The organism is Caulobacter sp. GW821-FHT10F06, from assembly GCF_058809215.1.
Genome location: NZ_JBXASK010000006.1, coordinates 55,480 through 165,423 on the forward strand (window position 1 = coordinate 55,480; position 109,944 = coordinate 165,423).

The following is a 109,944-nucleotide window of genomic DNA, read 5'->3' on the forward strand; positions in this document are numbered from 1 at the left end:
CGCAAGATCGCGCAGATCGGGGCCAGCGAAAGCGGGGCCGCGGCGGTGGAATTCGCGATCGTCGGCCCGTTGTTCCTGGTCATGCTGCTGGGCGTGATGGCCTGGGGAAACTATTTCTGGCTGTCGCACGCGGTGCAGCAGGTCGCCAACGATGCGGCCCGCGCCGCGCTCGCCGGCATCGACCCGACCGAGCGCAAGAGCCTGGCGGCCGGCGTCTTGGCCGACGAGATCGGCGACTACGCCAACCTGACGCCCCAGGCGGCCAGCCTGCAGATCCAGGACGTCGCCAGCCGCGTCACCGTGACGATCGCCTACGACGCCTCGGGCTCGCCCTTCTGGGCGTTCGCCAAGCTGGTGCCGATGCCCTCGCCCGTGATCAAGCGCCAGGCCACCGTCCGGATGGGAGGGTATTGAGCCATGGCGACCCGGACTCTTCGACGTGATCTGCTCGGCGACGAGCGCGGCGGCGTCTCGGTGCTGGCGGCCGGCGGCCTGATGATGGTGATCGGCTTTTCGGCCATGGCCGTCGACCTGGGCTCGGTGTTCCTGCAAAGCCGCCGCCTGCAGGGCGCGGCGGATCTAGCGGCGATGGCCGCGGCGCGGGACCTGGACAACGCCCAGGCCGCCGCCGCGGCCACGGCCCAGGCCAACGGCTGGGGCGCGCCGCTGACGGTGGCGGTTACCAAGGGCCGCTACGCCCAGGCCGCCGACGTGCCGCCGGCCGCGCGCTTCCAGAGCGGCGAGGCCCAGGCCGACGCCGCACGGGTCAAGCTGGCCGGCGAGGCCGACCTGTTCTTCGGCCAGATCCTGACCGGCCGTCCGACCTGGACCATCACCCGCGAGGCCACGGCCGCTCGCGCCGACCTGGCCAGCTTCTCGATCGGCACGCGCCTGGCGTCGCTGAACGGCGGCGTCGCCAACAGCCTGCTGTCCAGCCTGACCGGCTCGCAGGTCAACCTGTCGGTGATGGACTACAAGGCGCTGGTCGACGCCGATGTCGACCTGTTCAGCTATCTCGACGCGGTGGCGACCGAGCTGAAGCTGACCGGCGTTTCCTATGATCAGCTGCTGTCGACCAAGCTGACCACCGGCCAGGCGCTGTCGGCCCTGTCGAGCCTGCTGAACAAGACCGGCGACATCCGCGCCTCAGCCGCCGTCCGCGCCGTCGCCGTGTCGGCAGGCAACAAGACCAAGACCAGCTTGAAGGTGCTGTTCGACGTAGGTCCCTACGGCCAGCAGGGCCATGTGGCCGGCGGCAGCGCGGCGGCGGTCAGCCTGGCGGCCATGGACCTGACCTCGGCGGTGCTGCGGCTGTCGTCGGGCGAGCGCCAGGTCCAGCTGGACCTCGGCGCGGGCGTGCCCGGCCTGGCCGATGTCGACGCCTGGCTGGCGGTCGGCGAACCGGCCGACAGCGCGCCGTGGATGACCATCACCAGCAGCAAGACGGTGGTGGTCCGCACCGCCCAGGCCCGGATCTATCTGGAGGCCAAGCTCGGCGGCTCGGGCCTGCTGAACGCCGCCGAGATCAAGGCGCCGCTCTATCTGGAGGCCGCCTCGGGCGAGGCCAAGCTCAACACCCTGGACTGCCAGGGCGGGACCGCCACCCTGGACGTCCGCCCCGGCCTGGGGACGCTGGCGATCGGCGAGATCGACCGCGACAAGCTGGACGACTTCAAGACCCCCCTGACGGTGTCCAACGCCACGATCGCCAAGTCAGCCGTGCTGACGGCCACCGGCAAGTCCGAGGTCAAGATCGGCGGCCTGGCCTGGAAGCCGGTGAGGTTCTCGCAGAGCGAGGCGCGGGCCGGGACGGTCAAGACCGTGTCGACCACCGACGTGGCCAAGGCCACCGTCTCCTCGCTGATCGGCGACCTGTCCCTGAACGTACAGCTGCTGGGCCTCGGACTGGGCCTGGGCCAGGGGCCGCTGACCGCGACGCTCGGTTCGATCCTCGGCGCCGCCGCCGCGCCGCTGGACGACGTGCTCAACAGCCTGACCGGCCTGCTCGGCGTGCGCCTGGGCGAGGCCGACGTCCAGATGAACGGCCTGCGCTGCAAGGACGCCGCCCTGGTCGCCTGATTCCCAGAAGACCCCGATCCAGAAAGGATTATCTCCGATGAACGCCTTCGCACCCAGCATCGCGGCCTTCGCGCCCGCGGAACGCGAGTTCTCCCTGCTCGCGTCCGGCTTCGAGCCGCCGAATATCCGCGCTCGGCTGCACGCCATCTGCGCCCTCTACGCCCACACGCCCGCGCAGAGCCGCCGGATGGAGCTGCTGGACGCGCTGGAGGGCGTCACCCTGGAGGTCGCCCACCTGCTGGCGCTGGACCTGCTGGAGAACGGCTGGCGTCCCGACCCGCGGTAGGGCGAGATCAGGCGCTGGCCGAGGTCTCGGCGGCGATGGCGGTGTCGATCATCCGGCGCGAATGGACGCCCCCCGCGTCGATGTTCAGCTTCAGCAGCCGCCGGCCGGGCGAGCGCGACAGGTTCCGCTGCTGGCGTTCCAGGATCTCCAGGTCCTCGCCGAAGATCACGCCCTGGCCCTCGCGGATGCTGTCGGTCAGAGCCGCGTCGTCGGCTGCGAAGTTGCGGGCCATGCCCCAGAAGTACCAGTGCGACGTCTCGGTCTCGGGCGTGATGAAGTCGACGACGATGCTGGAGGCCTGCACGCTCTTGTCGGCGTGATAGCCGCCGTGGCCGGCCAGGGCGACGCCGACCTCGATCATCACGTGGCTGGGCAGGGAGAAGCGGCAGATCTGCCAGCGATCGACGATCGCTTCCGGATCCAGCCCGGCGCCCTTCAACGCCATCCGCCAGAACGGCGGGGCCGAGATCTTCTCCATGAAGCGGCTGGTGACGACCTCGTCGCCCTCGACCGTCGTGGCGACCGGGGCCTCGTCGATCTCCTTCTGACCGATGCTGCCGGCGTGCACATAAGTCTCGTGGGTCAGGTCCATCAGGTTGTCGACCATCAGCCGGTAGTCGCAGGCGATGTGATAGAGGCCGCCGCCATAGGCCCAGTCGGGGCTCTCGGCCCAGGGCAGGGGGTGCAGCCTGGCTGGATCGGCCTGGTCGGCGTCGCCGGGCCACACCCAGATGAAGCCGTAGCGCTCCAGCACTGGATAGGTCTCAATCGTCGGAAAACGGCCGACCTGCTGGCCTGGCATGCTCGCCGCCTTGCCGTCGCAGCCCATGGCCAGGCCGTGATAGCCGCAGACCAGGTCGCCGTCGCGGACGAAGCCCAGGGACAGCGGCGCGCCGCGATGGGGGCAGAAGTCCTCGACCGCCGCGACCTTGTCGTCCTTGCCGCGAAACAGCGCCATCGGCTTGCCGCAGATCGTCCGGCCCAGGGGCTTGGCCGCGATCTCGTCCGGGGTGCAGGCGACATACCAGGCGTTTTGGGGCCAGGGCGGGGTGTCGGCGGCGGGGCGCGAGGCCATGTGATTTCCCTTGCGGCGGACCAGGCTCTGCGGCCTATTGGATCCAATAGGCGCGGCGACGGGTGGTCCTGTCAAGCGCGAGACGGGACGGATCAGCCGATGAAACCGGGCCAGCGGGTGGTCGTCGCCCTGCGCAAGATGATCGCCGCCGGCCAGCTGAAACCGGGCGAGCGGATCGCCGAAATCGCCACCGCCGAGGCCCTGGGCGTCTCGCGCATGCCCGTGCGAACGGCCTTGCGGGCGCTCGAGCACGAGGGCCTGGTCGTCAAGCTGGGCGCGCGCGGCTACACGGCCGCCGGGGTGTCATCCGACGACGTCACCGACGCGATCGAGGTGCGCGGGGTGCTGGAAGGCCTCGCCGCCCGCCGGGCCGCCGCGCGCGGACTGACGCCGGATCAGGATAAGGCGCTGGTCGCCTGCCTGGCGGACGGCGACGCCCTCTTCGCCAAGGCGCGGCTGGAGGACGGGGACCTGGATCGCTACCACGCCCTCAACCTTCGCTTTCACGCCACCCTGGTGCAGGCGGCCGGCGGCAAGGCGCTGGCCAAGGCCCTGGCGCGCAACAACGGCCTGCCGTTCGCCTCGGCAGACGCCCTGGCGCTGGACTGGGCCGACCCCGAGACCGAGTTCGAGCACCTGCGCGCCGCCCATGGCCAGCACCACGCGGTCTATGCGGCGATCCGGGCCGGCGATGCGGCGAGCGCCGAGCGGCTGATGCGTGACCACGCCTTCGCGGCGATCCGCAACGCCAAGGTGTTCAGCGGCGTCGACGCGGCCTGGCGGGTGACCCGCGACTAGCCGATCTTGGGCGCCTTCAGACGGCGCTTGTTGACGTGGTGCGAGGGGGCCTCGGCCTTCACTTCCTCGGGATATTCACCCTTGAAGTAGAAGCGCTGCCAGGCCTCCTTGGTGGCCTCCGGGTCGCGCTTGAAGATCAGGCTGTTGAACTCGGTGCGCTTCTCGGCCCAGACGTCGTACTGGCGGCGCAGATCGGTGTTGGAGTTCATCGAGCGGATCACCGGCTGGACGTTGTCCATCACCTTGTCCTGCATCAGCATGATGAAGCAGAACGGCTCGCCCTTCTCGAACCGCACCGTGCCGGGGCGCGTGAACAGCCAGTTCATCGTGAAGGGGAAGGGCAGCCAGTCGGTCTCGACCAGGCCGGCCAGGGGCTGGATGCCGTCCTTGATGTGGTTGGGCGGACCCATGGTCAGGATCGACCAGCCGGGCGGCGTGCGGAACAGATAGCCCGTGTGGAAGGTCACCGTGCCGCGCGAGAAGTGCGACTTCACGAAGTCGTTGAAGCCCGGATAGGGATGGTCGGGCTGGAACTTGATGCAGTGCTGGTGGGCGCCGCCGTCCCAGGTCATCGAGAAGCCGACCGGGCACAGGATCTCCCAGCCCGAGGTGTTGGCCATCGACAGGGGCAGGCAGCGATAGGGGTGGCGATCGGCGAAGTGATCCATCCAGGCCCGTTGCGGGCGACCGGGAACGATCTCGGGCGGGCGGTTCTCGGTGGGATAGCACTCCAGTTCCATGCCGCGCTCGTCTCTTTCCTTGGTCCCTGGCTTCTGCTCTAGCCCTGCTTAGGCAAGCCCGTCTAGAGAGCCCGCATGAAGACCCGAGCCGACCTCTTCGCCTTTTTCGACGCGCACGGCGTCGCACACGCCACCCTTGAGCACCCGCCGGTGTTCCGCGTCGAGGAAGGGCTGGAGATCAAGGCGGCCCTGCCGGGCGGCCACACCAAGAACCTGTTCCTGAAGGATGCCAAGGGTCAGCTGTGGCTGATCTCGGCCCTGGGCGAGACGACGATAGATCTCAAGCGCCTGCACACGGTGATCGGCTCGGGCCGGCTGTCGTTCGGGCCCGAGGCGATGATGGTCGAGACCCTGGGCGTGACGCCGGGTTCGGTGACCGCCTTTGGCCTGATCAACGATACGGACCGCCGCGTGCGCTTCGTGCTCGACGCGGCTCTGGCCAAGGCCGATCCGGTCAATTTCCACCCTCTGGGCAACGACGCCACCACGGCGGTGAGCCAGGCCGATTTCCGCAAGTTCCTGGCCGCGCTGGGGATCACGCCGATGATCGTCGATTTCGACGCCATGGCCGTGGTCCAATAGCCGACCTCCCGATTGCGGTTGTCGTTTGGAGGGACCATCTTGCCCCTCACTGCGTTCCTGCCTCTATGAGAGACTTCCGATGAGCCTGATCGGCGAAAAGCCCGCACCCATCCAAGCCGGTGGTGGAAAGAGCGAGCATATCAAGGACGGCACGGACGCCAGCTTCATGGCCGACGTCATCGAGGCGTCGAAGACCCAGCCGGTGATCGTCGACTTCTGGGCCACCTGGTGCGGCCCGTGCCGCCAGCTGACCCCGGCGCTGGAAAAGGCCGTCACCGCCGCCAAGGGGGCGGTCAAGCTGGTCAAGATCGACGTCGACAAGAACCCCGGCTATTCGGGCCAACTGCGCGTGCAGTCGATCCCGACCGTCTACGCCTTCGTCAACGGCCAGCCGGTCGACGGCTTCCAGGGCGCGGTGCCGGAGAGCCAGATCAAGCAGTTCATCGACCGCCTGTCGGGTCCTCCGGCCGAGAGTGACATGGACGCCGTCCTGGCCCTGGCCAAGGAGTCGCTGGACGTCGACGACATCGGCGGCGCGGCCCAGGCCTACGCCCAGGCTCTGCAGATGGACCCGGAGAACGTCAAGGCGCTGGGCGGCCTGGCCCGCTGCTACCTGCTGGGCGGCGATCTGGAGCGCGCGGCCGAGGTGGCCGGCATGGCCCCGGCCAACGCCAAGGACCCGGACCTGGAAAGCGTCCGCGCCGCCCTGGCCCTGGCCGAAGCCGCGCCGTCCGAGACCGCCCCGTTCGAACAGCGCCTGGCCGCCGATCCCGACGACCACGAGGCGCGCTTCGAGCTGGCCAAGGCCCTCGCCGGCGCCGGCCATCTGCAGGAGGCCTCCGACCACCTGCTGACCATCATCGCCCGCGACCGCGCCTGGAATGACGAGGCGGCGCGCAAGCAACTGCTGACGGTGTTCGAGGCGGCCGGCGCGATGTCGGAAGTCGCCAAGGCCGGCCGCAAGCGCCTGTCTTCCATCCTGTTCAGCTAAAGGGAGTTCCGATGCCGGGAGCCTTTCGAAGGATCAGCGACCTGCCGCTGGTGATCCCGGTGTTCCCGTTGGACGGGGTGCTGCTGTTGCCCGGCGGGCAGCTGCCGCTGAACATCTTCGAGCCCCGCTACCTGAACATGCTGGACGACGTGATGTCGGGCGAGCGGGTGATCGGCATGATCCAGACCCGCAGCAACGGGCATGACGATCCGCTGAACCCGGCCCTGGCCCCGATCGGCTGCGCGGGCCGGGTGACCAGCTTCGCCGAGACCAGCGACGGCCGCTACCTGATCACCCTGACCGGGGTCTGCCGGTTCCGGGCCGGCGACGAGCTGCCCGTGCGCACGCCCTATCGCCAGGTCCGCGCCGATTACGCGGCCTTCGAGGCCGACCTGCGCGAGGACGAGGAGCCGTCCTACGAGGGCGCCGATCCGCACGCTCTGCTGCCGGCCCTGCGCCGCTACCTGGACCATCGGGGCCTGGCCATCGACTGGACCAGCGCCGAGAACGCCCCGTCCGACGCCCTGATCAACAGCCTGGCCATGGCCCTGCCGTTCGACGCCATGGAAAAGCAGGCCCTGCTGGAAGCCCCGACCATGGCCGACCGCCGTGCGACCCTGGTGGCCCTGCTGGAGATCGACGCGGCCGGCGGCGACGATGACGAACCCACTTCGATACAGTAGTAGAGTTCCATGACCGCGACTCCGACCCCGCCGCCCGCCGACATCGACCCGCGCCTGCTGGAGGTGCTGGTCTGTCCCGTGACCCGCGCGCCGCTCGACTACAACCGCGCCCGCGGCGAACTGGTCAGCCGCACCGCCAAGCTGGCCTATCCGATCCGCGACGGCGTGCCGATCATGCTGCCGGAAGAGGCCCGCTCGCTCGAGGACGGCGAATAGGTCCATGGCCTTCGACGCGGGGCTGGCCCGCCCGCCCCGCCTGGCCTCGCTGGACGTGCTGCGCGGCCTGACCATCGTCGGCATGATCCTGGTCAATTCGGCCGCCTATCTTCACTACGTCAGCCATTACGACGTCTTTCCGATCCTGATGCACTCGTCCTGGGCCGGCTTCACGGTCGCCGACGCGGTGTTTCCCGCCTTCATCGTCATGACCGGCGTCTCGATCCCGCTGGCCACGCCGGTCGCCGAGCGCGCGCTGGACGCCACGGGCCTGCGCCGGCTGGCGGTGCGGGCCGGGCGGCTGATCCTGCTGGGCCTGCTGGTCAGCAACATCTACTGGCTGGCCACGCCCGAGAGCGTGCTGTTCCGGCCCATGGGCGTGCTGCAGCGCATCGCCCTGGCCTTCTTCGCCGCCGCTGTATTGTTTCGCACCACCGGACCCCGGACCCGGCTGACGATCGCGGTGGCGGTCCTGCTGGGCTACTGGGGGCTGTGCCTGTCACCCTATCCCGGCGGCTCGGCCGACCTGATGAAGCCCGGCGCCAGCCTCATCGCCTGGGTCGACCGCGCCGTGTTGGGCGCCCACATCTATGTGAAGGGCCCGCTCGGCTACGACCCCGAGGGTCTGCTCGGAACCTTCCCGGCCATCGCCCAGGCGCTGATCGGCGTCGCCGCGGGCGAGTGGCTGGCCGCCCGGCGCGGGGCGAAGGGCCTGGCCGTTGCCGGGGCTCTATTGCTGGTCGTCGGGATCGCTTGGGGTTTCGTCTATCCGGTCGTGAAGGACCTGTGGACCAGCAGCTATGTCCTGGTCTCCAGCGGCTTGGCCCTGCTGGTGCTGGCCGGTCTGCACCAGATGCTGGACGTCAAGCTGTGGCGGGTTCCGGGCCGGAGCTTCCTGACCGATTTCGGGGTCAATGCGATCTTCGCCTACGTCCTGCACGAACTGGCCTCGATCATCCTGACCGCGCACATGCTGCGGATTCCGTACGACGCGCTGTCGCCGGTGGTCGGGACGAAGATGGCGGCCCTGATCCCGGTGGCGATCTTCATCGCGCTGGTCTGGGCGGTGGTGGCGTATATGCGGCGCAGGACCTGGATCGTGAAGGTCTGATCCAAGTCCAATATGGTTTGTCATCCCGGAAGCGCGTAGCGCTATCCGGGACCCAGGGGCCAATGCATCGCGGCTGCCCCTGGGTCCCGGCTCTCCGCTTCGCTGCGGCCGGGATGACGAGATAATTTAGCGGCGAGATCTACAGACCCTGCCCCCGCAGCAGCTTGGGCAGATCCCCCACCGCTCCGCCGGCCTCGTGCATGAAGAACCGCCGGGCCGGCGCGATGCGATTGACCGCCGCCAGGCCGATCCCCCGCGCCACGCGCAGGATCGGGTTGTCGTTGGAGAATAATCGCACAAAGCCGTCGAAGGCCAGGGCGTTGGTCACGGTGTCGAACCGCCGCCAGCGGGCGAAGCGCTCCAGCACGACGTCCGAGCCGATGTCCTCGCCGCCGCGCATGGCTTCGACCAGCACCTCGGCCAGGGCGGCCGCGTCCTTCAGGCCGAGATTCAGGCCCTGTCCGGCGATCGGATGCACGCCATGGGCGGCGTCGCCGATCAGGGCCAGGCGCGGGGCGACCATGCGTTCGGCCAGCGACAGCGACAGCGGATAGACGAATACGGGACCCGCCATCTCGACCTCGCCCAGGAAGTCGCCGAACCGCCGCATCAGGTGGGCGTGGAAGGCTTCCGGCCGCGCGCCGCGCAGGGCCTCGGCCCGGGCGGTGCTCTCGGTCCAGACCAGGCTGGCGCGGTTGCCGGTCAGGGGCAGGATGGCGAACGGGCCGCTGGGCAGGAAATATTCGTGGGCCACGCCCTCGTGCGGGCGCTCCATCTTCACGGTGGCGACCACGCCGCTCTGGCCATAGCCCCAGCCGATCTCGCCGACGCCCGCCGCGCGGCGCAGGGTCGAGCCCCGGCCCTCGGCGCTGACGGCCAGCGGGGCGCTCAGCAACCGGCCGTCGGCCAGCGTCAGGCGGGCGCCGGCGGCGTCGACTTCCAGGTTGGTCGCGGCCATCGGCGCGATCACCGGTATGGCCTTGTCGGTCACGGCTTGAGCCAGCGCCGCGCGGATCTGGCGGTTCTCGATCAGATAGCCCAGGGGCTCGCCGTCCGCGCGGTCGGCGATCTCGCTCGAGTCGAACCGCAGAAAGGCCGGCGAGGCGCCGCGTGCGGCGGCCCCGGGCGTGCGGCCGTCGGTGACCAGGATCTGCTCGATGCGCTGGGCTTGCGGGGCAAGCGCTTCGCCGGCGCCGATCGTGCGCCACTGGCGGAAGCTGGAATAGGCGATGGCCGACGAGCGCCCGTCGAAGGTGGGCGCCAGCTGGGCCTCGAACGGCTGCGGATCGACGAGCAGGGGCTTGAGACCGCCCGAAGCCAGGGCCAGAGCCAGGGTCGAACCGGCCATGCCGGCTCCGGCGATGATCACATCGGCGTCGTGCGTGCGCATGGGGCGGATATGGGCCCTTGGAGGTCTGGGTGTCTAGAGGTCTGGACCGCCTAGACTCGCCCCCACCTGACCGCTGCGCGGTCGTCCGCCCCCATAGGGGGCAGATGAAGCTTGCGAGACTCATCTTCCCCCTATGGGGGAGGAGGGCCGCAGGCCCGGAGGGGGCAAGTGCGTCACATTCCCCCGTCCTTTTGGAAAAACCCCGTCCCAGTGCTATATCCCCTCCTCGAACCCGAAAATCCTCTCGACCCCGGACCGCCCCTTGAGCGTCACCCTCGATCTGTCGCGCGTCTCCAGCGAAGCCACCCCGACGGCCAAGCCGTTGGTGAACCTGTCGGGCCTGACCCGCGCCCAGCTGATGGCCGCCCTGGTCGAGTCCGGCGTGGCCGAGCACGGCAAGGCCAAGATGCGGGCCACCCAGGTGTTCCGCTGGATCCACCATCGCGGCGTCACCGACTTCGCCCTGATGACCGACGTCGCCAAGGAAACCCGCGCGCGCCTGGCCGAGGCCTTCACCATCGCCCGGCCCGAGGTGGTCGAGCGCCAGGTGTCCAACGACGGCACCCGCAAGTGGTTGATCCGGATGGCCCCGGGCATCGAGGTCGAGACCGTCTACATCCCGTCCGTGGGCCGGGTCGGCGCCCTGTGCGTCTCCAGCCAGGTCGGCTGCACGCTGAACTGCAGCTTCTGCCACACCGGAACCCAGGCCCTGGTGCGCAACCTGACGGCCGCCGAGATCGTCGCCCAGGTGCAGATCGCCAAGGACGACCTGGCCGAATGGCCGTCGGACAAGGAAGACCGTCTGCTGTCGAACATCGTGTTCATGGGCATGGGCGAGCCGCTCTACAATCTGGGCCAGGTGTCGGACGCCATCGAGATCATCAGCGACAACGAGGGCATCGGCATCTCGCGTCGCCGGATCACGGTGTCGACCTCGGGCGTCGTGCCGATGCTGGAGAAGCTGGGTGAGGCCACCCAGGCCATGCTGGCCATCAGCCTGCACGCCACCAACGACCCGCTGCGCGACGTGCTGGTGCCGCTGAACAAGAAGTACCCGATCGAAGAGCTGATGGCCGGCATCCGCGCCTATCCGGGCCTGTCCAACGCCCGTCGCGTGACGTTCGAATACGTGATGCTGAAGGGGGTCAACGACCGCCCCGACGAGGCCCGCGCCCTGGTCAAGCTGATCAAGGGCATCCCGGCCAAGATCAACCTGATCCCGTTCAACCCGTGGCCCGGCACAGACTATCAGTGCTCGGACTGGGCCGCGATCGAGGCCTTCGCCGCGATCCTCAACAAGGCCGGCTATTCCTCGCCGATCCGCACCCCGCGCGGCCGCGACATCCTCGCCGCCTGCGGCCAGCTGAAGAGCGAGAGCGAGAAGGTCCGCGCCTCGGCGATGCGCAAGCTGTCGATGGCGGCCATGGCCGGCGTGCTCGACGACGAGGACGACGAGGCGGCGTGAAACGCGGGTTCGTCCAGTATGGTCCGCTTGGCCTAGGCCTGCTGATCCTTGCGGCCGGATTGGTCTTTGGGCTGACGAATTGGGCTTGGCTTCTCGAAGGCCGGCCTTCCGAGAGCTATCCTGAGATCTTCTATATCGGCGTGGTCGCGCCTGTTGGGCTCGCAATATCAGTGATCGGTGCGCTGTGGACTCGCCATGTAGCGCGGCTAAGAAAGTAGAAGGCTAAGTCTCGCGTCCTTCGAGGCCCGCCCGCGCGGACGCCAAGCCCCCTCTACGCACCCCCTGAAACCCGTGGTAGTGATCACCCATCAGTTCCGGGGGTAATCCGCGTTCATGCCGTCCCAGCTTCAGTCGCCCGAGGTCCAGGCCTTCGCCACGGGCTTCCCCGTCACCCTGATGCATGCGGGCGTGACGCTGTTCATGCTGATCCTGGGCACGGCGCTGTATGCGCTGCTGACGCCGCACAAGGAAATCAAGCTGATCCGCGAGGGCAACTCCGCCGCCGCCCTGTCGCTGGGCGGGGTGATGGTGGGCCTGGCCATTCCGCTGGCCGTGTCGCTGACCGCCTCGACCTCGGTGATCGAGATCGTCATCTGGGGCGCGGCGACCATCGCCGTCCAACTGCTGGTCTTCCGCGTCACCGACATAGTGCTGCAGGGCCTGCCCGAGCGGATCCACGAGGGCGAGGTCGCCGCCGCCGCCCTGCTGGTGGGCGCCAAGATCGCCACCGCCCTGATCCTCGCCGCCGCCGTGGCTGGCTGATCGGGCCAGGCCAGGGCGCGGTCCGGTGCATTTCCCAAAGCTTCCCGACTGGCTGGTCTACGCCGCCGCCGTCAGCGCCCTGCTGATCGTCGCGGTCGGCCGGCAGGAGCGCTCCGACGCGCCCACCCCCCCGCCGCCGGTGCCGGGCGAGGAGGGCCTGCCGCTGGGCCCGGCCTCGCCGTTCGATCCGTCCATCGTTGTGCAGGTGCCGGCCAAGCCCGAGCCGGGCTCGGGCACCGCCTTCTCGGTCGGCGACGACGGCGTCTGGCTGACCGCCCGCCACGTGGTCGACGGTTGCAAGTCGGCCGCCATCGTCGTGGCCGACGGACGCGGCGTGGCCGCCAGGATCACCATCGATCCGCGCGCCGACGCCGCCATCCTGACCACCGAGGGCGGCGCGCCGGCCGTGCCGCTGGGCCTGGACGAGCCGCTTCGCCGGGGCGCGCGCGCCTATCATCCGGGCTTTCCGCAAGGCCATCCGGGCGAGGCGGCCTCGCGCCTGCTGGGTCGCGAGAACCTGGTCGTCCACGGTCGCGGGGCCCGCACCGAGCCGGTGCTGGTCTGGGCCGAGGTGGGTCGCACCGACAATCTGAAGGGCACCCTGGCCGGGTTGTCCGGCTCCCCCGCGCTCGACAGCGCTGGCCGGGTGATCGGCGTGACGGTGGCCGAGAGCCCGCGTCGCGGCCGGATCTACACCACGGCCCCCGAGACCCTGAAGACCATCCTGGGCTCCCGCCGCCGCCACGGCGCCGACACCGCCGTCGGCGAGGCCATCACCACCGAGAACTACGGCCGCGTCGCCGACGGCCTGCGCCGCGACCTGCGCGTGGCGCAGGTGGTGTGCATGGGGGTCTAGGCTCCCCGCTCGCTAAATCTTGTCATCCCGGAAGCCTCGCAGAGGCTGTCCGAGACCGCGGCAAGCGCATGCGTTTCCGGTGGTCCCGGCTCTCCGCTTCGCTGCGGCCGGGATGACAGGCCTGGTTAGGCCGCCGTCTCTTCCGCCTGGACCTTCCCGATATCCCCCTGCCGCGCCGCCACCAGGAACGACAGCACGATCGCGGCCACGCCGATCAGCGCGGTGTAGATGAAGAACGCCGTATAGCCCGCCGCCATGGCCGGGGCGCTGACGCCCAGCTTGGCGCCGGCGGCCGTGAAGCTTTCGGGCGGCAGGCGTGTGAACAGGCCCTTCAGCGCCCCGATCGGCCCGCCGGCCTCCGCCGCCTTGGCCGAGGCCTCGACGATCCGTCCCGACTGCGAGGCGATCAGCTTGCCGGGCAGGGCGTAGAGCGATGAGAAGAGAGCGTACTGGGTGGCCGTGAAGCCGGCCGTGGTCAGGCTGGACATGTAGGCGATCAGGGCCGTGCCGGCGACGCCGCCGGCGATGTTGTCGACGCAGATCGAGACGAACAGCATGCCGGTGCTGTGGCCGCTCATGGCCAGCAGCGCGAACATCAGGTTGCTGATCGGCTGGGCGAAGGCCCCGACGATCAGGGCCTTCATCAGGCCGAAGCGCGCCACCACCACGCCGCCCAGGAACACGCCGGCCATCGAGGCGATGATGCCGAACACCTTGCGGATCTCGGCGATCTCGGTGAGCGAGAAGCCCATGTCGCGATAGAACGGGTTCATGATGTTGAGCACGAAGTCCGACACCCGGTAGACGCAGATGGTCGCCAGGATCAGGCCGGCCACGCCCGCGAACCGAGTCAGAAACTCCTTCAGCGGCGAACCCAGCGCGGTCGACAGATAGACGCCGGGCTTGGTCGGAACCTTGGGGATCGGCCAGGCGGCCACGACGATGACGCCCAGGCCCGCCAGCACCCCGGCCAGCTGCAGCCAGACGCCGTTGGGCTTGGCCTTCCACGCCGCGTCCAGGGCTTCGCCGCCGACGAACTTCGACAGCAGGCCAGCGTCGCCCGACAGGCCCGAGCCGACCAGCAGGGCGCCCACCAGCAGGATGGCCAGGCGGACCAGCCACTCGACGACTTCCAGCGCCTTGGGCTGGGTCACGCCGTCGGTGTGGATGGGGCGGATGACGTGGGCCTGCTCGCGCGGGGCCGCCAGGGTCGAGATCACGCCGACCAGCATCGCGCCGGCCATGGCCAGGTACGAGATGTTCCAGCCGAAGCGCTCGGCCAGCAGCAGCGGCACGGCGCCGGCCATGATCATCGCGCCGCGATAGCCCCACTGCACGGCCACGGCCATCTGGCCCTGGCGCTCGGTGTCGACCACCTCGATGCGCCAGGCGTCGATGACGATGTCCTGGGTGGCGGTGGCGAAGCCGACGATCACGGCGATGGCGGCCATCAGCGGCAGGTTCGTCGCCGGATTGACGCCCGAGATGGCCAGCAGGCCCAGGATGATCACCGCCTGGCAGGCCAGCATCCAGGCGCGGCGATGGCCGACCAAGCCGTGCAGCACCGGGATCTTGGTGCGGTCGATCAGCGGGGCCCACAGGAACTTGAACGAGAACGACAGCGTCGCTAGGCTGAAGAAACCGATCACCGCCAGCGACAGGCCGGCGTCGCGCAGCCATAGCGACAGGGTGTCGAAAATCAGCATGTAGGGCAGGCCCGAAGCGAACCCCAGGCCCAGCATCACTAGGCTGCGCCGCTCGCCGAAGAACGCCAGGGTCTGCAGCAGAGTCTTCTTCTGCGCGGTTTCCGGCTGGTCGGTCATGCGGTCGTCCCCCTGGCGGGGAACAGCCCGCCCTTTAGCCGGCGACCTTGGCCCGTGTCGCGGTTTTCGTCCAGACGCCCGGGGCCGCGGGGCCGGTCCAGCGGGTCAGCACGTCGCGCAGGGCCGCGTGGGTCAGGGGTTTCACAAGGAAGTCGTTCATGCCGGCCGCCAGGCAGGCGCGGCGGTCCTCGTCGAAGGCGTCGGCGGTCAGGGCGACGATCGGCACGGTGACGCCCTGGGCGCGGATGGCGCGGGTGGCGTCCACGCCGTTCAGGCCCGGCATGCGCAGGTCCATCAGGATCAGGTCGAAGCTGTCGCTGGACAGGGCCGCGACGGCCTGGTCGCCGCCAGCCACGCGGTCGACCTTGCAGCCCTCGCGCTCCAGCAGGGTGCGGGCCAGCAAGGCGTTGATCGGATTGTCCTCGGCCAGCAGCACGCGCACGCCCGGCGACGAGGCCAGGGCGATGCGGTCGTCCTCGGCGGCCGGTTCGGCGGCGGGAGCGGGGCTCTGCAGATTGGCCTGCAGCACCTGGGCGACGATCGAGGCGGCGCGCAGGGGCTTGATCAGATAGCCGGTAAACCCGGCCTTCTTCAGCCTGTCGATGCGGCCGCGCTGGTCGGGCGTCAGCAGCACCACGGCGCGGCGCCCGGCGGGCGGCTTCAACGCCCCGCGCGGACCAGCCAGGGCGGCGTCGACCAGAAGCACCGCGTCGGCGGGCGCGGCGTCGATGGCCGAGGCGACGTCGGCGGCGACGAAGGCTCGGCCACCGGCGGCCTCGATCTGGCGCGCGGCGGCGATGCGGACAATGGCGTTGGGCGAAGCGACGGCCACGGCCTTGCGGGCCAGCGGCCGCTCGGTCCTGGCCGGTGAAGCGACGGCGAACGGGGCCTCGAACCAGAAGTCGGCGCCCTGGCCGACCTCGCCGCCGACCCCGACCTCGCCGTCCATGGCGCGAGCCAGGCGGGCGACGATGGCCAGGCCCAGCCCGGCTCCGCCCAGCTGGGTGTTGTGGCTGGCGTCGGTCTGGACGAAGGCCTCGAAGATCTTGGCGCGGGCGTCGGGCGCGATGCCGGGGCCCGTGTCGCTGACCGAGAACCGCACGCGGCCGTCCGCCAGGCTGGCGGTCAGCAGCACGCCGCCCTTTTCGGTGAACTTCACGGCGTTGCCGGCGTAGTTCAGCAGGATCTGCCGCAGCCGGCCCTCGTCGGCCAGAATGGTCGGCAGGCCGGGCGTGACGGCCCAGGCGATCTCGATGCTCTTCTCGTGGGCGCGCGGGCTCATCAGCTCGGTGACCTGGCGCAGCAGGGCCTCGACATCGACTGGCGCGGACGTCAGCTCGATGGCCGTGGCGCCCAGGCGCGCGAAGTCCAGTACGTCGTTGACCAGCGACAGCAGGTGGTCGCCGCTCTGGCGCAGGGCGGCGACATAGTCGCGCTGCTCGGCGGTCAGGCGCGTGTTCTCCAGCAGTCGCGCCATGCCCAGCACGCCGTTCAGCGGGGTGCGGAACTCGTGGCTCAGGGTGGCCAGCTGCTCGGGCGTGACGCCGGCGGATGCGCGGGGAGTGGTCATGCCCGAGAGCTTAGCGCGGGCGGCTTAACGGCCGGTCAAAAGCCGCAAGGCGCCGTTCGCGGAAATATTCTTCGCCGCGCCCCGCCGGGCCATTGACGGCGGCCCGCGCGCGCTCAATCTGGCGCTCAGATCAACCCTAGCCTGCGGCCATTTCCTCCTCATGAACTCCCTGGCCGCCGCGACGTCGTCGCGCCGTCGCGCGACGCCACTCGCACCCTTCGTCGCGCCTGTCGCAGAGGCGGCGCGATGAGCGAACCGGCGATCTTCTTTTCCGAGGTCAACGAGCGGCAAGGGGTGTTCAACCGCCGGGCGTTCCTGATGGGCGGCCTGGCCGGCGGCGGCCTGCTGGCCCTCGGCGCGCGCCTGGCCCAGCTGCAGCTGGTCGAGGCCCAGCGCTACCAGAAGCTCTCGGCCGGCAACCAGTTCAACTACCGCCTGGTCTCGCCGCCGCGCGGCGCGATCTACGATCGCAACGGCGTGTCCCTGGCTTCCAACCGCCCCAACTTCCGCCTGATGGTGACCAAGGACACCGGCTTCGACGCCCAGGCCACGCTGGACGAGCTGGCCCAGCTGGTCCCCATCGACGCCGCCCGCCGCTCGCGCCTGTTGAAGGATCTGGCCCGCGCGCCCAGGAAGGCGCCCGTCGCGGTGATGGAGGACATGACCTGGGAGGAGTTCTCCCGCGTCAACATCCGCGCCCCCGAACTGCCCGGGGTCACCGCCGACATGGGCGAGGTGCGGGTCTATCCGTTCGGCGGGGCCTTCGCCCACGTCATCGGTTACGTGGCCAAGGTGTCGGACCGCGACCTGGAGAAGGCGAAAACCGACCCGACCCAGGATCAGCAACTGCTGCACAATCCCGGCTTCCGGATCGGCAAGCTGGGGGTCGAGAAGGCCTTCGACGGTCCGTTGCGCGGCCACGCCGGCGCGACCAAGGCCGAGGTGGACGCCCAGGGGCGCACGGTGCGCCTCGACCCCGAGGGCGACATCCCGGCCAAGCCCGGCGCCGACATCCGCCTGACCCTGGACGCCGACATCCAGAACCGCGCCCTGGAGGTGATGGGCGAGGAGAGCGGGGCCATCGTGGTGATGGACTGCCGCAACGGCGACATCCTGTGCATGGCCTCGGCCCCCAGCTTCGACGCCAACCGCTTCGTAAAGGGCCTGTCGGGCCAGGAATATCGGGCGCTGGCCGAGTACGAGCGCAAGCCGCTGCTCGACAAAGTGATGACCGGCACCTATCCGCCCGGCTCGACCTTCAAACCCACCGTGGCCATGGCGGCGCTGACGGCGGGCGTGAACCCCACCGAGCGGGTGCTGTGCACCGGCGGCTGGGCGTTCGGCGGCCGGGTCTGGCACTGCCACAAGAAGGGTGGCCACGGCATGCAGGACATGCACGACGCCATCAAGAACAGCTGCGATGTCTACTTCTACCAGATGGCCCTGCGCATCGGGCCCGAGCCCATCGCCGCCGCGGCCAAGGCCTTCGGCTATGGCGGGACCTTCGACATCGGCATTCCGGGCCAGAAGAAGGGGCTGGTCGGCTCGCGCGACTGGAAGAAGAAGACCTTCAAGCGCGACCCAACCTGGCATCCGGGCGACAGCGTGCCCTACGGGATCGGCCAGGGCTATATTAACGTCAACGCCCTGCAGCTGGCGGTGATGACGGCGCGGCTCGCCAATGGCCGCAAGGCGCTCAATCCGCGCCTGGTCAAGTCGGTGGGCGGGGTCGAGCAGCCGCATGGCGACGCCGTGCCCAACCTGCCGTTCAGCCAGGAGCACCTGGACATCGTGCGAGCTGGCATGGCGGCGGTGGCCAACGACCCGACCGGCGGGGCGTTCAAGCAGAGCCAGCTGGGCCTGGGCGACGTCAAGATGGCCGGCAAGACCGGCACCGCCCAGGTGCGCCAGTACGCGGCCGGGGCCTCGCGCAGCAATCAGGGCGTCGCCTGGAAGCTGAAGGACCACAACCTGTTCATCGCCTTCGCGCCCTATGACGATCCCCGCTACGCCCTGTCGGTGATCATCGAGCACGGCGGCCAGTTCGGCTCCAGCGCCGCCGCGCCCCGGGCCCGGGAGGTGATGCGCGTGGCCCTGCTGAAGGACCCCGAGATCCGCGCCCGCATCGTGCAGCCAACGCCCCTGCCGGATCTGCCCGAGACCAACGAAAACGAAAGGGAGGTCGAGGGCGACCTGCCGGTCGGTTAGCGCCAGGAGCCTTCAGGCAACAGCTCGCCGCGAACGGCGTCCGCGAGGGCCCGGCGCAGCGCCGCCTTATCGAGGGGCAGGCAGTAGGCCGGCCGAGCGCGCTCGAACCTCCAGCTCTCGACCAGCGCGCCGGCGTCGAACGGCTCGAAGCCGAACTGACCGATCAGATCGGACACGACGCGCTTTGCCGCGTCGTCATCGCCGGCCAACGGAAGGGCCCGCTGGGCTCCAGAGCTTAGCCGCGATCCCATGGAGTTCAGGTCGCGGGCCAAGATGGCGTTGAAGGCCTTGACCAAGCGGGCGTCGGGAAGGCGTCGGGCGACGAGTTCGCTCGTCGTGATCGCATTGTCGTCCAAGTCGCGGATCGCCCCATCGCGTTCCGGATAATAGTTGTTGGCGTCGATGACGATCTTGCCGGCCAACGCGCCCTGTTCAAGCTCGAGCACGCGAACGAGCGGAATGGCGATCAGGACGACATCCCCGAATGCGATGGCGTCGTTGGCGGAGCCAGTCAGGGCGCCGCTCTCCCGCGCGAACGAGTCCAGCGTCTTGGGGGCGCGTGAGTTGCTGACCATAACCTCGTGTCCGGCCCCGATGGCGAGACCTGCAAAGGCCCGCCCGATATTCCCCGCGCCAATCGTGCCGATACGCATTGCAACACCTTCAGTTACTCGTAAGGCGCAGGTGGTGGCGGTCCACGGGGCGATCAAGCTTGGCGGATCCAAAGGTCGTTGAAATGCTTGGGCGAGGTTGGTCTGGCCTGACGGACGCGTCGCTTTCCGGGGCCGGATCAATGTCAGCCCGTGGCTTGGCGCGCTTTTGAGACCGTGGTCGATCCCGAGCGCATGTTAGCCTCTCCCCTCGCGGGAGAAGGTAGCCGCCATGGGCGGTCGGGTAAGGGGGGCACGAGCCTTTCCGGAAAGGGCTTTCAACCCCCTCATCCGGCGCTCCGCGCCGTCCTCCCGCAAGGGGAGAAGGAGAGATGTCACCCGCACCGACACCGCCTACCGGCCCCCTAGAACACCCCCTGCCTGAACGCGCTCGCCGGCTGTTCCTCGCTCGGGACGGTCGAGCGGCGGTGGGCGAGGGCTTCGGCGACGTGGACGCGTTTGACGGTGGGGGCGCCTTCCAGGTCGGCGATGGTGCGGGCCAGGCGCAGGGTGCGGGTCCAGCCTCGGGCGCTGATCCGGCCGGCCTCGGCGGCGCGCGCCAGCAGGGCGCGGCCGGCTTCGTCGAGGGCGACGATCTTTTCCAGGAAGGCGCCCTCGGCCCGGCCGTTCAGAGCCTCGGGGCCGCCATGTTCCTCGGCGCGGTCGATCGCCAGCTGGCGGGCCCGGGCCACGCGGGCGGCGACCTCGGCCGAGCCTTCCGAGGGTGGCGGCAGGGCCAGGTCGGCGGCGGTGACGGCGGGCATGTCGACGGCCAGGTCGATCCGATCCATCAGCGGGCCCGACACCCGCCCCTGATAGTCGCGCTGGCAGCGGGGCGCCTTGCCGCACGCGCCTCGCCCGGCCCCGCCATGGCCGCATCGGCAGGGGTTCATTGCCGCCACCAGTTGCACCTTGGCGGGATAGCGCACATGGGCGTTGGCGCGGGCCACCATCACCTCGCCGGTCTCCAGCGGGGCGCGCAGGCTGTCCAGCGCCTGGACGCCGAACTCGGGCAATTCGTCGAGGAACAGCACGCCGTTGTGGGCCAGCGACACCTCGCCGGGCTTGGCCTTCAGCCCGCCGCCGGTCAGGGCGGCCATGCTGGCGCTGTGGTGGGGCGAGCGGAACGGTCTGGCCCTGGTCAGGGCGCCGCGCGCGATCAGTCCCGCCACCGAATGGACCATCGAGGTCTCCAGGAGCTCGCTTGAGGTCAGGGGCGGCAGCAGGCCCGGCAGGCGCTGGGCCAGCATCGACTTGCCCGAGCCCGGCGGGCCGACGAACAGCAGGTTGTGGCCGCCGGCCGCAGCGATCTCCAGCGCGCGCTTGGCGTGCTCCTGACCCTTGACGTCCCGCAGGTCCTTGGACCGCTCGCCCTCGATCACCGGGCCCGGCGCGGGCGCGCCCAGCACCTGGCTGCCCCGGAAGTGGTTGATCAGCGCCACCAGCGAGCGCGGGGCCAGGATGCGCGTGCCGCCGGCCCAGGCCGCCTCGGGTCCGGACGCCTCGGGGCAGATCAGGCCCAGGCCCAAGGCCCCGGCCGCCATCGCGGCGGGGAGCGCCCCGGCGGCCGGGACGATGCGGCCGTCCAGCGACAGCTCGCCCATCGCCGCCCAGCCGTCGAGCGCGTCCAGCGGGATGACCCCCAGCGCCGCCATCACCGCCAGGGCGATCGGCAGGTCGAAATGGGCGCCCTCCTTGGGCATGTCGGCCGGGGCCAGGTTGGCGACGATGCGCTTGCCCGGCAGCGACAGGCCCAGGCCCGCGAAGGCCCCGCGCACGCGTTCACGGCTCTCGGCGACGCCCTTGTCGGCCAGGCCCACAATGACGAAGGCGCCGCTCTGACCGGAGGTCAGCTGCACCTCGACATCGACGCGCCGGGCCTCAACGCCCTCGAAGGCCACCGTGACGACTTTCGCGGCCATATCCGCCCCGTGGAGAGTTTGAACTTATCCACAAGCGAAACATGACGTGAAGAGCGTATCAAGAACAAAAAACGAACGTTTCAGGAAATCAGTGGGCTACAGCCCCCGCTTCATCCACCGATCAAGCCGCAGCGCGGATCGCCTCGATGCGGTCCCACAACACAGCCGCGGCGTCGATCCCACTGAATCGCTTCAGTTGTTGGGCGCCGGTCGGCGAGGTGACGTTGATCTCGGTGAGGTACTCGCCGATCACGTCGATGCCGACGAACAGCAGGCCGCGACGCTTCAGTTCCGGGCCGATGATCTTGCATAGCTCCAGGTCGCGGGCGGTCAGCTCGACGGCCTCGGCCCGGCCGCCGACGCGGAGGTTGGAGCGCACCTGACCGGCGGCGGGCACGCGGTTGATCGCGCCCACCGGCTCGCCGTCGACCAGCAGCACGCGCTTGTCGCCCTTGCTGACGGCCGGCACGAACTTCTGGGCGATGACCTGCTCGCGGCCGATCATGGCGTGCAGTTCCAGCAGGGCGTCGAGATTGGGGTCGTCGGCCAAGAGGCGCGCGACGCCCGAGCCGCCGCCGCCGTAGAGCGGCTTCAAGACGATGTCGCCGTGACGGGCGCGGAAATCGTAGATCGCCTCGTGATCCGAGGTGATCAGCGTCGGCGGCTGGACGCCTGGGAAGTCGGTGACGAACAGCTTCTCGGGCGCGTTGCGCACCTCGGCCGGGTTGTTGACTACCAGGGTGTGGGGGTGGACCTTCTCCAGGAAGTGGGTGGCGGTGATGTAGGCCATGTCGAACGGCGGATCCTGGCGCATCAGCACCACGTCGACATCGTCCTTCATGTCGAGCACCACGACCTCGCCCAGGGTCGCATGGGCGCCCTTGGTGGCGGTCAGCGCCAGCGACTGGGCGCGGGCGAACACCCGGCCGTCCTCCATCGACAGCTTGTCGGGGGTGTAGAACCACAGCCTGTGACCGCGCAGCTGGGCTTCCATCATCATCAGGAAGGTGGTGTCGGTGTCGATGTTGATCCCCAGCACGGGGTCCATCTGGACGGCGACTCTCAGCGACATGACGACTCCGGGGTTGGGTGCGCGCGGCGATTTATGACGCCCCGCGCTGCGCCTGCCTAGTTAGGGCGGCGACGGGGGGAATGCGAGGGCGACTTTCATTCAATACGCGGGTAGGCCGAATCGATCTTCCGCGGCGATGTGTGTAGCGCATCGTGCTACACGAAGTTGACGTGTGTAGCGTGTTGCGCTACGTTCGTCTTATCGAAGAAGGCTAGTGGGGGATGATCCAAAGCTGGAAAAGCGAGGCCCTGAAGGCCGTCTTTGAAGGCAAGACGCCGAAGGGTTTCCCAGCGGCGCTGGTCAAAAAGACTCGCCGTCTGCTGGCGCAGATGAGCGCCGCCACGGACGTCGAGCAGCTTCGCCTTCCGCCCGGCAATCGTCTTCATGCCTTGACGGGCGATCTGGCCGGCAGGTGGTCGCTGAGCGTGAACGATCAGTACCGCCTCGTCTTCGTCTGGGGATCCGACGGTCCCGAGGAGGTCTGGTTCGGGGACTATCACTAGGCGCCGCGGCGTTTGTCACTTTGGCCCATGCACGGAGAAACAGTGATGGCCACTTTCCTGGACTACGACTTCGTCTCGCCGCTTCCCCATCCTGGCGAGATCCTGCGCGAGGACTTTATGGTTCCGCACGGTATGACGGCCGGCGCGCTGGCGCGGGCCATGGGCCTGAAGGACCGGACGCGCATCGAGCGTCTGACCCGCGAGACCCAGCCTGTCACGCCGGATACGGCGATGCGCCTGGAGCGGGTGTTTGGCGTGAACGCCCAATTCTGGATGAATCTGCAAGCCCAGCACGACCTCTCCAAGGCCGTGGTCGAGCATCGCGCCGACTATCAGTCGATCGAACTCGTCGAGGCCTAGTTCAGCCGCAACCGCACCCGCTCCCGCGCCGCGCGGGCGGCGATGGCGGCGCCGCCGTCGAGGATCTGGGCGCGGGTCAGGGCCTGTAGGGCGCCGGCCAGGGCGCCCTGGCCCTCGCGGGCGGCGGCGACGTCGAGCCAGGGGCGGTGGTCGGCGGGATTGAGCAGGGCGCGGCGCAGGGCCGAGCGCTCGGCCCTCGGCCAGTCGCGGGCCTGCTGGGCGCGGGCGAAGATGTTGTTCTGCAGGCGGATCAGCACGGCCCGGTCCGAGATCGGAGCCATCAGCAGCTCCAGCTTGGCGGCGACGTCGGGCATCAGGCCGGTGCGCAGGGCCCGCCGCGACAGCTCCGACGGCAGCACCACCCGGCCTTCGCCGAACGGGTCGAGGGCCAGCGGGCCCTCCTCGGTCTCGATGCGCAGCAGGAAGTGGCCGGGGAAGTCGACGCCGTGCAGCTCGATGCCGGCGCTGCGGGCCGCGTGCAGGTAGAACACCCCCAGGGCCACGGGCAGGCCCTTGCGACGCTCGGCGACGGCGATGACGTCGGCGTTGTCGGGGTGGTCGTAGGTGATCAGGTCGCCGGTCAGGTGCAGGTCGCCCGACAGAGCCTCGGCCACGGCCTCCTCGGGCGACTCGGTCTTGATGCGCTCGGCCAGCCGCTCGCCGGCCTGCCGGGCGAGCGCGAAGGCGGCGTCGGTGTCGCGGTCGGGTTCGTCATGCACGGCGCAGGCCACGGCGGCCTCGAACAAGGGGAAGCCGTCGTCGGGGCTCTCGCCCACGCGGGTCAGGATCTCTTCCGCTTCGTCGCGGGTCATTACGCCTCCGTCCAGGCGTCGCGAAGATGGCGCGGGCGAGCGCCCGGCGCCAAGGCGATAAGGTCCAGACGCACGATAGCGTTCCCCAGCCCCCGGCGGTTGGCGACGATATGGGCGGCGGCGCGGCGCAGGCGGGCCCGCTGTTCCCAGGTCACCGCCTCGAGGGCGGCGTCCAGCGTCGTGCGCTGCTTGACCTCGACCACGGCCAGCACCTTGCCGCGCTGGGCCAGCAGGTCGATCTCACCCAGGGGCGTGGGCAGGCGGAAGCCCAGGATACGGTAGCCCTTCAGCATCAGCCAGGCGGCCGCCAGCACCTCGGCGCGGCGTCCGGACAGGCGCGCGGCGGCGCCCCGGGCCTGGCGGATCGCGCTCATCCGGCGGCTTCCTTCAGCGCCAGGGCCTGGCGATAGAGGTCGCGGCGGGGCAGGCCCAGGGCCTTCGCCACCTCGGAGGCGGCCTCGCCCAGCGGCAGGCGGGCCATGGCTTCGCGCAGGGCGCTCTCGGCGTCGCCGGCCTGGACCGGCTTTTCCGAGCCCGGACCCACCAGGATGACGATCTCGCCCTTGGGACTTTCGAAGCGGGGGTCGACGGCCAGTTCGTCCAGCGTCCCGCGCACGCAGGTCTCGTAGAGCTTGGTCAGCTCGCGGGCCACGGCGGCGTCGCGCGGACCGAACACGGCGGCCATGTCGGCCAGGCTGTCGGCGACCCGCGAGGCGCCTTCGTAGAAGATCAGGGTGGCGCGGACCGGGGCCAGTTCTTCGAGGAAGGTCTTGCGGGCGGCGCTCTTGGGCGGCGGAAAGCCGGCGAACAGGAAGCGGTCGGTGGGCAGGCCGCCCAGGGTCAGGGCCGCCAGGGCCGCCGAGGCGCCGGGGATCGGGAACACCGGGTGGCCGGCCGCGATGGCTTCCTTGGCCAGGCGATAGCCGGGGTCGGAGACCATCGGCGTGCCGGCGTCCGAGACCATGGCCACGCGTTCGCCGGCCGCCAGCCGTTCCAGGATCTTCGGCGTCACCCGGTCGGCGACGTGTTCGTCGTAGCGCTCCAGGCGCTTGGAGATCTGGTAGGCGGCCAGCAGCTTGCCCGACACCCGGGTGTCCTCGGCCAACAGCACGTCGCAGCCGTTCAGGGTGTCCAGCGCCCGCAGGGTGATGTCGCGCAGGTTCCCGATCGGCGTCGCCACCAGATAGAGGCCCGGCGCCAGCGGCGCGTCGGACAGGGCGGGCGGATCGGGCAGGCGGCTCAAGCGGGACATCCTTGCGCGGCGACCCGCCGAACGATGCGGGGGACGAAGCGTTCGGCGACAGTCCTATCAGGTCGCGAGCGCGCCTGTCAGCCGGTCGAGCACCAGGCGTCCCTCGCGGGTGGCGCGCAGGCGGGCCGGATCGTCGGCCAGCAGCCCCAGTTCGACGAACTGACGGACCTTGGCGACGTCGGGCGAAAGGTCCAGCGCGGCGACCTCGTCGAAGGTCACGCCGTCGTCGATCCGCAGGCCCAGCAGCAGCCGCTCCTCGGCGGCCTCGACAGGGGTGAGATCTTCGCGCTCGAAACCGACGCCGGTCTCGCCGACGGCGGCGACATAGTCGGCGATCCTGCGGTGGGCGGTGGTGGCGACGCGGCCGCCCTCAAGCGCGAGCCGCCCATGGGCCCCGGGGCCGACGCCGACATAGTCATGGCCGCGCCAGTAGACGAGATTGTGCCGCGAGCGGGCGTCCGCGCCCTTGGCGTGGTTGGAGACTTCGTAGGCGTCGAAGCCGTGCGCTTCGAGCACGGTCTGGGTCGTCTCGAACAGCGTCGTCGCCAGGTCCTCGTCGGGCACGACCAGCTTGCCGCGGCCTACGGCGCGGTCGAAGGCGGTGCCGGCCTCGATGGTCAGCTGGTAGGGCGAGACGTGCTCGGGCCCCATGGCCAGCACCGTCTCCAGTTCCTCGCGCCAGGCTTGCGGCGACTGACCGGGCCGGGCGTAGATCAGGTCGACCGACAGGCGCGGGAAGGTCCTGGCCGCGACCGCGATGGCCCGCCGGGCCGAGCCGGCGTCATGATTGCGGCCCAGCAGCGCCAGGGCCTCGTCGTGCAGCGATTGCACGCCCAGGGACAGGCGCGCCACGCCCGCCGTCGCCAGCGCCTCGAAGCGGCCGGCCTCGGCGTCGGTGGGGTTGGCCTCCAGGCTGATCTCCAGGTCGTCGGCTGGGATCCACAGCGCCTTGGCGGTGTCGATCACGCGGGCCACCTGGCCCGGGTCCATCAGCGAGGGCGTGCCGCCGCCGAAGAAGATCGACAGCAGGCGGCGCGGCCCGGTCAGCGCCCGCTGGGCGACCAGGTCGGCGACGATGGCGTCGGTCAGGGCGGACTGCTCGACGGTCTTGCCCCGGTCACGCACGACGTTGAAGTCGCAATAGGGGCAGATGCGGGCGCAGTAGGGCCAGTGGACGTAGACGCCGAGGGGCGGGAGGTCAGCCACGGAAACGCCCATTCCCATTTCCTGTCATCCCGGCCGCAGCGAAGCGGAGAGCCGGGACCCAGGGGCCGCTGCAGTGCGCCGGCCCCTGGGTCCCGGACAGCGCTGCGCGCTTCCGGGATGACAAGATTTTTGAAGCCTCAATCAAACAACGCCGCCTTCAACGTCTCGAACGCCCGCGCGCGGTGGCTCATGGCGTCCTTGGCGGCCGGCTCCATCTCGCCGAAGGTCGTCTCGTGGCCCTCGGGGACGAAGATCGGATCGTAGCCGAAACCCCGCGTCCCGCGCGGCGGGAAGGTCAGGGTTCCGTGGACCTCGCCCTGCACCACCACGGCCGGACCGTTCGGCCAGGCCACCGCCAAGGCCGAGGTGAACCAGGCGCTGCGGTCGTCCGACCCGCTCTCCTCCAGCCGCTCCTCGACCTTGGCCATCGCCATGGCGAAGTCCTTGCCGGGACCGGCCCAGCGGGCGGAATAGATCCCGGGCGAGCCGTCCAGCGCCGCGACCGACAGTCCCGAGTCGTCGGCGATCGCGATCAGGCCCGACAGGTCGGCGGCGTGACGGGCCTTCAGCAGGGCGTTGCCGACGAAGGTGCTCTCGGTCTCGTCCGGCTCGGGCAGCCCCAGCTGGCCGGCGGTGACGATCTCGAAGCGGCCGTCGAGCAGGGCGGCGATTTCCGGCACCTTGCCGGGGTTGTGCGTGGCCGCGACGATCTTAAGTCCACGCTCGAGTTTCAGCGCCATGATCGGCCTCCAGGGAAATCACCAATGCGGCTCCTTTACTCCGCCTTGTCGCCGTTTGCGCGCAAGGTTCGCATCGTCGCCCACGAAAACGGCCTGACCGACGCGATCACCCTGGAGACCCACAGCCCCTACAGCGACGAGGCCGTCCGGGCCTTCAACCCGCTGAACAAGGTGCCCACCCTGATCCTCGACGCAGTGGGCGGCGCCGGCCTGATCCCGGCCGCCGGGCCCGAGCGCCGCCGCGCCCTGACCCTGCAGGCCCTGGCCGATGGCATGGGCGACTCGGCCCTGGCCATCGTCCGCGAGCGCCTGCGCCCCGAGACCGATCACCGCGCCGACATCTTCGAACGCCAGGGCCGGTCGCTGGCCGCGGCGCTGGATCACCTGGAAACAGCGGACCTGCCCGCCGACCGCTTCGGCCTGGGCGAGATCGCGGTGGCGGCGCAGCTGGCCTATCTGGACGTTCGCAAGGTGCTGGACTGGCGTACGGGACGCCCCGCCCTGACCGCCTGGTTCGAGGTCGTCACCCGTCGGGACTCGATGGTTGTGACTTCTGTGCAACTAACGTGATGCAAGCGCATCATCATTGCTAAAGTTTAATATCGTTTGTCGATAATCGGCATTGGCGGGAGCCAAATCGGAACCTATCTGTTGATCGTGGACGCCGCCGAGCCTTGGCGGTCGTCCGGTCACCTCAGGATCCACCCGAAATGCACGCCGCCCGCCTGTTCCGCATCGCCGAAAAAGTCATGATGACTGTCATCACCGTCGCCCTCATCGTGGGCGTTCCGGTCTCGGCGATCACCTTCGTGGTGCAGACGCTCTAAGGGCTGGCTTGGCGCCCCGCCGTGACGCGGGGCATCTTGCGATCGCCCTGGGGAGGGCGTGGGGGAACAACAGCATGCGCGCCCTGGGACCGGGCTCGGTTTCGAGCTTTCTGAAGATCATCCTCGACGTCATCTATGTCGGCCTGTGGATCTTCGTCAGCCTGCTCTCGCTGTTCACCCTGGTGGCGCTGCTCTTCAGCTTCAATCCCGAACTGCTGGCCGAGATCCTACCGATCAGCGACGCCGTCGAGGCGGTCGCCAAGGACGGTCCGCTGTTCGCCGGCGCCCTGGCCGCCTGGGCCCTGCTGCTGGGCGGCTGGATGGTGATCGTCGAGCGCCTGCGCCGGATCTTCGCCACCCTGACCGCCGGCGATCCGTTCCATCCCGACAATGTCCGCCGCCTGCGGGTGGTGGGGCTGATCCTGGCCGGGCTCGAGGTCGGGCGCTACATCTTCTCGGGCATGGCCCGCTGGCTGGCCCCGCATTCCAAGGTCATCGACGACTCGTTCACGCTCACCGCCTGGTTCTCGGTGCTGGTGGTGTTCGTGCTGGCCGAGGTCTTCCGCGAGGGCGCCCGCCTTCGCCGCGAAGCCGAACTCACCATCTGATCGCGGAGAAACCTGCCATGCCCGTCCGCGTGAACCTCGACCGCGTGCTGCTGGAACGCCGCATGTCCCTGACCGAGCTCTCCGACCGCGTCGGCGTCACCATCGCCAACCTGTCGATCCTGAAGACCGGCAAGGCCCGCGCGGTGCGCTTCTCGACCCTGGACGCCCTGTGCCGCGAACTGGACTGCCAGCCCGGCGACCTCCTGACGTTCGAGAGCGGCCCGCCGGATTCCGGGGACGAGTAGAGGGCATGGATGCTCCCCTTTGGGGGAGGATCTACCCGATCATGTTGCCGTCGTTCACCGGCGGCGGGGGCGCCAGCGTGCCCAGCCGTCGCGCGAAGGCGTTGGCGGCGGCGGTGGCGCTTTCGGCGGTGCCGGCCGAGTCGAGCAGGGCGTCGGACTTGATGAACTGCAGGCCCGCCTCGCTCTCCGACTGCCAGACCGAGCGGCTCAGATGGATGCGGCGACCGCGGGAGTCGACCAGGAAGAGATCGCCGGCCGGCAGGGCCGAGCCCAGCAGCTTGATGCGGGCGCCGCCCCGGGCCAGGTCCACCAGCTTGCACTTGTGCGCGGCGTCGCCGCTGACCAGGAACGCCCGGCGCGAGGTCGGCTGCCGGGGGTGGGCGCGCTGTTCGGAGAAGGAACGATCGTAGGAAGGCATGGGATCAGCTTAACCGCACAGGGTTAACGGCCGATGCTCTTTCGCGACGCGACGTCGCGGTCGGGCGCGGGTCCCGCCGCGTGGGCGGGACCCGGCCGTCATGCCCGGCGCTTAGGCGCCGATGGCGGACTTCTGGAACGTGAAGAGCTCGTTGATGCCCTTCTCGGCCAGGCCGAACAGCGAGTCGAACTCGCCCCGCGTGAAGCCGCGTTTCTCGCCGGTGGCCTGGATCTCGACGATCTCGCCTTCGCTGGTCAGCACGAAGTTGCTGTCGGCCTCGGCGTTGCTGTCTTCCTCGTAGTCGAGGTCGAGCACCGGCACGGCCTTGAACACGCCGCACGAGACGGCGGCCACCTGGCCCAGGATCGGGTCGATCTTGATGACGCCCTCGTCCAGCAGGTAGCGGGTGGCCAGGCGCAGGGCGACCCAGGCGCCGGTGATGGCGGCGGTGCGCGTGCCGCCGTCGGCCTGGATGACGTCGCAGTCCAGGCTGATCTGGCGCTCGCCCAGGGCCTTCATGTCGACCACGGCCCGCAGGGAGCGGCCGATCAGGCGCTGGATTTCCTGCGTGCGGCCGGTCTGCTTGCCGGCGGCGGCTTCGCGGCGGCCGCGGGTGTGGGTGGCGCGGGGCAGCATGCCGTACTCGGCGGTGACCCAGCCGGCGCCCTTGTTGCGCATCCAGCCGGGGACGTTCTCCTCGACGGTGGCGGTGACCAGCACCTTGGTGTGGCCAAAGCCGATCAGGCACGAGCCTTCGGCGTAGCGGTTGACGCCGGTTTCCAGCGTGACGGCGCGCAGCTGGTCGGGGGCGCGTTCGGACGGACGCATGAGAAACTCCGGGTTATTGGGGCGAGGGCTTTGAATGCGAGAAGGGGCCGCTTATCCTATCTGAGACGGGAACTTGAAAGAGCGCCCGATAAGTTTGCGCAGCCAGCCGGTCCTTCACACCACACCATGACGCAGTTGTTCCCGGGTCCCTTCGTCCGCACGCCGGGTCTGGCCGACCTCGACGCCCGGGCCCGCGACATCTTCCGCCGCGTGGTGGAGTCGTATCTGGAGACCGGCGAGCCGGTGGGGTCGCGCACCCTGTCGCGCGGCGGCATGCAGCTGTCGCCGGCCTCGATCCGCAACACCATGCAGGACCTGGCCCAGCTGGGCCTGCTCGACTCGCCCCACACCAGCGCCGGGCGAATGCCCACCCACGCGGGCCTGCGGATGTTCGTTGACGGCTTCCTGGAGGTCGGCGACGTCGGCGCCGACGAGCGCCAGGCCATCGAGGCCCGGCTGTTCTCGCGCGGCCGCTCGTTCGAGGAGGCGCTGGCGGAGGCCGGTTCGATCCTGTCGGGCCTGGCCGGCGGAGCCAGCATCGTCGTCACGCCGGTGCGCGAGGGCGGCGTCAAACACGTCGAGTTCGTGGCTCTGGGCGGCGACCAGGCCCTGGCGGTGATGGTCTTCGAGGACGGCTCGGTCGAGAACCGGCTGATGAAGCGCGCGCCGGGCATGACGCCGTCGGCCTTTCAGGAGGCGTCGAATTTCCTCAACGCCCGCCTGCGCGGCCGCACGCTGAGCGAGGCCAAGGACGAGGTCCGGGCCGAGCTGGAGACCGCCCGCCGGCAACTGGACGAGACGACGGCGCGTTTGGTCGAGGACGGTCTGGCCGCCTGGGGCGGCGGCGAGGGCGACGCCCGGGCGCTGATCGTGCGGGGCCAGGCCAACCTGCTGGACGCCGCCGGGGCCCGCGAGGACCTGGAGCGGGTTCGGATGCTGTTCGACGACCTGGAGCAGAAGGGACAGCTGATCGGCCTGCTCGACGATGTCCGTGAAGCACAGGGCGTGCGCATTTTCATCGGGGCCGAAACGCGACTCTTTTCGCTTTCGGGTTCCTCCGTGATCGCGGCGCCCTATATGACGGGCCAACGCAAGGTGCTGGGCGCGATCGGCGTGATCGGTCCCACGCGCCTGAACTATGCCCGGGTGATCCCGCTGGTGGACTATACCGCCCGCGTGCTCGGCCGGATGATGGATGGATAGGGACTACGAGATGAGCGACGAGCAAGAACTGGCTGAAGAGACCGTCCTGGACGCCGACGACGCGGCGCAGGAAATCGAGGCCCTGAAGCTGGAAGTGGCGGCGCTGAAGGATCAGGCCCTCCGCTACGCCGCCGACGCCGAGAACACCAAGCGTCGCGCCGAGCGCGAGGCCAACGACGCGCGCGCCTACGCGATCCAGAAGTTCGCCCGCGATCTGCTGGGCGCGGCCGACAACCTGTCGCGCGCCACGGCCATGAGCCCGCGCGACAGCCAGGATCCGGCGGTGACCAACTACATCATCGGCGTCGAGATGACCGAGAAGGAACTTCAGGGCGCCTTCGAACGCAACGGCCTCAAGAAGGTCGAGCCAGCCAAGGGCGAAAAGTTCGATCCCCACCTGCACCAGGCCGTGATGGAGCAGCCCTCGACCGAGGTCGCCGCCGGCGGCGTCATCCAGGTTCTGCAGGCCGGCTATGAGCTGATGGGCCGCCTGGTGCGTCCGGCCATGGTCGCCGTGGCGGCCAAAGGCTCGACGGCGCCCGGCTCGGCCGAACCCTCTTCGGCCCCGAATCCCTACGGCGCCGCGCCCAGCGATTCGGACGGCTCGGGCGGCTCGGTCGACATCAAGTCGTAGGTCGCACACCCCCTAAACACCGTCATCCCGGGCCTCGTGCCCGGGACCCCTCTGTCCGCCGGCAGGGTGGGTGTGTGGCGCGCCAGCGCGCCATGGCGTCTCTCGTGTAAGCTGAACCAGGGGTCCCGGGCACAAGGCCCGGGATGACGACGGAAAAAGCTGAGCCGGTACCTGTGGCGATGGCGCTTTTCAACCGGCCCAGCTGCCCCGCCCCCTTTCCCCGGTCGCGGTTTTCGCTAATGTCGTCCGTCCATTCACTACGGGGCCCAGTGGTGCGACTCAGGCATCGACATGGCCGCGCGATCTGGACCTGATTTATGAAGCTTACGATCGAACGGGCGGCGCTGCTGAAGGCGCTGGGTCACGTGCAAAGCGTCGTCGAACGTCGCAACACCATCCCGATCCTGTCGAACATCCTGCTGTCGGCCGATCGCGATACGCTGAGCTTCTCGGCCACCGACCTGGACATGGAGATCATCGACGAGGGCCTGGCCCAGATCGACGTGCCCGGCCAGATCACCGCGCCCGCCCACACCCTGTATGAGATCGTGCGCAAGCTGCCCGACGGCTCGGACGTCTCGCTGTCGTTCAGCGGCGACGATCCCCGCCTGGTGATCCAGGCCGGCCGCTCGCGCTTCAACCTGCCGGTGCTGCCGGCCGGCGACTTCCCAGTGATGAGCAGCGACGGCCTGTCGGGCCGCATCGCCGTCGACACAAACGAGCTGATCCGGCTGATCGACAAGACCCGCTTCGCAATCTCCACCGAAGAGACCCGTTACTATCTGAACGGCCTCTATCTCCACACCGTCAACGAGGGCGGCGTGGTCAAGCTGCGCGCCGTGGCCACCGACGGTCACCGTCTGGCCTTGGCCGAGATGGACGCCCCCGAGGGCGCGGCCGGCCTGCCCGGCATCATCGTGCCCCGCAAGACCATCCAGGAGGCCCGTCGCCTCATGGAATCGGCCGGCGAGCATGTCGACCTGCAGGTCAGCGCTCAGAAGGTGCGCTTCGAGTTCGGCGCGGCGGCCCTGACCTCCAAGGTCATCGACGGCGCCTTCCCCGACTATCTGCGCGTCATCCCGCGCGACAACGCCAAGATCCTGACGCTGGACAACGACCTCTTCGCCAAGGCCGTCGACCGGGTGGCCACCATCTCGGCCGAGAAGAGCCGTTCGGTGAAGCTGGCCGTCGAGCCGGGCCGCGTCACCCTGACCGTCCGCAACATGGAAGCCGGCCAGGCCGTCGAAGAGGTCGAGGTCGACTATGACGGCGAGCCCTTCGAGATCGGCTTCAACGCCCGCTATCTGCTGGACGTCTGCGGCCAGATCGGCGGCCCGATCGCCGAGTTCCGCTTCGCCGACCCGGCGTCGCCGACCCTGGTTGTCGACCCGACCGACCCGGGCGTGAAGTACGTGCTGATGCCGCTGCGGGTTTAAGCCCCAGCGCGTATGCAGTTGCGCGAGGATCTGTTCGCCGAGCTGTTCGACAACATGCTCGTCCTCTGGGAGGCGACGGACTTCGAGGGCTGCCAGACCTGGTTCGACCGCTCCCAACGGGTGGAGGCGATGTTCGGCGCGGTCGAGGATCGCATCGACCTGATGATCATGAACTACGCCGTCCACCGGTCGATCGCGGCGGACGCCCGGTTCGACTGGCCGCTGCGCCAGCTGGTCGATCGCGACGAAGCGCGCGAGACCTTCAAGGCCAACATGATGCGCGTGGTGATGGGCGCGGCGGGGGTCTGGCAGAAGGCCAATATCGAGATCGCCAAGGGCTATTTCGACTGACGCCAAGGCAGTCTTGTCCGCTTCGGCGCTCATGCTAACGTCCGTTTCATAAGAAAACGGGAGGACTGCGCATGGCGAAGATCAGCTACATGACGGTGGGGTCGAACAAGCTCGAAGAGGCCAAGGCCTTCTACGACGCCCTGCTGGGCACGATCGGCATGACGGGGGTGCATGAGCACGCGTCCGGCGGCCGGCTTTATCGCGGCAAGGGCACGGGGCTGTTCGGGGTGCTGGGCCCCTATGACGGCAATCCCGCCTGCGTCGGCAACGGCATGATGGGCGGCTTCGATTTCGAGACCCGCGAACAGGTCGACGCCTTCCACGCCAAGGCGCTGGAACTGGGCGGGACCGACGAGGGCGAACCCGGCGAACGCATGCCGGGGGTGTATTTCGCGTATTTCCGCGACCTCGATGGCAACAAGCTGTGCGGGTACAAGTTCGGCTGAGCGCGGGGAAACGCAGCGTGACGATTGGTCGATAGAGGCTGCCTTCTCCCCTTGCGGGAGAAGGTGGCGCGCAGCGCCGGATGAGGGGGCGCGCGGGTCTGTCGGGATGGGCGTGAAGCGTTGCCAGGTAAGGCTTTGAGGGCGGTGCGCTCCCCTCATCCGTCAGCCTCCGGCTGACACCTTCTCCCGCAAGGGGAGAAGGGCAGGGGCGCGGGGATAACCGCGATCTTCGCGACCGCGTTCAAACCAGCCGTATAGTTATCCCAACTCGTCGCGAGGAAAGGGCGCATGGCCAGCGACCGTTGCGGCGGCGGGGGGTGATCGAGCGGGAAGCTCAATCGATGATGGGTGAAAGCCATCAACCTCGTGTGTTTCCTTGGCGGCGGTCGGCCTTGCAGCACAGAAACGACAGGAGCACGGGGGTCGGAAGTTCAGCAGGCTGGTCCGGGAGGATCAGCGGTCCGGGTTGGACGCTAACCAGCCCGCCCGTCGGAGGCTTCAAGGCGGCGAGGCTCTAACAGGGCTCGAGCGCCGCGCGCTTCCGGATAACGGTCACGCGGAGCGAACGGCTTCGTCGAAACGGTATTTGTCTATCTCTTCCCGGACGTCGTCCGGACGCTCCGCAGCCCTTTCCACCCACTCACAGCGAGAGCGTGAGGCGGCAAACGCACGTGAGGACCCCCTCAGTCGCTCCGCGACAGCTCCCCCAAAGGGGGAGCATCTTGCTTGGCGCGGCGATCATAGATCCTCCCCCTTTGGGGGAGGTGGCCCGGAGGGTCGGAGGGGGTCCTCCACGACGTTAGACGCCAACCCCGACCTACCGTAAGAACCCCCCATGGCGTCGGCCGCGATCAACACCCTGACCCTGACGGACTTCCGGTCCTACGAACGCGCCCGCCTGGAGACCGGCGGGCGCAGCGTCTATCTGTTCGGGGCCAATGGCGCGGGCAAGACCAACCTGCTGGAGGCGATCTCCCTGTTGTCGCCCGGCAAGGGCCTGCGCGGGTCCAGCCTGGCCGAGGTCGGGCGGCGAATGCCCGGCGAGATCACCGGCCGCCCGTGGGCCGTGGCGGCCCTGGTCGAGGCCGGCGAGCATGAGCCGGTCCAGCTGGGCGCCGGCGTCGAGGTCGGCGGGGCCACCCGTCGCATCGTGCGGATCGACGGCGAGACCGTGCCGCCCGGCCGGCTGACCGACCACATTCGCCCCATCTGGCTGACGCCCGCCCAGGACCGCCTCTTCCTGGAAGCCGCCGCCGAGCGCCGCAAATTCTTTGACCGACTGGTGTTCGCCGCCGAGCCCGCCCACGCCAGCCACGCCAACGCCTATGACAAGGCCCAGCGCGAGCGGATGCGCCTGCTGACCGACGCCTTCGAGAGCGGCGCGCCGGCCGACCAGGCTTGGCTGACGGCGCTGGAGGCGCGCCTGGCCGAGAGCGGCGCCCTGATGGCCGAGGCCCGCGCCCGGACGCTGATCGCCCTGCAGGTCGAGATCGACGGGCGCGGCGACCGTCCCTTCCCGCAGGCCCGCCTCTCCCTGACCGGCGAATGGGAAAAGCTGGCCCTGGAGGGCGTCGATTTCGCCGAGATCGAGCTTCGTCTGGCCACGGCCCTGGCCGCCGCGAGGCCCCGCGACGGGGCCGCCGGGCGGGCCCTGACGGGTCCGCATCGGGGCGATCTGGCCATCCTTCACGTCGAGAAGGACCGTCCGGCGGCGGAATGCTCGACCGGGGAGCAGAAAGCGCTGATTCTGAACCTGGTTTTGGCCCAGGCGGCGCGACTTTCGCGTGCGGAATCCGCGCCGAATCCTATAGTATTGCTCGACGAAGTCGCCGCGCATCTCGACCTTACCCGGCGAGCCGCGTTGGCCGACGAAATCACGGCGCTCAAGCTCCAGGCCTTCCTCACCGGCACGGACGAGTCGCTGTTCGACCACCTGAAAGGTCGGGCTCTCGGCGTTCGCGTCAGCGAACTCGGCCTGACCGCATTGGAAGACGTATGACCGAAGAGACCAAGGGCCCGGCCGACGACAATTCCGGCGACCGTCTGACCACCGCCGAAGGCTCGGAAATGTCCGCGCCGGAAGTGATGAGCGGCGAATACAGCGCCGACTCGATCAAGGTGCTGAAGGGCCTGGACGCGGTGCGCAAGCGCCCCGGCATGTACATCGGCGACACCGATGACGGCTCGGGCCTGCACCACATGGTCTATGAGGTGGTCGACAACGCCATCGACGAGGCCCTGGCCGGCCACGCCACCAAGGTGGAAGTCATCCTCAACGCCGACGGCTCGGTGACGGTCACCGACGACGGTCGCGGCATCCCGGTCGACATCCACGAAGGCGAAGGCGTCTCGGCGGCCGAGGTCATCATGACCCAGCTGCACGCCGGCGGTAAGTTCGACCAGAACAGCTACAAGGTCTCGGGCGGCCTGCACGGCGTGGGCGTCTCGGTCGTCAACGCTCTGTCGGACTGGCTTGAGCTGAAGATCCACCGCAACGGCCACAGCCACCAGATGCGCTTCGAACGCGGCGACGCGGTGACCTCCCTGGCCCAGACCGGCGACTCGCCCGTCCGCGCCGACGGCCCCAAGGCCGGCGAAGTGCTGACCGGCACCGAGGTGACGTTCTTTCCGTCCAAGGAGACCTTCGCGTTCATCGATTTCGATCGCAAGACGCTGGAGCATCGCCTGCGCGAGCTGGCGTTCCTGAACTCGGGCGTGACGATCTATTTCCGCGACCTGCGCGACGCCGAGCCGTGGGAAGAGAAGCTGCACTACGAGGGCGGCATCGAAGCTTTCGTGCGCCACCTCGACAAGGCCAAGACCCCGCTGCTGAAGACGCCGATCGTCATTCGCGGCAAGAAGGACAAGGTCGAGGTCGACCTCGCGGTCTGGTGGAACGACAGCTACCACGAGCACATGCTGTGCTTCACCAACAACATCCCGCAGCGGGACGGCGGCACTCACCTGTCGGCCTTCCGGGGCGCTTTGACGCGCATCATCACCAACTACGCCGAGAGCTCGGGCATCACGAAGAAGGAAAAAGTCAATGTCGGGGGCGAGGACGCCCGCGAAGGCCTGACCTGCGTGCTGTCGGTCAAGGTGCCGGATCCCAAGTTCAGCTCGCAGACCAAGGACAAGCTGGTGTCGTCCGAGGTGCGCCCGGCCGTGGAAAACCTGGTGCAGGAAGGCCTGGCCACCTGGTTCGAGGAGCATCCGAACGAAGCCAAGGCCATCGTTTCGAAGATCGCCGAGGCCGCCGCCGCCCGTGAAGCGGCCCGCAAGGCCCGCGAACTGACCCGCCGCAAGAGCGCGCTCGACATCACCAGCCTGCCCGGCAAGCTGGCCGACTGCTCGGAACGCGATCCCGCCAAGTCCGAGATCTTCATCGTCGAGGGTGACTCGGCCGGCGGCTCGGCCAAGCAGGCCCGCAACCGCGACAACCAGGCGGTGCTGCCCCTGCGCGGCAAGATTCTGAACGTGGAACGGGCCCGCTTCGACAAGATGCTGTCGTCCGACCAGATCGGCACGCTGATCACGGCGCTGGGCGCCGGCATCGGCCGCGACGACTTCAACGCCGACAAGGTGCGCTACCACAAGATCGTGCTGATGACCGACGCCGACGTCGACGGCGCCCACATCCGCACCCTGCTGCTGACCTTCTTCTACCGGCAGATGCCGGAGCTGATCGAGCGCGGCTACATCTACATCGCCCAGCCGCCGCTCTACAAAGCCGCCAAGGGCAAGTCGTCGCGCTATCTGAAGGACGACTTCGAGATGGACGCCTTCCTGATCGACGAAGGCGTCGACGGGGCCGAGCTGGACCTGCCCTCGGGCGAGCGCCGCACCGGCCAGGACCTGCTGGCCCTGGTGCAACTGTGCCGTCAGGCCAAGGGCAATATCGACCGCCTGGCCGCCCGCGCGCCGTCGTTCGCCATCGAGCAGTCGGCCCTGGCCGGCCTGCTCAGTGAGGCTCCGGACATCGCCGCTGCGGCGGCCCGTCTGAACCTCTATGCCGAGGAAGGCGACGGTCCGTGGAGCGGCGAGCGCGGCGACACGGCCTATGTGTTCAAGCGCATCCGCCGGGGCGTCACCGAGAGCGTGGTGCTGGACGATGGTCTGCTGCACGCCGCCGACGCCCGCCGCCTGGCCGAGCGGGCCGGCGCCCTGGCCGAGATCTTCTCGGGCCGCGCCGTGTTCCGCCGCAAGGACAAATCGACCACCGTGCGGGGGCCGATGGACCTCGTCGCGGCGGTGATGGACGCCGGCCGCAAGGGCCTGTCGATCCAGCGCTACAAGGGCCTGGGCGAGATGAACCCCGACCAGCTGTGGGAGACCACCCTGGACGTCGAGGCCCGCACCCTGCTGCAGGTCAAGGTCAATCACGCCGATGATGCCGACGACATGTTCAGCCGACTTATGGGCGATCTGGTCGAACCGCGCCGCGAATTCATCCAGGACAACGCCCTCGACGCCGAGGTTGACGTCTAGTAGCCGACATTGGGCGCCGCCTTATCGGGCGGCGTCCGCCGAAAATACTGGCGTTACGCGAATTTTTCACCCGCCAGGCGGTGAAAATAGTTGTGCAGCTTTCGTGTGACAACTTGCGCGGATGACGCGGGCGTCATCTTGCGCGAACCTTCCGTGATTCGACGAGTAATTGCGTGGGGCTCGCCTAGGTTGGAACAAGACGCCAGTTTGCGTCCAGAGCGGATCCTGGACCTTTCCGAACGCCTGAGCACGGTGGCCGGAGAGAAGATCGGCGAGATCGCGCGCGTCAACCGGGCCGCGAAGATGCTCTCGATTAACGCCCTGATCGTGGCGGCGCGGGCCGGCGAGGCCGGCAAGGGCTTCGCCATCGTCGCCGAGGAGTTCAAGAAGATCTCGACCGAGATCGACGCGGTCGCCGCCGCCCTGGAGAGCCAGGTGCGGGCCGACCTCGACGAACTGACGGCCATCGGCGGGGCGATCCTGGGCCACATGCGCGGCCAGCGCCTGGCGGACCTCGCCCTCAACGCCATCGAGATCGTCGACCGCAACCTCTATGAGCGGACCTGCGACGTCCGCTGGTGGGCCACCGACTCGGCCATCGTCGACTGCATGTCCAGCCAGACCCCCGAGGCGGCCCGTTACGCCAGCGAGCGTCTGGGCGTGATCCTGGACGCCTACACCGTCTATCTGGACCTGTGGATCTGCGACACCAAGGGCAAGGTCATCGCCACCGGCCGTCCGGATCGCTACCCCGCCGCCCGCAACGCCTCGGTCGTCGACGCGCCCTGGTTCCGCGAGGCCATGAAGACCTCCAGCGGCGACGACTTCATCGCCTGCGACATCGAGCGGGCCAGGGCGCTGAACGACGCCCCGGTCGCCACCTACGCCACCGCCATCCGCGAGGGCGGCAAGAGCAACGGCAAGATCCTGGGCGTGATGGGCGTCCACTTCGACTGGAAGCCTCAGGCCCAGGCCGTGGTCGAAGGCGTGCGCCTGACCACCGAGGAGCGGACCCGGTCGCGGGTCATGCTGCTGGATCAGAAAGGCCGCGTGCTGGCCTCGTCCGATGGTCGCGGCGTGCTGACCGAGGTGTTCCCGCTCAACACCTCCGAAGGCCCGATGGGCAGCTACGCCGACGGCGACATGACGGTCGGCTACGCCCTGACCCCCGGCTATGAGACCTACAAGGGCCTGGGCTGGTACGGCTGTCTGGTCCAGACCAAGGAGCCTTCGGCGGGCATGGTCGCGCAGGACAAGTCGGCGGCCGCCTAACGATCCCAGGTCGGGACGCCCTTGAAGGCCTCCGCCAGGAAATCGACCATCACCCGCACCTTGGCGCTGAGATGCCGGCGGCTGGGATAGACGGCCAGGATGTCTATGTCGGCCATTCGGTGGTCCGGCATCAGCGGGACCAGCCGGCCGGCCTTGAGGTCCTCGCCGATCAGGAAGGTCGGCTGCCAGGTGACGCCTCGCCCGGCCAGGGCCATGGCCCGCGCCGTGTCGCCGTTGTTGGTGTGCATGACGGCCGAGATTTTCACCGCCAGCGGCTTGCCGGCCGAATCTTCGAAGCGCCACTCGTCGGCCGTGGCCGCGTAGGTGTAGCCGATGCAGGCGTGATCCTTCAGGTCGCCCGGCGCGGCCGGCGCGCCGCGTTCCTTCACATAGCCCGGCGAGGCGCAGACGACGTTGCGCGACGTCGCCAACTTGCGCCCGACATGGCTGGCCGAACCGGCGCGCGAGATGCGGATCGCCAGGTCATAGCCTTCCTCGACGATGTCGACGACGCGATCGATCAGCGCCACTTCCAGCTCGACCTCGGGATAGCGGCGCGCGAACTCCGGCCATAGCGGAGCCAGGTGCAGCACGCCGAAGCTCAGCGGCGCATTGATCCGCAGCCGGCCGCGCGGCGCGACCGACACCGAGGACGCCTGCGCCTCGGCTTCGGCCACCTCGTCCAGGATCGCCCGGCAGCGCTCGTAGAGCGCCTCGCCGCCTTGAGTCAGGGACAGTTTGCGCGAGGTGCGGTTCAGCAGCCGCACGCCCAGATGGGCCTCTAGCTCGTTGACATAGCGGGTGACATTGGCGGGCGAGGTGTCCAGCGCGTCGGCGGCGCGGGTGAAGCTGCCCTTGCCGACCACCGTGACGAAGACCTCATAGGCGCGCAGCCGGTCCAAGGACGCTCCGATCATTCATGAAAGCGGAACGATTAGACCAGTTTCGTCCCAATGTTGAAAGCGGCCCGACGGTCTATCTCCTTCGCATCGGACGGCGCATCCCGCTCCGCCTCGCGAATGTAAGGAAGAGAACCATGACCCGTCTTACCGGCAAGCGCGCCCTGATCACCGGCGGCACCAGCGGCATCGGCCTGGAAACCGCCAAGCAGTTCATCGCCGAAGGCGCTCGTGTCGCCGTCACCGGCACGAATCCCGCCACCTTGGAAGAAGCGCGCCTGGCCCTGGGTCCCGACGCCCTGGTGCTGCGCTCCAACGCCGGCGACGTCGCTGACCAGAAGGCCCTGGCCGCCAAGCTGAAGGACGCCTTCGGCCAGATCGACGCGGTGTTCGTCAACGCCGGCGTCGCTGAACTGAAGCCGCTGGACCAATGGGACGAGGAAGGCTTCGACCGCGTTTTCGACATCAACGTCAAGGGCCCGCTGTTCCTGATCCAGGCGCTGACGCCGATCCTGGCCAACCCGACCTCGATCGTGCTCAACACCTCGATCAACGCCCATATCGGCATGCCCAATTCCAGCGTCTACGCCGCCAGCAAGGCCGCGCTGCTGACCTTGGCCAAGACCCTGTCGGGCGAGCTGATCTCGCGCGGCGTGCGGGTCAACGCCATCAGCCCCGGGCCGGTCTCGACGCCGCTGTACGGCAAGCTGGGCTTCACCGAGGCGCAGTTGCAGGACGTGGCTGGCTCGATCCTCGCCCAGATCCCGGCCGGCCGTTTCGGCGAACCCAGCGAGATCGCCAAGGCCGTGGTGTTCCTGGCCAGCGACGAGGCGGCTTTCACGGTCGGCGCCGAACTGATCATCGACGGCGGCATGAGCACGCTTTGACGCGACGCGGCCGGTTCGAGGCCAAGGACGACAGGAACGTCCAAGATCGGACCGGCCGCTTGCGGTTTGCTTCCGTCGCGCGCCAGATCGGCGTCCGATGAAGCGGAGCCTTCGATGACCCTCTACCTGTTCGCCCTGCTGATCGGCGTGATCGCCGGCCTGAGGGCCGTGACCGCGCCAGCCGCCGTCGCCTGGGCCGCGCATCTGGGCTGGCTGCCGCTGGCCGGCACGCCGCTGGCCTGGATGGGCGCGACGGCGACGCCTTGGATCTTCTCGGCCCTGGCCCTGGCCGAACTGGTCAGCGACCAACTGCCCAAGACTCCCAGCCGCAAGGTGCCGCCGCAGTTCATCACCCGCGTCGTGATGGGCGGCCTCAGCGGCGCGGCGATCGGCATGACCGCGGGCGTCTGGATCGGCGGCGCGGCCGCCGGCGTAGTCGGAGCGGTGATCGGCACCCTGGGCGGGGCCGAAGCGCGGGCCCGTCTGGCCAAGGCGTTCGGCAAGGACCTGCCCGCCGCCCTGATCGAGGACGCCGTGGCGGTGTTCGGCGGGATCGCCATCGTCTGGGCGGCCCTGTGAAGACCTTCGACGCGATCATCATCGGGGCCGGCCAGGCCGGTCCGTCCCTGGCCGGACGATTGACGGCGGCCGGCCAGACGGTGGCGCTCATCGAGCGCAAGCTGTTCGGTGGAACCTGTGTCAACACGGGCTGCATGCCGACCAAGACCCTGGTCGCCAGCGCCTACGCCGCCCACCTGGCCCGCCGCGCGGCGGACTATGGCGTCACCTTCGACGGCCCGGTCGGGGTTGACATGAAGCGGGTCAAGGAACGCCAGCAGACGGTGGTCCACAACGCCCGCAACGGCGTCGAGACCTGGCTGAAGGGCATGAAGGGCTGCACGGTCTTCGAGGGCCACGCCCGTTTCGAGTCGGCCACGACAGTCCGGGTCGGCGACACGGTGCTGAGCGCTCCGAAGATCTTCGTCAACGTCGGCGGCCGCGCCAACATCCCCGACATGCCGGGGGTGGATCGGGTCAAGTACCTGACCAACACCGACATGATGCAGATCGACGAGCTGCCCAGGCATCTGGTGATCGTCGGCGGCAGCTATATCGGCCTGGAGTTCGCCCAGATGTACCGTCGCTTCGGCGCGGAGGTGACGGTGGTCGAGATGGGGCCGCGCCTGATCCAGCGCGAGGACCCGGAAATCTGCGACGCCGTCCGGGAGATCCTCGAGGCCGAGGGGATCACCGTCCGCCTCAACGCCGAGTGCATTAGCTTTGAACCTTGTGACGAGGGCGTCTGCGTCCACGTCACCTGCGAGGCCGGCGCGCCGCAGGTGGTGGGCTCGCACGTTCTGCTGGCCGTGGGCCGCAAGCCCAATACCGACGACCTGGGCCTGGAGGCGGCAGGCGTCGCGGTCGACAAGCGGGGCTACATCACCGTCGACGACCAGTTGCGCACCAATGTGCCGGGCGTCTGGGCGATAGGCGACTGCAACGGCAAGAGCGCCTTCACCCACACGGCCTACAACGACTTCGAGATCATCGCCGCCAACCTGCTGGACGACGATCCGCGCAAGGTCAGCGACCGCCTGACCGCCTATGCCCTCTATATCGACCCGCCGTTGGGCCGGGTGGGCATGAGCGAGGCCGAGGTCCGTGCTACCGGGCGTCCGGCTCTGGTCGGCAAGCGGTCGATGACCCGCGTCGGCCGAGCGGTCGAGAAGGGCGAGACCCAGGGCTTCATGAAGGTGCTCGTCGACGCCGAGACCAAGCTGATCCTCGGGGCGGCGATCCTGGGGCTGAACGGCGACGAGGCCATCCACGGCATGCTCGACATCATGTACGCCAAGGCCCCCTACACGACGATCCAGCGCGCCGTGCACATCCACCCGACAGTGTCGGAGCTGATCCCGACCATGCTGGGCGAGCTGAAGCCGCTTTAGAACCGACTGGAGACGACGTCCGCCAGGGCCGCCAAGGCGTCGGACAGGCTCTGGTCGAACGGACGCGGGGCGGTGTCGACCACGCACACCGTGCCCAGCATCCAGCCGTCGGCGTCCCGCACCGGCGCGCCGGCGTAGAAGCGGATATTCGGCGCGCCGACCACGAACGGATTGTCGGCCACGCGCGGATCCTCGAGCGTGTCCTCGATCCAAAGCAGGTTGCGGTAGGCGATGCAGTGGCTGCAGAACGAGACATCGCGCGGGGTGTCGGAGATGTCGACGCCGGCCCGGCCCTTGTACCACTGCCGATCGGCGTCGACGAAGGTGACCATGGCGGCCAGCGCGCCGAACAGGGCCTTGGCGGCCTCGGCCACGCGGTCAAACTCGGGATCGCGAGGCGTGGCCAGCACGTCGGTGCGCACCAGCGCCGCCAGGCGCAGCAGCTCTTCGTGGTCAGTCGTCGACAGCATCAGCATGGGCGTCTCCTCGCGGTGGGTTCGATCGAAGGCAGGTTCATTTGACCATCACGCGGAAGCGGAACGAGGCCGCGCCTGCCACGGCCAGCTTGCCCTTGGGCTTGATGCGGATGTTGGTCACCGCCGCGTCGCAGCCGTCGCTGTCGGCCACGGGCGTGTAGACATAGGTCGAGCCGCTGTTGTTGGAGAACTCGACGTCGTCGGTGGCGCTGGCCAGCGACGTGTAGGTGAAGGTCAGGTTGCTGAGCACCGAGGTGAAGGCGATCGGTCCGGAGTTGAGCGCGCCCAGATCCACCAGGCACAGCTTGACCTTGGTCGGGATGGGATCGGTGACGACCGTCTTGTCCTGGTCCAGCACGACCAGCGTGCCGTTGGTGACGGTGATCGTGTAATCGAGCTTCGCGCCGGGGATGGCCTTGGGCGCCACCGAGCCGCTGTAGGGATCGGAGACCACGGCGACAGTGTTGCTGGCGGTCAAGGCCAGGAACAGCAGGACGATCATCGACGGCCTCCCAGCCTCTGGCGGGCTGCGGCGCCGAGGCCCGCGAAGGTGGTCTGGTCGAACTTCATCCGCGCCGTGACGTAGAAGCCCTTGCGGCTGTAGCTGGCGGCCTCGAAGTCCGGATCGTGATAGCCGACGGCGTTCCAGCCGACGCTGATCCAGGCGTTGTCGGCGGGCGACACGCCGATCGACGGACCGAAGGGTAGGCCGTGCCGTCGCGCCTGCCGGCCTGGCGCAGCGACAGGTTCAGGCCGATGTCGACACGGTGGGTCAGGTCCAGGCGGGCGTCGACGCCGATGACCTGGACGAGACCGGTGCGGGCCTGGCCGTCGAACTGTGCGCGGACCAGCTTGGCGCCGTGATAGACCGAGGCCTGGACGGCGCCAGGCGTATGGTCGCCGCGATCGCTGTCGAAGTTGACGGCCAGGTTGTTGATCAGCTTGGACGAGACGCCGTCGCCGCGCGCGGTGGGGCCGTAGCCGGCGGCGCCCGTGCCCTCGACGATCCCGTGGGCGGCCTCGCGGCGGACTTCCAGCTTGTCCAGCACCGACCAGCGGCTGTCGAGCGGCCGCCAGGCGACCGAGCCGGCTGCTTCGATCCCGCGCGAGACGGCGCCGGCCTTGGTCGTGGTCTCGTCGGCGCGGACGGTGAAGGCGGCGGTGACGCCTTCGCGCAGCTGACGCAGATAGGCGCCGCGGACCGCCCAGCTGTCGGCGCGGTCGCCGTGGCGGGCCTCGACTCGGCCATTCCAGCTCCACAGCTCGGCGCGATAGGCCGCGCCCAGGCTGACGGCGGTGAAGTCCTCGGTCGCCAGGCCCGCGCCGGTGGCCTTGGTGTCCAAGGTGTTCGGATCTGGCGTCTTGCCGGCCAGGGTGCTGGCGGCGTCGACCGAGGCGTCCAGGGTCCAGTCGCCCTTCAGCTGGACGTTCTGGGCCAGGCCCAGCTGGACGTAGGTGCGGGGACCGAAGGCCGACAGGTCCTGGCGGTTCAGGGCGCTGGTCAGGCGCGCGCCTTTCCACGGAGCCACCTCGACGCCGCCGCCGGTCACGGCGGCCTTGTAGCCTACGCCCTCGACGATCTCGCGGCTGGCCAGCAGGCGCAGGCCCTCGCGGACGACGAAGGCGGCGCCGACGCGACGGCGGACCGGGAAGTCCAGGCTCTCGGCGTCGCCCAGGGCGATGTCGGACGAAGCGGTCAGCTGCAGGCGGCGGTTCAGCAGGTCGCGGCTGGCGGTGACGGTCAGCAGGTCGGAGCGGACGCCCTGGCCGGTCGCCGGGGTGTCGTGGGCCGACTTCAGGCCGGCCCCCAGGCGCAGGTCGCCCCGAGCGTAGTCCAGGCGGGCGTCGACCACGTCGCGCACGTCGCCGCTGTCCAGGTAGCGCTCGTGATAGGCCGAGACCGACATCGACAGGCGGTCGGTCAGGCGCGCCTTGCCGTCGACGCCGACCTTGCGGGCGCCCAGTTCGGCCAGGTTCTGCTGGTCCAGGCCGAAGGCCTTGTCGGCCTGGCGGGCGTAACCCAGCACGTCCAGGCGGGCCGAGTGATGCTCGACCTCAGCGATCCAGGCCCCTTGGCGATCGGTCGTAACCGACTGGCTGGTGGCGGTCTCGAGGCGGATCTCGGTGTCGGCGCGCGGGCGCAGAGTGACGTCGACGGCGACGAGATCGGTCTCGCTGCGCGCCTGGCCCGGGCGGCTGTGCAGATAGGTGACCCCGGCGGCGGCCTTGCCGTCCAGCAGGGCTGCGGACACGCGAGCGCCCAGTTCGGTGGTCTTCTCGCCGCCGGCGGCGACCTCGTAGCCGACCACGACCACGTTCGGATTGAGGTCGGCGTCGCGGGTCGCGATGGGATCGCGGAAGGTCAGGGCGCCGGTGGCGTAGTCTAGGTCGTAGTCGACGTCGCGAGCCAGGACATGGCTGGCCAGCACGCGCTCGGCCCGGACGCGGTCGCGGGTTTCGATCGTCACGGTCTCGGTGTTGGGGACGATGTCGCGGCGCGACAGCTGGTAGAGGCTGGCCAGACCCGAGCCGGGCAGTTCGTCGCGGACGTGGTCCTGCTCGGTCTCGGCGGCAAAGCCGGCGAAGCTGAGGACGCGGCCTTGGCGCTCGAACTTCACGCCGTTCAGGGTGCGGTCGAAACGGCCCAGGCGGGTGGCGTCAAAGGCGGTCTGGAAGTCGCCGAACAGGGCGTAGAAGGCGTTGCGCTCCAGACGCAGATACAGCTTGCGCTGGCTGGCGGCGTCATAGGCTTGGCCCGCGCCGTCGCCATAGACAGTGTAGTAGCGGTCGGGATCGATCGTCGCGGTCAGGCCCCGGTCGGCGTCGGCCGAGCGCTTGCTGTCATAGGCCATGGTCAGCAGCCACGAGCCCTTGACGCGGCCCTTGGCGTAGAAGGCCAGCTGACCATCGACCATGGTCTTGTCGCGGTCCTTGCGGGCCAGCGGCGCGGCGTGGCGCGAAAGGGTGTTGTAGCCGGCCGTGCCGGCGGCGAAGCCGACCACGATCCAGTCCTGACGCGCGGCGCTGAGCCAGGCGCGGACTTCGGCCGGGGCAGTCTCTGAAAGGCCTGGCAGCTTGAAACGCAGGAGGGCAGAGCCGGCCTGGGTGGTGGGGGCCAGCGCGATCAGCGCCACGCCATCCGAACCGGTCACCCGCCACGTCGCGGCGCGAGCGCCCTCGCCGGCCAGGCGCTGGTCGGCGTCGACGTCCTGGCCCGTGGCGTAAGGGGCGCCGATCTCGAACGTCCCCATCGTTCCGGGGCGGACGGGATGGCCCAGGCGGTCGGTGAAGCGCACGGCCACGACCGGCGCGCTGAGCCCATCGGCGGCCAGATGCGAGGCCTCGGGAACCAGTACGGCGCGGGTCGGGGTGTTGGCGTAGGCGACCTGGCGCTTCAGCTCGGCGATCACGTCGCCGCGGCCGTTGACGATGGTGGCGGCCAGAACGTTGTCGCCCTCGACCAGCGGCACGCCGCGCCACAGCGACACGGCCATGGTCCCGTCAGCGCTGGTGTCGACGCCGTCGCGGGCCAGAGGATCGACGGGCGCGCCGTTGATCGTCAGGGTCACGCGCTGGCCGGGGCCGTGCTTGACGGCGACGCGGATGGCCGGCGCGGCCGGGTTGTGGCCCTCGGCGGGAAAGATGAAGCCTTCACCCGGCTCCTGGCCGGCGAACCAGTCGATGGTCCCGGCCGGGGCGTCCTCGGACACGGCGGCGGCGATCGCCGCCTCCGGCTTGGCGACGGTGCGGCGCAGGCGGAACTCGACCCGCTCGAGCCCGCCGCCGCGTAGGTCGACGAACTGCGAGAAGGCCCTGCCGGCGATGCGGGTATCGCGACCGCAGGCCACGGCCTCCAGGCCGGCCGGCAGAGCGCCGGCGTCCAACTGCACGACGTGCAGGCCAGGGCGAACGCCCTCGAAGTGGAACAGTCCGTCGCGGTCGGAGACCACGTAGGTTCCGTCTTCCAGCACCAGCCGCACGCCGGCCACGCCGATGCGGCCGTCCTCGCGGCGCGTGGCGCACGCGCCTTCGGTCACGCGGCCCAGGATGGTGGCCGCGTCGGTCATCAGCGGCGCGGCGACACGCACCCTGGCCTGGGCCTCGCCGCTGGACGCGCCCAAGGCGCCGGTAGCGATGGCGCGATTGATGGCCACGCCGACCGGCGCGTCGGGTCCGATGGTGGTCAAGTAACTGATCTTGTTGGCCTGCGCCGGCCCGAACGTGCCGAGGCTATAGGTCAGCGTCCGGCCGTCAGCGCTGATCGTCGGATCGGCCATAGGCGCGCCATCCTTGCGTGAGGAGCCCCGCGCATAGCGGAAGCCGCGCGGCAGCACGTCTTGCACCTGGACAGTGTTGATGGTTCGCGCCGCGCCGAGATTGCGCACCGCCAGCGTGTAGCGGATCAGGTCGCCGAACGTGCCTTTCTGGGCGGAGACCGACTTCTCCAGCGACAGTCCCTGAACGAACCGGCGATAGACGACGGGCAGCTTGCCGCTGTCGAGCGGGATGTCGACCTGCAGCGGATCGACCTGGATGAGGTCGAACGCCGCGCCCCAGGAGGCCGGCGCGATCTCGAAGGGGTCGCCGTCGGGCGCCGTCAGCTTGGCCAGGGCCGCTTCGGTCGCCGTCGAGGGCGCCGAATAGCCTTCCGGCGGCTCGACGAAGAGACTGTAACGTCCTGAATTGACGAGCGGAAAACGGTATTGACCCGGTGCGAACTGATAGATCGCGCCGCCCGAGTCCGTGACGTCGTGGCCGCTGATCACCGTGGACGGATAGACGCTCACCCCGTCGTCGCCGAGCACCTTGGCCGGTGCGCCGGTCACCTGGTCGACCAGGGTGACGCGCGCGCCGTCGATCGCCTTGCCGGTTCGGGAGTCGAAGACGTAGCCGTAGGGGTCGATCAGCGCCTGGGCGGTGGCTGACGTGCCGTCGTAGAGATCGGCCACCGTGACATCGAGCCAGCCGCCGCGCGGCGCCGAGATCTGGCAGTCGAAGGAGGCCGACGGGGTAACATCCGTAGCCTGAATGTAGCCCAGGAAACGACCGGTATTGGCGCTGGTCTCGCTGACCTTCAGCGTTTCCTTGTCGCCGTTGGTGGTCTTCAAGGTGATGGTCATCACGTCCCGCGTGGCGGGATCGAGGTTCTGTTCCGGGGCGTCGATGACGATGAACACCGGTTCGCCGGCGTGGAACGAGGTCGCGGGGCGCAACATCACCCAACTGGGGTCGAAGTCGCTGCCGCCGTGGAAACTGGGCGTGGAAAAGCCCTTGCCGTCGATCAGGCACTTGCTGTCGCCGGCATCCATCCCGACACCCTCGGCGCCCACGGCCAAGCGCATCAAGCGAATCGCCGATCGCGTGCGCGGCGCTAGAGTCAGGGTGGTGGTGTTCGAGTTCACGCCGCCCGCGCCCGTCGCGCTCACATAGGAGAGCCGCGCCGTGTTGCTGATCGTGGGGGTCTGACGCGCATGTGCGGGCGCGCAGAGCCCGGCGGCGATCGCCAGGCCTGTCAGCGCGTGTTTCATGCGGGCGTGCAATGTCATTCTGGCATGCGGGACCGTTCCGGGCGACGCAGCGCGCCGCCCGGTCGGGTCGTCTCTTCCGTTCTGGAACGAGGCTAGTTCAGGGTGACGCGGAAGCGCGTCGTCGAGGTCGCGCCGACCGCGATGCTGGCGATGCTCGCCGCAATACGCGTGCCGTTGTAGACCGTGCCGTCCGACGCCTGCGCCCCGTCCGCCACGCACGCGCCCAGAAGCACCGAGCCGCCGACATAGGTGCTGCTGGCCACATAGGTGGTGTTGGCCGGGATGTTGTCGGTGACGCCGACGCTGGTCAGCGGCTGCGAGCCGATGTTCTTGACCGCGATACAGTACTCGATCACCGCGCCGGGAATGGCCTTGGGCGTGACCAGACCGTTCAGCGGATCGCTGATGAGCGTGGCGGTCTTGGTGACCTCGGCCGTCGCTCCGGCGATGTTGTATTCGTCGCCGGCGCTGAAGCGGCCGTCACGCACGACGTCGGCATAGCCGGCGCCGTCGGCGAAGACCGTGTCGATCTGGGCCGGATCGTCGACCAGGCTGGCGCTCAGGTCCGATCCCAGGCTGCTGCCCGTGCCGCCTGCCGCGACGACGGCGGTCAGTTCGACGCCGGAAATGCCGCTGGCCGGGCCAGAAGCCGGAACGTCGGCGACGACGAAGACCGTCTTGGTCGCGTCCGGGGCCAGTTCGTCGATATAGGTCGCCGTGTCGGTGCCGGCTTCATAGGTGCCGTTGCCGTTGACGTCGACGAACACCCGGATGTTGGTCACGCCGAAGTTGTCGGTGTGACCCAGCTGGGTTGGCGCGCCGATGCCGGTGTTCAGGGCGAACAGGCGGAAATCCTGCGTGGCGTTGGTGGTGTTGGTGACCGTGAAGGTCGTCACCTGGTTGGTCTGGCCGTACGAGACGCTGGTGGCCGCGCCGCCGACTTCGGCGACCATCACATTGGCCTTGCGGTCGACGACGAAGGTGGCCGCGTTCGACGCGACGGGCGTCTGGCTGACGCCGCTGACCGAATACGACACCGAGGCGGTGTTGTTGACGCTGGTGCCGGCCTGGGTGCCGGTCGCGGCAAACGCCGCCTGACTCCAGAGGCCTGCGGCAAGGGCGGACGCCCCCGCCAGCCAGCGTGTTCTGTATGACTTCTTCATGAAAACCCCCGTTTTGGATTGGGAAAACGCGTCACTTCAGACGCGCGCGGAACGACAGACGCACCTCGCCGCCCGCCGGAACGGGTTGGTCGAGACGCCAGCGAAGGGTGGTGATGTCGGCGACGGTCGCCGGCGCGCCGGCCTTGGTCAGGCCGGGCAGGGCGCCGAAGGTCTGGCCGTCGACGGAGACGGCCGGCGGCCGCGCGTCGGCGGGACCGGCATAGACCAGGTTGTGGGTCAGCGGATTGGTGACCACCACGCCGTCGGCGGGCTTTTCGCCGCCATTGCGATAGGTCAGGACGTAGACGACTTGGTCGCCGGGCGTGACGCGAGCGGCGGACTTCAGGCTCGTCGTTACGCGACCGTCCGGAGCGCGGGTCTCGATCTCCTTGAAGACGGCCGAGGTCAGGGTGGCTTCGCTGGCCTGGGCCGCGCCATGGGTGAGCAGCCCGGCCGCGACGGCGGCGAGCAGAAGGGTCTTGGTCATGAGGTGGTTCCAGGAGGACTGATGCGGACTTTGAAGGTGACGGTGCGGCTGACCGGGGCGGCGATCTCGCCGAGCGCGACCTCGATGGCGTCGCCGAGGAAGCGGCCGCCGTCGTTGTCGTCGCCGTCGGTGAGGGGCGTGCCGTCGAGGACAAGGCTGCCGGGGACGTAGACGGCGCCGACCGGGATGGGATCCGAGATCTTGACCTGGCGAACCGTCGGTCCGGCGGCGAACCGAGCTTCCAGGCTGTAGATAATGACGGCGCCGGGCATGGCCCGCGCGCCGCCGAAGGGGTCGACGACGGTCTGGGTCTTGATCAGCTGGGCGCTGACCGACCCGACCCGGAACACGGCTGGGGTGCTGGTCGCACCGCCCGCTCCGCCGCCGCCGCTCCGCGGATTGCGGAAGCCGGCGCCCATGACGACGTAGACGCCGCCGTTTCCGGCTCGGGCCATGTCGGTCTCGGTCGCGCCGTTGCGCAACACGGCGGGGAAGGCGCGCATCAGCACTCGGCCCAGATTGCCATGTAGGGCCGAGGCCGGAATGCTGCACGAGACCCAGGCCACCACCGACGCGCCGGGAGCCAGGACCGGCGTGACCGTCGAGACGCGGTCCACGGTCATGTCGGGCAGGCCGTCGCCGTCCCAATCGACGATGATGCGGCAGGCCTGCGGATCGAAGTCGTCCGCGCCGGCGTGCTCGAGAAAGAGGTCGAACGCTTCGGAGCCGTTGCCGAGGTTGGTGATGCGGAAGGCCAGGCGCTGGTCATCCGCGCTCGCCTCGACGTCGAGCTCGGGGGTCAGCACGTCGATGCGCACGTCGAGGATTTCCTGAACCTGCAAGGAGACGCGATTGGAGGCCAGGGCCAGGGTTCGCGTCCCGTCGAAGAAGGTCAGGCCGGCGACGTTGTCGACCATCGTCGCGGCCGGAGTCATGGCCGGAGCGGCGAGCGCGATGAGGGGCGTGACCAGCAAGATCAGCACGGCCGCAAGGACACGCGCCGTCCATCCGCCGAGGGCGGTCGCCTTGCTGATGTTGTCAGGGCCCGGACGGGTCATGCGCTGGTCGTGAAGCTCGCTGGATTGAATTCGAGCCTCAACAGCGCGCCTCTACGGCTAATCAGACCTTACTGGACGCGAACAAAGAAGGAATATCTAGACTAACGTCTAGTGCGATTAGCCCCTCCAAACTCGCCTCATGGTGCGTATCGTCGCAGGAGAGCGTCCCTCACGCTTCAACCCTGTGACGTCCTGTCGCAATCGTTTCCATTGCAGAGCTCTGTTCGTTGAGTTTCGGCCGATTTGACCGCAAACCCTTGTGTGTTCGCTGTTTTCGAGAATTTCGGAACGCAGATCATCGAACGTCGCCACGTCGATTGCGACACTTGGCGCAATGACGGCGCGCATCCGCACCGCCATGCTCGTTCGAGTGGTCACCTGGAGCATTCGCGCGTGAAGCGGGTTCTTGTCATCGATAGTCATCCTCTTATGCGCGAAGCGATCCGGATGGTGGTCCTGGCGACGTGGCCGAAGGTGAGCGTCATCGAGATCGGTTGCATCGAAGGGCTGGAGGCGAACTGTCGTCCGGGCGCGGCCATCGACCTGGTGATCATGGATCCGGTGCTTCCCGACGCTGCCGGCCTGTCGGGCTTGATCCTGGTTCAGCAGCGCTTGCCCGACGCGCCGATCGTGCTCTTCTCCTCGCGCTGCGACGACCAGATGATCGGCGCGAGCAACGTGCTGGGCGCGGCGGCCTTCATGCCCAAGTCGGTGCGCACCGCCGACATGATGGAGACCCTGCGGTCGGTCGCGGCCGGGGCGCGGGCCTTTCCCGCCTTCGATGGCTCGGCGTCGGTGAACCAGGAACAGCTCGCCATGCGCAAGCGCCTGGAGGATCTGACATCGACCCAGCTGAAGGTGCTGATCAGCATCGCCGACGGGCGTCTCAACAAGCAGGTCGCGTCCGATCTCCGCGTGTCCGAAGCGGCGATCAAGGCGCACCTGACGGCGATCTTTCGCAAGCTGGGCGTCTACAACCGCGCCCAAGCCATGCTGGCCCTGCGCCCCTTCCTCGCCGCCGGCGCGCTGCCGGCGCTCACGCTGGCGGCCTAGCGGATTCTATCGACCTGAATTTTCGAGGAAATGGCGCGCAGATGCGGACGCCGCTGAGAACTATGAGTGGGCGCTAGCCATTTGAGCCGCTGTGATTTTGTAACGCGTTCTCAAGTTCAGCGCCTGAAGCTATAGAACGGCCATGCGACGAGCGATGACATGGTGGCGGAACCTGAGTGGCCTGATGGCCGCCTGCGTTCTGGCGCTGCTCGTCGTTGCACCTGCTGTCAGCATGGCGACCTGTCTCTGCGAAGACGATGCATCTGTCGTCAGCGGCGAGACAGGCGTCGCCGCCGTCCAGACCATCCAAAGTGACCAGCGGGGCCACCGCGCGCCCTGCGAGGCCGCGTGCTGCGTGAGCGGCCACTGTCATCACGGCGGAGCCATGCTCGATACGGCCGTCGCGGAGGTTCCAGCCCTGGCCCCCGTCGCCCCCGAGCACGCGCTGGCGTCCGTCCAAACGCTCGCCTCGCGCGCCCTCTCCGGCCTCGACCGACCGCCTCGCGCCTGACCGATCCGCGCGTCTTTCGCGCGCCGTCGCTCATCCTTCGTGAGGAACCTCCATGTCATCGAACCGATGGCCGCTGCGCGCGGCCTTGGCCTGCGTCGTTTCCGGGGTGCTCTGCACACAGGTCACGGCCCAGACCGCCCCGAGCTTTCAGACCCTTCTAAGACAGGCCCAGGCCTCCGCGCCGCGTCTGGCGCTGGAGGCCGCCGAGACGCGCGTGGCCGAGGGCCAGGCCGCGCAGACCGCCACTCGGCCCAACCCGACCCTTGGCCTGATGGTCGAGAACGCCGCCGGGTCCGGTCCCTACAAGGACTTCGACAGCGCGGAGACCACGCTTTCCATCGAGCAGCCGCTGGAGTTGGGCGGCAAGCGCGCGGCGCGGACTTCGGCGGCCCAGGCCGATCTCGCCGCCGCCCGGGCGCGCGCCGCCTTGGGAAAGGTCGATTTCGCCCGTGACCTGGCGCTGGCCTACGCTAACGCCGAGGCCGCCCAGCAGCGCCTCGCCATCGCCAGGGACGGCGTCGACCTAGCCCAGGCCGACGCCAAGGCCGCCCGCCTGCTCGTGGACAACGGCAAGGAGGCCCAGGTGCGGGCCGTTCAGGCCGAGGCTGGATTGGCCACAGCCCGCGCGGACCTGGCCGCTGTTCAGGCCGAGGCCGAGGCGGGGTTGGCCCGCCTGAGTGCGCTGACAGGTTCGTCCGAGACCTACGTCGCCGTCACCGGCGGCCTCCTCGACGCTGACCCCGCGCCGCCCTCGCCAGGGCCGACCTTCAGTCCGGCCGTCGCGGCCGCCCGTGCGGAGCATGACGCCGCCGAGCGTCGTATCGCGGTAGAACGAACGCGACGCATACCCGACCTCGCCGTCAGCGTCGGTGTCCGCCAGTTCCAGAACGACGATTCCACGGCGGCCGTCTTCGGCGTCTCGGTCCCCTTGCCGCTGTTCGACCGCAACCGAGGCTCGGTCGCCGCCGCCACGGCCAACGCGCAGGCCGCCCAGGCGCGGCTGGCCATGGCGCAGGCCGAGCAGGATGGCGACCGCCGCGCCGCGACCGCCCAGGTCGCCGCAGCAGGCCAGACAATGGAGGCCTCCCGGCAAGCGGAGAGCGCGGCGTCCGAGGCCTATCGCCTGGCCCGGATCGGCTACGACGCCGGCCGTCTGCCGCTGTCCGAATTGCTGGCCGCCCGCCGCGACCTCGTCGCCGCGCGAGGCCGCGCCGTCGAAACCAAGCTGGCGCGCGTCAAGGCGGTCGCCGACCTCGCCCGCGCCCAGGGCGCCATTCCCTTCGGAGATCAGCCGTGATCGCTCGTCGCTCTATCATCGCCTCGGCGGTCGCCCTCGCCGCCGCCGCCGGTCTCGGCTATGGGGCCGCCCAGTTCGTCGGAAGCCGTTCAGTCGCACCCGCCCATGGAGAAGAAGGCGCGGAACACGACGAGCACGGCGCCACGGATCTTGTGCCGCTGAAGCTCGCCGACGCGGCGGCGGCCGGCGTTTCGGTCATCACGCCAGGACGCGGCGGCGGCGCGGACATCCTGCTGCCAGGGCGCGTGACCCTGGCCGCCAACGCCCTGGCCGCGCTCGGCGCGCCGGTGTCGGGCACGGTGGAGCGGGTTCATGTCTCGGCCGGTGCGAACGTCGCCGCCGGATCGCCCATCGCCACCTTGCGTAGCGCTGACGCCGCCTCTGGCCGCGCGAGCCTCGACGCCGCTGGAGCCGGAGTCAGGGCCGCCCAGGCCGCCGCCAGCCGGGACCGCCGCCTGTTCGACGCCGGTGTCGTCGCCCGCCAGGATTGGGAGGCCAGTCAAGCCGCCGCCGACAAGGCCCAGGCCGACTATCGCGCCGCCCAGGCCCAGGTTCGCGCCATGGGCGGCCCGGGGGCCAACGGCGTCACGGTTCTACGCAGTCCCATCGCAGGGGTCGTGACGCGGATCGAGACCCAGGTCGGCAGCTTCCTGACCCAGGGCGCGCTTGTCGCCGAAATCGCCGACCAAAGCCGCGCCGAATACGTCTTCGACGCGCCCGCCGTCGCCGCTGGCTCTATCAGACTTGGCCAGGTGATCCATGTGCAGACCCCGGACGGTCGGGAAGCGCGGGCCACCATCAACGCCGTGGCTCCGGGCGCGTCCGGCGGGAACACCGCCACCGTGCGGGCGACGCCATCGGGCAAGATCGCGCCGGTCGGGTCCGTCGTCTCGGCGCGGGTGATGACGGGAACCAGTGCAAGCGGCGTGATCATTGTGCCCAGCGAGGCTGTCCAGACCGTCGAGGGCCGCCCGGTGGTGTTCGTGGTCGAGACGGCCGGCTTCCGCGCGAAGCCGGTGACCCCCGGCCGCGTCGCCGCCGGCTCCACCGAGATCCTGCGCGGACTGGCCGGAAGCGAACGCATCGCCGGCAAGGGCGCCTTCCTGCTCAAGGCCGAACTCGGCAAGGGCGAAGCGGGACACGAGGACTGACCATGCTGGCTCGCCTGATCGACCTCTCCGTCCGCTTCCGTTGGATCGTCGCCCTGCTGGCCGTGGCCCTGCTCGCCTATGGCGGCGCGCAACTGGCCGGCCTGCCTATCGACGCGGTGCCCGACATCACCAACCGCCAGGTGCAGATCAACACCATCGCTCCGGCCCTCGGCCCCGAGGAGGTCGAGCGTCAGGTCACCTTCCCGGTCGAGACCGCCCTGGCGGGCATCCCTGGGCTCGTAGAAACCCGGTCGCTCTCGCGACATGGTTTCTCGCAGATCACCGCCGTCTTCACCGACGCCACCGATCTTTATTTCGCCCGGAATCTGATCAACGAGCGGCTACAGGCGGCGCGTGCCACCCTGCCTGACGGCCTGGAGCCCAGCATGGGGCCGCCGGTCACGGGTCTGGGCGAGGTCTACATCTGGACCGTCGAGCTTTCGGGGCCGGCGGCACGCGCTGGCGCGGTCTACGTCACCCCCGAAGGCGACCGCCTGACCACCGACATCGAGAAGGCCACCTATCTGCGCACGGTGCAGGACTGGATCGTCGCGCCGCAACTGAAGACGCTGAAAGGCGTAGCCGGGGTCGATGTGCTCGGCGGCTACGTGAAGCAGTACGTGGTCCAGCCGGATCCGGCCAAGTTGGCAGCGTTCGGGATCAGCCTGCCACAACTGATCGACGCCCTGGAGCACGCCAACCGGGTCGAGGGCGCGGGCTATGTCCAACGCGGCGGCGAGGCCTATATCGTGCGCGCCGACGCTCGCGTGAAGACCCTGGGCGAACTGGCCGAGACCCCCGTGGGTCGGCGTGGGTCGGCGGTCATCCGTGTTTCCGATGTCGCCACTGTCGTCGTCGGCCAGGCGCCGCGCCTGGGTTCGGCCAGCGAGGCGGGGCGAGAGGTCGTCATCGGCACCGCCTTGATGCTGGCCGGCGAAAACAGCCGCACCGTCGCCGCTCGGGTGGGCGAGCGCCTGAAGGACATCCAGGCCAGCCTTCCGGCCGGCGTCGTGGTCAAGCCGGTGCTGGACCGCACCGATCTGGTGGACGCGACGATCCGCACCGTCGAGCACAACCTGGCCTTTGGGGCGTTGCTGGTGATCGCCGTGCTGTTCGTGGCCCTGGGCAACATCCGCGCGGCGATCATCACCGCCCTGGTCATCCCGCTGTCGTTCCTGTTCGCGGCCATCGCCATGCGGCGGTTCGGGATCAGCGGCAACCTGATGAGTCTGGGCGCGCTCGACTTCGGTCTGATCGTCGACGGCGCGGTGGTGGTGATCGAGAACACTCTGGGCCGCCTGGCGCTGCGTCGAGGCGAACTGCGACGGCCTTTGGACGCCCGCGAGCGCATCGAGATCGCCGCGTCCTCGGCTCGAGAGATGGCGCGCCCCGCCGCCTTCGGCCAAGCCATCATCCTGATGGTCTATGCCCCGCTGCTGGCCTTCGAAGGCGTCGAGGGCAAGATGTTTGGTCCCATGGCGGCGACCGTGATGTTCGCTTTGGCCGGAGCCTTCCTGCTGTCACTCACCTTCGTGCCCGCGATGGCCGCCCTTCTGATCGGTGAGCCCAAGGAGCACGGGGAGACCCGCGTCATGACCGCGACGCGAGCGCGGTTCGAGCCTGTGTTGCGCCGGCTTGTGGCCCGCCCCTTGGCTGTAGCGGCCGGCGCTGGCCTAGCGCTGCTGATCGGTGTTGTCGCCTTTCTGAGCCTGGGCCGCGAGTTCATCCCAACGCTCGACGAGGGAGACCTGTTGGTTCAGGCCTCGCGCGTGCCGTCGATCTCGCTGGAGCAGAGCCAGGCCATGCAGTTCCGGGTCGAGAAGACCCTGGCGGCCATGCCCGAGGTCGCCCTCGTGTTCACGCGCACCGGCACCGCCGAGATCGCATCGGACCCGATGCCGCCCAGCGCCTCGGACACCTTCGTGATCCTCAAGCCGCGCAAGGACTGGCCCGATCCGCGCTTGCCGAAGGCGGAATTGGTCGAGCGCATGGAAGGCGCGTTGAGCAAGCACCTGGGCAACGCGTACGAGTTCACCCAGCCCATTCAGATGCGGTTCAACGAGTTGATCGCAGGCGTGCGTTCCGATGTCGCCGTCAGCGTCTATGGCGACGACTTCGCGGTCATGGACCAGACCGCTCAGGAGATCGCGAAGACCCTGCGCGGGGTGCGAGGCGCGGCCGACGTAAAAGTCGAGCAGGTTTCGGGCCAGCCGACCATCACGGCCACGGTCGACCGCACGGCCGCCGCCGCGCTCGGCGTCCACGCCAGCGACGCCGCTGACGCACTGGCCATCGGCCTTGGAGGGCGCGAGGCCGGGCATATCCTTGAGGGTGACCGGCGGTTCGATGTCGTGGTCCGCCTCGACGAACAACGCCGCAACGACCCGGCCGTCATGGGGCAGCTCCCTGTCATGCCGGAGGGCGCGCCCCCAGGCACGGCGGCGATCCCGCTCTCGACCCTGGCCCGCTTCGACGCCACCGAAGGCCCCAACCAGATCAGTCGCGAGAACGGCAAGCGCCGAATCGTGGTCCAGGCCAATGTTCGAGGCCGCGACCTAGGCGGCTTCGTCGCCGACGCCAAGGCCGCCGTGCGCGAGGCGGTCCCGCTTCCCGCCAGCTCATGGCTCGACTGGGGCGGTCAGTTCGAGAACCTGGAACGGGCCTCGGCGCGCCTGGCGGTCATCGTGCCGGTGGTCTTCCTGGTCATCGTCATCCTGCTCTACTTCGCCCTCGGCTCGGCGGCGGAGGCGGCCCTGGTCTTCGCCTGCGTGCCCCTGGCCCTGGTCGGCGGCGCAGTGGCCCTGGCGCTGCGCGGCACACCGTTCTCGATCTCGGCGGCCGTCGGCTTCATTGCGGTGTCAGGCGTGGCCACACTGAACGGCCTGGTGCTGATGCAGAGCATCAAGCAGCAGCTCGCCATAGGGCTGGAGCCGGACGAGGCGGCAGTCACCGGCGCCGTCAGCCGCCTTCGAGCCGTCCTGACCACGGCCCTTGTCGCCATGCTCGGCTTCCTGCCCATGGCGGTCGCCATCGGCCCCGGCGCGGAGGTGCAGAAGCCGCTGGCCACCGTCGTCATCGGCGGCCTGCTGACCTCTACGTCGCTGACCTTGCTGGCCTTGCCGGTCTTTGCGGCTTGGCTCGCACGGAAAGGTTGGATGCGCAGGTGAGTGATTGCTTGGCAGCCCGCGACGCTTGGAGGGGCGACCCGTCTGCGATTCTGGAAGTTCGCAGTTTTGAACCGAAATGGCGCACCCGACACGATTCGAACGTGTGACCTTTGCCTTCGGAGGGCAACGCTCTATCCAGCTGAGCTACGGGTGCTTCCGCCTTGCGGGGAATGGCCTCTTAGCCGAAAGGCCGGGCCGGCGCAAACGGGGTCTTACGCGGTTCCCATGTAAATGAAGCGTGCGATGAACAGGGCGGCCAGGCCGTAGAGCAGCCAGTCGCCCGGCTTGGCCTGGCCGCGAACCAGTTTCAGCAGGGCGTAGCTGGTGATGCCGAACGCCAGGCCGTTGGCGATCGAGAAGGTCAGCGGGATGGTGATCACGGTCAGGAAGGCCGGGATGGCCACGCCGGGGTCTTCCCAGTCGACCTCGCTCAGCGCGCCGATCATCATCGCCCCGACCAGGATCAGGGCGGGCGCGGTGGCCGCCGCCGGGATGGCCTGGACCAGGGGCGCGAAGAACAGGGTCAGCAGGAACAGCAGGCCCACGATGATCGCCGTCAGGCCCGTGCGGCCGCCGGCCTGCACGCCCGAGGCGCTCTCGATATAGCTGACCACGGTGCTGGTGCCGGCCAGGGAGCCGGCGATAGTGGCGACCGAATCGGCCGTCAGGATGCGGTTGAGGCGCGGGATCGAGCCGTCGGGCGCGACCAGGCCGGCCTTCTTGGTCACGGCCACCAGGGTGCCGACATTGTCGAACAGGTCGACGAACAGGAACACGAAGACGATCTCGGCCAGGGTCATGGCCATCGCCACGCCGCCCTTTCCGCCGCCGCCGAGGTTCAGGGCCGCCGGCACGTCCAGCTTGAAGGCCGTGGCCGACAGCTCGGCAAGGCCATAGCCGCCGGGGGCGATCTTGCTGAGGCCCATGAACCAGCCGACGGCGGCGACCGCCAGGATGCCGATCAGGATCGCGCCCTTGACCCGCCAGACCATCAGGCCGCCGATGATCAGCAGGCCCAGAACCGCCAGCAGGGCGGTGGGCTGGGTCAGGTCGCCCAGGGCCACGGTGGTGGCGGGGTTGGCGACGATGATGCCGGCCTCCTTCAGGCCGATGAAGGCGATGAACAGGCCCACGCCCGCCGCGACGGCCGAGAACAGAGGGCGGGGAATGGCTCCGACGATCAGCTGGCGGATCCCCGCGACGGTCAGGATCAGGAAGGCCACGCCCGACAGGAACACGCAGCCCAGGGCCGTCTGCCAGGGCACGCCCATGCCGATCACGACGGTGTAGGTGAAGTAGGCGTTCAGCCCCATGCCGGGGGCCAGGGCGATCGGATAGTTGGCGATCAGCCCCATCAGGATGCAGCCGATGCCGGCGGCCAGGCAGGTGGCGGCGGCCACGGCGGCGACGGGCATGCCCGCCGCGCCCAGGATCGTCGGGTTGACGATGACGATATAGGCCATGGTCAGGAAGGTGGTGACGCCGGCCAGCGCCTCGGTGCGCAGGTTCGTGCCCTGGGCCTTCAGCCCGAACTGCTTTTCCAGGAAACTCATCGACGCACCCCCGACTGTAGCGGTGGAGTTTGTCCAAGAGCCTCCGGAACGCAAGCTTCGAGCACCAGGGCCGATCGACATTCGGTCGAGGGCTCCAGATATCGCTCATCCCCGCGAAGGCGGGGATCCAAGCTGATCCAGCAGGTGAAGGCTCCGTCGCGACCGACTTTCGAACGCCGCTTGGGTCCCCGCCTTCGCGGGGATGAGCGGATGATGGAGACGTTCGCGGATCCGGATCTCGCCCCGTCGTTCAGTCCTTGGTCGGATCGGCCGCGTTCGGGTCGCCGTAGGTCAGGGAGACGAAGACGTCTTCCAGATCCGGGTCCTCGGTGGCGATGTCCTTGATGTGCAAACCGGTGGCGCGCACCGCCGCCAGCACCTGCTCGACGCTGGACTGGCCCGTGCGATAGCTGACCGAGAAGGCCCCGCCAGCGCGGACCTTGGTGTCGAAGCCGGCCAGGGTCGGCGCCACCGTCACCGGCTCCTCGGGCGTGACCACCACGTTGCGGCTGTCCATGCGGCCCAACAGCACCGAGGTCGGCTCGCAGGCCACGACCTCGCCGCGGTTGACGATGGCGATCTGGTCGCACAGCTCCTGGGCCTCTTCCAGGTAGTGGGTGGTCAGCACGATGGTGACGCCCAGCTCGTTTAGGCCCTTCACATATTGCCAGAGCTGGCGGCGCAGCTCGACGTCGACCCCGGCGGTCGGCTCGTCGAGGATCAGCACCGGCGGCCGGTGGACCATGGCCTTGGCCACCATCAGGCGGCGCTTCATGCCGCCCGACAGCTGGCGGACATAGGCGTCGGCCTTGTCGGCCAGGCCCAGGGCGTTGAGCAGCTCGGTCGTGCGGCGCTCGGCCTTGGGCACGCCATAGAAGCCGGCCTGGACGTCCAGCGACTCCTTGGGGGTGAAGAACACGTCGGTGGCCAGTTCCTGGGGCACCACGCCGATGGCGGCGCGGGCGTCGCGCGGGCGCTGGTCGATGTCGCGGTCCCAGATCTTCACCGTGCCGCTGGTCTTGCGGGTCAGGCCGGCCAGGATGTTGATGAAGGTCGACTTGCCCGCGCCGTTGGGACCCAGCAAGCCGAAGATCGAACCGCGCGGGACCTTCAGGTCGATGCCGTTGAGGGCGCGTTTCTCGGGAGAGGTCTTGGTGGCGGCGTAGGTCTTGAACAGGCCTTCGGCTTCGATGGCGTAGGCGGGCAGGTCCATGGAACGTCCAGACAGGTCCCGAAGGGGACAATACGGCAGGGAAGGCGCGCGGCTTGAATTGACGGCGGCGCGACAGGTCGCATAGGTATGCCTGCATCGCCGCCACGCCAAGGCCGCGTCTAGACTTCAAGGGTTTTTCGAACATGGCGCGCAAGGCCAAGTCCACCTCCGCTCTCGACGCCCTGCCCGGAACGGCGACGTCGGAACCCGCGACGGCTCCCACCGCCATGGACACCTTGGCCCATCCCGGCCCCGCGCCCGAGACCATCCTGGTCCGCTCGCACCGCATCGCCTGCGACGGCGTCGGCGGCGCGCTGGGCCATCCGCGCGTCTGGCTCGAAATGGGCGCCGCGGGCTTCGTCGACTGCTCCTATTGCGATCGCCGCTTCGTGGCGACCACGGCCGTCGGCGACGAGGACGAGCAGCTGGCGCCGGGCGTCTACGAAGGCGCCGGCGGTCACTGATCTCGTGAGCGATCCCGACATCGTTCCTTCCTCGCGTCGCGCCGAGACTCTCGCGGAGGCCTGGGCGGCCGCCGAATGGCCGCACGAGGCGCCGGTGCTGCGCGCCATCGCCATGCCGTCCGACACCAATCCCGAAGGCGACATCTTCGGCGGCTGGCTGCTGTCGCAGATGGACCTGGCGGCGGCCTCGATCGCCTTCCACCGCGCCGCGGGCCGCTGCGCCACCATCGCCGTCGACGGCATGACCTTCATCAGCCCGGTGTTCGTCGGCGACGAGGTCAGCCTGTTCGCCAAGGTCGTCCACACCGGCCGCACCTCCCTGAAGGTCCAGGTCGAAGCCTGGCGCCGCCGCCGCGACGGCGAGACGGCCCACAAGGTCACCGAAGGCGTCTTCACCTTCGTGGCCATCGACGAACACCGCAAGTCGCGGCCTCTGCCGTAGACACGGCTCCACAACTTCACGCGGATCACCGCTGAAGGGTTGGAAAGGGTCGCGGAGCGCCCGGACAACGTCCGGAATATGTGATTCTAAGTACCGTTTCGACGAAGACGAGCGCTCCGCGTGATCGTTATCCCTCTGGCCGGGGCGCGCGGGTCTGGTTCAACCCTTTGCCCCACCCGGGTTTGCCCTGCCTCGCGACGGACCCAGCTCGAAAGCTGCAAGCCACGTCGATTCCGGAGGGACCCGGAGCGAACCTTCGGACGGGCGGAGGTCTTCAGCGAGACCTCCGATGGGCGGGTTTACGTCCCCCGCCCTCTAAACCCGTTCGATCACCCCTCGTCGCCGCAACGGTCGCTGGCCATGCGCCCTTTCCTCGCGACGAGGTGAGGAGAAGCATACGGGCGGCCCGGGCGCGTTGGATAAGACGGTGCGAATGCCCGCGCGATCCTCCCCCTGACGGGGGAGGCGGCCGAAGGCCGGTGGGCGAATATCGCATTGATTCAGCAGAACTTCCCCCTCCGATCGCTTCGCGATCTCCTCCCCCTTCAGGGGGAGGATCTAGAGCGCCCTTCCGTCCATCGTCACGCTCCCGATCCCCGCGCCCATCAGCATCACACTCAGAAAACAAGTTTACAAAATAAACTTGTCTGCGCTAACTGTCGCCCACGAGCCGCAGGGCGCCCTGGCTCGTCTTCGTCAACCGCGCCCGAGGGAGGGTCCCGATGACCGCGAAGACCCAATCCGCCCAGGACGACCTGGCCTATATGCGTACGGTGGTGGAGCAGGGCGGTCGCCCGCGCATGGCCGGGGCGCTGATCTACATGGCCGCCGGCCTGATCTATGGCGTCGAGACGCTGGTGCACTGGGGGCAGTCGATCGGCCTAGTCCAGCTCTCCGGCCAGGCGACCTTCGCCTTCATCGCCGGGTGTAGCCTGCTGTTCGTCGTGGTGATGATCGTGCTGATCGCTCGCGACAAGACCAAGGGCATCGGCGCGGGCACGGGGTCGCGCGCGCTCAACGCCGCCTTCGGGGGCGCGGGTCTGGCTAATATCGCCCTGATGGTGATCTTCGGCGTCAACGCCTGGCGCCAGCAGGACCTTCTAATTTGGATGCTCTATCCTTGCGTGGTCTTCGCCCTGCAGGGCGCGGCGTGGTACGTGGCCTTCATGCTGCGTCGCAAAGCTTGGATGTTGATCGTCTCGCTGGGGTGCCTAGCCACAGCGACCCTTATGGGCGTGCTGCTGAAAAGCCCCACCTTCGGCTTGGTGGCGGCGCTGGCCTGCTTCGCATGGTTGGCCATCCCCGGGGCGATCATGGCGCGCGACGCGCGTCGCGCGACCTGAGGCGGTCGTGGGCGCCTTCGACATCGGCGGTATCGACGAGGTGATCCACGGCCGTCTGCGCCTGGGGATCATGGCCTATCTGGCCGACGCCGACGCCGCCGATTTCACCGAACTGAAGACCGCGCTGGACGCCACCCAGGGCAATCTGTCGATCCACCTGCGCAAGCTGGAGGAGGCCGGCTATGTGGCCATCGACAAGAGCTTCCTGGGCCGCAAGCCCCTGACGCGGGTGAGGATGACCGACCCTGGCCGCGCCGCCTTCGCGGCCTATCTGGAAGCGATCGGGCGGCTGGTGAACGGGTAGGGGCTCGCCAAAGGCCTGCGCCGCAGCTCCCCCTCCGTCACGATGCGTATTCGCATCGCGCCACCTCCCCCGTTGCACGGGTGAGGAGAATTTCCTCCTCCCTTGCGAAGCGGGGGAGGTGGCGCGGCGCTGATGGGCGACGTGACGGAGGGGGCGCTGCGGCCGCTAGGCGAACGCCGGGGAGCCGGCCCAACCCTCGCCATCCTCACCCCGCGAAGGCCGCGCCGGACGCCGGGCGCGGTGGCCGTTCTGGCGGGCGCGGGCGGTGCGCCGGATAACGGCGACGGCCCCGCTCCGTACACGGACGACCAACGTCCGGGCCTGATCGCCCAGGCCCTTCAGCCGCGCGGCGGCGGTGATCATGGCCACGGCGGCCAGGAGATCGATCAGGGTGGCGACGTCGAAGGCGGCGAACCAGACCAGGCTTTCGGGCAGGCTCAGGCCCAGAAGCATCAGGCCCTCGGCCTCATAGCGCGCGACGATCAAGACGCTGACGGTGATGAGCGCCGCCGCCAGGGCCAGCTTGGTGAAGGTCAGGCGCGACAGCAGCCGTGCGGGCCCATCGATCAGAAAGCGCCTTAGCGCCCTGCCGACCGTGGTGTCGGGGCAGCCGACGATAACCAGCATCGCCGCGCACAGCATCAAGACCAGCATTCGAACCCTCGCCGACGGATCGCGACGCACCGCAGTTGGGCGTGCGCGATCCGGATATCAATGGCCGCGCTTGCGCGCCTATTGGCCGCCCGACTTGGGCGTCGCCGCCGCCGGCTTGTCGTCCTCGACCGGTCCGGTCCACGAGAAGCGGATCGGCAGGGTGATGCGCAGGCCCTCGACCGGGTCGCCTTCCTTGGTCCAGGGGTTCATCCGCATCAGGGCGGCGGCCTGGATGGCGGCGGCGGCGAACTCCTGGTTGGCGGGCTCCTCGCGCGTGGCCTGGCAGTCCTTGAGGTCGCCCGAGGCGTCGACCACGCAGGAGACGACGCCCAGGCCCGAGCGGACGCCGGCCCGCATCGCCGCGTCCGGATAGATGTCGGCCATGCCCTCGGCGGTCAGGGTGCGGATCCAGTTGGGCTTGGTCAGCTTGCGGGTGTCGGGCGTGGCCGGATTGCGGAAGCGGAAGGGGATGTCGATCTTGAAGCTGTTGGCGTCCTTATTGCCGCCGTTGAACGACACCTTGAACGACTTGGAGAGGGTCTTGGCGGCCTTGCCGAAGCCCTTGCCGCGCGGGTTCTCGGAGATCACCTCGCACCATTTCAGCTCGGCGCTCTTGTCGAGGTCGCAGCGCAGGACGGCCTGGCCCGAGGGCAGGTCGCCGGCGTCGGCCGGCCAGGCCGCCAGCACCTCGGCGACCGTGGGCGCGGCGGTCCAAGGCGGGTCGAGCACCAGGCTCTGGCCCGTGGGCCGCAGGTTGCCGCCGGTCAGGCCGGCCCAGACGATCGGCACGGTGACCTGGCCGCCGGGCTGGGGCTTGCCGCCCCGGATCTTGGGCGACATGCGAAACTGCGGGGCCAGTTGCAGCGCCGCGCCGCCGAAGCCAAGGCCCTCGGGGCTTTCGAACACCACCTTGCAGTTCTGTAGGAAGCCTTCGATCGTCACCTGGCAGTGGATGGTGGCGCGGCCGTCCTTGGCGGCCTTGACGGCGGCGATCGGGAAGACGCCGGCCAGGTCGCTGGAGCTGGGCTTCCTGACCCATTGCGGATTGGAGTCGCCCGGGGCCAAGAAGTCGAAGCTGGTCTTGACCGGCCGGCCGGCCACCGAGGCGCCGGCGGCGTCCTTGGGCTTGATGCGCTCCTTGACGACCACCTTCAGGGCCGCCTCGCCGAAGCCGAGGCCGGCGGGGGTCTCCTTGAGCACCTTGCAATTGGTCAGCTTGCCTTCGGCGTCGGCAAAGCAGCCCAGCGTGGTCTCGCCGGTGATCTTCTGGTCCCAGGCGGCCTTCGGGAAGGCGGCCTTCAGGTCCTCGGGCTTGGGACCGGCGACGAACTGGGGCCGCCAGCCGTCCTTGGCCGGAGCGTCATCGTCGTCGGAGCGCGCGGCGGCGGTTCCCGCGATCGCGACGGCCAGGATCGCCAGGGCCCACGGACGGATCATCGGAAACTCCCCTTGGAACAGGCCGTCGTCATGCACGCCGGCAGCCTGGGCGCACAGCCCAGGGTGGAGTCTAACCTAGGGTCGAGCGCCTTGCCAATCGCTTGCGTGAACGACGGCGAGGAGGGTTTCGCGGCGCGGCGCCGCCGCCTATGTTCCGGCCATGACCGACGCCGCCGCTCCCGACACCGTCTCCGTTTCCACCCTGACCCAGGACGGGCCCGCCGTGCGGCTGTTCCTGGTGGACGGCTCGGCCTATCTGTTCCGCGCCTATCACGCCCTGCCGCCCCTGACCCGCAAGAGCGACGGCCTGCCGGTGGGCGCGGTGCAGGGCTTCTGCAACATGCTGTGGAAGCTGCTGCGCGACATGCAGGGCGACACGCCGACCCACCTGGCGGTGATCTGGGACCACTCTGAAAAGACGTTCCGCAACACCCTCTACGACCAGTACAAGGCCCATCGTCCGCCGCCGCCCGAGGACCTGATCCCGCAGTTCCCGCTGGTGCGCGACGCCACCCGCGCCTTCGGCGTGCCGGCCATCGAGCTGCCGGGCTACGAGGCCGACGACCTGATCGCCGCCTATGCCTGCCGCGTGCGCGAACTAGGCGGCGAGACCGTGATCGTGTCGTCCGACAAGGACCTGATGCAGCTGGTCGGCGACGGCGTGTCGATGTTCGACCCGATGAAGGGCGTGCGCATCGACCGCGAGCAGGTGTTCGAGAAGTTCGGGGTCTATCCGGACAAGGTCGTCGACGTTCAGGCCCTGTGCGGCGACAGCGTCGACAATGTGCCTGGCGCGCCGGGCATCGGCATCAAGACCGCCGCCCAGCTGATCAACGAATATGGCGACCTCGACACGCTGCTGGAGCGGGCCGGCGAAATCAAGCAGCCCAAGCGCCGCGAGACCCTGATCGCGTTCGCCGACCAGATCCGTCTGTCGCGGGCCCTGGTGAAGCTGGACTGCGACACCCCGCTGCCCGAGCCGATCGACGACCTGACCGTGCGCGAGCCCGACAAGGCGGTGCTGCAGGACTTCCTGGAGCTGATGGAGTTCCGCTCCCTGGCCCGCCGGGTGGGCGACGGCAACGCCTCGGCCGCGCCGCGCACGCTGGATCGTCCGGCCGGTCCGGCGCCCAGCGCGCCGGTGGCCACGGTCTCGTACATGGGCGCGGCCGCCCGCGCCGCCGCCGCGCCGGTGGCCGAGCCAGTCGCCATCGATCACGCCGCCTACGTCCGCATCCAGGACGTCGAGACCCTGAAGGCCTGGGTCGCCAAGGCGACGGCCAAGGGGCTGGTGGCCTTCGACACCGAGACTGACGCCCTGTCGTCCGCCAACGCCGGCCTGTGCGGCGTGTCGCTGGCCATCAACGCCGGCGAGGCCTGCTACATCCCGGTGGGCCACTGCGAGAAGGACGGCCTGGCCCTGGAGGCCGCCGCCGACCTGGTGCAGATCCCGCTGGACGAGGTGATCGCCATCCTCAAGCCGCTGCTGGAAGACCCGGCGGTGATGAAGGTGGCCCAGAACGCCAAGTACGACATCGCCGTCCTGGCGCGTCACGGCATCGACGTGTCGCCGATCGAGGACACCATGCTGATCAGCTACGTGCTGGAAGCGGGCCTCCACGGCCACGGCATGGACGAGCTGTCGGAGCTGTGGCTGGGCCACAAGCCGATCCCGTTCAAGCAGGTGGCCGGCTCGGGCAAGGGCCAGATCAGCTTCAAGCACGTGGCCCTTGCCGAGGCCACGGCCTACGCCGCTGAGGACGCCGACGTCACCCTGCGGCTCTACGAAATTCTCAAGCCGCGCCTGGCCCGCGAGGGGCTGCTGACGGTGTACGAGACCTTGGAGCGTCCCTTGCCGCCGGTGCTGGCGGCGATGGAGAACGAGGGCATCCGCGTCGATCCCGAGACCCTGCGCCGGCTCTCCAACGAGTTCTCGATGCGGATGGCCGACTTCGAGGCTCGCGCGCAGGAGCTGGTCGGCCGTCCGTTCAACCTGGGCAGCCCCAAGCAGATCGGCGACGTCCTGTTCGGCGAAATGGCCCTGAAGGGCGGCAAGAAAACCGCCACCGGCCAGTGGTCGACCGACAGCGACGTGCTGGAAAGCCTGGCCCTGGAGCACGAGCTGCCGCGCGTGCTGCTGGACTGGCGCCAGCTCAGCAAGCTGAAGGGCACCTATACCGAGAACCTGATCGCCGCGATCGCCGAGCGCACGGGCCGGGTCCACACCTCCTACGCCCTAGCCGCGACCACGACGGGGCGGCTGTCGTCGTCGGACCCGAACCTGCAGAACATCCCGATCCGCACCGAGGAAGGCCGCAAGATCCGCAAGGCCTTCGTGGCCGGGCCGGGCAAGGTGCTGATCAGCGCCGACTACAGCCAGATCGAGCTGCGCCTGCTGGCCCACATCGGCGACATCCCGCAGCTCAAGAAGGCCTTCCAGGAAGGTCTCGACATCCACGCCATGACCGCTTCCGAAATGTTCGGCGTGCCGATCGAGGGCATGCCCAGCGACGTGCGCCGCCGCGCCAAGGCGATCAATTTCGGCATCGTCTACGGCATCTCGGCGTTCGGCCTGGCCAACCAGCTATCGATCCCGCAGGGCGAGGCGGGGGCCTATATCAAGACCTATTTCGAGCGCTTCCCGGGCATCCAGGCCTATATGGACGCCACCAAGGCCTTCGTGCGCGAGCACGGCTATGTCACCACCATCTTCGGGCGGAAGATCAACATTCCCGAGGTCAACGCCAAGTCCGTGGCCCAGCGCCAGTTCTCGGAGCGGGCGGCGATCAACGCCCCGATCCAGGGCGCGGCGGCGGACGTCATGCGCCGGGCCATGGTGCGGATGCCGGCCGCGCTGAAGGCGGCGGGCCTTTCGGCCAGGATGCTGCTGCAGGTGCACGACGAACTGGTCTTCGAGGCGCCGGCCGAGGAAGCCGACGCCACCTGCGCCGTCGCCCGTCAGGTCATGGAGAACGCCGCCGCGCCGGCCGTGGCCATCTCCGTGCCGCTCACGGTCGAGGCCCGCGCCGCACTCAACTGGGATGAGGCCCACTGATCAAATAATCGGCGCTTTTACGCTGCACTGCGACATTCCGCCACGTTACGGTTAATGTCACGGAAAGCACTGCGACGGCACAGCTGGGGGTGACGCCAGACCTCGGAGGCATAGGTTCAAATCCCTGTGTTATCTAAGGTTTTACAGGCGTCGCCACTAAACCTGGAGGGCGGTTGTGTCGTTTGGCGATCTAAGAATTCCCCAAAAGCTGATCACGGTTTTCACCGTGATGCTTGCCACGATCATGCTCATGGGCGCAGCGCTCTACGCCAATAAGGTGAGCTTGGCGGCGTCCGTCGAACGCACCGAACGCGCCTATCAGTCGCTGCGCGCCGCCGACACCGCGGCCTTTCGCCTGACTCGCCAGGAGAACTCGCTGCGCGGCTACCTGCTGTCGGGCGACGACTACTACGTCAAACGCCTGGAAGAGGCTCACAAGCCCAAGTTCCTGGCCGCGCTCGACAAGCTGCGCACCTTGGCCGACGGCGACAAGGCCGATCTGGGCCGTATCGCCGCTGTCGACGCCGCCTACGCCGAATACCGCAAGCAGGCCATCGAGCCTGGCGAGGCCCTGGGCCGCGATCCCGCCACCCGCCCGCAAGCCGTTGAGTTGGTCAAGCACGACGGTGTCGCCGACAAGGCCGTCGAGCCGGTGGAGAACGCCATCCAGGCGATCGTCGACGACGCCGAAGCCGTCGTCGCCGCCGAGAACGCCGCCCAGGCCAAGAACGCCACCGTCTCGACCCTGACCCTGGCCATCGGCATCCTGGTCACCGCCGCCATCGCCCTGGCCAGCGGCCTGCTGCTGACCGGCGGCATCGCCAGCCCCGTCGCCGCCATGACCGCCGCCATGCGCCGCCTGGCCTCGGGCGACAACTCGGTGGCCGTGCCGGCCACCGGCCGCAAGGACGAGATCGGCCAGATGGCCGCCGCCGTCGCCCACTTCAAGGAAGCCGCTCTCGAGAAGATCCGCCTGGAAGCCGACGCCGCCTCGCAGCGTCAGGCCGTGGAATCCGAACGCGCCGCCAACGAGGACGAGAAGGCCGAGACGGCCCGCAGCGACGCGGTCAACATCGCCGCCCTCAACGAGGCCCTGGATCGCCTGGCCTCGGGCGACCTGACTCACCGCATCACCATCCCGTTCTCGCCCAAGGCCGAGAGCCTGAAGACCAACTTCAACGCCGCCGCCGAGCGCGTGCTGGAGGCGATGAAGGCCATCTCGGCCACCACCAACGGCGTCAGCGCCGGTTCGGACGAGATCGCCCGGGCCTCCGACGACCTGGCCCGCCGCACCGAGCAGCAGGCCGCGAGCCTGGAAGAAACCGCCGCCGCCCTGGACGAGATCACCGCCACGGTCCGCCGCACGGCCGCCGGCGCCAAGGAAGCCTCCAACGTCGTGGCCGCCGCGCGCGGCGACGCCCAGCGCTCGGGCGAGATCGTCGGCCAGGCCGTCGCGGCCATGACCCAGATCGAGGGCTCCTCGCAGCAGGTCAGCCAGATCATCGGCGTCATCGACGAGATCGCCTTCCAGACCAACCTGCTGGCGCTGAACGCCGGCGTCGAAGCGGCGCGGGCCGGTGAAGCCGGTCGGGGCTTCGCGGTCGTCGCCCAGGAAGTCCGCGCGCTGGCCCAGCGCTCGGCCGACGCGGCCAAGGAGATCAAGATCCTGATCTCGACCTCGACCCAGCAGGTCGGCGCCGGCGTCAGCCTGGTCGGCCAGACGGGCGAGGCCCTGCAGCGCATCGTCGAGCAGGTCGCCTCGATCGACACCCTGGTCAACGAGATCGCCGCCTCGGCCAACGAGCAGTCCACCGGCCTGCACGAGGTCAATGTGGCCGTGAACCAGATGGACCAGGTCGTTCAACAGAACGCCGCCATGGTCGAGGAAGCCACCGCCGCCACCCACTCGCTGAAGGGCGAGGCGGGCGAGCTGGCCAGCCTGGTCGGTCGCTTCAAGGTGGGCCCGGGTTCGGCCTCGGCCGCTCCGGCCCCGGCCCCGGCCTCGCGTCCGGTCCAGCACGCGAGGCCGTCGACGGCCGTCCGCCCGGGCCGGGCCGCGTCCAACGCCGCCGTGGCGGTCAAGGACGACTGGGAAGAATTCTGATCCCACTGCCCCTCTGGGGATCATGATAGGCGGGCTCTCCGGGCGACCGGGGAGCCCGTTTGTCGTTTGCGGGCTGTGCGCACAACTTTTCTTGTCATCCCGGCTCTCCGCTTCGCTGCCGCCGGCATGACAAGTTTAGGTGCAGTGGAGCGCGCGTAGTGTCGGCTTTGATGGCCCCGATTGCATATCCTCGTCGCCCGACGGATGGTGTCGCGCGTCCTGCGTCGGGGAAGATCATGTCCTTTAAAGCCAAGCTCACCCTGCTCGCCGCGAGCGCCGTCGTGGCCGCCTCGGCCGCCGTCGCCGAGCCCCGCACGGCCGGGATCGAGGACGCCGACACCCGCGAATGGTGGACGATCGCCGAAGCGCTGAGCTCGGACGCCATGGAGGGGCGCGACATCGGCTCGCCCGGCCACGATCGCGCCAACCAGTACGTGGCCGAGCGCTTCAAGGCCGCGGGCCTGAAGCCGGCCGGCGACAACGGGACCTTCTTCCAGACCTTTCCCGTGCACGAGAGCCGGGTGGACAGCGCGGCTGTCTTGGTGGTCGCGGCGGGAGGCGAGACGCCGCTGAAGTTCCTGCACCAATACACCGTCCGCGCCGCCGACGACCTGCCGGCCAGCCTGGACGCGCCGTTGATGTTCGGCGGCTATTGCCGGCCCGAGGACGTCGCGACCGCCAAGGGCAAGGCGGTGATCTGCTTCGACACCCGGCGGACTGGGATGACGAGCTCGGCCCAGCGGATCGCGGCCGTCCAGGCGGCCGGCGGCGTCGCGGTGATCCAGGTGGCCGATCCCTATTTCACCATCGAGCCGGCCCGCTGGCCGTTCGCCTATGCTCGCTCGGTCAACATCGCCGACGTCGCGCCCCCGAAGGCGGGCGGGCTGGTGTCGATGTCGCTGCACGCCGACGCCCTGGCGATCCTGATCGCCGGCTCGGGCCAGGACGCGGCGGCCCTGCTGAAGGCCGGCGGCAGCAAGGCTCCGTTGGCGGCGTTCGACGCGCCGGGCCGGCTGAAGGCGACGTTCAAGGTCTCGACGCGCGACTATACGGCAACCAACGTCCTGGCCGTGCTGCCGGGCTCGGACCCGAAACTGGCGGCCGAGCACCTGGTGCTGTCGGCCCACCTGGACGGCTATGGGCCGGGCGAACCGGTCAAGGGCGACGGGCTCTATAACGGCACGCTGGACGACGCGGCCTATGTCGGCACGCTGATCCGCTTCGCCGAGACCCACAAAGGCAAGCCGCTGAAGCGCAGCGTGCTGCTGGCTTCATTTACTGGCGAGGAAAAGGGCCTGTTGGGCGCCAAATGGTTCGTGCGCCATCCCACCGTGGCCAAGGCGGGCATCGTCGCCAACATCAATCTCGACCAACTGCGGCCGCTGTTCCCGCTGAAGCTGATGACGGTGATGGCGCTGGACGAGACCAGCCTGGGCGCGACGGCCCGGCAGGTGGCGACCGCGCGGGGGATCAAGGTGCAGGGCGATCCCGAGCCCGAGCGCCGCCTGCTGATGCGGGCCGACAGCTGGGAATTCCTGGCCGCCGGCGTGCCCGCCACCGGCTTCGTGTTCGGCTACGAGCCCGGCACGGACGCCGAGCGCCGCTATCGCGAATGGTATGAGGTCCGCTACCACCGACCCCAGGACGATATCACCCAGCCGATGGACTTCGAGGCGGCCCGCGACTTCAACCAGTTCTTCTATGCGCTGTCGGAAACGGTGGCGAACGCGCCGGAACGGCCGACGTGGAACGCGGGGAGTCCGTACGCGCCGAAGCCCTGAATGACCTGTCATCCCGGCTCTCCGCTGCGCCGCGGCCGAGATGACAAGCCTGGGTGAAGACGCACGGCGTTCCACAGCCAAGCTGCCACGATCCTGACGCGGGCGGATGGTCTCTAGGCGGCCTCCGGGCCTTCGGGTCTGCCGCCTCGAGGTCCGATGCGCCGACGCTGGCCGCCTCTTCCGCGTGACGCCGAGACGCCGAGACGGCGTCGCCCGGGCGCGTGGCTGGCCGTCGTGGTGAGCCTGGTCGGGCACGTGGCGGTGGTCGTGGCCCTGCTGTCGGCGCGGGTCGATCCGATGGCGCCCGAGCCCGAGGCCATCGCCGTCGCGCTGGTTCCTCCGCCGCCCCCACCCCCGCCGCCGCCTCTGCCGCCTTCACCCGAGGTCGCCGCGCCGTCGAAGACGCCGGATTCCGCCCCGCCGCGCGCCAAGCCGCGCTCGACCCAGCGTCCCACGCCTCGCCCGCCGCCCGACGTCCAGCCCTTGCCGGCTAGCAAGGTGGCGGCGCTGGAGCCGTCGGTGCTGCTGGGGGAGGGCGACCTGATCGGCGCGGCGACCGCCGGTTCGGGTTCGGGCGGCGGCGGCTCGGGCGGGGGCGGCGGCCGCTGCGACATGGTGCGGCTGCTGGAGCAGGCGCTGCGCAAGAACCCGCGCGTGCAGGCGGCCCTGGCCCGCGCCCATCCGGACGCCGGCGGGCGGGCGGTGATGGTGTGGAACGGTGACTGGATCCAGAACTCGGCCCAGACCGGCAAGGGTCTGGCGGGGATCCGCGAGGCGATCATCCTGGAGGTCGGGTTCGCCCCGGCCGCCTGCCGCGCCGATCCGATGCGCGGCCTGGTGCTGATCTCGCTGAACGACGGGGCCCGGCTGGCGCTGGGAACCCGCGCCTGGCGATGGTCGGACCTGCTGTTCGCCCGGTAGGGTCTAGAACGAAACGCCGACCCGCAGGGCCGCGACCAGGGCGTGGCCGACGCCGGAGTCGCCGGCTGGGTCCTTGATGTACTGCAGGTCGGGCTGGATCGTCAGGCGGCCGAAGGTGTCGGCATAGGTCAGCTCGATGGCGGACTCGGCCTTCTTCAGCGCGCCGCCGGCGTCGGCGACATTGGCGCGGGCCTTGGACGAGAAATAGCCCTGGTTGACGCCCACGGAGACGGCGCTGTCGGGACGGCTGTCGAAGACGTGCTCGACCAGCAGGCCGGCCTGCCAGCCGCCCTTGAAGTCGGTGGTGTCGGCGTCGGACACGCCCAGGCGGGCGAAGGCGGTGGCGCGGCGCGGGGCGTCGTCGCCGCCCGCGGTCAGGCGGCGCTCCAGCAGCAGATAGGCGCCCTGGGCGGTGCGTTGGGCGGGATCGCCCAGCGCGGTGACGTCGCGGATGTCGTCCTGCTTGTCGGTGTAGCGCCAGGCGCCGACGGCGATCTTGCCCGCGCCGGTCCAACCCGCCTCGGCGATCACCAGGGCCCCGCTGTCGAACGAGGTGTCGACGCCGCCCGGATCTCCCAGCACGCCGGCATTGGCGTTCAGCGCCGCGATCTGGGCGTAGGTGTCCTGGCCCGGCGTCCACTTCAGGCGCACGGCCAGGGCGGTGGACGGGAAGATCGACGGACCGTTGGGGCCGGTGGCGGCCAGTTCCGAGCCGATGCCGAAGGCCGGGGCGATCAGCAGGCCGGCGCTGTCATTGGCGTAGAATTCGCTGTTGAGGTCGTAGAGGCCGACCAGGGCCGAAACCCTATCGCCGGCGAAGCTCTGCTGAACCCAGGCCTCGAACAGGCGCAGGCGTTGGCGCGAGACCTCGATGTTGTCGATGCCCTGGGCGGTGCCGGCGTCGTCATTGGGCGTGCCGCCGCTGTTGTTCAGGACCAGGGCGTGGGCGGTCGCGCCCTTCCAGCCCACGGCCTTGTCCAGGTCGAGGTCGGCGCTGATCTCGAGATTGTCCAGAACGCGGCCGCGCTTGGCCAGGCCGCCGCTGACCACGCCCGTGACGTCGGCGCTATAGCTGACGCCAAGGTTCAGGGCCTGGTCTTTGGTTTCTTCCGCCAGTGCAGTGCTGGCAAAGGCAAGAACAGATGCGGCGATCATGAGTCCGGCCACCGGCCTGGAGAAAGATCGGGTGGCGACTGCTTCTATCTTCGCGTGCATTCTGGCGTCTCCGCGCTTCGAAGTTCTATCGAACGCTTGATGCGAGAATGACGAGGCGGGGCGGATATCCCGTTAACAGGCGTGGCGCGGAGGCTGTGACGAGTCGTCGCGGGGCGTCCCGCGCGGTCGGCTGCGTCAGAATGACGCGATGTTCGCGCAAGAGGGCATGAACGTGCCGGGTGCTCTGGTCTCGTTCGCGGGGAGATCCGGCGCCTGCGCCAGCCGCGACCGCGGCGCGCCTGGCGGCGTTCAAGGCGCGCGGCCTGATCTGTTACAGCCGGGGTGTGTCGAGATCCTCGACGAGGCCGGACTGCCAGCCGCCGCGTGCGACTGCGCCGGCGGTTCGATGAGCTGGAAGGCCTAGCCCAGGCCCAGGTCGGCGTCCTGGCTGGCCAGTGCGGCGGCCTGGTTCCGTGAGATGATCGCCACCCTCAGGTCCTCATCGAAGAGTTCGGCGCGCACGGCGGCGGCGTGTTCCGCCAGCATGCGCCGCGAGTGCTGCTCGGCGTCCGCCAGCGAGCGCGCGTCGAGGGCCTCCATGTGAGGGACCTCGGAACCCAGCGAATAGACGTAGCAGAAGAAGGTCATGCCGGCTCCGGATCCCGAACCAGGCTTGTGCGGGCGAGCACACGATAAACGCCGCCGAAAGGTTCCACCGCCGCCTTGTCGACATAGCGGAATCGAAACGATCGAATCGGTCTGGAGAGGTCCTTGGTGGAGCCGAGGGGAATCGAACCCCTGACCTCCTCATTGCGAACGAGGCGCTCTACCATCTGAGCTACGGCCCCAAGGAAGCGCGGGAATAAGGCGGGGCGCGGCTCGCGTCAAGCCGGGGAATGCGCGCCCTTGGACTTAGGCGGTCGAAGCGCTACATCCGCTGTCCAACGCGATCTTTCAAGGAACGACCATGGGTTCGGCTATCGTCTGGCTCTTCGACACGATCATCGGCCTGTTGATCCTGCTGATCTTCGTGCGGGCCATCGTCAGCTGGCTGGTCCAGTTCGACATCATCAACACACGCAATCGCGTGGTCTGGCAGATCCTGACCATGTTGGAGCGCCTGACCGACCCGATCTTGGTGCCGATCTCGCGGGTGATCCCCAGCATCGGCGGCATCGACATCAGCCCGATCGTGGCCTGGCTGGCGCTGCAGGCCATCCGCATCGTCTTCGACCGCACCCTGGCCGGGCCGCTGATCGCCCTGCTGGGCTGATCGGCCTTGGCCGTCGTGCTGGCCGTGCGCCTCACCCCGCGCGGCGGGCGTGACGGCGCCGACGGCTGGGCCGTGGACGTCGACGGCCGTCCCTATCTGAAGGTCCGCGTGGCCAGCGCGCCTGTCGATGGCGAGGCCAACGCCGCCCTGATCGCCTTCGTCGCCAAGAGCCTGCGCCTGCCCAAATCCGCCGTCTGGCTGGCGGCGGGCGCCACGGCGCGCGTCAAGCGCCTGGAGCTCGCCGGGGTCGACGAAGCTGATCTGACGAGGGTTTTCGGACCCAAACCCTGAGTTTGCTCAACGAACGCAGGTTGGCTTCGAAGGGGCAGAATTTGCCCCAGGCGAATCCCCAAGCGCCAAGCTTCGCCATGAAAATTGCTCGCCGGCCAAGGAAACCCCGGCATCCGGACCATTGACGGGAAGGGGTTGCTTCACGTCATCTTAGGGCCTCGGCGCCAGACAGGGCCGGCACACAGTACGGACTTGCCGGGGGGCGGGGCGCCGATGGGGGCGATGCAGACACAGCGGGAAATGGCGCGCGCCGCGGCTTCGCGACGCGCCAACACCCTATTCCGTGTCGGCGCCACGGTGCTGATCGCCGCCTTGCTGCAGTTGTTCATCCACGTGACCTGGGGCTGGACTTGGGCGGGGCTGTACATCCTGGCCCAGGCTTTCGAGTTGTGGCTGGGACGCGCGGCGATCGCCAATCCCGACGCGCCGGCTCCGCTCTCGCGGCGCGTCGCCATGGCGGTGACGCCGTTCGTCACCTCCGCGATCTTCGGGTCGCTGTCCATGCCGCTGTTCGCCTCGCACGAGCGCTTCGCCCCGACCCTGGGCGGCATGCTGCTGGCTGGCGCGCTGCTGAACGTCGTCGTCAACAATGGCGGCTTCCGGACCGCCACCCTGTCGGCCGCCACGCCGCATGTCGTCTATCTGCTGATCGTGCCGCTGATCGCCCGCGCGACCAATCCCGATGCGCCCCTGGCCAACGCCCTGTGGTTCGGCGTGGCGCTGCTGATCACCTCGGTGGCCGTCACCAGCCGCTCGCTCAGCAAGGCGCTGAAGGCCGAGGCCGACGCCAAGGAGGAAGCCGAGCGCCGCCGACACGAGGCCGAAGAGGCCGTGGCCGCCAAGTCCGCCTTCGTGGCGATGATCAGCCACGAGCTGCGCACGCCGATCAGCGCCATCCTGGCCGGGGCCGCGCGCCTGCACTCGGAGGTGCCCGAGGCCAGCTCCAAGGTGCACGCCCAACTGATCGCCAACGCCGGCGGCATGATGCGGGCCCTGCTCAACGACCTGCTGGACTTCTCGCGGCTGGAGGCCGGCCGCATGGCGGTCGAGAAAGTCCCGTTCAACCTGCGCCGGACGGTGTCGGACACTCTGCGCCTGTGGCGGCCCGAGGTGGCCAAGAAAGGCCTGCGCCTGCGGGTCGAGGGCGCGGCGGGCCTGCCGCGCTGGGTGGCGGGCGACGGTCTGCGCCTGCGCCAGGTGCTCAACAACCTGCTGTCCAACGCGATCAAGTTCACCGAGGCGGGCGCGATCACGGTGCGGCTGGGCTGCGTCGACGACGGCGCGACCCACGTCCTGACCGTGGCGGTGACCGACACCGGCCCCGGCATCAGCATCGACCACTTGCCGCGCCTGTTCACGCCGTTCGACCAGCTGGCCGCCTCTGTGGTGCGTCAGCACGGCGGCTCGGGCCTGGGCCTGGTGATCAGCCGCGAGCTGGCTCGGCTGATGGGCGGCGACCTGACGGTCCGCAGCGTGCTGGGCCAGGGCGCGACCTTCACCCTGAGCTTCACCGCCGACCAGGCCCTGGCCCCGGAGACGGAGGAGGACGGTCCCTCGATCGCCGGCGCGCGGGTGCTGGTGGTCGACGATCACGTCGTCAATCGCCGGGCCATCGAGCTGGTGCTGCACCCCTTCGGCCTGGAGGCCAGCCTGGCCGAGTCCGGCGAGGAGGCCCTGGTGCGGCTGAGCACCGAGGTGTTCGACGTGGTGCTGATGGACGTCTACATGCCCGGCATGGACGGCCGCGAGACCACCCGAACCCTGCGGGCCGGAACCGGACCCAACCGCGACACGCCGGTGATCGCGGTCACCGCCTCGGCCACGCCCAAGGACTGGGACGCCTGCCTGGCCGCAGGCATGAACGCCCATGTCGCCAAGCCGATCGACCCGCTGGAACTGCATGCGGCGCTCAGCGCGGTGCTGCTGAATCCCCAGGGCGACGCCCGCCCGTGGGTCCCGAAGGCGGCTCCCGCGGGGCGATAGGGGCGACTCTGGCTCGGTCTTGCAGGTTTATCCTGATCCCAAACAACATCCGTCATCCCCGGCCTGAACAACAGGGCGGGGATGACGGAGCTTATGGAAAAGGCGGAGCACTAGCGCCTCACCTCAGCGAGGCTGGGTCTCGTCTAGCACCGCCGCCAGCCGAGCCTTCAGGGCCTCGGCGTCCTTCATCTGACATTCCCAGACGGTCTCGACCCGCCAGCCGTCGTCGGCCAGCGCCTGGGCCGTGCGCGCGTCGCGGGCGGTGTTGCGGGCCACCTTGGCCAGCCAGTAATCGCGATTGGCCTTGGGCACCCGCGAACCGCGCGCGCAGTCGTGGCCGTGCCAGAAACAGCCATGGACGAAGAAGGCCAGCCGCCGGCCGGGCATCACCACATCGGGCTTGCCGGGCAGGTCCTTGCGCTGCAGGCGATAGCGCGCGCCCAGGCTGGTGAGAACCTTGCGCAGCAGGAGCTCGGGCTTGGTGTCCCGGCTCTTGATCCTGGCCATCACCGCCGAGCGCTTGGCCTTGTCGTAGACGTCAGTGGTCACGGCGTCGCCCCGCGCTGGACGGCGACGCCGCGCAAGGCGATCAGAGCCCTTCGAACAGGGCCGTGGACAGGTAGCGTTCGGCGAAGCTGGGGATGATCGCCACGATCAGCTTGCCGGCGTATTCGTCGCGCAGGGCCAGGTCGAAGGCCGCCGTCAGGGCGGCGCCCGAGCTGATGCCGACCGGCAGTCCTTCCGTGGCCGCCGAGCGGCGGGCCATGGCGAAGGCGTCGTCGTTGCTGACCTGGACGATGTCGTCGATCACGCCGCGATCCAGGATGCCGGGCACGAAGCCGGCGCCGATGCCCTGGATCTTGTGCGGGCCGGGCGCGCCGCCCGACAGCACCGGCGAGGCTTCTGGCTCAACCGCGACCATCTTCAGGCCGGGCTTGCGGGCCTTCAGCACCTGGCCGACGCCCGAGATGGTGCCGCCCGTGCCAACGCCCGAGACCACGGCGTCCACCGCGCCGGCGGTGTCGTTCCAGATCTCTTCGGCCGTCGAGACGCGATGGATCAGCGGGTTGGCGCTATTCTCGAACTGCTGGGGCATCACTGCGCCGGGGGTGGCCTCGATGATCTCCTGGGCGCGGGCGACGGCGCCGCGCATGCCCTTCTCGGCCGGGGTCAGTTCCAGCTTGGCGCCGAGGATCAACAGCATCTTGCGACGCTCGATCGACATGCTTTCCGGCATGACCAGGATCAGCTTGTAGCCCTTGGCGGCGGCCACGAAGGCCAGGGCGATGCCGGTGTTGCCGCTGGTGGGCTCGACGATGGTGGCGCCGGGCTTGAGCAGGCCCTGGGCCTCCAGCGACTCGACCATGGCCACGCCGATGCGGTCCTTGACCGAGGCCAGCGGATTGAAGAACTCCAGCTTGGCCACGACCTCGCCCTTGGGCTTGATCTCGGCCGACAGGCGCGGCAGGCGGATCAGCGGGGTGTCGCCGACCGTGTCGAGGATGGAGTCGTAGATCTTGCCGCGTCCGGCGCGCTTGAAGCGGGTCGCGTCATACAGGGGGGAGGCGTCGTCCATGGGAAGATCTCGCTGAAGGGCGTTTGCCGCCTTTTGGGGCTTAAACTCACCTTAGGCCGTGGGGTTTTCGCTGTCAGCGGGTCATTCGGCGGCGCGGCTTGCAGTTTTGCTATCAACCCCAGGTTCGGACCAACGCGCCGCCGCCAGGGCCCGGATGGCGCTTTGCGATTCACGGACGGGCGTCTAGCCTTGGCCGCACACGAGGGGATCGTCGCCGTCATGGTTCGCACCGCCGCCTTGTTCGCCCTGATGCTGGCCCTGGCCGCCTGCGGCGAAACCCCGATGGGCGCTTCGGAAGAGGCGCCGCCGCCGGCCGACGCGCCGGCCAGCGCCAGGGCGCCCGACTATTCCGGCGACATCGACGCCGTCGGGACCGAGCCGTTCTGGAACGTGAAGATCCGCGAGGCCAGCGTCGCCCTGACCCGTCCCGACCATCCCGAGGTCAGCAACGCCAATCCCGGCGTGCGGCTGGACGGCGAGCAGGGCGTGTGGGACTCGAACGGGCCCAGCGAGAAGATGGGGCGGCTGGTGCTGCGGCTGACGCCGGGTGTCTGCTCGGACGGCATGTCCGACAGGGTCTACCGGTTCTTCGCCGAGGTCTGGGTCGACGGCGAGACCCTCAAGGGCTGCGCCGACCACACCGAGCAGCTGAAAGCCCAGCCCAAGCCCTGATCAGCCGTGGCTGAGCTCGATGGTCTGGAACGACGACTGGGCCGGCGGAGCCTTGCTTGAGCCCGGCGTGGGCAGCAGCAGGCCGATCGTGGCGGCGAGAACGAGGGCGAGGGCGAAGAAGGCCTTGATGGCCATGGCGGTGTCTCTGATCTGGCGTCGCGCGAACATCGCGGGGAAGCGCCTTCAGCAACCTAAATGGTTACGGATGCGCCGGGTTCCAAGGCCTGCCGTAACAATGTTCGGAAAGCCCCCGTACAATGCAAAACGGGCCGGGAACCGGCTTGAAGGTTCCCGACCCGAATTGGTCAGATCGAGCGTGCGCGAGATCGAAATCAGAAGATTTCGAACAGACCCGCCGCGCCCATGCCGCCGCCGATGCACATGGTCACCACGCCCAGCTTGGCGCCGCGACGCTTGCCTTCCAGCAGCAGGTGGCCGGCGCAGCGGGCGCCGGTCATGCCGAAGGGGTGGCCGATGGCGATCGAGCCGCCGTTGACGTTGTACTTCTCCGGATCGATGCCCAGCTTGTCGCGGCTATAGAGGCATTGGCTGGCGAAGGCCTCGTTCAGCTCCCAAAGGTCGATGTCGTCGACCTTCAGGCCATGGCGTTCCAGCAGGCGCGGCACGGCGAAGACCGGGCCGATGCCCATCTCGTCGGGCTCGCAGCCGGCCACGGCGAAGCCGCGGAACAGGCCCAGCGGCGTCAGGCCGCGCTGCTCGGCTTCCTTGCGCTCCATCACCACCACGGCGGCGGCGCCGTCCGACAGCTGCGACGCGTTGCCGGCGGTGACGAAATTGCCGGGACCCTTGACGGGTTCGAGCTTGGCCAGGCCTTCCAGAGTGGTTTCCGGACGATTGCACTCGTCCTTGGTGACCGTGTAATCGACCAGGCTCTCTTCCTTGGTCTCCTTGTTGACCACCTTCATCTTGGTGGCCATCGGCACAATCTCGTCGTCGAACAGGCCGGCGGCCTGGGCGGCGGCGATGCGCTGCTGGCTGCGCAGCGAATATTCGTCCTGGTATTCGCGGCTGATGTTGTAGCGCTTGGCGACGATGTCGGCGGTGTCGATCATCGCCATCCACAGGGCCGGATGGGTCTTGAGCAGCTTCTCCTCGGTGATGTGGAAGCGGTTCATGTGACCGCCGCCCTGGACCAGCGAGATCGACTCCACGCCGCCGCCGATGGCGACGCTGGCGCCGTCGTTGCGGACATAGTTGGCGGCGGTGGCGATGGCCTGCAGGCCCGACGAGCAGAAGCGGTTGACGGTCTGGCCCGAGGTGGTGATCGGCAGGCCGGCCCACATCGCCGCGTTGCGGGCGACGTTCATGCCGGTGGCGCCTTCGGGACCGCCGCAGCCTAGCACCACGTCCTCGACCTCGGCGCCGTCGATGCCCGCGCGGGCGACGGCGTGCTGGATCGCGTGGCCGGCCATGGCCGCGCCATGGGTGTTGTTGAAGCCGCCGCGGTTGGACTTGGCCAGACCGGTGCGGGCGTAAGAGACGATGACCGCTTCGCGCATTTGGGCGCTCTCCCCATTCTTAAACGTTAGTTTGAATTGCCGGCACCCTAGACCGGGATTTCCGCGAGCGAAAGGTCACGCGAACGTAAACCGGCTTGACCGCGCGGGCCGCCGGACGGACCCTCCTGAACAACGATAAGATGCCGGGAGGAACGGCCATGGCGGATCACGTCCATGACCTGGTGCTGCGTGGCGGGACGGTGTTCGACGGCTCGGGCGCGCGTGGCGTCTTGGCCGACGTCGCGGTCAAGGACGGCCTGATCGCCGCCGTCGGTCCCGGCCTCGCCAGGGGCCGAGAGGAGATCGACGCGACGGGTCGGATCGTCACCCCGGGCTTTGTCGACATCCACACCCACTATGACGGCCAGGCCACCTGGGACAGCCGCATGACGCCCAGTTCGGGCCATGGCGTGACCACGGTGGTGATGGGCAATTGCGGCGTCGGCTTCGCGCCCTGCAAGCCCGAGGACCGCGAGCGGCTGATCCGGCTGATGGAGGGCGTCGAGGACATTCCCTTCCCGGTGCTGACCGAAGGGCTGCCGTGGAACTGGGAGAGCTTTCCCGACTATCTCGACGCGTTGGAGCAGCGGGCGTTCGATGTCGACATCGGCGCCCAGCTGCCGCACGCGGCCCTGCGGGTATATGTGATGGGCGAGCGCGGGGCCAATCGTGAGCCGGCCACGCCCGCCGACATCGCCGCCATGGCCGCCATCGCCAAGCGCGCGGTCGAGGCCGGAGCCCTGGGCTTTTCCACCTCGCGCACCCTCAATCACCGCACCAGCGACGGTCAGCCCACCCCGACCCTGACGGCCGGCGAGGACGAGCTGACCGGCATCGCCCTGGGCCTGGCCGCCGCCGGCAAGGGCGTGCTGCAGCTGGTCTCGGACTTCCATCCCGACGGCCTGGCCGAGCTGGCCATGGTCCGACGGATCGTCGAGCGCTCGGGCCGGCCGCTGTCGTTCTCCCTGGTCCAGAGCCCGAATTCGCCGGGCGGCTGGAAGGCGATGTTGGCGGGGCTGTCGGCCGCCGTCGACGCTGGCCTGCCGATGAAGGCCCAGGTCTGCGGCCGGCCGGTGGGCGTGCTGTTTGGCCTGGAGCTGACCCTCAACCCGTTCAGTCAGAGCCCGGTCTATGCGCTGATCGCCAAGGCGCCGCTGGCCGACAAGGTCGCGGCCCTGTCCGATCCCGACTTCCGCGCCCGCCTACTGGCCGACGATGGCGAGGGCGCGGGGCCGTTCACGATCCGCACGCTGCGGGCCTGGGACAATCTCTATCCGATGGGCGCGAAGCCCGACTACGAGCCGACCGCCGACATGACCGTCGCCGCCCGCGCCGCCGCCTCGGGCCGCGATCCGGCCGAGGTGGCGCTCGACGCGATGCTAGAGAACGGCGGGCGGGGCATGCTCTACAACCCGTTCCTGAACTATGCCGGCGGTTCGCTGGACCCCAGTTTCGCGATGCTGAATCATCGCGACACCGTGCCGGGTCTGTCGGACGGCGGGGCCCATGTCGGCATGATCTGCGACGGCAGCTTTCCGACCAGCAACCTCTCCCACTGGACCCGCGACCGCTCGCGCGGCCCGCGCATCCCGCTGGAGACGATGATCGCGATGCAGACCCGCGATACGGCCCAGACGGTGGGGCTGCTGGATCGCGGCCTGATCGCGTCCGGCTACCGCGCGGATCTCAACGTTATCGACTACGAGGGCCTGCGCCTGGACGCGCCGCAAGTCGCCTACGATCTGCCGGCCGGCGGGCGGCGGCTGACCCAGACGGCCCACGGCTATGTGGCGACGATCGTGGCCGGCGTGGTCACCCAGCGCGACGGCGAGCCGACCGGCGCCCGGCCGGGACGGCTGGTGCGCGGCGCCCAGCCCGCGCCGATGGCCCTGGCGGCCGAATAGCTGCGGGCGGGAAGACGCTGGCCGGATCTGTCCGCATGGCGATCCGGACCATAGGTTTACGCTGCAGGGGGTAAGATCGAATTCCCCCTAAGGTTGAATTTGTCACGAAAGGCGCGCAGCCTTCCTGCAGGGATGGAGGGCGGACCATGCAGTATCTGGATGACGACATCGTCGTGCTGAAACGCGCCGACGGAACGACCTGGCAGTACTATTGGGGCGACCGCATCGAGGACCTCGGCGTCGTCGGCGACCGCCGCGAGGTGCGGGTGATCGGCGCCAAGGGGCCGGTCGATCGCGGCTTCATCCGCGCCGACGCCAAGCTGCGCGACACCGGCCTGTTGCGGCTGTCGATGGTCGACGTCCAGCAGGGCGACGGCCTGATCCTGGAGACGCCGGAGGGCAAGGTGATCCTGGTCGACGGCGGCGACAACCAGCTGTTCGCCCGGCACGCGGCGGCGCGGTTCTCGGGCACCAGCGCCCAGGACCCGCTGGTGGTCGACGCGGTGCTGGTCACCCATGGCGACGCCGACCACTTCGAGGGGCTGAGCGAGATCCCGAAATCCGAGACCAACACCGAGCCTCGCAAGCGCCTGTTCATGACCGCGCGGCGGGTGTTCCACAACGGCCTGGCCAAGCGTCCCGGCAAGCGGCCGTCGGGGCAGAAGCGTCCGGACGTCGAGATGTTCGGCGCCACCGCCACCGTGGCGGGCCGGCCCTACTGCACCGGCCTGGTCGACGACCCGCGCCAGCTGCCGACGAGCGAGCTGAACGAGCCCTTCCAGACCTGGGCCGGGACGATCCAGGGCTGGGCGACGCGGCTGGCGGCGACCACGGGCGAGACGCTGGAGGTGCGGCGGCTGGACCAGACGGCGACCGACGCCTTCGACTTTTTGAAGAGCGAGGACATCGGCGTCGAGGTGCTGGGGCCGATCACCGAGACCGTGGCTGGCGGTCCCGCCCTGGCCTTCCTGGCCACGCCCGGCGACGACGCCAACCTGCTGCTGGGCGTCAAGCCCAGCACGTCCAACCGCTCATGGTCGGCCTCGCACACCATCAACGGTCACTCGATCGCCTTCCGCCTGCGCTATGGCCATGTGCGGTTCCTGTTCACGGGCGACCTGAACCAGGAGTCGATGGCGCGGCTGCGGGGCGCCCTGCCGGATGCGGGCCTGCGGGCCGAGATCCTGAAGACCCCGCACCACGGCTCGGCGGATTTCGACTACGCCTTCCTGCAGGAGGTCTCGCCGGTGGTGTCGCTGATCTCCTCGGGCGACGAGAGCAAGGTCAAGGAATACATCCACCCGCGCGCCACCCTGATGGCGGCTCTGGGCAAGGCCTCGCGGCAGATGCCGGCGGTGATCTTCTGCACCGAGCTGGCCGCCTTCTTCTCGATGCGCGGCTATGTCACCGACCCGGTCAAGCACGACCGTTTCTTCGCCTTCGAGCGCACCAATTTTGGCATCGTCCATGTGCGCACCGACGGCGAGCGGGTGCTGGCCTTCACCCACTCGGGCAAGGAAGGCATGAACGAGGCCTACCGCTTCACCGTCTCGCCCAGCGGCGAGGCGACCTTCGCGGCCAAGGTCGTCAAGCGCTCGGCCCCGTCCGCCTGACGACAGACGGGGCCGACGACCGCTATTTCCGCGGCAGGATGGTCAGGCCGTCGGGCAGCTCGTTGGTGTCGCCTTCGCGCACCGGGACGTGGCTGGCCAGGATCTCGCCGGTGCGGGTGACGGCGGCGACGAAGCCGTCGGCGATGCGGCCGCGCTTCATGCCCGTCACCAGGTCGGCGACAACGTCGTCCCACACCGCGTGCGGCGCGGCCTTGTAGATGCCCTCGTCGGCGATGACCTCGACGCGGTGCTCGGCCAGGGCGGCGAAGATCAGCACGCCGGTCCGGTCGCGGGTCAGGTGCAGACCGTGGCTCATGAACTGCTCCATGGCCGCCCGCTTGACCCGGGCCGCCTTCAGCGCGCCGGGCGTGAGGGCGCGGCGCACGGGCGGGATCGACACGAATAGCGCCGCCAGGATGAAGGTCGCCGCCTGCAGGGCGATATAGACCGTCAGGGCCGACAGGATCGCCGCGTCGGTTGCCGTGGCGTGACCGACGGTCCAGCCGCCGAACAGCCTGGTCAGCATGTCGGGGCGCAGGCCCGCGAACAGCGCCGCGCCGGGCAGGATCAGGGCCGCTGCGGCGGCCCACACCAGGGGCGTCTCGCGATAGTCCGACACCTCGGGCGCCAGGACGCAGAAGATTTCGCCGGCGGTGGTCTTCTCGGCCGCGCCGACCGCCGCGGCGATCAGGGCGTGGTCTTCGGGAGTCATTTTCACCATGTCACCAGCTCCCCGAGCTTCCGCCGCCGCCGAACGAGCCGCCGCCTCCGCCGCCCCATCCGCCGCCTCCTCCGCCGCCGCCCCAATCGGAGCCGCCGCCGCCGCGACCGCCGCTGTTGCTCAGCGCGCTGAGGATGATCCACGGCAGGGCCGAGCCCAGGCCGCCGTCATGGCCGCGCCGCCGCCGTCCGGGCAACAGGCGCGTGATCAGGAAGAAGACGAAGAAGAACAGCAGGATCGCCGCAAAGCCGCCGCCGTTGCTGCGATGAACGGCCTTGGGCTTGGCGGCCTGGGCGACGTTGGCCTTGGCCTGGTCGTCGGGCAGCGATAGCTGGGCGAGGATCTCGTCGGCCCCGGCCACGACGCCGCCTTCCATGTCCCCGGCCTTGAACTTGGGGATGATGGCGCTCTGGATGATGACGCTGGACAGGGCGTCGGTCAGCACCGGCTCCAGGCCGTAGCCGACTTCGATCCGCACCTTGCGATCATTGGGCGCGACCAACAGGATCGCGCCGTCATCCTTGTCCTTGGAGCCCAAGGCCCAGGTGCGGCCCAGCTGATAGCCGTAATCCTCGATCTCGTAGCCTTGCAGTGTCGGGACCGTGGCCACCACCAGCTGGCGGCCGGTGGAGTCTTCCAGCGTCTTCAGCTTCTCGGTCAGAGCCTGTTCGGTCTGGGGCGAGAGGATGTTGGCCTCGTCGACCACGCGACCGGAGAGGGCCGGGAACTTCGGGGCGGCGAAGGCGGGCAGGGCCATGACCAGGCACAGCACCGCGAAGAGGGTGCTCAGCCACAGCTTCGTCCTGTCATCCCGGCCAGGCGCGTAGCGCGCCGAGCCGGGACCGCAGGAAGCGCTGGCGCATGCCGTGGTCCCGGGTCTGCGCTGCGCTTCGCCCGGGATGACAAGATTTGTGCGCAAGCTAGTTGGCCGCCGGAGCCGTCGCGGGAGCCGCAGCCGGCGGGGCCGCGTCGAAGCTGACGGTCGGGGCCGACTGCGCCGAGGCCGAGGCCTGGAACAGCTGGGCCGGCTTCTGGCCGCTGTACATCGTCTTGGCCCAGAACACGCTGGGGAAGGTCCGCAGGGTGGTATTGTAGGTCTGGGCGGTGGTGTTGTAGTCGCGGCGCGCGATGGTGATGCGGTTTTCCGTGCCTTCCAGCTGGCTTTGCAGGGCCATGAAGTTCTGGTTCGACTTCAGGTCCGGATATTGCTCCTGGATGACCATCAGCCGGCCGAGAACGCCCGACAGCTTGTCCTGGGCGGCGGCGTACTGCTGGAACTGAGCCGGGTCGGTGATCGTCGAGGCGTCGACCTTCACCTGGGTGGCGCTGGCGCGGGCCTGGGTCACCTCGACCAGCACGCCCTTTTCCTGGGCTGCGTAGCCCTTCACCGTCGCGACGAGGTTAGGCACCAGGTCGGCGCGGCGCTGATACTGGTTCTGCACCTCGGCCCAGGCGGTCTTGGTCGCCTCGTCCTGGGTGGGAATGGTGTTGATGCCGCAGCTCGCGAGAGTCGCGGCGACAGCGGTGATCAGCACGGCGCGCGCGGCGTTTTTAGCGAAACGGTTCATGTAGCCCTCTCCAAACGAGCCCTCTGGCTCGCAGACCCACGTTAGATAGCGTGGCGGAGACCCTAGCGTGAGGCCTGGCCGGATTAAACCTTGGACATCTGCGCCTCGGCCTCGGCGAAAGCCTTGCGGCGCGGGCCGACGAACCCGAACAGCCAGGCGGCCACCTTGCGGATCTGGATCTCCTCGCTGCCCTCGGTGATCCGGTAGCGGCGGTGGTGGCGGTAGATGTGCTCGAACGGCTTGTGGCGCGAATAGCCCAGGCCCCCGTGCACCTGCATGGCCCGGTCGGCGGCCTCGCAGACCAGGCGATTGGCCTGGTAGTTACACATCGAGACCTTGTCGGAGAGGCGCTTCTCCACCTCCGGCTTGGTCATCTGGTCCATCTCCCAGGCAGTCTTGCGGATCAGCAGGCGCAGCATCTCGGCGGTGCTGGCCAGCTCGACCAACGGGAACTGGATGGCCTGGTTCTCGGCCAGGGGCTTGCCGAACGGCTTGCGCACGCGCGCGTACTTCACGCTCTCTTCTATGCAGAACACCGCCGCGCCCAGGCTGGAGGCGGCCTGGCGGATGCGGTTCTCGTGCACGAAGTGTTGGGCCAGGGCCAAACCCTGACCCTCCGGCGCGAACATCGCCGAATCCGGCACCCAGACATTGGTGAAGCTGACCCGGGGGTGGTCGGTCGGCATGTTGAAGGTCCAGAGATACTCCTCGATCTTCACGCCGGGCGCGTGGGCCGGCACCAGGAAGCAGGTTATCCCCTTGGCGTCGCCGTCCTCGCCGCTGGTGCGGGCGAACAGGCAGCAGTGGGTGGCGGCGTGCATGCCGGTGGTCCACATCTTCTCGCCGTTGATCCGCCAGCCGCTCTCGCCCTTGTGGGTCTCGCGCACCGCGCGGGTCTCCATGAAGGTGGCGTCCGAGCCGTGGTCGGGTTCCGTAAGACCAAAGGTCGGGCGGAAGGCGCCCTTGTCGAGCATGTCGGCGATCAGGTGCTGCTGATCCTCGCGGCCGAAGTCGCGGATCATCAGCACGAAGGGATTGTTGCCGACGATCGAGTGCTCGTTCTGCAGGTCGTTGAAGAGGCCCAGGCCCTTGGACGCCAGGTGCTCTCGGATCACCGCCATCCACAGGTTGGAGCCGTCCTGGCCGCCGAACGCCTTGGGTAGGGCGAAGCGGTAGTGGCCGGCCTTGTCGGCCAGCTTGCGGGCCTTGGCCAGCAGCTCCTCCCACTCGTGGCGGGGCAGGCCGCCCATGTCCCAGTCGGTGCGGGCCCATTCGCGGCGGTGGTCGAAGAAACGCTCGTTGTCGTCGCGGGCCTGGAGCGGCGCGATCTCGTCCTCGATGAACTGGTCGAGCACGGCCAGATAGGCGGTGAGTTCCGGCGGTAGGGTGAAGTCCATGGCCTAGCCTCCCTGCGGTTTTGTTTTCTTGCCGCCGACTATGCGCGTCGCTTGGTCGCGGCCAATCGTGCCGCTGGGGAAGATCGTTCTTAACCGGCTTTTGACCAAGCGTGGCCTAGGCTACGGCCCATGATTATGATGGTGGCCGCCGCGATCCTTGGCGCCGCGCTCGGGCTCTTCGTCCGACCGCGGTTGCTGGGCGTGCTGATCGCCGTGCTGCTGATCGGCGCGGTCGAGGGCGGGGCCCTGGGCTTCATCCATGTGCTGCGCGACCAGCCCAACCGCGAACTGCTGATCGCTCGCCTCGAGGGCCTGTTCGGCGAGGACTGGGTCGGCGCCGCCGCGCCGATCGGCGTGACCTTCGTGGCCGCGGTGTTCTCGGCCCTTCTGGGGACCTTCACGGACCCGGCCAAGACGGTCACCGTGCTGACCGGCGACGAGGTGCGGCGCAAGGTCGGCAAGGACGGCCGCTACGCCCGCGTGCAGGGCATGGTCGAAGAGCGCCAGATTCACCAGAAGGCCGAGAGCCGGATCGACTCGATCCTGGGCCTCTAGCGCCTGGGCCTTGGACCCTTCGTCTCACCGAGATCGCCGAAACCTCGCCGTTTCTTAAAAAGACGCAATGCGAATAAATTTCGCTTGCGCAATTTCTGAACGCTGGTATCTAAGCACTGCTTAGTTCGGCTTCGTGGCGTCGGTGGGGATACCGATGCTTGCATCCCCGAGGTCCGCACGACCAGTAACGCTTTTCGCCGATCATCGATCTTTAAACAACTCCCCTGAACGTTGGAGGGCTCTTATGAAGCTCCAAACCCTGGCGGCTGCCGCCGCCCTGTCCGTTTCCATGTTCGCTGGCGCCGCCCTGGCTGATGGCCGCGTCGCCGCCGCTCTGGAATCCCCTGTCGCCGCCAAGACCAAGATCGTCGCCGGCGGCGCCGTGTTCGTCTGCGACGGTGCCGAGTGCGTCTCGCTGTCGGCTCCGTCGCGGGCCATCACCGCTGTGTCGTGCAAGGCGCTCGCCAAGGAAGTCGGCCGCGTCGCCGCTTTCGGCGGTGAGACCAAGTCGCTCGACGCCGACGACCTGGGCCGCTGCAACGCCTCGGCCAAGGGCGGTTCGGCCCTCGCCGCGAAATAAGCCTTTCTAGCTGTATCCAGACGCGTAGGGGCCTTCCGCCCCGTCTGGCTGTTTCCTCGAGCATTCGCCTGATGGGGCGGCGGGCCGGTCCCGCCGCCCTTTTTCTTTGGGCCTTCCGCCGGGTTGGGCCTTTCCTTTGTCCGTCCTTCGACTAACTGGATTTTATGACCGTGACCCTCGCCGCCCAGTTGGAAGCCGCCCTGCGCGAGATCGCGGGGGCCGAAGCCCATCCCTCGTCCCTGACCGTCGACTATGGTCCGGACGGCGAAAACGAAGGCGCGGCGGTGCGCGCCTGGGTCGAACGGTCCACCCGCAGCCTCGTCTTCGCCCAGGCCGAGGCCCGGCGCCGCAACGGAACCCTGGCCGCCGCCGCGTCGGCTGTCTTCCGCCGCGCGGCGCCTTGATCTCGCCCCTTTGGTTGCGACTGCGAAAAGCCCGTGTTATCAGGCGCGCGGCTTCGGACGGGGTGACGCGACAGCGTCAGCCGTCCATGCGCTTTTTCCAAGCGCGCTCAAGCCTTTAAGCCGGGACGAGGGTTAATCTTCTTGTCCGCGGCGATTTGCAACGCACCGGGCGGATACCAAGTGGCGGACGAAACCAAGGCGACGGATGCGGGTCAGCGCTATGCGCAGTCCCTGTTCGAACTGACGATCGAAGGCAACCAACTGACCAAGGTCGAAGCCGACCTGAAGTCGTTGAAGGCGATGTACGCCGACAGCGCAGACCTGCGCCGCCTGATCGCCTCGCCGGCGTTCTCGGCCCAGGACAAGGCCAAGGGCCTGGCCGCCGTCGCCAAGAAGGCCGGCTTCCAGCCGCTGACCGCCAAGTTCATCGGCCTGGTGGCCACGAACGGCCGCGCCGGCGACCTTATCGGCGCGATCTCGGCCTTCTCCGAAATGTCGGCCAAGCACCGTGGCGTGGTTTCCGCCGAGGTGACCTCGGCCACCGCCCTGACCGCGGCCCAGCTGAAGGGCGTGCAGACCGCCCTCGCCGAGGCCCTGGGCAAGACCCCCGAAATCTCGACCCGCGTCGACCCGTCCATCCTGGGCGGCGTCAAGGTGCGCGTCGGTTCCCGCCTGTTCGACGCTTCGCTCCGTTCGAAGCTCGATTCCCTGAAATTCGCCCTGAAGCGCGCCTAAGCGTATAAGCGCGCCCAAACGATAAAAATCGCAGAGAGCCCAAGACAGCCATGGACATCCGCGCCGCCGAGATTTCGGCCATCCTCAAGTCGCAGATCGCCAATTTCGGCGAAGAAGCCGCCGTGTCCGACGTCGGCCAAGTGCTGTCCGTCGGTGACGGCATCGCCCGCATCTACGGTCTGGACAACGTCCAGGCCGGCGAGATGGTCGAGTTCCCGAAGGCCGGTGTGAAGGGCATGGCCCTGAACCTCGAGCGCGACAATGTCGGCGCCGTGATCTTCGGCCAGGACCAGGCCATCAAGGAAGGCGACGAAGTCCGTCGCCTCGGCGAGATCGTCGACGTTCCGGTCGGCCGCGGCCTGCTGGGCCGGGTCGTCAACCCGCTGGGCGAGCCGATCGACGGCAAGGGCCCGATCCAGTACACCGAGCGTCGCCGCGTCGACGTCAAGGCGCCGGGCATCATTCCGCGCAAGTCGGTGCACGAGCCGGTGCAGACCGGCCTGAAGTCGATCGACACCCTGATCCCCGTCGGCCGCGGCCAGCGCGAGCTGATCATCGGTGACCGTCAGACCGGCAAGACCGCCGTCGCCGTCGACACCATCCTGAACCAGAAGGCCGCCAACGCCGGCACCGACGAGAGCGCCAAGCTCTACTGCGTCTATGTCGCCATCGGCCAGAAGCGCTCGACCGTCGCCCAGATCGTCAAGACGCTCGAAGAGCAAGGCGCCCTGGAATACACCATCGTCGTCGTGGCCTCGGCCTCGGAGCCGGCCCCGCTGCAGTACCTGGCTCCGTTCTCGGGCTGCGCCATGGGTGAGTGGTTCCGCGACAACGGCCTGCACGGCCTGATCATCTATGACGATCTGTCCAAGCAAGCCGTCGCCTACCGCCAGATGTCGCTGCTGCTGCGCCGCCCGCCGGGCCGCGAAGCCTATCCGGGCGACGTGTTCTACCTGCACTCGCGCCTGTTGGAACGCGCCGCCAAGCTGAACGAAGACAATGGTTCGGGCTCGCTGACGGCTCTGCCGATCATCGAAACCCAGGCCAACGACGTGTCGGCCTACATCCCGACCAACGTGATCTCGATCACCGACGGCCAGATCTTCCTGGAAACCGACCTGTTCTACCAAGGCATCCGCCCGGCCGTGAACGTCGGCATCTCGGTGTCGCGCGTCGGCTCGTCGGCCCAGATCAAGGCCATGAAGCAAGTCGCCGGCGCGATTAAGGGCGAGCTCGCCCAGTATCGCGAAATGGCCGCCTTCGCGAAGTTCGGCTCGGACCTGGACGCTTCGACCCAGAAGCTGCTGGCCCGCGGCGAGCGTCTGACCGAGCTGCTGAAGCAGCCGCAATACGCGCCGCAATCGGTCGAAGAGCAGGTCTGCGTGATCTACGCCGGCACGCGCGGCTATCTGGACAAGATCCCGACCTCGTCGGTTCGTCGTTTCGAGACCGAGTTCCTGGCCCGTCTGCACAGCCAGCACAAGGATCTGCTGGACGGCATCCGCACCAAGAAGGCCCTCGACAAGGACCTGGAGAACACGCTGAAGAGCGCGCTCGACAGCTTCTCGTCGACCTTCGCCTAAGCCCCCTCGGAACGCTCGGAGAGAGTAGCGCCGAATGGCCAGCTTGAAGGAAATGCGCAATCGGATCTCGAGCGTCAAAGCGACGCAAAAGATCACGAAAGCGATGCAGATGGTGGCGGCGGCGAAGCTGCGCCGGAGCCAGGACGCGGCCGAGGCCGCTCGTCCCTACGCTCGGCGTCTGGCTTCGGTGATAGCCAACCTGGCGGCCGGCGTGTCCGGCGACGGGGCTCCCGCCCTGCTGACCGGCACGGGTCGCGATGATCGTCACCTGATCATCGTCGCGGCCGCCGATCGCGGTCTGGCCGGCGGCTTCACCTCGTCGATCGTGCGGGCGGCTCGCCAGCAGATCGACAGCCTGATCGCCCAGGGCAAGGACGTGAAGATCGTCTGCGTCGGCAAGAAGGTCACCGCCCAGCTGCGTCGTCCGTACGGCGACAAGGTTGTCGAGAACTTCGACCTGTCGGCCTATCGCCAGTTCACCCTGTCGGTCGCCCAGCCGATCGCCGACGTCGTCACGCGCCTCTACGAGGCCGGCGACATCGACGTGGTCACGCTGTTCTACAGCCGCTTCAAGTCGGTGGTCACCCAGACCCCGACGGCGCTGCAGCTGATCCCGGCCGTGGTCGACGGCGCCGCCGCTCCGGCGACGGGCGCTTCGGCGGTCTACGAGTACGAGCCCTCGGAAGAGGCCATCCTCGAGACCTTGCTGCCGCGCAACCTGACGGTCCAGATCCTGTCGGCCCTGCTCGACAACATGGCCGGCTTCTACGCCAGCCAGATGACGGCGATGGACAACGCCACGCGCAACGCCGGCGACATGATCAAGCGCTACACCCTCGAATATAACCGTTCCCGCCAGGCCCAGATCACCAAGGAGCTGATCGAGATCATCTCCGGCGCCGAAGCCGTCTGATCAAAAGCCTAACGTAAAAAACGCACGCACGAGCACGCACGAAAGACCCGCACGCCATGGCCAAGACCCCCGCTAAGGCTCCCGCCGCCGCCGCTGAAAAGCCGGCTGTCGTGAAGAAGCCCGCCGCCCCGAAGGCGGCCGCCGCCGCTCCCGCCGCCGCCGCCAAGGCTCCGGCCGCCAAGAAGCCCGCCGCCCCCAAGGCCGCGGCTCCGAAGGCGACCCAGGCCGCCCCGGCCACCATCGGCGCCGCCACCGGCAAGCTGGTGCAGGTCATCGGCGCCGTTGTCGACGTCGAGTTCGAAGGCGCTCTGCCGGCGATCCTGAACGCCCTGGAGACGGTCAACGTCGCCACCGGCCAGCGCCTGGTGTTCGAAGTCGCCCAGCACCTGGGCCAGAACACCGTCCGCGCCATCGCCATGGACGCCACCGAAGGCCTCGTTCGCGGCCAGGCCGTGCGCGACACCGGCGAGTCGATCCGCGTTCCGGTCGGTCCGGGCACGCTGGGCCGCATCATGAACGTCATCGGCGAGCCGATCGACGAGCAGGGCCCGATCAAGTCGGACATCTTCCGCACCATCCACCGCGACGCCCCGACCTTCGCCGAGCAGACCAACACCGCTGAAGTGCTGGTCACGGGCATCAAGGTCATCGACCTGATGTGCCCCTACACCAAGGGCGGCAAGATCGGCCTATTCGGCGGCGCCGGCGTCGGCAAGACCGTGACGATGCAGGAACTGATCAACAACATCGCCAAGGCTTACGGCGGTTACTCGGTTCTGGCCGGCGTGGGCGAACGCACCCGCGAAGGCAACGACCTCTATCACGAGATGATCGAGTCGAACGTCAACACCGACCCGAAGGCCAACAACGGCTCGACGGAAGGCTCGCGTTGCGCCCTGGTCTACGGCCAGATGAACGAACCCCCGGGCGCCCGCGCCCGCGTCGCGCTCACCGGCCTGTCGATCGCGGAATACTTCCGTGACGAAGAAGGCAAGGACGTGCTGCTGTTCGTCGACAACATCTTCCGCTTCACCCAAGCCGGCGCCGAAGTGTCGGCTCTGCTGGGCCGCATCCCCTCGGCCGTGGGCTATCAGCCCACCCTGGCCACCGAGATGGGCAACCTGCAGGAGCGCATCACCTCGACGAACAAGGGTTCGATCACCTCGGTGCAGGCCATCTACGTGCCCGCCGACGACCTGACCGACCCGGCGCCCGCCGCCTCGTTCGCCCACTTGGACGCCACCACCGTTCTGTCGCGCGACATCGCCGCCCAGGCCATCTTCCCCGCCGTCGATCCGCTGGACTCGACCTCGCGGATCATGGACCCGCTGGTCATCGGCGAAGAGCACTACAACGTGGCCCGCTCGGTCCAGGAAGTCCTGCAGCAGTACAAGGCGCTGAAGGACATCATCGCCATCCTGGGCATGGACGAACTGTCGGAAGAGGACAAGCTGACGGTCGCTCGCGCCCGTAAGATCCAGCGCTTCCTGAGCCAGCCGTTCCACGTGGCCGAGCAGTTCACCAACACGCCGGGCGCCTTCGTCCAGCTGAAGGACACCATCCGCTCGTTCAAGGGCATCGTCGAAGGTGAATACGATCACCTGCCGGAAGCCGCCTTCTACATGGTCGGCCCGATCGAGGAAGCTGTGGCCAAGGCTGAAAAGCTGGCGGCGGAAGCCTGATGACCGACGAACACGATCTGGTCGGCTTCTGCTGCGAAGAGCTGGAGGACGCGGTCTCTTCGGACCCGGCCGACGCGCTCGTCGAGCATGACAGCGGCCTGATCCTGCTCAATCTCGGAGAGCGGGAAGAAAACGGAGAGACCGGCGTCGTGCTGGCCACCATCCGTTTCTGCCCGTTCTGCGGGACGGAAATCCAGACCGACGAAGACGTCGAGGCCGCGCTCGGCGCGGTGGAGATCGTGGAATAATGGCTAAGCTGCACTTCTCTCTCGTCGCCCCGGAACGCGAACTGTTCAGCGGCGACGTCGACCTGGTCCAGGCTCCGGGCTCCGAAGGCGACTTCGGCGTCCTGGCCGGCCACGCTCCGTTCATGACGACGCTGCGCGAAGGCCGCGTCACCGTGAAGGACGGCGCGACCACCAAGCTGTTCGACATCCAGGGCGGCTTCGCCGACGTAGGCCCCGACGGCCTGACGATCCTGGCCGAGCACGCTGTCGAAGCGGCCTGATTCGCCTTTCGATGACGATGAATTGCGCCTCCGTCCTGCCCAGGGCGGAGGCGTTTTCGCGTCTGGCGCGAACCCCCGCGACGTATCGACGCGGAAAATTACACTTGTGGCCCAATCTCCGTCGCAATCTGTCGCCATAAGGGTTGCGAGGGAACGTCTGTCGGTTTTAATGCCGACCTCTTGTCAGTTGGGGATATCTCGACCATGCGCCTTGCGCTCGCCAGCCTGATCGCCGTCGGCGCGGTCTCGACCGCCTTCGCTCAGGAAACCGCTCCGGCTCCGGCTCCCGCCGCCGCTCCGGCCCAGACGGCTCCCGCGCCCGGCGATCCGGCCGCGCCCGCTCCGGCTCCGGCCGTCGACGCTCCGGCCGCCGGCACGGCGCCGGCCTATGTCGAGCCGGTCCGTCCGCCCCCAACCACCGATCCGGTGTCGCTGCAGCTGCTGGGCGTTCTGGACAAGGTCTGCAAGCCGGCCGTGGTCGGCGGCGACTTCCAGGCCCTGGTCAAGGCGGCCGGCCTGAAGAAGAAGAAGGAACAGTGGGTCCTGGACCTGGGCAAGCCGTACTCGATCGCCCTGGACAACCCCGGTTCGAACAAGAACGTCTGCACGATCACCATCCAGTACGCGCAAGGCGACGTGCAGGCCCAGGCCCTGGCCACCGCTCTGCATGACTGGGCGACCTGGGAAAACAGCCCGCAGCTGCGCCTGATCCGCAACGACCAGACCGTCGGCAGCGACTTCCGCCGCTTCACCGTCTCGTGGGATGACGCCTGGGCCAACGGCCACGCCGGCCTCGTCTACATGCGCCTGAAGAAGCTGGACGAGACCTCGGTCGGCAAGAACTACGAGCAGGCCCAGATCCTGTACAGCACCACCAGCCGCTAAGGCCGAGATGCTTGCCTCCCTCGGAGGCGAGACTTATTTACGGAAGGCGCGGGGACGACCCTGCGCCTTTTGTCTTTTCCGGGGACGACCCCACGTTTTGGGGCGCGTCATGGCCTGGATCATTCTCTTCATCGCCGGTCTGTTCGAGATCGGCTGGGCCGTGGGCCTGAAGTTCACCGAGGGCTTCACTAGGCCCGTTCCGACCGTCCTGACCGCGATCAGCCTGGTGCTGTCCATGGGCCTGCTGGGCTGGGCGGTGAAGACCCTGCCGCTGGGCACCGCCTATGCGGTGTGGACCGGCGTCGGCGCGGTCGGCACGGCGATCGTCGGCATCGTGGTGTTCAAGGAGCCGGTGACGGCGGCGCGGCTGACCTGCCTGAGCCTGATCGTGGCCGGGATCCTGGGCCTGAAGGTGTTTACGCCGGCGCAATAACAAATGTCATCCCGGACGCGCCGAAGGCGTGATCCGGGACCGCAACAGGCTCAGAGCTTCCGGCGGTCCCGGCTCGGCGCGCTTCGCGCTTGGCCGGGATGACAGCTTAATGGCCTCACGCCGCGACGCGCCCCTCGGCGCCGATGAAAGCCAGACACGTCTCGGCCACGGCTTCCCAACCCGGCTCGCCCGGCAGCCAGTGGCTCATCTCCGGGAAAACTTCTATCGTCCCGCCCAGGCGCGCGGCCGTCTGGCGGACGGTGGCCGGCGGATGGACCACGTCCTTGCCGCCGGCGATGGCCAGGGTCGGCACGCCCGAGGGCGCGGCGCTGGTGGTCATGAACGGGTCGAGCCACCAGTTGAGGGTCTCCCACAGGGCCCGGCCGCTTTCGGCCGTCATGCGGGCGTAGAGGGCCTTGCGTTCGGGGCGTTCCAACCGGTCAAGGCTGTAGCGTCTCACGACGCCATAGTCCGGTTCGACGGCTTGCAGCCAGTAGGGGCCGAGGGCGTAGAGGCTGACGGCCGAGACCGCCTCCTCCAGGCTGGCGCCGGACACGCCCCAGGGCGGCGAGGGAGCCAGCAGGATCAGGCGCGAGGCCTTGGCGCGAGCCGCCGCCATCTGGGCGACCAGGCCGCCCATCGAGTGGCCGATCAGGATCGGCGGCTCTTCGCACGACGCGCACAGGGCGGCGATCTGCTTGGCGTAGTCGGTCATCGACCGGCCGGCCACGGCGGACTTGCCGTCATGGCCCAGCAGGTCGGGCGTCAGCACCGTGTAGCCCGCCGCCTCGAAGGGCTGGCGGAAGACGTCGAACGTCCAGCCGCCGCAGAACGCGCCGTGGACCATGATGACCGTAGCAGGCATGGACGCCTTTCGAACGCCGTCGGCGGATCGGCCGACGGCGTGAGCCTACACGCTCTACTTGGACTTCGGCGAAGATTTGGCGGGAGACTTTGTCGCAGCCGGCTTGGCCGCGGCGGGAGCCTTGGCCGCCTTCGGCGCCGGAGCGGCCTTGGCGGTCGCCGGTTTGGCGGCGGCGGGTTTCGCGGCGGCCTTGGCCGGAGCCTTGGGCTTGGCTTCCGCCTTGGCGGGCGTGGGGGTCGCAGCCTTGGCGGCCGGCGCGGCTTTCGGCGCGGCCTTGGCGGTCTTGGTCACGGCTGGCGCGGCCTCGGCGACGGCGGCCGGCTTTGCGGCGGCCTTCGGTTTGGCGGCGGGTTTCGGCGCGGCGGCCTTGGCGGGAGCCGCAGCAGCTTTCGGCGCGGGCTTGGCCGCCGCCTTCGGAGCCGCCGGTTTGGTGGCCGCCTTGGGCGCAGGTTTGGCCGCTTCGGCCTTCGGCGCGGCCGGCTTAGCGGGAGCCTTGGCGGCGGCGGGCTTCGCGGCCGGCTTCGGGGCGGCCGGCTTAGCGGCCGGGGCCTTGGCCGTCTTCGGGGCTGGCGCGGGCTTGGCGACGGCGGGTTTTGCGGCGGCCGGTTTTGCGGCGGCCTTGGGCTTGGCGGCGGGCGCGGCCTTGGCTTCGGGCGCGGGCGTCGGGGCCACGGCTGCGGGGGCCGGCGTCGGAGCCGGTTCGGGAGCCTTCACGGGCGCGGGCTCGGCGGCCTTCGGCGGCTCGGGAGCCTTGGCCGGTTCGGCCGCGGGGGAGGGAGCGGTTTCCGGCGTCAGGTTCTTGCCGCGCAGCCAGGCGATCAGGTCGTCGAGGATCTTCATCGTGTTGGGCTCATCTATCAAATAGTGGGCGTTGGCGGGGTATTCCTTCAGGTCGGCGGTCGCGTACTTGCGGCCGATCAGCCTGACGTCGGAAAGGGGCGTGGTGCGGTCCAGGGCGCCGGCCAGCACCAGGATCGGCGTGGTCACCTTGGCGGCGTCGACATAGGCGGTCCGGTTCGGATCCTTGTCCGGCCAGGCCAGATCGGCCAGCACCTGGCCGCTGTCATGAACCATGGTGGCGTAGAGCGCGTCGTGGCGCGCGGCCGGCACGGCGTTGACGACGCCGAACTTGAACCCCGTCTTCCACATCTTGCCCGCCTTGGTCTCGGGCTTGGACGACAGGGCGAGGTTCAGGAAGGTGAAGACCGGCGAGAGCTTGGGCTTGCCCCGCGCGTCGGCCGGCGAGGCCGGGGCGAACAACACCAGGCCCGCCGCGTGGCCGGCCTCGGCGATCTTCTGGGCGATCAGGCCGCCCATCGAGTGGCCGATGACGAGGGGCTTCTTGCCGGTGTCCTTGGCCAGGGTCTGGGCCAGGGCGCTCATCTCGGCGACATAGTCGGCCAGGGTCAGTCCGGCCAGGCCGGCCTTGGGGCCGTCGACCGTCCGCACCGCCGCGCGAATCGTCGGGGCTTCGACGCGATAACCCTCGGCCCGCAGGCGTTCGGCGACGGGACCCCAGACGTCGCCCGCGCATCCGTAGCCGTGAATCAGCAGAACCGTATCCGCCATCCCGTACTCCCAAGCGCGTCGAACCGCGATCAGGCGCCTCGGGCGAACCCCTGGAACGCTGAAACCACGGCTTCGTAGACGCCTCGCTTGAAGGGTACGATCAGTTCGGGTGTTTCGTCGAGCTTTCCCCACGTCCAGGCGTCGAACTCGACGTCGCCGTGGGCCTCGAGGTCGATTTCCGTCTCTTCACCGACGAAACGGAAGGCGAACCAGACCTGCTTCTGGCCCAGCCAGCCGCGGGCTCGCTTGGTCCCCAGCAGTTCGGGCGGGAAGTCGTAGGCGATCCAGCCCTCGGTGCGGCCCAGAAATTCGATCGAGGTGACCCCGGTTTCCTCGGCCAGCTCGCGCACGGCCGCGTCCAGCAGGTCCTCGCCGTCGTCGACGCCGCCTTGCGGGAACTGCCAGTTGTAGGGCGGAGGCTGCTGATTGCGCCGGCCCAACCACACGCGGCCGTCCTGGTGGAACAGCACCACGCCGACATTAGGCCGGTGCTTGGGCAGATCGTCCGTGACGGCGCTCATCGACGGGCCAGGGCCGAGGCCGGGGCCAGCTGGACGCCGCGGCCCGACAGGCCGTTGGCCCAGGCGCGGACCTGATTGATGGTCACCGGGTAGGCGAAGCCCGAGCCCAGCGACTGGCCGCGCGCGTTGGCGCCGGTCTCCAGCGCGCGCAGCTGGGCGTCGATGGCCGAGGCCGACAGCTCGTCGTCGATCACCCGGTCGGCCGAGGCGCGCGGGATCGGGCCGCCCTTGCGAGCCGCCAGGCCGTCGTCGACGAAGGCCAGGCCGCGCGCCTTCAGGGCGGTGTTGAAGGTCGCCATGGCCGCGTCGGACTCGACGAACTTGGCGCCTAGATAGTTGGAAAGGCCGAAATAGCCGGTGGCGCGCGACATCAGCCATTCCAGCTTGCGCACGGTGTCCTCGGGACGATTGGCGGCGATCAGGGTGTAGGGGCCCGGATCGTTGGCCGGATAGTCCGTCGGTTCCATCGGGGTTTCCAGCAGCACCTCGTGGCCGTTGGCGCGGGCCAGGTCGATCCAACCCTGCAGGCCCTCGGCATAGGGCGCGAACGACAGGGTGATCTCGGGTGGCAGGGTTTCGATGGCGGCGCGGGTGGTCTGCGGGTTCAGGCCCAGGCCGCCGATGACCACCGACACCTTGGGTCGGCCCGAGGGCGTGAAGGGGCGGGCATAGGCCTCGGCCGCCGTGCGGCCGTTGGCGCCGATGATCGGCAGCGGCGCGCCGCCGGGACCGGGACCGGTGAGGCCGGCGATGGGGGACTGGGGCAGGGCGCCGCCGGGCGGATGGGCGGCCGCCAGGTCGTTCTCGCCCGCGACCGAGATCGAGGCCTCGCCGCCGGTCTCGGCTTCGGGGACGATCGGCTTGGCGCTGAGGTCGAGGGCTCCGGGCAGGAAGGCGGCCTCGTGCTCGCCTTCGTTGGCCAGGGCTTCCTTCCAGCCGTCGGGGGCGTTCTTGGTGGCGCCGATCTTGGTCAGCTCGACCCGGATGATCGGCGCGCCGGCCTTGGGGTCGCCGGTTACCAGCACCAGGCCCGCCAAGGTGGTCAGGAACAGGAAGCCCGCGCCGCTGGCGGCGATATAGGGGTTCGAAACCGCCGCCATCAGCTTGGCGCGCAGGTCGCCGCCCGCGTCGGAAACCGGCGCGGAAGCGGCATAGGCGGGCTTGCGTGAGAACATGGCGGCCATCGTGGGAGACCCTAGCCGGCAAGCTTCAAATTTATGGTTAACAAGTCCTGCGACGAATTGGCCCCCGACCTCGCGGACGGGGGCCGTCGGAGAGGCTTATTTCTTCTCGATGACCGGCTTGCCCATGGCGGCGGCCTTGGCCGTCACGTCGGCGATCTTGGCGGCCGGCTTGGGCAGTTTCGGCGTGGCGGCGACCGAACCGGCCTGCAGCACGGCTAGGGCCCGCTGCAGCTGGAAGTCGCCCTTCTTGTCGTCGAAGGCCGTGGGCGGGGCTTCGGCCGGGGTGTGGGCCCCGATGCGGCTCTTGCCCTCGTCGGCGTTCAGCGCGTTCTTGAAGCTGGCTTCGCTGAACCAGACGCGGTTGGCGATGTCCTGGGCCTGCTCGCGGGTCTGGGCGACCTCGAGGTCCGGGGCGATGCCGGTCTTCTGAATCGAGCGGCCCGAAGGCGTGAAGTACTTGGCCGTGGTCAGCTTCAGGGCGCCGTCGGCCCCGCCGCGCAGCGGGATCACGGTCTGGACCGAGCCCTTGCCGAAGCTGGTCAGGCCGACCAGTTCGGCGCGGTGGCGATCCTGCAGGGCTCCGGCGACAATTTCGGCGGCCGAGGCCGAGCCCTGGTTGATCAGCACCACCACGGGCAGGCCATTCAGCAGGTCGCCCGGACGGGCGTTGTAGCGCTGGATGTTGCGCGGATCGCGGCCGCGCTGGCTGACCACCTCGCCGCCGTCCAGGAACACGTCGGCCACGCCGACGGCCTGATCCAGCAGGCCGCCCGGATTGTTGCGCAGATCGAAGACCAGGCCCTTCATCTTCGGGTTCTTGGCCTTCAGCTCGTTGATCGACGAGACCAGCGCGTCGGTGGCCTTCTCGTTGAAGCCGGGCAGGCGGACATAGCCGTAGTCGCCTTCCATGCGGGCGATGGCGGCCTTGGGCTTGATGACCTCGCGCACCAGCTTGACGTCGAACGGGTCGGTCTTCTCGCGGGCGATGGTCAGGGTGACCGGCTCGCCGGCGACGCCGCGCATCTGCTTGACGGCTTCGTTGACGGTGAGGCCCAGAACGCTCTGGCCGTTGACGGCGGTGATATAGTCGCCAGCCTGGATGCCGGCCCGGGCGGCGGGCGTGCCGTCCATCGGCGAGATGACCTTGACCACGCCTTCTTCGCTGGTGACCTCGATGCCGAGGCCGCCGTATTCGCCGCGCGTGGTGTCCTGCATGTCTTCGAAGCTGTCGGGTGACAGATAGCCCGAATGCGGGTCGAGGCTGGTCAGCATGCCGTCGAGGGCCGCCTCGATCAGCTTCTTGTCGTCGACCTCGGAAACGTACTGGTCCTCGACGGTGCCGAGCACGTCGCCGAACAGCTCCAGCAACTTGTAGGTCTTGGTCTTGGGCGGGATGTTCGCCTGAGCGATCGGGCTGAGATAGGCCATGGTCCCCGCACCGAGGACGAAGGCCGAAACACCGATGAGCAGATACTTGCGCATTAGGCCCAGAAGGCTCCCAAGCGACGCCGTGGCGCCGCGTTTGTTATGACTGCAGGCGACGATGATCGTCGCTTACGTTCGATTTACGGCCATCATTGCTGAAAAAGCCGTCTACGGCGACCCCTGCTTCAACCAACGTTCCGGATCGACCGGAACGCCCTCCTCTCGGACTTCCAGATAGAGTTCGGGATCCGAAGATACACGATCCGCCATCTTTCCGATCGGGGCGCCGGCCGCGACCGATTGTCCGGGCGCCACCGAAACCTGGTCCAGGCCGGCGAGCACCAGATGATAGGCGCCCTGGGCTCGCAAGATAAGAACCACGCCCCAACCATTCAGCGCGCCGGCATATTCAACGGTTCCCGCCGAGGGACTGGTCACGGCGTGTCCCTTTTCCACGCGGATGGCTACGCCGGACGAGCGGCCGCCGGCCGGCAGGGTGTCATTGAAGCGGCGGATCACCGGTCCGGGGGCGGGCAGGGACAGGCTGAGCGGGCCGGTCGGGGCGCGGGTCCCCAGGCCGTCGGTCAAGGCGCCCAGGGTGCGCAGCTCGTTCTCCTCGATCAGGGCCTGCTGGGCGTAGGCGCGCTCCAGCTGGGTCTTCTCGATGATCTTGCGCTCGATCTCGCCCTTGCGGTCAGCCACGACGCTTTCGGCGGTGAAGAGTTCGGCGGCGGCGGCGGCGGCCTCGCGGCGCAGGGCCCCCACGGCCGAGGCCTGGCGGGCATAGGCGTCGGCGCGTTTTTGCAGGTCCGGGGTCATGGCGCGGATCAGGATGGCGGCCCGCACGGCGTCGCGGGCGTCGTCGGGGCTCACCAGCAGGGCGGGCGGCGGATTGCGGCGGAAGAGCTGCAGCGCCGACAGCAGCCGCGCCATCCGGTAGCGGTCGCGACCCAGGTCGGCCAGGATCTTGGCCTCGCGGGCGTTCAGGGTTTCCAGCCGGGCGCGCTTGAGATCGACGTCGTCGCCGGCCGCGACCCGGGCGTGGTCCAGACGGGAGAGTTCGCTCCGCAGGTCCTCGATCTCGCGGCGAGTGTCGATGGCCGACTGGCGGTCGCGTTCGCGCTGGTCCTGGCGCGCCAGGCCGACGCCCGCCGCCGACAGGGCGATGACGAGGGCGATGACTGACAGGACAGCAGGCGAGGGACGGCGAAGCATCTCCCGATCTCTTGCCCTAATCGCGATGATAGGGCGAGCCCGCCAGGATGGTGACGGCGCGATAGATCTGCTCGGCCAGCATCGCCCGGGCCAAGGCGTGGGGCCAGGTCTGGGGCCCGAAGGCCATGGTCTCGTTGGCCGTGGCCAGGATCAAGGGATCAAGCCCGTCGGCCCCGCCGATCAGGAACACGACCTTGCGGGTCCCATCGTCGCGCAGCCGGCCGACATGCTCGGCGAAGGCGCGGCTGGGCCGGACCTTGCCGTGCTCGTCGCAGGCGATGACGTGGGCGCCCTCCAGGTGCGGACGCAGGACCTCGGCCTCGGCGGCCTTGCCGGGCTTGCGGGCCTCGACCTCGACGATCTCGACCGGCCCGACGGCCAGGGCGCGGCCGGAGGCGGTGGCGCGCGACACGTAGTCCAGCGCCAGCTGCGCCTCGACCATGCGGCCGAGCTTCCCGACGGTGAGGATGGTGATCTTCATGGCGTCAGTGCGTTGGAACCTCTTCCTTCGACAAGCTCAGGATGAGGTTCCAAGTCCAGGATCGCGCAATGGACCTCACCCTGAACTTGTCGAAGGGCGAGGTCGCTCGACGCCTCAGTTCGAGGCGATGCGGTGCGGGGCGTCGACGGCCCAGATCTTCTCGATGTTGTAGAAGCTGCGCACTTCCGGACGGAACAGGTGCACGACCACGTCGCCGGCGTCGATCAGGACCCAGTCGCAGTGCGGCAGGCCTTCGACCCGCGCCTTGCCGAATCCGTTTTCCTTCAGGGCGCGGATGATGTGGTCCGCCAGGGCTCCGACGTGACGGTGCGAACGGCCGGACGCCACGATGAGGCTGTCGGCCACCGAGCTCTTGTCCGTCAGGTCGATGTGAACGATGTCCTGCGCCTTGTCGTCGTCCAGGCGGGACAGGATCAGGGTCTCGAGAGCCTTGATGCTTTGGTCCAGACTCAGGTCTGGATTCTGGGTCGAGGACTCGGCGGTCGCCGTGTCTTCGTGCGCACTTTGCGCGGGGTCGCTACGCAGCGGAATGCTCCTTATGGGGTCGCGCGGGTTCTCCTCATAGCATGGATGAGTCGAAAACGTGAGGGGTTGCGTGAAAGCAGCCGTTTTGACGCGGATCAGGGCGTCTTGTTGAGGCGTTCGCGCAACGCCGTCGACGAGGCGAAGTTGAGCGGGCCGGTCAGATAGACCCAGGCCGGGGCGGTCGCGTCGGGCAGGGTGGCGGCGGCGCTGGCGGGCTTGCGGGCCCAGGCGAACCGGCGCGCGGCGGGCGAGGTGCGCGACTTCAGGGCCGCCCACGGACGCGAGATCACCGCCACCGGAACCTCGCGCATGATCTGGGTCCAGCCCCGCCAGCGGTGGAAGGTGGCCAGGCTGTCGGCGCCCATCACCCAGACGAACTTCACGCCCGGAAAGCGGGCCCGCAGCACGCGCAGGGTGTCGATGGTGTATTGCGAGCCCAGCCGCGTCTCGGCGTCCGAGACGATCATGGCGCTGCCCCGGGCCCGCTGGCGGGCGGCGGCCATGCGTTCGGCCAGGGGTTTGGTCTCGGCCGAAGACTTCAGCGGATTCTGCGGCGAGACCAGCCAGATCACGCGGTCGAGGTTCAGGCGTCGAAGGGCCGTCTCGGCGACGTGGGCGTGACCCTCGTGCGCCGGGTTGAAGCTGCCGCCGAAAAGGCCGACGCGCATGCCCGGCTCCAGATGGAATCCGAGACGCTGCGCGCTTGGCCGACCGGCCTCAGGGACGAGTCTGGCCGGTCCCGCGAACCACATATTTGAACGTCGTCAGTTGCTCGGCCCCGACCGGGCCGCGGGCGTGAAGTTTGTCGGTGGCGATGCCGATCTCGGCCCCGAAGCCGAATTCGCCGCCGTCGGCGAACTGGGTGGAGGCGTTGACCAGCACGATGGCGCTGTCGACCTGGGCGATGAAGGCGTCGGCCGCCGCGGCGTCCTCGGTGACGATCGCGTCGGTGTGGCCCGAGCCGTAGCGGGCGATGTGGGCGGCCGCGCCGGCTACGCCGTCGACCACGGCGATCGACAGGATCGGCGCCAGATATTCGGTGGTCCAGTCGGCGTCGGTCGCGGCCTTCATGCCCGGCTCGATGGCGCGGGCGGCGGCGTCGCCGCGCAGCTCGCAGCCGGACTTGATCAGCAGATCGGCGATCGGCGGCAGCAGCCTGTCGGCCGCCGCGCGATCGACCAGCAGGGTCTCGGCCGAACCGCAGACCGACACCCGCCGCATCTTGGCGTTCAGGGCGATCTCGGCGGCCTTCTTGGGATCTGCGGCGGCGTGGACGAAGACGTGGTTGAGGCCTTCCAGATGGCCCAGCACCGGGGCGCGGGCTTCGGCCTGGACGCGGGCGACCAGGCTCTTGCCGCCGCGCGGGATGATCAGGTCGACGGTCTTGTTCAGGCCCGACAGGATGTAGCCGACCGCGTCGCGGTCCGCCGTCCGCACCGCCTGCACCGCGCTGGCGGGCAGGTTGGCCGCCTTGAGACCTCTGACGATGGCGGCGTGGATGGCCAGGCTCGAGGCCAGGCATTCCGAACCGCCGCGCAGGATCACCGCATTGCCCGAGCGCACGCAAAGGGCCGCGGCGTCGGCGGTGACGTTGGGCCGGCTCTCATAGATCATGGCGATCACGCCGATCGGGGTGCGCACCCGGGCGATGTCCAGGCCGTTGGGCCGGGTCCAGCGCGAGGTGGCCACGCCCAGCGGATCGGCGATGGCGGCCACGGTCTCGACGCCCTGGGCCATGGCTTCCAGGCGGCCGGCGTCCAGCAGCAGCCGGTCCAGCATCGGGCCCGACAGGCCATTGGCCTTGGCGCGGTCGATGTCCTTGACGTTGGCGGCGAGGATCGGGGCGGCGTCCTCGCGGATCGCCTTGGCCATGGCCTGGAGGGCGGCGGTGCGCTGCTCGGGCGTGGCCAGACGCAGCGCGCGCGCGCCGTCACGCGCGGCCTCGCCCATCGTCGCCATCGTCGCCTGCAAGCTGACGCCCGCGTCGTCCATCGCCCTACGCTCCCAAGGATATGCTCAGGTTGAGCCTTACCTAGGCTCTTTGGGGGCGAGGTGAAACCGTCTTTCGTCTGAAAGCGGACCGAGTTTCGCTGGGCGCGCGGCATGGCTTTTCGGCTTCACGCGGTCGACCCGCTGAAGTTGGGGAGGCGGCGGAGCGTCCAGGCCAGGCCCGGATGAGTGTGTAGGGAGTACCGTTTCGGCCGTGGCCGGAGCGCTCCGCGCGGTCGTTATCCCTCTGGCCGGGGCGCGCGGGTCTTGTTCAACCCTTTGCCCCACCCGGATTTGTCCTCCTCGCGACGGACCCAGCCCTGGGGCTGCAAGCCACGCCGATTCCGGAAGGACCCGGAGCGAACCTTCGGACGGGCGGGGGTTTGGCCTTCCCCCGATGGACAGGTTTACGTCCCCTGCCCTCTGAACCCGTACAACCGCCCCCGTCGCGCGTTTCGGTCGCCAGCTTCGCGCCCTCCCCTGCGACGGGGCGAGGAGAAGTCTACGGACGTTTTTGGGGGTGATGCGTCGATTTTCGATCGTGACGCTGGGTGGGGCCGTTAGGGCGTTGAAGTTGTTGGAAGCGGTGGGCGGGTTTGCCCGCGCGATCACGGGGATTAGCAGCCTTCTCCCTTCCCCCCCTTGATGGGGGAAGGGTCGGGGATGGGGGTGGCAGAGGTTCAGGATAGGGCTCGGCCTGCGTGAAATCGTCCGGCGGCGTCACCCCCATCCCTGCCCTTCCCCCATCAAAGGGGGAAGGATCGCACCGACCTCGGGGGCGTCGCGACTCTTGGGAAGGCCGCTGGCGGGCTCGGCCAATCGGAAAACTTACCCAAGGTGGCAATGGCGTAATAGCGTGCCGGTAGGCGCCGACTACACCCGAGCGCGACAATGCCAAGTCAGCTGAGGTGGTGGAATGTCGATTGAACTTCTTGAGAAAGAGATCCGCCGGTTCTTGGCAAGCTCTGATGCGGAGGTGCTATGCATTTCCGGGAAATGGGGCGTTGGAAAGACCTTCGCGTGGAATAATTACCTCAAGGAGGCGGATCAGGCAGGCGCGATTGGCCTGAAGCGCTATTCTTACGTCAGTCTGTTCGGTCGCAATTCGCTCGACGATGTTCGTAGCGCTGTGTTCGAAAATACGATTCCGTTAACGGGCACCCCGACCAAACCCAATCTCGCCGCCCTCGTAAAATCGGCCGAAACCGGAGGGCGAAGACTCACCGCCTATGCCCGCCTGGCACCCAAGGTGAAAGACTATGTGGCGCTCAGCGAACGGGTGTTGTTCGCGACCTTGGGATCCCAACTCATTTGTATTGATGATCTGGAACGATCTGGAACGGGTCTGTCCGTGCACGACGTGCTGGGCCTCGTTTCCGAACTCAAGGAGCAG

105 protein-coding genes, 2 tRNA genes and 3 pseudogenes (2 of these 110 cut by a window edge) are annotated in these 109,944 nt (G+C 68.9%); 61 read left to right on the plus strand and 49 right to left on the minus strand.

From position 1 onward, the window contains the following. The 3 genes in view from AC1RUS_RS14305 to AC1RUS_RS14315 are tightly spaced (at most 37 nt apart) and all read left to right on the plus strand, a layout consistent with a single transcriptional unit that may run on beyond the window. Window positions 1-414: the 3' portion of a TadE family protein gene (locus AC1RUS_RS14305; protein ID WP_492917231.1), read on the plus strand. Its footprint begins 42 nt before the window's first position; the window shows 414 of its 456 coding nt (coding positions 43-456); its start codon lies off the left edge, out of view; its stop codon occupies window positions 412-414. Window positions 415-417: 3 nt separating this feature from the next. Further along, entirely contained in the window at window positions 418-2,079 is a 1,662-nt protein-coding gene (locus tag AC1RUS_RS14310; protein WP_492917233.1) for a pilus assembly protein TadG-related protein, read from the plus strand. 37 nt (window positions 2,080-2,116) lie between these two features. Further along, window positions 2,117-2,365 (plus strand): hypothetical protein, encoded by a 249-nt coding sequence (locus AC1RUS_RS14315; protein WP_492917235.1) that lies wholly within the window; start codon window positions 2,117-2,119, stop codon window positions 2,363-2,365. A gap of 7 nt (window positions 2,366-2,372) precedes the next feature. Here the strand turns inward: AC1RUS_RS14315 and AC1RUS_RS14320 are convergent, their stop codons facing one another. Next, window positions 2,373-3,440, minus strand: a complete 1,068-nt coding sequence (locus tag AC1RUS_RS14320; protein WP_492917237.1) for an aromatic ring-hydroxylating dioxygenase subunit alpha — start codon at window positions 3,438-3,440, stop codon at window positions 2,373-2,375. 99 nt (window positions 3,441-3,539) lie between these two features. Between AC1RUS_RS14320 and AC1RUS_RS14325 the strand changes: the two genes are divergently transcribed. After that, window positions 3,540-4,238, plus strand: a complete 699-nt coding sequence (locus AC1RUS_RS14325; RefSeq protein ID WP_492917239.1) for a GntR family transcriptional regulator — start codon at window positions 3,540-3,542, stop codon at window positions 4,236-4,238. On the opposite strand, the gene AC1RUS_RS14330 is transcribed toward AC1RUS_RS14325, so the two are convergent. Further along, window positions 4,235-4,978, minus strand: coding sequence for a DUF6065 family protein (locus tag AC1RUS_RS14330; RefSeq protein WP_492917241.1), 744 nt, complete (start codon window positions 4,976-4,978; stop codon window positions 4,235-4,237). The two genes, AC1RUS_RS14325 and AC1RUS_RS14330, sit on opposite strands and share 4 nt — an antisense overlap. A 75-nt stretch (window positions 4,979-5,053) precedes the next feature. Between AC1RUS_RS14330 and AC1RUS_RS14335 the strand changes: the two genes are divergently transcribed. The 5 genes from AC1RUS_RS14335 to AC1RUS_RS14355 all read left to right on the plus strand — a co-directional run bounded on the left by AC1RUS_RS14335 (window position 5,054) and on the right by AC1RUS_RS14355 (window position 8,561). Continuing rightward, a complete protein-coding gene (locus AC1RUS_RS14335; protein WP_492917243.1) occupies window positions 5,054-5,560 on the plus strand; it encodes a prolyl-tRNA synthetase associated domain-containing protein in 507 nt (168 codons plus the stop codon). A gap of 79 nt (window positions 5,561-5,639) precedes the next feature. After that, window positions 5,640-6,551, plus strand: coding sequence for a thioredoxin (gene trxA, locus AC1RUS_RS14340; protein ID WP_492917245.1), 912 nt, complete (start codon window positions 5,640-5,642; stop codon window positions 6,549-6,551). 11 nt (window positions 6,552-6,562) lie between these two features. Beyond that, window positions 6,563-7,234: an LON peptidase substrate-binding domain-containing protein gene (locus AC1RUS_RS14345; RefSeq protein WP_492917247.1), complete on the plus strand. Its 672-nt coding sequence runs from the start codon at window positions 6,563-6,565 to the stop codon at window positions 7,232-7,234. A gap of 9 nt (window positions 7,235-7,243) precedes the next feature. After that, on the plus strand, window positions 7,244-7,450 hold the full coding sequence (locus AC1RUS_RS14350; protein WP_492917249.1) for a Trm112 family protein: 207 nt from the start codon (window positions 7,244-7,246) through the stop codon (window positions 7,448-7,450). A gap of 4 nt (window positions 7,451-7,454) precedes the next feature. Then, window positions 7,455-8,561: an acyltransferase family protein gene (locus AC1RUS_RS14355; RefSeq protein WP_492917251.1), complete on the plus strand. Its 1,107-nt coding sequence runs from the start codon at window positions 7,455-7,457 to the stop codon at window positions 8,559-8,561. A 139-nt stretch (window positions 8,562-8,700) separates the two neighbouring features. On the opposite strand, the gene AC1RUS_RS14360 is transcribed toward AC1RUS_RS14355, so the two are convergent. Then, window positions 8,701-9,951 (minus strand): UbiH/UbiF/VisC/COQ6 family ubiquinone biosynthesis hydroxylase, encoded by a 1,251-nt coding sequence (locus AC1RUS_RS14360; protein WP_492917253.1) that lies wholly within the window; start codon window positions 9,949-9,951, stop codon window positions 8,701-8,703. 262 nt (window positions 9,952-10,213) lie between these two features. On the opposite strand from AC1RUS_RS14360, the gene rlmN reads away from it, so the two are divergent. From rlmN to AC1RUS_RS14375, 3 genes are all read left to right on the plus strand, one after another. After that, window positions 10,214-11,416, plus strand: a complete 1,203-nt coding sequence (gene rlmN / locus AC1RUS_RS14365) for a dual-specificity RNA methyltransferase RlmN (protein WP_492917255.1) — start codon at window positions 10,214-10,216, stop codon at window positions 11,414-11,416. 333 nt (window positions 11,417-11,749) lie between these two features. Beyond that, a complete protein-coding gene (locus AC1RUS_RS14370) occupies window positions 11,750-12,178 on the plus strand; it encodes a DUF350 domain-containing protein (RefSeq protein WP_492917256.1) in 429 nt (142 codons plus the stop codon). Between the two features lie 25 nt (window positions 12,179-12,203). Continuing rightward, window positions 12,204-13,034 carry a S1 family peptidase gene (locus AC1RUS_RS14375; protein WP_492917257.1) on the plus strand — a complete coding sequence of 277 codons (831 nt, stop codon included), beginning with the start codon at window positions 12,204-12,206 and terminating at the stop codon, window positions 13,032-13,034. Between the two features lie 125 nt (window positions 13,035-13,159). On the opposite strand, the gene AC1RUS_RS14380 is transcribed toward AC1RUS_RS14375, so the two are convergent. Both AC1RUS_RS14380 and AC1RUS_RS14385 read right to left on the minus strand, forming a co-directional pair. Then, window positions 13,160-14,857 carry an AmpG family muropeptide MFS transporter gene (locus AC1RUS_RS14380; protein WP_492917258.1) on the minus strand — a complete coding sequence of 566 codons (1,698 nt, stop codon included), beginning with the start codon at window positions 14,855-14,857 and terminating at the stop codon, window positions 13,160-13,162. A gap of 34 nt (window positions 14,858-14,891) precedes the next feature. Beyond that, complete coding sequence (locus AC1RUS_RS14385) at window positions 14,892-16,427, minus strand: response regulator (protein ID WP_492917260.1); 1,536 nt, start codon at window positions 16,425-16,427, stop codon at window positions 14,892-14,894. A gap of 246 nt (window positions 16,428-16,673) precedes the next feature. Here AC1RUS_RS14385 and mrdA point away from each other — a divergent pair, with 246 nt between their 5' ends. After that, entirely contained in the window at window positions 16,674-18,635 is a 1,962-nt protein-coding gene (gene mrdA, locus AC1RUS_RS14390; protein WP_492917263.1) for a penicillin-binding protein 2, read from the plus strand. On the opposite strand, the gene AC1RUS_RS14395 is transcribed toward mrdA, so the two are convergent. The 3 genes from AC1RUS_RS14395 to gshB all read right to left on the minus strand — a co-directional run bounded on the left by AC1RUS_RS14395 (window position 18,632) and on the right by gshB (window position 22,279). Then, window positions 18,632-19,288 carry an NADPH-dependent F420 reductase gene (locus tag AC1RUS_RS14395; protein WP_492917265.1) on the minus strand — a complete coding sequence of 219 codons (657 nt, stop codon included), beginning with the start codon at window positions 19,286-19,288 and terminating at the stop codon, window positions 18,632-18,634. The genes mrdA and AC1RUS_RS14395 overlap by 4 nt on opposite strands. Before the next feature lie 362 nt (window positions 19,289-19,650). Next, window positions 19,651-21,207: a YifB family Mg chelatase-like AAA ATPase gene (locus AC1RUS_RS14400; RefSeq protein ID WP_492917267.1), complete on the minus strand. Its 1,557-nt coding sequence runs from the start codon at window positions 21,205-21,207 to the stop codon at window positions 19,651-19,653. 121 nt (window positions 21,208-21,328) lie between these two features. After that, the gene (gene gshB / locus AC1RUS_RS14405) at window positions 21,329-22,279 is read right to left on the minus strand and encodes a glutathione synthase (protein WP_492917269.1); all 951 of its coding nucleotides are present in this window, start codon (window positions 22,277-22,279) and stop codon (window positions 21,329-21,331) included. Window positions 22,280-22,500: 221 nt separating this feature from the next. On the opposite strand from gshB, the gene AC1RUS_RS14410 reads away from it, so the two are divergent. Next, a complete protein-coding gene (locus AC1RUS_RS14410) occupies window positions 22,501-22,782 on the plus strand; it encodes a type II toxin-antitoxin system RelE/ParE family toxin (protein WP_492917271.1) in 282 nt (93 codons plus the stop codon). Between the two features lie 45 nt (window positions 22,783-22,827). Beyond that, complete coding sequence (locus tag AC1RUS_RS14415) at window positions 22,828-23,142, plus strand: HigA family addiction module antitoxin (protein ID WP_492917273.1); 315 nt, start codon at window positions 22,828-22,830, stop codon at window positions 23,140-23,142. On the opposite strand, the gene AC1RUS_RS14420 is transcribed toward AC1RUS_RS14415, so the two are convergent. The 4 genes from AC1RUS_RS14420 to hemW all read right to left on the minus strand — a co-directional run bounded on the left by AC1RUS_RS14420 (window position 23,139) and on the right by hemW (window position 26,424). Further along, the gene (locus tag AC1RUS_RS14420; RefSeq protein WP_492917275.1) at window positions 23,139-23,954 is read right to left on the minus strand and encodes a SirB1 family protein; all 816 of its coding nucleotides are present in this window, start codon (window positions 23,952-23,954) and stop codon (window positions 23,139-23,141) included. The genes AC1RUS_RS14415 and AC1RUS_RS14420 overlap by 4 nt on opposite strands. Further along, window positions 23,954-24,328 carry a YraN family protein gene (locus tag AC1RUS_RS14425; protein WP_492917277.1) on the minus strand — a complete coding sequence of 125 codons (375 nt, stop codon included), beginning with the start codon at window positions 24,326-24,328 and terminating at the stop codon, window positions 23,954-23,956. Before AC1RUS_RS14425 ends, AC1RUS_RS14420 begins: the two co-directional genes overlap by 1 nt. Next, complete coding sequence (gene rsmI, locus AC1RUS_RS14430; protein WP_492917279.1) at window positions 24,325-25,197, minus strand: 16S rRNA (cytidine(1402)-2'-O)-methyltransferase; 873 nt, start codon at window positions 25,195-25,197, stop codon at window positions 24,325-24,327. The genes AC1RUS_RS14425 and rsmI overlap by 4 nt, the downstream gene beginning before the upstream one ends. Before the next feature lie 66 nt (window positions 25,198-25,263). Then, complete coding sequence (gene hemW / locus AC1RUS_RS14435; protein WP_492917281.1) at window positions 25,264-26,424, minus strand: radical SAM family heme chaperone HemW; 1,161 nt, start codon at window positions 26,422-26,424, stop codon at window positions 25,264-25,266. On the opposite strand from hemW, the pseudogene AC1RUS_RS14440 reads away from it, so the two are divergent. Beyond that, window positions 26,423-26,543: pseudogene (locus AC1RUS_RS14440) on the plus strand (hypothetical protein); the annotation flags it as partial. The gene hemW and the pseudogene AC1RUS_RS14440 overlap by 2 nt on opposite strands. Before the next feature lie 6 nt (window positions 26,544-26,549). On the opposite strand, the gene rdgB reads toward AC1RUS_RS14440, so the two are convergent. After that, a complete protein-coding gene (gene rdgB, locus AC1RUS_RS14445; protein WP_492917282.1) occupies window positions 26,550-27,152 on the minus strand; it encodes an RdgB/HAM1 family non-canonical purine NTP pyrophosphatase in 603 nt (200 codons plus the stop codon). Between the two features lie 24 nt (window positions 27,153-27,176). On the opposite strand from rdgB, the gene AC1RUS_RS14450 reads away from it, so the two are divergent. The 3 genes from AC1RUS_RS14450 (at window position 27,177) to AC1RUS_RS14460 (ending at window position 28,832) form a co-directional block, all read left to right on the plus strand. Continuing rightward, window positions 27,177-27,722: a glutathione S-transferase family protein gene (locus AC1RUS_RS14450; RefSeq protein WP_492917283.1), complete on the plus strand. Its 546-nt coding sequence runs from the start codon at window positions 27,177-27,179 to the stop codon at window positions 27,720-27,722. 331 nt (window positions 27,723-28,053) lie between these two features. Then, complete coding sequence (locus AC1RUS_RS14455; protein ID WP_492917284.1) at window positions 28,054-28,587, plus strand: DUF2975 domain-containing protein; 534 nt, start codon at window positions 28,054-28,056, stop codon at window positions 28,585-28,587. 17 nt (window positions 28,588-28,604) lie between these two features. Then, window positions 28,605-28,832, plus strand: coding sequence for a helix-turn-helix domain-containing protein (locus AC1RUS_RS14460; RefSeq protein ID WP_492917285.1), 228 nt, complete (start codon window positions 28,605-28,607; stop codon window positions 28,830-28,832). 31 nt (window positions 28,833-28,863) lie between these two features. Here the strand turns inward: AC1RUS_RS14460 and AC1RUS_RS14465 are convergent, their stop codons facing one another. Then, window positions 28,864-29,250, minus strand: a complete 387-nt coding sequence (locus AC1RUS_RS14465) for a PilZ domain-containing protein (RefSeq protein WP_492917286.1) — start codon at window positions 29,248-29,250, stop codon at window positions 28,864-28,866. A gap of 111 nt (window positions 29,251-29,361) precedes the next feature. Then, window positions 29,362-30,078, minus strand: a complete 717-nt coding sequence (gene rph, locus AC1RUS_RS14470) for a ribonuclease PH (RefSeq protein ID WP_492917287.1) — start codon at window positions 30,076-30,078, stop codon at window positions 29,362-29,364. Window positions 30,079-30,204: 126 nt separating this feature from the next. Between rph and hrcA the strand changes: the two genes are divergently transcribed. From hrcA to AC1RUS_RS14495, 5 genes are all read left to right on the plus strand, one after another. Beyond that, window positions 30,205-31,281 (plus strand): heat-inducible transcriptional repressor HrcA, encoded by a 1,077-nt coding sequence (gene hrcA / locus AC1RUS_RS14475; RefSeq protein WP_492917288.1) that lies wholly within the window; start codon window positions 30,205-30,207, stop codon window positions 31,279-31,281. 10 nt (window positions 31,282-31,291) lie between these two features. Continuing rightward, complete coding sequence (gene grpE / locus AC1RUS_RS14480) at window positions 31,292-31,915, plus strand: nucleotide exchange factor GrpE (RefSeq protein WP_492917289.1); 624 nt, start codon at window positions 31,292-31,294, stop codon at window positions 31,913-31,915. A 317-nt stretch (window positions 31,916-32,232) separates the two neighbouring features. Next, window positions 32,233-33,351, plus strand: a complete 1,119-nt coding sequence (gene dnaN / locus AC1RUS_RS14485) for a DNA polymerase III subunit beta (protein ID WP_492917290.1) — start codon at window positions 32,233-32,235, stop codon at window positions 33,349-33,351. A gap of 12 nt (window positions 33,352-33,363) precedes the next feature. Next, window positions 33,364-33,702 carry a hypothetical protein gene (locus tag AC1RUS_RS14490; protein WP_492917291.1) on the plus strand — a complete coding sequence of 113 codons (339 nt, stop codon included), beginning with the start codon at window positions 33,364-33,366 and terminating at the stop codon, window positions 33,700-33,702. 71 nt (window positions 33,703-33,773) lie between these two features. Beyond that, window positions 33,774-34,148, plus strand: a complete 375-nt coding sequence (locus tag AC1RUS_RS14495) for a VOC family protein (protein WP_492917292.1) — start codon at window positions 33,774-33,776, stop codon at window positions 34,146-34,148. A gap of 241 nt (window positions 34,149-34,389) precedes the next feature. Here AC1RUS_RS14495 and AC1RUS_RS14500 read toward each other — a convergent pair. After that, window positions 34,390-34,493, minus strand: a pseudogene (locus tag AC1RUS_RS14500) (hypothetical protein); the annotation flags it as partial. A gap of 490 nt (window positions 34,494-34,983) precedes the next feature. Here AC1RUS_RS14500 and recF point away from each other — a divergent pair. From recF to AC1RUS_RS14515, 3 genes and pseudogenes are all read left to right on the plus strand, one after another. Then, window positions 34,984-36,147, plus strand: coding sequence for a DNA replication/repair protein RecF (recF, locus tag AC1RUS_RS14505; protein WP_492917293.1), 1,164 nt, complete (start codon window positions 34,984-34,986; stop codon window positions 36,145-36,147). Then, window positions 36,144-38,636 (plus strand): DNA topoisomerase (ATP-hydrolyzing) subunit B, encoded by a 2,493-nt coding sequence (gene gyrB, locus AC1RUS_RS14510; protein WP_492917294.1) that lies wholly within the window; start codon window positions 36,144-36,146, stop codon window positions 38,634-38,636. Before recF ends, gyrB begins: the two co-directional genes overlap by 4 nt. A 121-nt stretch (window positions 38,637-38,757) precedes the next feature. Then, window positions 38,758-39,908: pseudogene (locus AC1RUS_RS14515) on the plus strand (methyl-accepting chemotaxis protein). Here AC1RUS_RS14515 and AC1RUS_RS14520 read toward each other — a convergent pair. Continuing rightward, window positions 39,905-40,810 carry a LysR family transcriptional regulator gene (locus AC1RUS_RS14520; protein ID WP_492917295.1) on the minus strand — a complete coding sequence of 302 codons (906 nt, stop codon included), beginning with the start codon at window positions 40,808-40,810 and terminating at the stop codon, window positions 39,905-39,907. The pseudogene AC1RUS_RS14515 and the gene AC1RUS_RS14520 overlap by 4 nt on opposite strands. Before the next feature lie 134 nt (window positions 40,811-40,944). On the opposite strand from AC1RUS_RS14520, the gene AC1RUS_RS14525 reads away from it, so the two are divergent. The 3 genes from AC1RUS_RS14525 to AC1RUS_RS14535 all read left to right on the plus strand — a co-directional run bounded on the left by AC1RUS_RS14525 (window position 40,945) and on the right by AC1RUS_RS14535 (window position 43,643). After that, complete coding sequence (locus tag AC1RUS_RS14525; RefSeq protein WP_492917296.1) at window positions 40,945-41,694, plus strand: SDR family oxidoreductase; 750 nt, start codon at window positions 40,945-40,947, stop codon at window positions 41,692-41,694. 114 nt (window positions 41,695-41,808) lie between these two features. Beyond that, the gene (locus AC1RUS_RS14530; RefSeq protein ID WP_492917297.1) at window positions 41,809-42,273 is read left to right on the plus strand and encodes a DUF4126 domain-containing protein; all 465 of its coding nucleotides are present in this window, start codon (window positions 41,809-41,811) and stop codon (window positions 42,271-42,273) included. Next, a complete protein-coding gene (locus AC1RUS_RS14535) occupies window positions 42,270-43,643 on the plus strand; it encodes an FAD-containing oxidoreductase (RefSeq protein ID WP_492917298.1) in 1,374 nt (457 codons plus the stop codon). The genes AC1RUS_RS14530 and AC1RUS_RS14535 overlap by 4 nt, the downstream gene beginning before the upstream one ends. Here AC1RUS_RS14535 and AC1RUS_RS14540 read toward each other — a convergent pair. From AC1RUS_RS14540 to AC1RUS_RS14565, 6 genes are all read right to left on the minus strand, one after another. Continuing rightward, window positions 43,640-44,119, minus strand: coding sequence for a GAF domain-containing protein (locus tag AC1RUS_RS14540; RefSeq protein WP_492917299.1), 480 nt, complete (start codon window positions 44,117-44,119; stop codon window positions 43,640-43,642). The two genes, AC1RUS_RS14535 and AC1RUS_RS14540, sit on opposite strands and share 4 nt — an antisense overlap. A 37-nt stretch (window positions 44,120-44,156) precedes the next feature. Beyond that, window positions 44,157-44,621 carry a hypothetical protein gene (locus tag AC1RUS_RS14545; RefSeq protein WP_492917300.1) on the minus strand — a complete coding sequence of 155 codons (465 nt, stop codon included), beginning with the start codon at window positions 44,619-44,621 and terminating at the stop codon, window positions 44,157-44,159. 64 nt (window positions 44,622-44,685) lie between these two features. Next, entirely contained in the window at window positions 44,686-49,647 is a 4,962-nt protein-coding gene (locus tag AC1RUS_RS14550) for a DUF11 domain-containing protein (RefSeq protein ID WP_492917301.1), read from the minus strand. A 92-nt stretch (window positions 49,648-49,739) separates the two neighbouring features. Further along, window positions 49,740-50,810 carry a hypothetical protein gene (locus AC1RUS_RS14555; protein WP_492917302.1) on the minus strand — a complete coding sequence of 357 codons (1,071 nt, stop codon included), beginning with the start codon at window positions 50,808-50,810 and terminating at the stop codon, window positions 49,740-49,742. 31 nt (window positions 50,811-50,841) lie between these two features. Continuing rightward, the gene (locus AC1RUS_RS14560) at window positions 50,842-51,297 is read right to left on the minus strand and encodes a hypothetical protein (protein WP_492917303.1); all 456 of its coding nucleotides are present in this window, start codon (window positions 51,295-51,297) and stop codon (window positions 50,842-50,844) included. Next, on the minus strand, window positions 51,294-52,355 hold the full coding sequence (locus AC1RUS_RS14565; protein WP_492917304.1) for a hypothetical protein: 1,062 nt from the start codon (window positions 52,353-52,355) through the stop codon (window positions 51,294-51,296). The genes AC1RUS_RS14560 and AC1RUS_RS14565 overlap by 4 nt, the downstream gene beginning before the upstream one ends. A gap of 393 nt (window positions 52,356-52,748) precedes the next feature. Here AC1RUS_RS14565 and AC1RUS_RS14570 point away from each other — a divergent pair, with 393 nt between their 5' ends. The 4 genes from AC1RUS_RS14570 to AC1RUS_RS14585 all read left to right on the plus strand — a co-directional run bounded on the left by AC1RUS_RS14570 (window position 52,749) and on the right by AC1RUS_RS14585 (window position 59,534). Continuing rightward, the gene (locus tag AC1RUS_RS14570) at window positions 52,749-53,408 is read left to right on the plus strand and encodes a response regulator transcription factor (RefSeq protein WP_492917305.1); all 660 of its coding nucleotides are present in this window, start codon (window positions 52,749-52,751) and stop codon (window positions 53,406-53,408) included. 563 nt (window positions 53,409-53,971) lie between these two features. Further along, window positions 53,972-55,216: a TolC family protein gene (locus AC1RUS_RS14575; RefSeq protein ID WP_492917306.1), complete on the plus strand. Its 1,245-nt coding sequence runs from the start codon at window positions 53,972-53,974 to the stop codon at window positions 55,214-55,216. Continuing rightward, complete coding sequence (locus tag AC1RUS_RS14580) at window positions 55,213-56,367, plus strand: efflux RND transporter periplasmic adaptor subunit (RefSeq protein ID WP_492917307.1); 1,155 nt, start codon at window positions 55,213-55,215, stop codon at window positions 56,365-56,367. Before AC1RUS_RS14575 ends, AC1RUS_RS14580 begins: the two co-directional genes overlap by 4 nt. Window positions 56,368-56,369: 2 nt before the next feature. Continuing rightward, window positions 56,370-59,534, plus strand: coding sequence for an efflux RND transporter permease subunit (locus AC1RUS_RS14585; RefSeq protein ID WP_492917308.1), 3,165 nt, complete (start codon window positions 56,370-56,372; stop codon window positions 59,532-59,534). Between the two features lie 77 nt (window positions 59,535-59,611). Here the strand turns inward: AC1RUS_RS14585 and AC1RUS_RS14590 are convergent. From AC1RUS_RS14590 to AC1RUS_RS14600, 3 genes are all read right to left on the minus strand, one after another. Then, window positions 59,612-59,688, minus strand: a tRNA-Arg gene (locus AC1RUS_RS14590). Between the two features lie 58 nt (window positions 59,689-59,746). After that, the gene (locus tag AC1RUS_RS14595; protein ID WP_492917309.1) at window positions 59,747-61,087 is read right to left on the minus strand and encodes an NCS2 family permease; all 1,341 of its coding nucleotides are present in this window, start codon (window positions 61,085-61,087) and stop codon (window positions 59,747-59,749) included. A 250-nt stretch (window positions 61,088-61,337) separates the two neighbouring features. Beyond that, window positions 61,338-62,300: an ABC transporter ATP-binding protein gene (locus AC1RUS_RS14600; protein WP_492917310.1), complete on the minus strand. Its 963-nt coding sequence runs from the start codon at window positions 62,298-62,300 to the stop codon at window positions 61,338-61,340. A 227-nt stretch (window positions 62,301-62,527) separates the two neighbouring features. Here AC1RUS_RS14600 and AC1RUS_RS14605 point away from each other — a divergent pair, with 227 nt between their 5' ends. The 4 genes from AC1RUS_RS14605 (at window position 62,528) to AC1RUS_RS14620 (ending at window position 64,853) form a co-directional block, all read left to right on the plus strand. Further along, window positions 62,528-62,764, plus strand: coding sequence for a zinc-finger domain-containing protein (locus tag AC1RUS_RS14605; protein WP_492917572.1), 237 nt, complete (start codon window positions 62,528-62,530; stop codon window positions 62,762-62,764). Between the two features lie 4 nt (window positions 62,765-62,768). Next, window positions 62,769-63,206 (plus strand): acyl-CoA thioesterase, encoded by a 438-nt coding sequence (locus tag AC1RUS_RS14610; RefSeq protein WP_492917311.1) that lies wholly within the window; start codon window positions 62,769-62,771, stop codon window positions 63,204-63,206. A 722-nt stretch (window positions 63,207-63,928) separates the two neighbouring features. Beyond that, on the plus strand, window positions 63,929-64,549 hold the full coding sequence (locus AC1RUS_RS14615) for a hypothetical protein (RefSeq protein ID WP_492917312.1): 621 nt from the start codon (window positions 63,929-63,931) through the stop codon (window positions 64,547-64,549). 7 nt (window positions 64,550-64,556) lie between these two features. Then, a complete protein-coding gene (locus tag AC1RUS_RS14620; protein ID WP_492917313.1) occupies window positions 64,557-64,853 on the plus strand; it encodes a winged helix-turn-helix domain-containing protein in 297 nt (98 codons plus the stop codon). A gap of 165 nt (window positions 64,854-65,018) precedes the next feature. On the opposite strand, the gene AC1RUS_RS14625 is transcribed toward AC1RUS_RS14620, so the two are convergent. Together AC1RUS_RS14625 and AC1RUS_RS14630 are read right to left on the minus strand one after the other, a co-directional pair. Continuing rightward, window positions 65,019-65,507 carry a hypothetical protein gene (locus tag AC1RUS_RS14625; RefSeq protein WP_492917314.1) on the minus strand — a complete coding sequence of 163 codons (489 nt, stop codon included), beginning with the start codon at window positions 65,505-65,507 and terminating at the stop codon, window positions 65,019-65,021. Between the two features lie 78 nt (window positions 65,508-65,585). Next, complete coding sequence (locus AC1RUS_RS14630; protein WP_492917315.1) at window positions 65,586-66,944, minus strand: TonB family protein; 1,359 nt, start codon at window positions 66,942-66,944, stop codon at window positions 65,586-65,588. Between the two features lie 160 nt (window positions 66,945-67,104). Here AC1RUS_RS14630 and polA point away from each other — a divergent pair, with 160 nt between their 5' ends. From polA to AC1RUS_RS14650, 4 genes are all read left to right on the plus strand, one after another. Further along, window positions 67,105-69,999 (plus strand): DNA polymerase I, encoded by a 2,895-nt coding sequence (gene polA / locus AC1RUS_RS14635; RefSeq protein ID WP_492917316.1) that lies wholly within the window; start codon window positions 67,105-67,107, stop codon window positions 69,997-69,999. Window positions 70,000-70,228: 229 nt separating this feature from the next. Continuing rightward, the gene (locus AC1RUS_RS14640; protein ID WP_492917573.1) at window positions 70,229-72,103 is read left to right on the plus strand and encodes a methyl-accepting chemotaxis protein; all 1,875 of its coding nucleotides are present in this window, start codon (window positions 70,229-70,231) and stop codon (window positions 72,101-72,103) included. A gap of 236 nt (window positions 72,104-72,339) precedes the next feature. Beyond that, the gene (locus AC1RUS_RS14645; RefSeq protein ID WP_492917317.1) at window positions 72,340-73,884 is read left to right on the plus strand and encodes a M28 family peptidase; all 1,545 of its coding nucleotides are present in this window, start codon (window positions 72,340-72,342) and stop codon (window positions 73,882-73,884) included. Window positions 73,885-74,040: 156 nt separating this feature from the next. Beyond that, window positions 74,041-74,805, plus strand: a complete 765-nt coding sequence (locus AC1RUS_RS14650) for a hypothetical protein (protein ID WP_492917318.1) — start codon at window positions 74,041-74,043, stop codon at window positions 74,803-74,805. 3 nt (window positions 74,806-74,808) lie between these two features. Here AC1RUS_RS14650 and AC1RUS_RS14655 read toward each other — a convergent pair whose 3' ends face one another. Continuing rightward, window positions 74,809-75,960, minus strand: a complete 1,152-nt coding sequence (locus tag AC1RUS_RS14655) for a carbohydrate porin (protein WP_492917319.1) — start codon at window positions 75,958-75,960, stop codon at window positions 74,809-74,811. Between the two features lie 208 nt (window positions 75,961-76,168). Here AC1RUS_RS14655 and AC1RUS_RS14660 point away from each other — a divergent pair, with 208 nt between their 5' ends. Continuing rightward, complete coding sequence (locus AC1RUS_RS14660; RefSeq protein WP_492917320.1) at window positions 76,169-76,384, plus strand: hypothetical protein; 216 nt, start codon at window positions 76,169-76,171, stop codon at window positions 76,382-76,384. Here the strand turns inward: AC1RUS_RS14660 and AC1RUS_RS14665 are convergent. Together AC1RUS_RS14665 and AC1RUS_RS14670 are read right to left on the minus strand one after the other, a co-directional pair. Then, the gene (locus AC1RUS_RS14665; protein WP_492917321.1) at window positions 76,381-76,608 is read right to left on the minus strand and encodes a hypothetical protein; all 228 of its coding nucleotides are present in this window, start codon (window positions 76,606-76,608) and stop codon (window positions 76,381-76,383) included. The two genes, AC1RUS_RS14660 and AC1RUS_RS14665, sit on opposite strands and share 4 nt — an antisense overlap. Window positions 76,609-76,732: 124 nt before the next feature. Further along, window positions 76,733-76,808 (minus strand) — tRNA-Ala (locus tag AC1RUS_RS14670). Window positions 76,809-76,927: 119 nt separating this feature from the next. Here AC1RUS_RS14670 and AC1RUS_RS14675 point away from each other — a divergent pair. The 3 genes from AC1RUS_RS14675 to AC1RUS_RS14685 all read left to right on the plus strand — a co-directional run bounded on the left by AC1RUS_RS14675 (window position 76,928) and on the right by AC1RUS_RS14685 (window position 79,507). Continuing rightward, entirely contained in the window at window positions 76,928-77,233 is a 306-nt protein-coding gene (locus tag AC1RUS_RS14675) for a YggT family protein (protein WP_492917322.1), read from the plus strand. Between the two features lie 6 nt (window positions 77,234-77,239). Then, a complete protein-coding gene (locus AC1RUS_RS14680; protein WP_492917323.1) occupies window positions 77,240-77,524 on the plus strand; it encodes a DUF167 family protein in 285 nt (94 codons plus the stop codon). 240 nt (window positions 77,525-77,764) lie between these two features. Next, on the plus strand, window positions 77,765-79,507 hold the full coding sequence (locus tag AC1RUS_RS14685; RefSeq protein ID WP_492917324.1) for an ATP-binding protein: 1,743 nt from the start codon (window positions 77,765-77,767) through the stop codon (window positions 79,505-79,507). A 123-nt stretch (window positions 79,508-79,630) separates the two neighbouring features. Here AC1RUS_RS14685 and AC1RUS_RS14690 read toward each other — a convergent pair whose 3' ends face one another. Both AC1RUS_RS14690 and cysK read right to left on the minus strand, forming a co-directional pair. Further along, the gene (locus AC1RUS_RS14690) at window positions 79,631-80,056 is read right to left on the minus strand and encodes a very short patch repair endonuclease (RefSeq protein WP_492917325.1); all 426 of its coding nucleotides are present in this window, start codon (window positions 80,054-80,056) and stop codon (window positions 79,631-79,633) included. 40 nt (window positions 80,057-80,096) lie between these two features. Then, on the minus strand, window positions 80,097-81,083 hold the full coding sequence (gene cysK / locus AC1RUS_RS14695; RefSeq protein ID WP_492917326.1) for a cysteine synthase A: 987 nt from the start codon (window positions 81,081-81,083) through the stop codon (window positions 80,097-80,099). Between the two features lie 219 nt (window positions 81,084-81,302). Between cysK and AC1RUS_RS14700 the strand changes: the two genes are divergently transcribed. Further along, window positions 81,303-81,755, plus strand: coding sequence for a COG3650 family protein (locus AC1RUS_RS14700; protein ID WP_492917327.1), 453 nt, complete (start codon window positions 81,303-81,305; stop codon window positions 81,753-81,755). On the opposite strand, the gene AC1RUS_RS14705 is transcribed toward AC1RUS_RS14700, so the two are convergent. Continuing rightward, window positions 81,756-81,890 carry a hypothetical protein gene (locus AC1RUS_RS14705; RefSeq protein WP_492917328.1) on the minus strand — a complete coding sequence of 45 codons (135 nt, stop codon included), beginning with the start codon at window positions 81,888-81,890 and terminating at the stop codon, window positions 81,756-81,758. 197 nt (window positions 81,891-82,087) lie between these two features. Next, on the minus strand, window positions 82,088-83,275 hold the full coding sequence (locus tag AC1RUS_RS14710; RefSeq protein WP_492917329.1) for an acetyl-CoA C-acyltransferase: 1,188 nt from the start codon (window positions 83,273-83,275) through the stop codon (window positions 82,088-82,090). A 158-nt stretch (window positions 83,276-83,433) separates the two neighbouring features. Between AC1RUS_RS14710 and AC1RUS_RS14715 the strand changes: the two genes are divergently transcribed. Next, complete coding sequence (locus AC1RUS_RS14715; protein ID WP_492917330.1) at window positions 83,434-85,179, plus strand: N-acyl-D-amino-acid deacylase family protein; 1,746 nt, start codon at window positions 83,434-83,436, stop codon at window positions 85,177-85,179. 146 nt (window positions 85,180-85,325) lie between these two features. Continuing rightward, window positions 85,326-86,792, plus strand: a complete 1,467-nt coding sequence (locus tag AC1RUS_RS14720) for a ComEC/Rec2 family competence protein (protein WP_492917331.1) — start codon at window positions 85,326-85,328, stop codon at window positions 86,790-86,792. Window positions 86,793-86,814: 22 nt separating this feature from the next. Here AC1RUS_RS14720 and AC1RUS_RS14725 read toward each other — a convergent pair whose 3' ends face one another. The 4 genes from AC1RUS_RS14725 to AC1RUS_RS14740 form a co-directional block, all read right to left on the minus strand. Further along, complete coding sequence (locus tag AC1RUS_RS14725) at window positions 86,815-87,513, minus strand: TPM domain-containing protein (protein WP_492917332.1); 699 nt, start codon at window positions 87,511-87,513, stop codon at window positions 86,815-86,817. A gap of 1 nt (window position 87,514) precedes the next feature. After that, on the minus strand, window positions 87,515-88,270 hold the full coding sequence (locus AC1RUS_RS14730; RefSeq protein ID WP_492917574.1) for a TPM domain-containing protein: 756 nt from the start codon (window positions 88,268-88,270) through the stop codon (window positions 87,515-87,517). 163 nt (window positions 88,271-88,433) lie between these two features. After that, a complete protein-coding gene (locus tag AC1RUS_RS14735; RefSeq protein WP_492917333.1) occupies window positions 88,434-89,081 on the minus strand; it encodes a LemA family protein in 648 nt (215 codons plus the stop codon). An 83-nt stretch (window positions 89,082-89,164) separates the two neighbouring features. Beyond that, a complete protein-coding gene (locus AC1RUS_RS14740; protein ID WP_492917334.1) occupies window positions 89,165-90,478 on the minus strand; it encodes an acyl-CoA dehydrogenase family protein in 1,314 nt (437 codons plus the stop codon). A gap of 129 nt (window positions 90,479-90,607) precedes the next feature. Here AC1RUS_RS14740 and AC1RUS_RS14745 point away from each other — a divergent pair, with 129 nt between their 5' ends. The 11 genes from AC1RUS_RS14745 (at window position 90,608) to sugE (ending at window position 98,756) form a co-directional block, all read left to right on the plus strand. Further along, the gene (locus AC1RUS_RS14745) at window positions 90,608-91,033 is read left to right on the plus strand and encodes a hypothetical protein (RefSeq protein ID WP_492917335.1); all 426 of its coding nucleotides are present in this window, start codon (window positions 90,608-90,610) and stop codon (window positions 91,031-91,033) included. Window positions 91,034-91,277: 244 nt separating this feature from the next. Next, window positions 91,278-91,613, plus strand: coding sequence for a DUF8200 family protein (locus tag AC1RUS_RS14750; protein ID WP_492917336.1), 336 nt, complete (start codon window positions 91,278-91,280; stop codon window positions 91,611-91,613). A 164-nt stretch (window positions 91,614-91,777) separates the two neighbouring features. Further along, complete coding sequence (locus AC1RUS_RS14755) at window positions 91,778-92,017, plus strand: acyl-CoA thioesterase domain-containing protein (RefSeq protein ID WP_492917337.1); 240 nt, start codon at window positions 91,778-91,780, stop codon at window positions 92,015-92,017. Window positions 92,018-92,197: 180 nt separating this feature from the next. Next, window positions 92,198-92,752: a F0F1 ATP synthase subunit delta gene (locus AC1RUS_RS14760; protein ID WP_492917338.1), complete on the plus strand. Its 555-nt coding sequence runs from the start codon at window positions 92,198-92,200 to the stop codon at window positions 92,750-92,752. A 50-nt stretch (window positions 92,753-92,802) separates the two neighbouring features. Then, window positions 92,803-94,335, plus strand: a complete 1,533-nt coding sequence (atpA, locus tag AC1RUS_RS14765) for a F0F1 ATP synthase subunit alpha (protein WP_492917339.1) — start codon at window positions 92,803-92,805, stop codon at window positions 94,333-94,335. A gap of 34 nt (window positions 94,336-94,369) precedes the next feature. Further along, window positions 94,370-95,248: a F0F1 ATP synthase subunit gamma gene (locus tag AC1RUS_RS14770; RefSeq protein WP_492917340.1), complete on the plus strand. Its 879-nt coding sequence runs from the start codon at window positions 94,370-94,372 to the stop codon at window positions 95,246-95,248. A 56-nt stretch (window positions 95,249-95,304) separates the two neighbouring features. Then, window positions 95,305-96,930 carry a F0F1 ATP synthase subunit beta gene (gene atpD, locus AC1RUS_RS14775; protein ID WP_492917341.1) on the plus strand — a complete coding sequence of 542 codons (1,626 nt, stop codon included), beginning with the start codon at window positions 95,305-95,307 and terminating at the stop codon, window positions 96,928-96,930. Then, window positions 96,930-97,178 carry a hypothetical protein gene (locus tag AC1RUS_RS14780; RefSeq protein WP_492917342.1) on the plus strand — a complete coding sequence of 83 codons (249 nt, stop codon included), beginning with the start codon at window positions 96,930-96,932 and terminating at the stop codon, window positions 97,176-97,178. Before atpD ends, AC1RUS_RS14780 begins: the two co-directional genes overlap by 1 nt. Next, a complete protein-coding gene (locus tag AC1RUS_RS14785) occupies window positions 97,178-97,438 on the plus strand; it encodes an ATP synthase F1 subunit epsilon (protein ID WP_035047026.1) in 261 nt (86 codons plus the stop codon). The genes AC1RUS_RS14780 and AC1RUS_RS14785 overlap by 1 nt, the downstream gene beginning before the upstream one ends. Window positions 97,439-97,642: 204 nt before the next feature. Beyond that, window positions 97,643-98,323: a hypothetical protein gene (locus tag AC1RUS_RS14790; RefSeq protein ID WP_492917343.1), complete on the plus strand. Its 681-nt coding sequence runs from the start codon at window positions 97,643-97,645 to the stop codon at window positions 98,321-98,323. A 109-nt stretch (window positions 98,324-98,432) separates the two neighbouring features. Further along, entirely contained in the window at window positions 98,433-98,756 is a 324-nt protein-coding gene (gene sugE, locus AC1RUS_RS14795) for a quaternary ammonium compound efflux SMR transporter SugE (RefSeq protein WP_492917344.1), read from the plus strand. Between the two features lie 115 nt (window positions 98,757-98,871). On the opposite strand, the gene AC1RUS_RS14800 is transcribed toward sugE, so the two are convergent. The 10 genes from AC1RUS_RS14800 to AC1RUS_RS14845 all read right to left on the minus strand — a co-directional run bounded on the left by AC1RUS_RS14800 (window position 98,872) and on the right by AC1RUS_RS14845 (window position 108,554). Further along, window positions 98,872-99,621 (minus strand): alpha/beta fold hydrolase, encoded by a 750-nt coding sequence (locus AC1RUS_RS14800; protein ID WP_492917345.1) that lies wholly within the window; start codon window positions 99,619-99,621, stop codon window positions 98,872-98,874. A 54-nt stretch (window positions 99,622-99,675) separates the two neighbouring features. Then, entirely contained in the window at window positions 99,676-101,190 is a 1,515-nt protein-coding gene (locus AC1RUS_RS14805) for an alpha/beta hydrolase (RefSeq protein WP_492917346.1), read from the minus strand. Between the two features lie 29 nt (window positions 101,191-101,219). Next, entirely contained in the window at window positions 101,220-101,711 is a 492-nt protein-coding gene (locus AC1RUS_RS14810; RefSeq protein WP_492917347.1) for an RNA pyrophosphohydrolase, read from the minus strand. Continuing rightward, the gene (locus tag AC1RUS_RS14815) at window positions 101,708-102,895 is read right to left on the minus strand and encodes a divergent polysaccharide deacetylase family protein (RefSeq protein WP_492917348.1); all 1,188 of its coding nucleotides are present in this window, start codon (window positions 102,893-102,895) and stop codon (window positions 101,708-101,710) included. Before AC1RUS_RS14815 ends, AC1RUS_RS14810 begins: the two co-directional genes overlap by 4 nt. 96 nt (window positions 102,896-102,991) lie before the next feature. Beyond that, window positions 102,992-104,377 carry a S41 family peptidase gene (locus tag AC1RUS_RS14820; protein WP_492917349.1) on the minus strand — a complete coding sequence of 462 codons (1,386 nt, stop codon included), beginning with the start codon at window positions 104,375-104,377 and terminating at the stop codon, window positions 102,992-102,994. Window positions 104,378-104,488: 111 nt separating this feature from the next. Further along, window positions 104,489-105,535, minus strand: a complete 1,047-nt coding sequence (locus AC1RUS_RS14825; protein WP_492917350.1) for a murein hydrolase activator EnvC family protein — start codon at window positions 105,533-105,535, stop codon at window positions 104,489-104,491. A gap of 16 nt (window positions 105,536-105,551) precedes the next feature. Further along, window positions 105,552-106,016 carry a 23S rRNA (pseudouridine(1915)-N(3))-methyltransferase RlmH gene (gene rlmH / locus AC1RUS_RS14830; protein ID WP_492917351.1) on the minus strand — a complete coding sequence of 155 codons (465 nt, stop codon included), beginning with the start codon at window positions 106,014-106,016 and terminating at the stop codon, window positions 105,552-105,554. Between the two features lie 114 nt (window positions 106,017-106,130). Beyond that, the gene (rsfS, locus tag AC1RUS_RS14835) at window positions 106,131-106,562 is read right to left on the minus strand and encodes a ribosome silencing factor (protein ID WP_492917575.1); all 432 of its coding nucleotides are present in this window, start codon (window positions 106,560-106,562) and stop codon (window positions 106,131-106,133) included. Window positions 106,563-106,657: 95 nt separating this feature from the next. Beyond that, entirely contained in the window at window positions 106,658-107,314 is a 657-nt protein-coding gene (locus tag AC1RUS_RS14840) for a nicotinate-nucleotide adenylyltransferase (RefSeq protein ID WP_492917352.1), read from the minus strand. After that, window positions 107,280-108,554, minus strand: a complete 1,275-nt coding sequence (locus AC1RUS_RS14845; RefSeq protein WP_492917353.1) for a glutamate-5-semialdehyde dehydrogenase — start codon at window positions 108,552-108,554, stop codon at window positions 107,280-107,282. The genes AC1RUS_RS14840 and AC1RUS_RS14845 overlap by 35 nt, the downstream gene beginning before the upstream one ends. Window positions 108,555-109,467: 913 nt before the next feature. Here AC1RUS_RS14845 and AC1RUS_RS14850 point away from each other — a divergent pair. Further along, on the plus strand, window positions 109,468-109,944 hold the 5' portion of the coding sequence (locus tag AC1RUS_RS14850) for a hypothetical protein (RefSeq protein ID WP_492917354.1). The gene runs 1,191 nt beyond the window's last position; 477 of the gene's 1,668 nt are visible here — the first part of the coding sequence; its start codon is at window positions 109,468-109,470; its stop codon lies beyond the right edge, outside the window.

Bases quoted from the DNA above. Each gene is read 5' to 3' on its own strand.
- AC1RUS_RS14360 (WP_492917253.1), bottom strand. From the start codon at position 9,951: ATGCGCACGCACGACGCCGATGTGATCATCGCCGGAGCCGGCATGGCC.
- AC1RUS_RS14840 (WP_492917352.1), bottom strand. From the start codon at position 107,314: ATGTGGTTCGCGGGACCGGCCAGACTCGTCCCTGAGGCCGGTCGGCCA.
- mrdA (WP_492917263.1), top strand. From the start codon at position 16,674: ATGAGCGAACCGGCGATCTTCTTTTCCGAGGTCAACGAGCGGCAAGGG.
- AC1RUS_RS14770 (WP_492917340.1), top strand. From the start codon at position 94,370: ATGGCCAGCTTGAAGGAAATGCGCAATCGGATCTCGAGCGTCAAAGCG.
- cysK (WP_492917326.1), bottom strand. From the start codon at position 81,083: ATGGACGACGCCTCCCCCCTGTATGACGCGACCCGCTTCAAGCGCGCC.
- AC1RUS_RS14330 (WP_492917241.1), bottom strand. From the start codon at position 4,978: ATGGAACTGGAGTGCTATCCCACCGAGAACCGCCCGCCCGAGATCGTT.
- AC1RUS_RS14755 (WP_492917337.1), top strand. From the start codon at position 91,778: ATGACCGTGACCCTCGCCGCCCAGTTGGAAGCCGCCCTGCGCGAGATC.
- AC1RUS_RS14740 (WP_492917334.1), bottom strand. From the start codon at position 90,478: ATGGACTTCACCCTACCGCCGGAACTCACCGCCTATCTGGCCGTGCTC.
- AC1RUS_RS14575 (WP_492917306.1), top strand. From the start codon at position 53,972: ATGTCATCGAACCGATGGCCGCTGCGCGCGGCCTTGGCCTGCGTCGTT.
- AC1RUS_RS14625 (WP_492917314.1), bottom strand. From the start codon at position 65,507: ATGCTGGTCTTGATGCTGTGCGCGGCGATGCTGGTTATCGTCGGCTGC.
- recF (WP_492917293.1), top strand. From the start codon at position 34,984: ATGGCGTCGGCCGCGATCAACACCCTGACCCTGACGGACTTCCGGTCC.
- AC1RUS_RS14585 (WP_492917308.1), top strand. From the start codon at position 56,370: ATGCTGGCTCGCCTGATCGACCTCTCCGTCCGCTTCCGTTGGATCGTC.
- AC1RUS_RS14490 (WP_492917291.1), top strand. From the start codon at position 33,364: ATGCAGTTGCGCGAGGATCTGTTCGCCGAGCTGTTCGACAACATGCTC.
- AC1RUS_RS14600 (WP_492917310.1), bottom strand. From the start codon at position 62,300: ATGGACCTGCCCGCCTACGCCATCGAAGCCGAAGGCCTGTTCAAGACC.
- AC1RUS_RS14420 (WP_492917275.1), bottom strand. From the start codon at position 23,954: ATGACCCGCGACGAAGCGGAAGAGATCCTGACCCGCGTGGGCGAGAGC.
- AC1RUS_RS14605 (WP_492917572.1), top strand. From the start codon at position 62,528: ATGGACACCTTGGCCCATCCCGGCCCCGCGCCCGAGACCATCCTGGTC.
- AC1RUS_RS14595 (WP_492917309.1), bottom strand. From the start codon at position 61,087: ATGAGTTTCCTGGAAAAGCAGTTCGGGCTGAAGGCCCAGGGCACGAAC.
- AC1RUS_RS14735 (WP_492917333.1), bottom strand. From the start codon at position 89,081: ATGAACCGTTTCGCTAAAAACGCCGCGCGCGCCGTGCTGATCACCGCT.
- AC1RUS_RS14410 (WP_492917271.1), top strand. From the start codon at position 22,501: ATGATCCAAAGCTGGAAAAGCGAGGCCCTGAAGGCCGTCTTTGAAGGC.
- AC1RUS_RS14660 (WP_492917320.1), top strand. From the start codon at position 76,169: ATGTTCGCGCAAGAGGGCATGAACGTGCCGGGTGCTCTGGTCTCGTTC.
- grpE (WP_492917289.1), top strand. From the start codon at position 31,292: ATGAGCGACGAGCAAGAACTGGCTGAAGAGACCGTCCTGGACGCCGAC.
- AC1RUS_RS14560 (WP_492917303.1), bottom strand. From the start codon at position 51,297: ATGACCAAGACCCTTCTGCTCGCCGCCGTCGCGGCCGGGCTGCTCACC.
- rlmH (WP_492917351.1), bottom strand. From the start codon at position 106,016: ATGAAGATCACCATCCTCACCGTCGGGAAGCTCGGCCGCATGGTCGAG.
- AC1RUS_RS14525 (WP_492917296.1), top strand. From the start codon at position 40,945: ATGACCCGTCTTACCGGCAAGCGCGCCCTGATCACCGGCGGCACCAGC.
- dnaN (WP_492917290.1), top strand. From the start codon at position 32,233: ATGAAGCTTACGATCGAACGGGCGGCGCTGCTGAAGGCGCTGGGTCAC.
- gyrB (WP_492917294.1), top strand. From the start codon at position 36,144: ATGACCGAAGAGACCAAGGGCCCGGCCGACGACAATTCCGGCGACCGT.
- AC1RUS_RS14540 (WP_492917299.1), bottom strand. From the start codon at position 44,119: ATGCTGATGCTGTCGACGACTGACCACGAAGAGCTGCTGCGCCTGGCG.
- AC1RUS_RS14655 (WP_492917319.1), bottom strand. From the start codon at position 75,960: ATGATCGCCGCATCTGTTCTTGCCTTTGCCAGCACTGCACTGGCGGAA.
- AC1RUS_RS14745 (WP_492917335.1), top strand. From the start codon at position 90,608: ATGATTATGATGGTGGCCGCCGCGATCCTTGGCGCCGCGCTCGGGCTC.
- AC1RUS_RS14320 (WP_492917237.1), bottom strand. From the start codon at position 3,440: ATGGCCTCGCGCCCCGCCGCCGACACCCCGCCCTGGCCCCAAAACGCC.
- AC1RUS_RS14450 (WP_492917283.1), top strand. From the start codon at position 27,177: ATGCGGCTCCTTTACTCCGCCTTGTCGCCGTTTGCGCGCAAGGTTCGC.
- AC1RUS_RS14730 (WP_492917574.1), bottom strand. From the start codon at position 88,270: ATGGCCCTGCCCGCCTTCGCCGCCCCGAAGTTCCCGGCCCTCTCCGGT.
- AC1RUS_RS14415 (WP_492917273.1), top strand. From the start codon at position 22,828: ATGGCCACTTTCCTGGACTACGACTTCGTCTCGCCGCTTCCCCATCCT.
- AC1RUS_RS14685 (WP_492917324.1), top strand. From the start codon at position 77,765: ATGGCGCGCGCCGCGGCTTCGCGACGCGCCAACACCCTATTCCGTGTC.
- gshB (WP_492917269.1), bottom strand. From the start codon at position 22,279: ATGTCGCTGAGAGTCGCCGTCCAGATGGACCCCGTGCTGGGGATCAAC.
- AC1RUS_RS14455 (WP_492917284.1), top strand. From the start codon at position 28,054: ATGCGCGCCCTGGGACCGGGCTCGGTTTCGAGCTTTCTGAAGATCATC.
- AC1RUS_RS14720 (WP_492917331.1), top strand. From the start codon at position 85,326: ATGCAGTATCTGGATGACGACATCGTCGTGCTGAAACGCGCCGACGGA.
- AC1RUS_RS14530 (WP_492917297.1), top strand. From the start codon at position 41,809: ATGACCCTCTACCTGTTCGCCCTGCTGATCGGCGTGATCGCCGGCCTG.
- AC1RUS_RS14355 (WP_492917251.1), top strand. From the start codon at position 7,455: ATGGCCTTCGACGCGGGGCTGGCCCGCCCGCCCCGCCTGGCCTCGCTG.
- hemW (WP_492917281.1), bottom strand. From the start codon at position 26,424: ATGGGCGTTTCCGTGGCTGACCTCCCGCCCCTCGGCGTCTACGTCCAC.
- AC1RUS_RS14640 (WP_492917573.1), top strand. From the start codon at position 70,229: ATGCTTGCCACGATCATGCTCATGGGCGCAGCGCTCTACGCCAATAAG.
- AC1RUS_RS14665 (WP_492917321.1), bottom strand. From the start codon at position 76,608: ATGACCTTCTTCTGCTACGTCTATTCGCTGGGTTCCGAGGTCCCTCAC.
- hrcA (WP_492917288.1), top strand. From the start codon at position 30,205: ATGACGCAGTTGTTCCCGGGTCCCTTCGTCCGCACGCCGGGTCTGGCC.
- AC1RUS_RS14425 (WP_492917277.1), bottom strand. From the start codon at position 24,328: ATGAGCGCGATCCGCCAGGCCCGGGGCGCCGCCGCGCGCCTGTCCGGA.
- sugE (WP_492917344.1), top strand. From the start codon at position 98,433: ATGGCCTGGATCATTCTCTTCATCGCCGGTCTGTTCGAGATCGGCTGG.
- AC1RUS_RS14820 (WP_492917349.1), bottom strand. From the start codon at position 104,377: ATGCGCAAGTATCTGCTCATCGGTGTTTCGGCCTTCGTCCTCGGTGCG.
- AC1RUS_RS14780 (WP_492917342.1), top strand. From the start codon at position 96,930: ATGACCGACGAACACGATCTGGTCGGCTTCTGCTGCGAAGAGCTGGAG.
- AC1RUS_RS14345 (WP_492917247.1), top strand. From the start codon at position 6,563: ATGCCGGGAGCCTTTCGAAGGATCAGCGACCTGCCGCTGGTGATCCCG.
- AC1RUS_RS14310 (WP_492917233.1), top strand. From the start codon at position 418: ATGGCGACCCGGACTCTTCGACGTGATCTGCTCGGCGACGAGCGCGGC.
- AC1RUS_RS14615 (WP_492917312.1), top strand. From the start codon at position 63,929: ATGACCGCGAAGACCCAATCCGCCCAGGACGACCTGGCCTATATGCGT.
- AC1RUS_RS14805 (WP_492917346.1), bottom strand. From the start codon at position 101,190: ATGGCGGATACGGTTCTGCTGATTCACGGCTACGGATGCGCGGGCGAC.
- AC1RUS_RS14400 (WP_492917267.1), bottom strand. From the start codon at position 21,207: ATGGCCGCGAAAGTCGTCACGGTGGCCTTCGAGGGCGTTGAGGCCCGG.
- AC1RUS_RS14700 (WP_492917327.1), top strand. From the start codon at position 81,303: ATGGTTCGCACCGCCGCCTTGTTCGCCCTGATGCTGGCCCTGGCCGCC.
- AC1RUS_RS14460 (WP_492917285.1), top strand. From the start codon at position 28,605: ATGCCCGTCCGCGTGAACCTCGACCGCGTGCTGCTGGAACGCCGCATG.
- AC1RUS_RS14710 (WP_492917329.1), bottom strand. From the start codon at position 83,275: ATGCGCGAAGCGGTCATCGTCTCTTACGCCCGCACCGGTCTGGCCAAG.
- trxA (WP_492917245.1), top strand. From the start codon at position 5,640: ATGAGCCTGATCGGCGAAAAGCCCGCACCCATCCAAGCCGGTGGTGGA.
- AC1RUS_RS14675 (WP_492917322.1), top strand. From the start codon at position 76,928: ATGGGTTCGGCTATCGTCTGGCTCTTCGACACGATCATCGGCCTGTTG.
- AC1RUS_RS14815 (WP_492917348.1), bottom strand. From the start codon at position 102,895: ATGGCCGCCATGTTCTCACGCAAGCCCGCCTATGCCGCTTCCGCGCCG.
- AC1RUS_RS14845 (WP_492917353.1), bottom strand. From the start codon at position 108,554: ATGGACGACGCGGGCGTCAGCTTGCAGGCGACGATGGCGACGATGGGC.
- rph (WP_492917287.1), bottom strand. From the start codon at position 30,078: ATGCGTCCGTCCGAACGCGCCCCCGACCAGCTGCGCGCCGTCACGCTG.
- AC1RUS_RS14325 (WP_492917239.1), top strand. From the start codon at position 3,540: ATGAAACCGGGCCAGCGGGTGGTCGTCGCCCTGCGCAAGATGATCGCC.
- AC1RUS_RS14705 (WP_492917328.1), bottom strand. From the start codon at position 81,890: ATGGCCATCAAGGCCTTCTTCGCCCTCGCCCTCGTTCTCGCCGCCACG.
- AC1RUS_RS14545 (WP_492917300.1), bottom strand. From the start codon at position 44,621: ATGATCGTCCTGCTGTTCCTGGCCTTGACCGCCAGCAACACTGTCGCC.
- AC1RUS_RS14495 (WP_492917292.1), top strand. From the start codon at position 33,774: ATGGCGAAGATCAGCTACATGACGGTGGGGTCGAACAAGCTCGAAGAG.
- AC1RUS_RS14630 (WP_492917315.1), bottom strand. From the start codon at position 66,944: ATGATCCGTCCGTGGGCCCTGGCGATCCTGGCCGTCGCGATCGCGGGA.
- AC1RUS_RS14785 (WP_035047026.1), top strand. From the start codon at position 97,178: ATGGCTAAGCTGCACTTCTCTCTCGTCGCCCCGGAACGCGAACTGTTC.
- rdgB (WP_492917282.1), bottom strand. From the start codon at position 27,152: ATGGCGCTGAAACTCGAGCGTGGACTTAAGATCGTCGCGGCCACGCAC.
- AC1RUS_RS14350 (WP_492917249.1), top strand. From the start codon at position 7,244: ATGACCGCGACTCCGACCCCGCCGCCCGCCGACATCGACCCGCGCCTG.
- AC1RUS_RS14645 (WP_492917317.1), top strand. From the start codon at position 72,340: ATGTCCTTTAAAGCCAAGCTCACCCTGCTCGCCGCGAGCGCCGTCGTG.
- AC1RUS_RS14750 (WP_492917336.1), top strand. From the start codon at position 91,278: ATGAAGCTCCAAACCCTGGCGGCTGCCGCCGCCCTGTCCGTTTCCATG.
- AC1RUS_RS14790 (WP_492917343.1), top strand. From the start codon at position 97,643: ATGCGCCTTGCGCTCGCCAGCCTGATCGCCGTCGGCGCGGTCTCGACC.
- AC1RUS_RS14555 (WP_492917302.1), bottom strand. From the start codon at position 50,810: ATGAAGAAGTCATACAGAACACGCTGGCTGGCGGGGGCGTCCGCCCTT.
- atpD (WP_492917341.1), top strand. From the start codon at position 95,305: ATGGCCAAGACCCCCGCTAAGGCTCCCGCCGCCGCCGCTGAAAAGCCG.
- AC1RUS_RS14715 (WP_492917330.1), top strand. From the start codon at position 83,434: ATGGCGGATCACGTCCATGACCTGGTGCTGCGTGGCGGGACGGTGTTC.
- AC1RUS_RS14550 (WP_492917301.1), bottom strand. From the start codon at position 49,647: ATGAAACACGCGCTGACAGGCCTGGCGATCGCCGCCGGGCTCTGCGCG.
- AC1RUS_RS14565 (WP_492917304.1), bottom strand. From the start codon at position 52,355: ATGACCCGTCCGGGCCCTGACAACATCAGCAAGGCGACCGCCCTCGGC.
- AC1RUS_RS14800 (WP_492917345.1), bottom strand. From the start codon at position 99,621: ATGCCTGCTACGGTCATCATGGTCCACGGCGCGTTCTGCGGCGGCTGG.
- AC1RUS_RS14810 (WP_492917347.1), bottom strand. From the start codon at position 101,711: ATGAGCGCCGTCACGGACGATCTGCCCAAGCACCGGCCTAATGTCGGC.
- AC1RUS_RS14825 (WP_492917350.1), bottom strand. From the start codon at position 105,535: ATGCTTCGCCGTCCCTCGCCTGCTGTCCTGTCAGTCATCGCCCTCGTC.
- AC1RUS_RS14315 (WP_492917235.1), top strand. From the start codon at position 2,117: ATGAACGCCTTCGCACCCAGCATCGCGGCCTTCGCGCCCGCGGAACGC.
- AC1RUS_RS14380 (WP_492917258.1), bottom strand. From the start codon at position 14,857: ATGACCGACCAGCCGGAAACCGCGCAGAAGAAGACTCTGCTGCAGACC.
- polA (WP_492917316.1), top strand. From the start codon at position 67,105: ATGACCGACGCCGCCGCTCCCGACACCGTCTCCGTTTCCACCCTGACC.
- AC1RUS_RS14650 (WP_492917318.1), top strand. From the start codon at position 74,041: ATGCGCCGACGCTGGCCGCCTCTTCCGCGTGACGCCGAGACGCCGAGA.
- atpA (WP_492917339.1), top strand. From the start codon at position 92,803: ATGGACATCCGCGCCGCCGAGATTTCGGCCATCCTCAAGTCGCAGATC.
- AC1RUS_RS14335 (WP_492917243.1), top strand. From the start codon at position 5,054: ATGAAGACCCGAGCCGACCTCTTCGCCTTTTTCGACGCGCACGGCGTC.
- AC1RUS_RS14370 (WP_492917256.1), top strand. From the start codon at position 11,750: ATGCCGTCCCAGCTTCAGTCGCCCGAGGTCCAGGCCTTCGCCACGGGC.
- AC1RUS_RS14385 (WP_492917260.1), bottom strand. From the start codon at position 16,427: ATGACCACTCCCCGCGCATCCGCCGGCGTCACGCCCGAGCAGCTGGCC.
- AC1RUS_RS14725 (WP_492917332.1), bottom strand. From the start codon at position 87,513: ATGGTGAAAATGACTCCCGAAGACCACGCCCTGATCGCCGCGGCGGTC.
- AC1RUS_RS14465 (WP_492917286.1), bottom strand. From the start codon at position 29,250: ATGCCTTCCTACGATCGTTCCTTCTCCGAACAGCGCGCCCACCCCCGG.
- AC1RUS_RS14395 (WP_492917265.1), bottom strand. From the start codon at position 19,288: ATGCGTATCGGCACGATTGGCGCGGGGAATATCGGGCGGGCCTTTGCA.